This window comes from Campylobacter concisus, assembly GCF_003049065.1.
GTDB lineage: Bacteria > Campylobacterota > Campylobacteria > Campylobacterales > Campylobacteraceae > Campylobacter_A > Campylobacter_A concisus_BE.
Genome location: NZ_PISC01000008.1, coordinates 1 through 110,922 on the forward strand (window position 1 = coordinate 1; position 110,922 = coordinate 110,922).

108 protein-coding genes, 1 tRNA gene and 3 pseudogenes are annotated in these 110,922 nt (G+C 40.3%); 68 read left to right on the forward strand and 44 right to left on the reverse strand.

Annotated elements, in window-relative coordinates; all coding sequences use genetic code 11:
• Positions 1 to 318: 318 nt before the first annotated feature.
• The gene (locus CVS81_RS07370) at positions 319 to 909 is read left to right on the forward strand and encodes an isoaspartyl peptidase/L-asparaginase (RefSeq protein ID WP_265094474.1); all 591 of its coding nucleotides are present in this window, start codon (positions 319 to 321) and stop codon (positions 907 to 909) included.
• A 137-nt stretch (positions 910 to 1,046) separates the two neighbouring features.
• On the opposite strand, the gene CVS81_RS07375 is transcribed toward CVS81_RS07370, so the two are convergent.
• Positions 1,047 to 1,871: an adenylosuccinate lyase gene (locus tag CVS81_RS07375; RefSeq protein WP_107965556.1), complete on the reverse strand. Its 825-nt coding sequence runs from the start codon at positions 1,869 to 1,871 to the stop codon at positions 1,047 to 1,049.
• Between the two features lie 50 nt (positions 1,872 to 1,921).
• On the reverse strand, positions 1,922 to 2,107 hold the full coding sequence (locus CVS81_RS07380; protein WP_103573497.1) for a hypothetical protein: 186 nt from the start codon (positions 2,105 to 2,107) through the stop codon (positions 1,922 to 1,924).
• Between the two features lie 109 nt (positions 2,108 to 2,216).
• Here CVS81_RS07380 and CVS81_RS07385 point away from each other — a divergent pair.
• Positions 2,217 to 2,293: transfer RNA gene (locus CVS81_RS07385), tRNA-Arg, on the forward strand.
• A gap of 41 nt (positions 2,294 to 2,334) precedes the next feature.
• Here CVS81_RS07385 and truA read toward each other — a convergent pair.
• From truA to glmU, 7 genes are read right to left on the reverse strand one after another with little or no spacing between them, the layout of a single operon-like run.
• On the reverse strand, positions 2,335 to 3,066 hold the full coding sequence (gene truA / locus CVS81_RS07390) for a tRNA pseudouridine(38-40) synthase TruA (protein WP_107965557.1): 732 nt from the start codon (positions 3,064 to 3,066) through the stop codon (positions 2,335 to 2,337).
• The gene (locus CVS81_RS07395) at positions 3,066 to 4,094 is read right to left on the reverse strand and encodes an LptF/LptG family permease (protein WP_021086950.1); all 1,029 of its coding nucleotides are present in this window, start codon (positions 4,092 to 4,094) and stop codon (positions 3,066 to 3,068) included. Before CVS81_RS07395 ends, truA begins: the two co-directional genes overlap by 1 nt.
• On the reverse strand, positions 4,087 to 4,875 hold the full coding sequence (locus CVS81_RS07400; protein WP_107965623.1) for a prepilin peptidase: 789 nt from the start codon (positions 4,873 to 4,875) through the stop codon (positions 4,087 to 4,089). The genes CVS81_RS07395 and CVS81_RS07400 overlap by 8 nt, the downstream gene beginning before the upstream one ends.
• Positions 4,876 to 4,882: 7 nt before the next feature.
• Entirely contained in the window at positions 4,883 to 5,554 is a 672-nt protein-coding gene (gene uppS / locus CVS81_RS07405) for a polyprenyl diphosphate synthase (protein WP_107965558.1), read from the reverse strand.
• Between the two features lie 3 nt (positions 5,555 to 5,557).
• A complete protein-coding gene (locus tag CVS81_RS07410) occupies positions 5,558 to 6,244 on the reverse strand; it encodes a hypothetical protein (protein ID WP_107965559.1) in 687 nt (228 codons plus the stop codon).
• Positions 6,241 to 7,413, reverse strand: a complete 1,173-nt coding sequence (gene coaBC, locus CVS81_RS07415; RefSeq protein WP_107965560.1) for a bifunctional phosphopantothenoylcysteine decarboxylase/phosphopantothenate--cysteine ligase CoaBC — start codon at positions 7,411 to 7,413, stop codon at positions 6,241 to 6,243. The genes CVS81_RS07410 and coaBC overlap by 4 nt, the downstream gene beginning before the upstream one ends.
• A complete protein-coding gene (glmU, locus tag CVS81_RS07420; protein ID WP_107965561.1) occupies positions 7,400 to 8,710 on the reverse strand; it encodes a bifunctional UDP-N-acetylglucosamine diphosphorylase/glucosamine-1-phosphate N-acetyltransferase GlmU in 1,311 nt (436 codons plus the stop codon). The genes coaBC and glmU overlap by 14 nt, the downstream gene beginning before the upstream one ends.
• A gap of 136 nt (positions 8,711 to 8,846) precedes the next feature.
• On the opposite strand from glmU, the gene CVS81_RS07425 reads away from it, so the two are divergent.
• From CVS81_RS07425 to CVS81_RS07460, 8 genes are read left to right on the forward strand one after another with little or no spacing between them, the layout of a single operon-like run.
• Positions 8,847 to 9,614 (forward strand): motility protein A, encoded by a 768-nt coding sequence (locus tag CVS81_RS07425; protein WP_004318159.1) that lies wholly within the window; start codon positions 8,847 to 8,849, stop codon positions 9,612 to 9,614.
• Positions 9,614 to 10,393 (forward strand): flagellar motor protein MotB, encoded by a 780-nt coding sequence (locus CVS81_RS07430; RefSeq protein WP_107965562.1) that lies wholly within the window; start codon positions 9,614 to 9,616, stop codon positions 10,391 to 10,393. The genes CVS81_RS07425 and CVS81_RS07430 overlap by 1 nt, the downstream gene beginning before the upstream one ends.
• 11 nt (positions 10,394 to 10,404) lie before the next feature.
• The gene (gene fliP, locus CVS81_RS07435; protein ID WP_411160895.1) at positions 10,405 to 11,127 is read left to right on the forward strand and encodes a flagellar type III secretion system pore protein FliP; all 723 of its coding nucleotides are present in this window, start codon (positions 10,405 to 10,407) and stop codon (positions 11,125 to 11,127) included.
• Positions 11,127 to 12,392, forward strand: a complete 1,266-nt coding sequence (locus CVS81_RS07440; protein WP_107965564.1) for a TolC family protein — start codon at positions 11,127 to 11,129, stop codon at positions 12,390 to 12,392. The genes fliP and CVS81_RS07440 overlap by 1 nt, the downstream gene beginning before the upstream one ends.
• Positions 12,389 to 13,132, forward strand: a complete 744-nt coding sequence (locus tag CVS81_RS07445; protein ID WP_107965565.1) for an efflux RND transporter periplasmic adaptor subunit — start codon at positions 12,389 to 12,391, stop codon at positions 13,130 to 13,132. Before CVS81_RS07440 ends, CVS81_RS07445 begins: the two co-directional genes overlap by 4 nt.
• On the forward strand, positions 13,129 to 16,155 hold the full coding sequence (locus CVS81_RS07450; protein WP_107965566.1) for an efflux RND transporter permease subunit: 3,027 nt from the start codon (positions 13,129 to 13,131) through the stop codon (positions 16,153 to 16,155). Before CVS81_RS07445 ends, CVS81_RS07450 begins: the two co-directional genes overlap by 4 nt.
• The gene (locus CVS81_RS07455) at positions 16,152 to 17,387 is read left to right on the forward strand and encodes a TolC family protein (protein ID WP_107965567.1); all 1,236 of its coding nucleotides are present in this window, start codon (positions 16,152 to 16,154) and stop codon (positions 17,385 to 17,387) included. The genes CVS81_RS07450 and CVS81_RS07455 overlap by 4 nt, the downstream gene beginning before the upstream one ends.
• Positions 17,384 to 18,247, forward strand: a complete 864-nt coding sequence (locus CVS81_RS07460; protein WP_107965568.1) for an EamA family transporter — start codon at positions 17,384 to 17,386, stop codon at positions 18,245 to 18,247. The genes CVS81_RS07455 and CVS81_RS07460 overlap by 4 nt, the downstream gene beginning before the upstream one ends.
• Before the next feature lie 29 nt (positions 18,248 to 18,276).
• On the opposite strand, the gene CVS81_RS07465 is transcribed toward CVS81_RS07460, so the two are convergent.
• From CVS81_RS07465 to CVS81_RS07500, 9 genes are all read right to left on the reverse strand, one after another.
• Positions 18,277 to 18,648 (reverse strand): hypothetical protein, encoded by a 372-nt coding sequence (locus CVS81_RS07465; RefSeq protein ID WP_107965569.1) that lies wholly within the window; start codon positions 18,646 to 18,648, stop codon positions 18,277 to 18,279.
• A 52-nt stretch (positions 18,649 to 18,700) separates the two neighbouring features.
• Entirely contained in the window at positions 18,701 to 19,948 is a 1,248-nt protein-coding gene (locus tag CVS81_RS07470) for a ComEC/Rec2 family competence protein (protein ID WP_107965570.1), read from the reverse strand.
• 2 nt (positions 19,949 to 19,950) lie between these two features.
• Positions 19,951 to 21,363 (reverse strand): replicative DNA helicase, encoded by a 1,413-nt coding sequence (locus CVS81_RS07475; protein WP_009293632.1) that lies wholly within the window; start codon positions 21,361 to 21,363, stop codon positions 19,951 to 19,953.
• A gap of 4 nt (positions 21,364 to 21,367) precedes the next feature.
• Positions 21,368 to 22,426 (reverse strand): flavodoxin-dependent (E)-4-hydroxy-3-methylbut-2-enyl-diphosphate synthase, encoded by a 1,059-nt coding sequence (ispG, locus tag CVS81_RS07480; RefSeq protein ID WP_107965571.1) that lies wholly within the window; start codon positions 22,424 to 22,426, stop codon positions 21,368 to 21,370.
• A 75-nt stretch (positions 22,427 to 22,501) separates the two neighbouring features.
• A complete protein-coding gene (locus tag CVS81_RS09895; protein WP_012001554.1) occupies positions 22,502 to 22,642 on the reverse strand; it encodes a hypothetical protein in 141 nt (46 codons plus the stop codon).
• 427 nt (positions 22,643 to 23,069) lie between these two features.
• Entirely contained in the window at positions 23,070 to 24,920 is a 1,851-nt protein-coding gene (locus CVS81_RS07485) for a primosomal protein N' (RefSeq protein ID WP_107965572.1), read from the reverse strand.
• A complete protein-coding gene (locus tag CVS81_RS07490; protein WP_087583073.1) occupies positions 24,920 to 25,330 on the reverse strand; it encodes a type II secretion system protein in 411 nt (136 codons plus the stop codon). Before CVS81_RS07490 ends, CVS81_RS07485 begins: the two co-directional genes overlap by 1 nt.
• Complete coding sequence (locus CVS81_RS07495) at positions 25,327 to 25,563, reverse strand: hypothetical protein (RefSeq protein WP_012001557.1); 237 nt, start codon at positions 25,561 to 25,563, stop codon at positions 25,327 to 25,329. Before CVS81_RS07495 ends, CVS81_RS07490 begins: the two co-directional genes overlap by 4 nt.
• Before the next feature lie 23 nt (positions 25,564 to 25,586).
• Complete coding sequence (locus tag CVS81_RS07500) at positions 25,587 to 25,820, reverse strand: hypothetical protein (RefSeq protein WP_002940382.1); 234 nt, start codon at positions 25,818 to 25,820, stop codon at positions 25,587 to 25,589.
• A gap of 125 nt (positions 25,821 to 25,945) precedes the next feature.
• Between CVS81_RS07500 and uvrB the strand changes: the two genes are divergently transcribed.
• On the forward strand, positions 25,946 to 27,922 hold the full coding sequence (gene uvrB, locus CVS81_RS07505; RefSeq protein ID WP_085658580.1) for an excinuclease ABC subunit UvrB: 1,977 nt from the start codon (positions 25,946 to 25,948) through the stop codon (positions 27,920 to 27,922).
• A gap of 538 nt (positions 27,923 to 28,460) precedes the next feature.
• A complete protein-coding gene (locus tag CVS81_RS09790) occupies positions 28,461 to 28,706 on the forward strand; it encodes a hypothetical protein (RefSeq protein WP_159070975.1) in 246 nt (81 codons plus the stop codon).
• On the opposite strand, the gene CVS81_RS07510 is transcribed toward CVS81_RS09790, so the two are convergent.
• The 4 genes from CVS81_RS07510 to CVS81_RS07520 form a co-directional block, all read right to left on the reverse strand.
• A complete protein-coding gene (locus tag CVS81_RS07510) occupies positions 28,693 to 29,853 on the reverse strand; it encodes an MFS transporter (protein WP_107965573.1) in 1,161 nt (386 codons plus the stop codon). The genes CVS81_RS09790 and CVS81_RS07510 overlap by 14 nt on opposite strands.
• Complete coding sequence (locus CVS81_RS09795; RefSeq protein WP_159070976.1) at positions 29,854 to 30,015, reverse strand: hypothetical protein; 162 nt, start codon at positions 30,013 to 30,015, stop codon at positions 29,854 to 29,856. It abuts the gene before it with no gap.
• 125 nt (positions 30,016 to 30,140) lie between these two features.
• Positions 30,141 to 30,788, reverse strand: a complete 648-nt coding sequence (locus CVS81_RS07515; protein ID WP_107965574.1) for a hypothetical protein — start codon at positions 30,786 to 30,788, stop codon at positions 30,141 to 30,143.
• Between the two features lie 221 nt (positions 30,789 to 31,009).
• Positions 31,010 to 33,553 (reverse strand): tryptophanyl-tRNA synthetase, encoded by a 2,544-nt coding sequence (locus tag CVS81_RS07520; RefSeq protein ID WP_107965575.1) that lies wholly within the window; start codon positions 33,551 to 33,553, stop codon positions 31,010 to 31,012.
• 168 nt (positions 33,554 to 33,721) lie between these two features.
• On the opposite strand from CVS81_RS07520, the gene groES reads away from it, so the two are divergent.
• The 3 genes from groES (at position 33,722) to CVS81_RS07535 (ending at position 37,137) form a co-directional block, all read left to right on the forward strand.
• Positions 33,722 to 33,982: a co-chaperone GroES gene (gene groES / locus CVS81_RS07525; RefSeq protein WP_009293641.1), complete on the forward strand. Its 261-nt coding sequence runs from the start codon at positions 33,722 to 33,724 to the stop codon at positions 33,980 to 33,982.
• Positions 33,983 to 33,999: 17 nt separating this feature from the next.
• On the forward strand, positions 34,000 to 35,634 hold the full coding sequence (groL, locus tag CVS81_RS07530) for a chaperonin GroEL (RefSeq protein ID WP_002940160.1): 1,635 nt from the start codon (positions 34,000 to 34,002) through the stop codon (positions 35,632 to 35,634).
• A 135-nt stretch (positions 35,635 to 35,769) separates the two neighbouring features.
• Positions 35,770 to 37,137 carry a phosphomannomutase/phosphoglucomutase gene (locus CVS81_RS07535; protein ID WP_107965576.1) on the forward strand — a complete coding sequence of 456 codons (1,368 nt, stop codon included), beginning with the start codon at positions 35,770 to 35,772 and terminating at the stop codon, positions 37,135 to 37,137.
• Positions 37,138 to 37,205: 68 nt separating this feature from the next.
• Here CVS81_RS07535 and CVS81_RS07540 read toward each other — a convergent pair whose 3' ends face one another.
• The 5 genes from CVS81_RS07540 to CVS81_RS07560 all read right to left on the reverse strand — a co-directional run bounded on the left by CVS81_RS07540 (position 37,206) and on the right by CVS81_RS07560 (position 40,536).
• Complete coding sequence (locus tag CVS81_RS07540; protein WP_107965624.1) at positions 37,206 to 37,520, reverse strand: TfoX/Sxy family protein; 315 nt, start codon at positions 37,518 to 37,520, stop codon at positions 37,206 to 37,208.
• A gap of 20 nt (positions 37,521 to 37,540) precedes the next feature.
• Positions 37,541 to 38,398, reverse strand: a complete 858-nt coding sequence (locus CVS81_RS07545; protein ID WP_009293645.1) for a cysteine ABC transporter substrate-binding protein — start codon at positions 38,396 to 38,398, stop codon at positions 37,541 to 37,543.
• Positions 38,399 to 38,488: 90 nt separating this feature from the next.
• On the reverse strand, positions 38,489 to 39,226 hold the full coding sequence (locus tag CVS81_RS07550; RefSeq protein ID WP_107965577.1) for an amino acid ABC transporter ATP-binding protein: 738 nt from the start codon (positions 39,224 to 39,226) through the stop codon (positions 38,489 to 38,491).
• Between the two features lies 1 nt (position 39,227).
• Positions 39,228 to 39,896 (reverse strand): amino acid ABC transporter permease, encoded by a 669-nt coding sequence (locus tag CVS81_RS07555; RefSeq protein ID WP_107937025.1) that lies wholly within the window; start codon positions 39,894 to 39,896, stop codon positions 39,228 to 39,230.
• Complete coding sequence (locus tag CVS81_RS07560) at positions 39,883 to 40,536, reverse strand: amino acid ABC transporter permease (RefSeq protein ID WP_009293648.1); 654 nt, start codon at positions 40,534 to 40,536, stop codon at positions 39,883 to 39,885. The genes CVS81_RS07555 and CVS81_RS07560 overlap by 14 nt, the downstream gene beginning before the upstream one ends.
• 110 nt (positions 40,537 to 40,646) lie before the next feature.
• On the opposite strand from CVS81_RS07560, the gene CVS81_RS07565 reads away from it, so the two are divergent.
• The 6 genes from CVS81_RS07565 to CVS81_RS07590 all read left to right on the forward strand — a co-directional run bounded on the left by CVS81_RS07565 (position 40,647) and on the right by CVS81_RS07590 (position 46,960).
• Complete coding sequence (locus CVS81_RS07565; protein WP_021089339.1) at positions 40,647 to 40,892, forward strand: CBU_0592 family membrane protein; 246 nt, start codon at positions 40,647 to 40,649, stop codon at positions 40,890 to 40,892.
• Positions 40,889 to 41,857: an agmatine deiminase family protein gene (locus CVS81_RS07570; RefSeq protein ID WP_107965578.1), complete on the forward strand. Its 969-nt coding sequence runs from the start codon at positions 40,889 to 40,891 to the stop codon at positions 41,855 to 41,857. The genes CVS81_RS07565 and CVS81_RS07570 overlap by 4 nt, the downstream gene beginning before the upstream one ends.
• 2 nt (positions 41,858 to 41,859) lie before the next feature.
• Positions 41,860 to 42,786, forward strand: coding sequence for a cation diffusion facilitator family transporter (locus CVS81_RS07575; RefSeq protein ID WP_107965579.1), 927 nt, complete (start codon positions 41,860 to 41,862; stop codon positions 42,784 to 42,786).
• 1 nt (position 42,787) lies between these two features.
• Positions 42,788 to 43,660 carry a carbon-nitrogen hydrolase gene (locus CVS81_RS07580; RefSeq protein ID WP_107696230.1) on the forward strand — a complete coding sequence of 291 codons (873 nt, stop codon included), beginning with the start codon at positions 42,788 to 42,790 and terminating at the stop codon, positions 43,658 to 43,660.
• Between the two features lie 204 nt (positions 43,661 to 43,864).
• Positions 43,865 to 44,806, forward strand: coding sequence for a TAXI family TRAP transporter solute-binding subunit (locus tag CVS81_RS07585; protein WP_002940425.1), 942 nt, complete (start codon positions 43,865 to 43,867; stop codon positions 44,804 to 44,806).
• 87 nt (positions 44,807 to 44,893) lie between these two features.
• Positions 44,894 to 46,960 carry a TRAP transporter permease gene (locus tag CVS81_RS07590; protein WP_107965580.1) on the forward strand — a complete coding sequence of 689 codons (2,067 nt, stop codon included), beginning with the start codon at positions 44,894 to 44,896 and terminating at the stop codon, positions 46,958 to 46,960.
• 92 nt (positions 46,961 to 47,052) lie between these two features.
• Here the strand turns inward: CVS81_RS07590 and CVS81_RS07595 are convergent, their stop codons facing one another.
• The 3 genes from CVS81_RS07595 to CVS81_RS07605 all read right to left on the reverse strand — a co-directional run bounded on the left by CVS81_RS07595 (position 47,053) and on the right by CVS81_RS07605 (position 49,566).
• Positions 47,053 to 47,538, reverse strand: coding sequence for a tetratricopeptide repeat protein (locus CVS81_RS07595; protein WP_107965581.1), 486 nt, complete (start codon positions 47,536 to 47,538; stop codon positions 47,053 to 47,055).
• Positions 47,539 to 47,608: 70 nt separating this feature from the next.
• On the reverse strand, positions 47,609 to 48,292 hold the full coding sequence (locus CVS81_RS07600) for a M48 family metallopeptidase (RefSeq protein ID WP_107965582.1): 684 nt from the start codon (positions 48,290 to 48,292) through the stop codon (positions 47,609 to 47,611).
• Positions 48,247 to 49,566, reverse strand: a complete 1,320-nt coding sequence (locus CVS81_RS07605; protein WP_107848377.1) for an MATE family efflux transporter — start codon at positions 49,564 to 49,566, stop codon at positions 48,247 to 48,249. The genes CVS81_RS07600 and CVS81_RS07605 overlap by 46 nt, the downstream gene beginning before the upstream one ends.
• Before the next feature lie 95 nt (positions 49,567 to 49,661).
• Here CVS81_RS07605 and abc-f point away from each other — a divergent pair, with 95 nt between their 5' ends.
• The 13 genes from abc-f (at position 49,662) to CVS81_RS07670 (ending at position 64,601) form a co-directional block, all read left to right on the forward strand.
• Positions 49,662 to 51,593 (forward strand): ribosomal protection-like ABC-F family protein, encoded by a 1,932-nt coding sequence (abc-f, locus tag CVS81_RS07610; RefSeq protein WP_107965583.1) that lies wholly within the window; start codon positions 49,662 to 49,664, stop codon positions 51,591 to 51,593.
• 1 nt (position 51,594) lies between these two features.
• The gene (locus tag CVS81_RS07615; RefSeq protein ID WP_087581869.1) at positions 51,595 to 52,029 is read left to right on the forward strand and encodes a hypothetical protein; all 435 of its coding nucleotides are present in this window, start codon (positions 51,595 to 51,597) and stop codon (positions 52,027 to 52,029) included.
• Positions 52,030 to 52,104: 75 nt separating this feature from the next.
• Positions 52,105 to 53,616 carry a DKNYY domain-containing protein gene (locus tag CVS81_RS07620; RefSeq protein WP_107965584.1) on the forward strand — a complete coding sequence of 504 codons (1,512 nt, stop codon included), beginning with the start codon at positions 52,105 to 52,107 and terminating at the stop codon, positions 53,614 to 53,616.
• Positions 53,616 to 55,061, forward strand: a complete 1,446-nt coding sequence (locus CVS81_RS07625) for a DKNYY domain-containing protein (protein ID WP_107965585.1) — start codon at positions 53,616 to 53,618, stop codon at positions 55,059 to 55,061. The genes CVS81_RS07620 and CVS81_RS07625 overlap by 1 nt, the downstream gene beginning before the upstream one ends.
• A gap of 125 nt (positions 55,062 to 55,186) precedes the next feature.
• Positions 55,187 to 57,127, forward strand: a complete 1,941-nt coding sequence (locus CVS81_RS07630) for a BCCT family transporter (protein WP_107965586.1) — start codon at positions 55,187 to 55,189, stop codon at positions 57,125 to 57,127.
• Positions 57,128 to 57,924: 797 nt separating this feature from the next.
• Positions 57,925 to 59,298, forward strand: coding sequence for a sodium-dependent transporter (locus CVS81_RS07635; protein ID WP_107965587.1), 1,374 nt, complete (start codon positions 57,925 to 57,927; stop codon positions 59,296 to 59,298).
• Positions 59,299 to 59,301: 3 nt separating this feature from the next.
• Positions 59,302 to 60,414, forward strand: coding sequence for a hypothetical protein (locus CVS81_RS07640; RefSeq protein ID WP_107965588.1), 1,113 nt, complete (start codon positions 59,302 to 59,304; stop codon positions 60,412 to 60,414).
• An 8-nt stretch (positions 60,415 to 60,422) separates the two neighbouring features.
• Positions 60,423 to 61,625 carry a M48 family metallopeptidase gene (locus CVS81_RS07645; protein WP_107965589.1) on the forward strand — a complete coding sequence of 401 codons (1,203 nt, stop codon included), beginning with the start codon at positions 60,423 to 60,425 and terminating at the stop codon, positions 61,623 to 61,625.
• Positions 61,615 to 62,427 (forward strand): peptide chain release factor N(5)-glutamine methyltransferase, encoded by an 813-nt coding sequence (gene prmC / locus CVS81_RS07650; protein ID WP_107965590.1) that lies wholly within the window; start codon positions 61,615 to 61,617, stop codon positions 62,425 to 62,427. The genes CVS81_RS07645 and prmC overlap by 11 nt, the downstream gene beginning before the upstream one ends.
• A gap of 10 nt (positions 62,428 to 62,437) precedes the next feature.
• Positions 62,438 to 62,917, forward strand: a complete 480-nt coding sequence (locus CVS81_RS07655; protein ID WP_107965591.1) for a DUF4149 domain-containing protein — start codon at positions 62,438 to 62,440, stop codon at positions 62,915 to 62,917.
• Positions 62,901 to 63,683, forward strand: a complete 783-nt coding sequence (locus CVS81_RS07660; protein WP_103595534.1) for a threonine/serine exporter family protein — start codon at positions 62,901 to 62,903, stop codon at positions 63,681 to 63,683. Before CVS81_RS07655 ends, CVS81_RS07660 begins: the two co-directional genes overlap by 17 nt.
• The gene (locus CVS81_RS07665) at positions 63,676 to 64,191 is read left to right on the forward strand and encodes a threonine/serine exporter family protein (RefSeq protein ID WP_009293668.1); all 516 of its coding nucleotides are present in this window, start codon (positions 63,676 to 63,678) and stop codon (positions 64,189 to 64,191) included. The genes CVS81_RS07660 and CVS81_RS07665 overlap by 8 nt, the downstream gene beginning before the upstream one ends.
• 20 nt (positions 64,192 to 64,211) lie before the next feature.
• A complete protein-coding gene (locus CVS81_RS07670; RefSeq protein WP_107965592.1) occupies positions 64,212 to 64,601 on the forward strand; it encodes a YbgC/FadM family acyl-CoA thioesterase in 390 nt (129 codons plus the stop codon).
• 12 nt (positions 64,602 to 64,613) lie between these two features.
• On the opposite strand, the gene CVS81_RS07675 is transcribed toward CVS81_RS07670, so the two are convergent.
• Together CVS81_RS07675 and CVS81_RS07680 are read right to left on the reverse strand one after the other, a co-directional pair.
• Complete coding sequence (locus CVS81_RS07675) at positions 64,614 to 65,894, reverse strand: hypothetical protein (RefSeq protein WP_107965593.1); 1,281 nt, start codon at positions 65,892 to 65,894, stop codon at positions 64,614 to 64,616.
• Positions 65,891 to 66,544 (reverse strand): uracil-DNA glycosylase, encoded by a 654-nt coding sequence (locus CVS81_RS07680; RefSeq protein WP_107965594.1) that lies wholly within the window; start codon positions 66,542 to 66,544, stop codon positions 65,891 to 65,893. The genes CVS81_RS07675 and CVS81_RS07680 overlap by 4 nt, the downstream gene beginning before the upstream one ends.
• Positions 66,545 to 66,667: 123 nt before the next feature.
• On the opposite strand from CVS81_RS07680, the gene rpmH reads away from it, so the two are divergent.
• The 17 genes from rpmH to CVS81_RS07765 all read left to right on the forward strand — a co-directional run bounded on the left by rpmH (position 66,668) and on the right by CVS81_RS07765 (position 82,024).
• Positions 66,668 to 66,802 (forward strand): 50S ribosomal protein L34, encoded by a 135-nt coding sequence (rpmH, locus tag CVS81_RS07685; RefSeq protein ID WP_002940373.1) that lies wholly within the window; start codon positions 66,668 to 66,670, stop codon positions 66,800 to 66,802.
• Entirely contained in the window at positions 66,790 to 67,125 is a 336-nt protein-coding gene (rnpA, locus tag CVS81_RS07690) for a ribonuclease P protein component (protein ID WP_035142427.1), read from the forward strand. The genes rpmH and rnpA overlap by 13 nt, the downstream gene beginning before the upstream one ends.
• A complete protein-coding gene (gene yidD / locus CVS81_RS07695) occupies positions 67,122 to 67,463 on the forward strand; it encodes a membrane protein insertion efficiency factor YidD (protein WP_002940252.1) in 342 nt (113 codons plus the stop codon). The genes rnpA and yidD overlap by 4 nt, the downstream gene beginning before the upstream one ends.
• On the forward strand, positions 67,464 to 69,020 hold the full coding sequence (yidC, locus tag CVS81_RS07700) for a membrane protein insertase YidC (RefSeq protein ID WP_107965595.1): 1,557 nt from the start codon (positions 67,464 to 67,466) through the stop codon (positions 69,018 to 69,020). It begins immediately after the preceding gene.
• A complete protein-coding gene (locus tag CVS81_RS07705; protein WP_107965596.1) occupies positions 69,017 to 70,099 on the forward strand; it encodes a Jag N-terminal domain-containing protein in 1,083 nt (360 codons plus the stop codon). Before yidC ends, CVS81_RS07705 begins: the two co-directional genes overlap by 4 nt.
• Positions 70,096 to 71,421: a tRNA uridine-5-carboxymethylaminomethyl(34) synthesis GTPase MnmE gene (gene mnmE / locus CVS81_RS07710; protein ID WP_107965597.1), complete on the forward strand. Its 1,326-nt coding sequence runs from the start codon at positions 70,096 to 70,098 to the stop codon at positions 71,419 to 71,421. The genes CVS81_RS07705 and mnmE overlap by 4 nt, the downstream gene beginning before the upstream one ends.
• Before the next feature lie 42 nt (positions 71,422 to 71,463).
• Positions 71,464 to 72,045 carry an NAD(P)H-dependent oxidoreductase gene (locus tag CVS81_RS07715; protein WP_107965598.1) on the forward strand — a complete coding sequence of 194 codons (582 nt, stop codon included), beginning with the start codon at positions 71,464 to 71,466 and terminating at the stop codon, positions 72,043 to 72,045.
• A gap of 73 nt (positions 72,046 to 72,118) precedes the next feature.
• Positions 72,119 to 72,838: a hypothetical protein gene (locus tag CVS81_RS07720; protein ID WP_107965599.1), complete on the forward strand. Its 720-nt coding sequence runs from the start codon at positions 72,119 to 72,121 to the stop codon at positions 72,836 to 72,838.
• Between the two features lie 56 nt (positions 72,839 to 72,894).
• Positions 72,895 to 75,084 (forward strand): phosphoribosylformylglycinamidine synthase subunit PurL, encoded by a 2,190-nt coding sequence (purL, locus tag CVS81_RS07725; protein WP_107965600.1) that lies wholly within the window; start codon positions 72,895 to 72,897, stop codon positions 75,082 to 75,084.
• Between the two features lie 3 nt (positions 75,085 to 75,087).
• Positions 75,088 to 76,137 carry an SDH family Clp fold serine proteinase gene (locus CVS81_RS07730; RefSeq protein WP_002940400.1) on the forward strand — a complete coding sequence of 350 codons (1,050 nt, stop codon included), beginning with the start codon at positions 75,088 to 75,090 and terminating at the stop codon, positions 76,135 to 76,137.
• A gap of 1 nt (position 76,138) precedes the next feature.
• On the forward strand, positions 76,139 to 76,873 hold the full coding sequence (locus CVS81_RS07735) for a TerB family tellurite resistance protein (protein WP_107965601.1): 735 nt from the start codon (positions 76,139 to 76,141) through the stop codon (positions 76,871 to 76,873).
• Positions 76,874 to 77,446 carry a hypothetical protein gene (locus CVS81_RS07740; protein ID WP_107965602.1) on the forward strand — a complete coding sequence of 191 codons (573 nt, stop codon included), beginning with the start codon at positions 76,874 to 76,876 and terminating at the stop codon, positions 77,444 to 77,446.
• Between the two features lie 22 nt (positions 77,447 to 77,468).
• Positions 77,469 to 79,001, forward strand: a complete 1,533-nt coding sequence (purH, locus tag CVS81_RS07745) for a bifunctional phosphoribosylaminoimidazolecarboxamide formyltransferase/IMP cyclohydrolase (protein ID WP_107965603.1) — start codon at positions 77,469 to 77,471, stop codon at positions 78,999 to 79,001.
• A 77-nt stretch (positions 79,002 to 79,078) separates the two neighbouring features.
• Positions 79,079 to 80,119 (forward strand): peptide-methionine (R)-S-oxide reductase MsrB, encoded by a 1,041-nt coding sequence (gene msrB / locus CVS81_RS07750; protein WP_107965604.1) that lies wholly within the window; start codon positions 79,079 to 79,081, stop codon positions 80,117 to 80,119.
• Positions 80,120 to 80,193: 74 nt separating this feature from the next.
• Positions 80,194 to 80,532: a hypothetical protein gene (locus tag CVS81_RS07755; RefSeq protein ID WP_107965605.1), complete on the forward strand. Its 339-nt coding sequence runs from the start codon at positions 80,194 to 80,196 to the stop codon at positions 80,530 to 80,532.
• A 1-nt stretch (position 80,533) separates the two neighbouring features.
• Positions 80,534 to 81,724, forward strand: a complete 1,191-nt coding sequence (locus tag CVS81_RS07760; protein ID WP_107965606.1) for a peptidase M50 — start codon at positions 80,534 to 80,536, stop codon at positions 81,722 to 81,724.
• Positions 81,725 to 81,727: 3 nt separating this feature from the next.
• The gene (locus CVS81_RS07765) at positions 81,728 to 82,024 is read left to right on the forward strand and encodes a metal-sulfur cluster assembly factor (protein ID WP_103611038.1); all 297 of its coding nucleotides are present in this window, start codon (positions 81,728 to 81,730) and stop codon (positions 82,022 to 82,024) included.
• A gap of 264 nt (positions 82,025 to 82,288) precedes the next feature.
• Here CVS81_RS07765 and ftsZ read toward each other — a convergent pair whose 3' ends face one another.
• From ftsZ to CVS81_RS07785, 4 genes are all read right to left on the reverse strand, one after another.
• The gene (gene ftsZ, locus CVS81_RS07770) at positions 82,289 to 83,428 is read right to left on the reverse strand and encodes a cell division protein FtsZ (protein ID WP_012001610.1); all 1,140 of its coding nucleotides are present in this window, start codon (positions 83,426 to 83,428) and stop codon (positions 82,289 to 82,291) included.
• A 14-nt stretch (positions 83,429 to 83,442) separates the two neighbouring features.
• A complete protein-coding gene (gene ftsA, locus CVS81_RS07775) occupies positions 83,443 to 84,861 on the reverse strand; it encodes a cell division protein FtsA (protein ID WP_107965607.1) in 1,419 nt (472 codons plus the stop codon).
• 5 nt (positions 84,862 to 84,866) lie between these two features.
• Positions 84,867 to 86,324: a peptidylprolyl isomerase gene (locus CVS81_RS07780; protein WP_107965608.1), complete on the reverse strand. Its 1,458-nt coding sequence runs from the start codon at positions 86,322 to 86,324 to the stop codon at positions 84,867 to 84,869.
• A gap of 139 nt (positions 86,325 to 86,463) precedes the next feature.
• Entirely contained in the window at positions 86,464 to 87,051 is a 588-nt protein-coding gene (locus CVS81_RS07785; RefSeq protein ID WP_002940326.1) for a class II aldolase and adducin N-terminal domain-containing protein, read from the reverse strand.
• Positions 87,052 to 87,177: 126 nt separating this feature from the next.
• Between CVS81_RS07785 and rsmH the strand changes: the two genes are divergently transcribed.
• The 3 genes from rsmH to CVS81_RS07800 are packed head-to-tail and all read left to right on the forward strand — an operon-like array spanning position 87,178 to position 90,337.
• On the forward strand, positions 87,178 to 88,101 hold the full coding sequence (gene rsmH, locus CVS81_RS07790) for a 16S rRNA (cytosine(1402)-N(4))-methyltransferase RsmH (RefSeq protein WP_107965609.1): 924 nt from the start codon (positions 87,178 to 87,180) through the stop codon (positions 88,099 to 88,101).
• Positions 88,102 to 88,103: 2 nt separating this feature from the next.
• Positions 88,104 to 88,397, forward strand: coding sequence for a hypothetical protein (locus CVS81_RS07795; protein ID WP_002940285.1), 294 nt, complete (start codon positions 88,104 to 88,106; stop codon positions 88,395 to 88,397).
• Positions 88,388 to 90,337: an FUSC family protein gene (locus CVS81_RS07800; protein ID WP_107965610.1), complete on the forward strand. Its 1,950-nt coding sequence runs from the start codon at positions 88,388 to 88,390 to the stop codon at positions 90,335 to 90,337. Before CVS81_RS07795 ends, CVS81_RS07800 begins: the two co-directional genes overlap by 10 nt.
• Here CVS81_RS07800 and CVS81_RS07805 read toward each other — a convergent pair.
• Positions 90,316 to 90,822 carry a hypothetical protein gene (locus CVS81_RS07805; protein ID WP_107965611.1) on the reverse strand — a complete coding sequence of 169 codons (507 nt, stop codon included), beginning with the start codon at positions 90,820 to 90,822 and terminating at the stop codon, positions 90,316 to 90,318. The two genes, CVS81_RS07800 and CVS81_RS07805, sit on opposite strands and share 22 nt — an antisense overlap.
• A 104-nt stretch (positions 90,823 to 90,926) precedes the next feature.
• Between CVS81_RS07805 and CVS81_RS07810 the strand changes: the two genes are divergently transcribed.
• The 6 genes from CVS81_RS07810 to CVS81_RS07835 are packed head-to-tail and all read left to right on the forward strand — an operon-like array spanning position 90,927 to position 96,588.
• Positions 90,927 to 91,793 (forward strand): D-amino acid aminotransferase, encoded by an 867-nt coding sequence (locus CVS81_RS07810; RefSeq protein WP_107965612.1) that lies wholly within the window; start codon positions 90,927 to 90,929, stop codon positions 91,791 to 91,793.
• Positions 91,790 to 92,233, forward strand: coding sequence for a DUF523 domain-containing protein (locus tag CVS81_RS07815; RefSeq protein WP_107965613.1), 444 nt, complete (start codon positions 91,790 to 91,792; stop codon positions 92,231 to 92,233). Before CVS81_RS07810 ends, CVS81_RS07815 begins: the two co-directional genes overlap by 4 nt.
• Positions 92,226 to 92,720, forward strand: coding sequence for a chemotaxis protein (locus tag CVS81_RS07820; protein ID WP_103572218.1), 495 nt, complete (start codon positions 92,226 to 92,228; stop codon positions 92,718 to 92,720). Before CVS81_RS07815 ends, CVS81_RS07820 begins: the two co-directional genes overlap by 8 nt.
• Positions 92,717 to 94,732: an SH3 domain-containing protein gene (locus tag CVS81_RS07825; protein ID WP_107965614.1), complete on the forward strand. Its 2,016-nt coding sequence runs from the start codon at positions 92,717 to 92,719 to the stop codon at positions 94,730 to 94,732. The genes CVS81_RS07820 and CVS81_RS07825 overlap by 4 nt, the downstream gene beginning before the upstream one ends.
• Positions 94,733 to 96,052 (forward strand): ATP-dependent DNA helicase, encoded by a 1,320-nt coding sequence (locus CVS81_RS07830; protein ID WP_107937100.1) that lies wholly within the window; start codon positions 94,733 to 94,735, stop codon positions 96,050 to 96,052. It abuts the gene before it with no gap.
• On the forward strand, positions 96,049 to 96,588 hold the full coding sequence (locus CVS81_RS07835) for a hypothetical protein (protein WP_107965615.1): 540 nt from the start codon (positions 96,049 to 96,051) through the stop codon (positions 96,586 to 96,588). Before CVS81_RS07830 ends, CVS81_RS07835 begins: the two co-directional genes overlap by 4 nt.
• Positions 96,589 to 96,615: 27 nt before the next feature.
• Here CVS81_RS07835 and lolA read toward each other — a convergent pair whose 3' ends face one another.
• Positions 96,616 to 97,128 (reverse strand): LolA-like outer membrane lipoprotein chaperone, encoded by a 513-nt coding sequence (lolA, locus tag CVS81_RS07840; RefSeq protein WP_012001621.1) that lies wholly within the window; start codon positions 97,126 to 97,128, stop codon positions 96,616 to 96,618.
• 97 nt (positions 97,129 to 97,225) lie between these two features.
• Here lolA and secA point away from each other — a divergent pair.
• The 3 genes and pseudogenes from secA to CVS81_RS07850 form a co-directional block, all read left to right on the forward strand.
• Positions 97,226 to 99,622 (forward strand): annotated as a pseudogene (gene secA, locus CVS81_RS07845) (preprotein translocase subunit SecA); the annotation flags it as partial.
• A gap of 108 nt (positions 99,623 to 99,730) precedes the next feature.
• A pseudogene (locus CVS81_RS10215) lies at positions 99,731 to 99,832 on the forward strand (SEC-C metal-binding domain-containing protein); the annotation flags it as partial.
• A gap of 51 nt (positions 99,833 to 99,883) precedes the next feature.
• The gene (locus CVS81_RS07850; RefSeq protein ID WP_107965617.1) at positions 99,884 to 101,083 is read left to right on the forward strand and encodes an ABC transporter permease; all 1,200 of its coding nucleotides are present in this window, start codon (positions 99,884 to 99,886) and stop codon (positions 101,081 to 101,083) included.
• 126 nt (positions 101,084 to 101,209) lie between these two features.
• Here the strand turns inward: CVS81_RS07850 and CVS81_RS07855 are convergent, their stop codons facing one another.
• The 6 genes from CVS81_RS07855 to CVS81_RS07880 all read right to left on the reverse strand — a co-directional run bounded on the left by CVS81_RS07855 (position 101,210) and on the right by CVS81_RS07880 (position 105,129).
• Positions 101,210 to 101,533, reverse strand: a complete 324-nt coding sequence (locus tag CVS81_RS07855) for a hypothetical protein (RefSeq protein ID WP_107965618.1) — start codon at positions 101,531 to 101,533, stop codon at positions 101,210 to 101,212.
• Between the two features lie 91 nt (positions 101,534 to 101,624).
• Entirely contained in the window at positions 101,625 to 101,888 is a 264-nt protein-coding gene (locus tag CVS81_RS07860) for a Txe/YoeB family addiction module toxin (RefSeq protein WP_021085440.1), read from the reverse strand.
• 2 nt (positions 101,889 to 101,890) lie between these two features.
• Complete coding sequence (locus CVS81_RS07865) at positions 101,891 to 102,145, reverse strand: type II toxin-antitoxin system RelB/DinJ family antitoxin (protein ID WP_107965619.1); 255 nt, start codon at positions 102,143 to 102,145, stop codon at positions 101,891 to 101,893.
• An 80-nt stretch (positions 102,146 to 102,225) separates the two neighbouring features.
• The gene (locus tag CVS81_RS07870; protein ID WP_107965620.1) at positions 102,226 to 103,851 is read right to left on the reverse strand and encodes a cation:proton antiporter; all 1,626 of its coding nucleotides are present in this window, start codon (positions 103,849 to 103,851) and stop codon (positions 102,226 to 102,228) included.
• Between the two features lie 3 nt (positions 103,852 to 103,854).
• The gene (locus CVS81_RS07875) at positions 103,855 to 104,229 is read right to left on the reverse strand and encodes a heat shock protein transcriptional repressor HspR (RefSeq protein WP_107791571.1); all 375 of its coding nucleotides are present in this window, start codon (positions 104,227 to 104,229) and stop codon (positions 103,855 to 103,857) included.
• 3 nt (positions 104,230 to 104,232) lie between these two features.
• Positions 104,233 to 105,129, reverse strand: a complete 897-nt coding sequence (locus CVS81_RS07880) for a DnaJ C-terminal domain-containing protein (RefSeq protein WP_107965621.1) — start codon at positions 105,127 to 105,129, stop codon at positions 104,233 to 104,235.
• 156 nt (positions 105,130 to 105,285) lie between these two features.
• Here CVS81_RS07880 and CVS81_RS07885 point away from each other — a divergent pair, with 156 nt between their 5' ends.
• The 5 genes and pseudogenes from CVS81_RS07885 (at position 105,286) to CVS81_RS07905 (ending at position 110,637) form a co-directional block, all read left to right on the forward strand.
• A complete protein-coding gene (locus CVS81_RS07885) occupies positions 105,286 to 106,689 on the forward strand; it encodes a Do family serine endopeptidase (protein WP_107965622.1) in 1,404 nt (467 codons plus the stop codon).
• A 98-nt stretch (positions 106,690 to 106,787) separates the two neighbouring features.
• Positions 106,788 to 107,465: a response regulator transcription factor gene (locus tag CVS81_RS07890; RefSeq protein WP_002940190.1), complete on the forward strand. Its 678-nt coding sequence runs from the start codon at positions 106,788 to 106,790 to the stop codon at positions 107,463 to 107,465.
• Positions 107,465 to 108,706 carry an ArsS family sensor histidine kinase gene (locus CVS81_RS07895; RefSeq protein ID WP_103575996.1) on the forward strand — a complete coding sequence of 414 codons (1,242 nt, stop codon included), beginning with the start codon at positions 107,465 to 107,467 and terminating at the stop codon, positions 108,704 to 108,706. Before CVS81_RS07890 ends, CVS81_RS07895 begins: the two co-directional genes overlap by 1 nt.
• A gap of 31 nt (positions 108,707 to 108,737) precedes the next feature.
• A complete protein-coding gene (locus CVS81_RS07900; protein WP_002940300.1) occupies positions 108,738 to 109,175 on the forward strand; it encodes a pyridoxal-5'-phosphate-dependent protein in 438 nt (145 codons plus the stop codon).
• Positions 109,176 to 109,225: 50 nt separating this feature from the next.
• A pseudogene (locus CVS81_RS07905) lies at positions 109,226 to 110,637 on the forward strand (potassium/proton antiporter).
• The last annotated feature ends 285 nt before the right edge of the window (positions 110,638 to 110,922 follow it).

Here is a 110,922-nt window from a genome sequence, read left to right on the forward strand (position 1 = left end):
AATTGTTGCTTCTTGTATAAGTGTAAAATATTAGTTTTTACTTTTTAATTAGGTTTTATTGATTAAATATAGTAAATTTTTTATATTTGTTTTTATGTTATTGGTTTGATTGTCTTTTTAAATTTATTGTCCTATTGGTGTTAAGGGTTGTTTGTTTGCTAGATTGTGGTTTGATGTGATGTAAAAAATGGCTTGTATTATACTGTTTTTATAATTAGTGGGTAATATTTTAATGGTTTAAAATTTGTTAATGATGAAATAGGTCTTTGCAAAAAATACTTATATGATGATGTTAAAATTTTCAAGCATAAAAAATGTATAGACTGCAAGCTAGCCAAAGAAAACGGCCTAGAGATGGTTGATCAAAAGTATTTTTTTACGCAGTTTAGATATGACGCACTCCAAAGGGCAAAAGAGAAACAAAAGCTCATGCTTGATAGTGAAAAGACAAAGAAAACCTCACTAAATTTATATGAGCGTCCATATCTTGGCACTGTTGGAGCGATAGCACTTGATAAAAATGGCAACCTAGCTGCAGCAACCAGTACTGGCGGCATGACAAATAAAATGACTGGCCGTATAGGTGATAGTCCGATAATTGGCTCTGGAACCTATGCAGATAATGACTCAGTAGCAGTCTCTTGCACAGGCACAGGTGATATCTACATGCGTGTAAATGCTGCTCATGAGGTCTCAGCCCTTTATAAATACAAAACTTCAGATGTGCAAAAAGCAGCCGAAGAGGCTGTAAAAGAGGTAGCGGCACTAGGTGGCAGTGGTGGTATCATCTCTATTGATAAGTCTGGCAAGACAGGCTTTGCTTGGACTAAAGATAAACTTGGTATGTATCATGGTGAGGCAAGACTAGGAGGTAAACCAGTTGTTTACTGGCCACTTGGTGAGAAATGATTAGATAGCTGGGCCAGATTCTATCTGGCCTAGTTTTTAAAGGGAGAAAGTTTATTAAAATATATAAATTGCTCCAAGAACGATAAATGCTCTTAGACAAAAACCGCCGATTAAATTTATATTAAGTGTTGTCTTATCTAGCCAACTTTGATAAAATTCTCTTGATTTTTAAAGAATGGTTTTAACCCCTCGTAGGCTGCTTGGATCTTTTTAAATTTAGCGTTATACTCGTTTTTGATGCTTTCGCTCTTGTTTGAGTGTCTATCTGGGTGATAAATTTTAGCAAGGGCTAGGTAGCTATCTCTTACAGTTTCGAAGCTGTCTTTATTTGAGCAGCCTAAAATTTCAAAATTTTCTTCTAGTAAATTTGCCAAAGCGCTGAAACGATTTTTAAATTTGGCCGAGTTTTGGATCTTGTAATTTCTTTTGAACTCTTTAAATTTGACTTCATTGTAGTTAAAATTTACTATAAATTTTAGATGTTCGCGTTTTGAAATGATCTCTTCAATCAAGTCAAAGTCGCTATCTTTTTTTATTTTTAAGCTAAATTTATGATTTTTCTCGTCAAATTTAGACTCATTGCCTTTAAAATTTTGCAAAATGTAGCTAGCAAAAGCTCTTGGGGTATTGTTTAGCGTAAAGATCATCTCGCCATTAAAAAAATCGATGTCGATATTGTAGATGTTTGTCAGAGCGTTTCTTTGCACTAAAGATAGTTTTATAGTTTTGTATTTTGCAAAGGTCACATCAAGCTCATTGCCCTGTTTTTCGTAAAGTTTTTTTATAAATTTTAAAAAGCATTTTCGCTGTGGGATCTCGCTCTCTTCGTAAAAAGAGATGATCTTATCTTTGTTTGCTAGTGTTTTTGTGAAATTTTTACTTATCAGTGCGCGAAGCTCGCAAAAAAGAGCGTCGCTATCGGTTAAAATGCTTAAAGATTCTAAAGTTTGGGTTATATTCATGGGTTTCTCCATTCAAAATATCCCCATTTAAAGCAACTAGCGTTCCAAAGTTAAATTTTTCTGATATTGCTATCTTTTGTATATGCCAAAAACTCATCTCTTAGCTTTTGTTCTTTATGTAAGATCGCCTCCTCTTTTGTGTGAGAAACGGCCTCTTTTTGGGGCTTTTTAGCCACGCCTTGCTCTTTTGCAAGCTCTTTTTTGATCTCTTTTAGACTATCGAAAAAATCGTTCATTTTTGCTCCTTTTGCACAAAGGATTTTACTAAAAAGGTTATAAATTTAAAATGAATACAATCTCTTTTTAAGGAAAGTTTGGTTAATATCACAACTTAATTTTTCATGTGCGCTCGTAGCTCAGCTGGATAGAGCATTTGATTGCGGTTCAAAAGGTCAGAGATTCGAATTCTCTCGGGCGCACCATCCTTTTGTCCTCAAATTTTATTTTCAGACCACTTTTGAGATTAGTTAAATCTATAAAAAACTCTATTTAGATATAGCCCTTCTGCAGGTGCAGGTATGCGAGTTATAGCAGGACGTCCATTTAGTGAAGCTTTTATGAGTTCGCTGCCGTCTTTTTGCTTTAGCGCCTTTAGTAAATTTGCAACCATGAGGCGCACCTGACCGCGCAAAAAGCCATTTGCTTTAAAAACGATGATAGTTTGCTCTTTGTATGTGTAGCAAAATGCTTTATAAATTTCTCGCACTGGGTTTTTTGTATCACTTCCGGTTTTCATATATGCGCTAAAATCATGCCCTCCGATAAAATTTCGCAAAATTTCATTTGCTTTTATGGTATCAAATTTAGGCAAAAATACCTTGTAATTTGAGCTAAAAACATCAAATTTGCCATGATCTATCACATATCTATACGATCTTGCGACCGCATCAAATCTCGCTTGAAAATTTTCACTCACTAAATTTATGCGTTTTATGTGAATGCTTGGGTGTGCGTGGCGGTTTATAAGATCTTGCAAGCGTCTCAAGTCTTTAAAGTGATCGCCGCAAACGACGCTTGAGCTTTGGTTATTTGCATGCACGCTTTTGTCGGTGCGCGAGCTAGAGACAACTCTTTCGAAAATACCAACGTGAGCTAGGGCGCGCTCTAACTCATCCTCTACGCCGTTTTCATGCGGCTGGGTCTGTGAGCCTTGAAATTTCGAGCCGTCGTAGCTGTAGATTAGCTGAATTTTCATCAGTATCTTCGTGTGATCTTAGCTTTATAAAGCAAGACGCCAGCTAGTAAAAATACGAAAAATATGAGCGGTATCGCAAGCGCTGGCTTTGATGAAAAGAGCATTATGAGCGTAAAATAGCCAAATAAAACGCCAAAAGTGCCAACATAGACCATACCCTTTTCGTATCTATACGTAACGATGCCAAGGCTGATCGCAAAGAGCGTGCTTGCAAGCGGGAAGAGGGCCACTAGGACGTAGGTGCTAAGGTCTTTTCTGCGTTTATCGCTGCTAGCTGCATCCATCCAGTACTCTTTGATGCTGCCAACGTCGCTTATCTCCTCGCTTTGGGCGGTTCTTATCTTCATTGATTTGAAGTTGCTTTGGTGATAAATTTCATCTCTGATGTCATACATTTTGCCCTCGTTTAAAGAGAGCTCTACGCTTTGGCCCACGTTTATGATCTTTGCGTTTTTGGCGGTTATTAGGCGCTGTGAGTCTTTGACAAATGGGTTAAACATCACGATATCTTTGTAGGTTGTGCCATTTTTGTCTTCGCTTTCGCTGCCCACATAGACCATCCAGTCGGAGAATTTTTGTCCAAACTGGGTTGGCTTTAAATTTAACTTAGCAACCGTCTTTTTGTAGTCGATGAAATTTGCATTTAGCTGGGCGGCTATTGGTATCATGACGATGGCAACTACCAGCAAGGCAGCGCTTAAAAGGGCTGAAAAAGCTAAGAAAAATCTTGCGATCTTATTTGGTGAGCCACCAAGTGTGAAGATAACGATGCTTTCATTCTCTTTTGATAGCCGAAAAAGCGTCATCGCAAGCGAGACGAAAAAGGCGATAGGCACGACAAAGAGCAACACGCGTGGGAGCATAAATGAGTAGAGTTTAAAGAGCTCACCAAAGCTGATCTCGATGTATGAAGTGATACGCGCGATCTGGATGAAAAAGACGATCGACATGATCAAAAAAAGCGTACTAAATAGCGATGCGAACGTGCCTAAAAAGTTAAACAAAAGATATTTATTTACTCTACTCATAAATGAACCTTAAAATTTCTAAAATTTGCGCGTCAAAAGCGTAGGTGACAAGCAGTCCCAGGCTTAAAAACGGCACAAAGGCTAACTCGTAGCCCTTTTTGCGAACGATCGCATAGACTGGGAGCGTAAGAAGTGCCGCCAGATAGATCGCCACAAGGGATAGCTTGGCCGGCAAAATGGCTCCGATGATCGCTGCGATAAATATGTCAGCACTACCCATGGCTTCTCTTTTCATCGCATAGCTCACGACAAATCTAAGCGCCCAAAAGATAAATCCAAAGAGGATTAAATTTAAAATTTGAGCAAAATTTCCTTTAAAGATAAAAAGCAGCAAGGCATAGGCAAATGCAAAAAATAGCGCCGCAAAAAGAAGCGCATCTGGCACAGCTTTATACCTTATGTCTATGACGCTAAGGGCTAGTAGCATGATAAAGCAAAGCCCTAAAAATAGCGCATAAAGCAAGGTTTCTACGCTTAAAATTTCGCCGCACTCTTTAAAAAAACAGATCAGAAAAAGCAATCCAGAGGCTAGCTCAACCAGCGGATAGACAAGGCTTATCTTTTGCTTGCAAAAGGCGCATTTTCCACCTAAAAATAGCCATGAAAAAAGCGGAATATTGTGATAAAAATTTAGCTTGTGAGAGCATTTTGGACAGTGTGAGGCTGGGAAATTTATGCTTTCATTTCGTGGCAAGCGGTATATCAGCACATTTGAAAATGAGCCTACGCAGATGCCAAAAACAAAAGCAAAAACAGCAAAAAAGATGACCAAAATATCCATTATCTCACTAAACTCCGCCAAATCTTCGCTCTATATCTTTAAATTTGGCTACGATGCTTGCAAGCTCATCCTTGCCAAAGTCAGGCCAAAGTGTCGGCGTGAAAAATAGCTCCGCGTAGCTTGCCTGCCAGAGCATGAAATTTGAAAGCCTGCTCTCGCCACCAGTTCTAATGAGAAGATCCACCGGCTCACTCTCATCAAGTGCCGCATTTAGGCTCGCTTCATTTATCTCGCAGCCTTTTAAATTTAGTTTTCGCACAGCTCTTATGATCTCATCTTTTGAGCCGTAGTTTATCGCTAAATTTAAAAGCAAATTTGTATTTTCCCTTGTCGCATCTTTGGTGATCTCTATCTCATTTTTTAGCTCGTCACTAAACGGCGAGATGTTGCCGATCGTGTTAAATTTGATCCCATTTTTTATAAAATCATCACGCTTTAAAAGAAGAAATTTCTTAAGCAAATTCATCAAAAAATCAACCTCTTTTTGCGGTCTTTTCCAGTTTTCGGTGCTAAATGCGTAAAGGCTTAAAATTTTCACCCCATTATCGATGCAAAATTCGCACATATCACTCACCATATTTGCTCCGGCCTCGTGCCCATTTGTCCGCAAAAATCCACGCTTTTTCGCCCAGCGTCCGTTGCCGTCCATGATGATAGCGAGGTGGTTAAGTTTGTTCAATGTCTAGCCTTTAAAGTCAATTATCTGCTCTTTTTTGCTCCAAAGAGCGCTTACGTTTTGCACCAAAACTGGCGTGTCAAATTCGCTTTTTAGCAAGCTTGCGACGTTGCTAAATGGAGTTGCGATCTCACACAAAATTTCATCTTTAAATTTAAAAATAAGCGGCGCAAAATTTGAAAAAACAAGAAAAACTCTCATCTCATTTGCCTCTTTTTTAAGCTGAAAAATGCCGTTCGTGCCGCTATACGCAAATGGTATATGCACGACGTTTTCTTGCAGGGCAAAGAGCATTTTTGCTAGTACTCTCATCTCATCTTTTGTTTTAACTTCGCTTAAGTTTTTAAATAAATAGCTGTAAAGCCACGATAAATTCTCGTTTTTTACCAAATTTTCTATCAAATTTAGCCCGTCAGACAAAACGTCCTCATCTAAAATTTTTGGTTTTTCGTATAAATTTTTTATGACGATGTTTTCGCCCTGACTATGCACCTCGCCCCAGTATCTTGAGCCCACGTTTAGCTCTTTTACGCTTTTTGTGTTTAAATTTCTATTTGCGAAATTTAAGATGTATCTGTTAAAGCCGACCTTTTGGCTCACCAAAATGCTAAGTGGCAAGGACGAATTTATCGCTACTAGCGGAGCTTGACTGTTGTTTGCTATCTTTTGGACGCGTGAGATCTGCTCTATCATAAATTTGCTGCTAGCTCCACGATACGCCCTGCGATCTCATCTTTTGAGGCAAGCGGCAGTAGGGTTTCGCCGCCCCTTGTGATGAAATTTACCTCGTTTTGCTCGCTTGCAAAGCAATTTTTCTCGCCTAAAATATTTAGACAAACTGCATCAAGCCCTTTTTTCTCTAGCATTGATCTAGCGCTTTTTAGAGCACTTTCGCTTGAAATTTCAAGCTTAAAGCCGATCTTTTTACATTTAAACTCTTTTAAGCTTTGCAAAATATCGACATTTTTCTTTAGGCTTAAATTTAAGCTCTCCCCAACGTCCTCTTTTTTTATCTTGCCATCTATCTTTGTCGGTACAAAATCGCTCACCGCAGCGCACATTACAAGTAAATTTGCCTCCTCGCACTCACTCTTGCAAAGCTCTAAAAGCTCGCTACTTGAGCTAAATTTAAGGCTAAGAAATGGCTCGTTTGCGGTTTCAAAACTAGCAAGCAGTTTTACCTCCGCGCCTGCGTAGTAAAAGGCTCTAGCCAAGGCTCTTGCCATCTTTCCGCTTGAGAAATTTGTAATGGCTCTTACATCATCTATCTTTTCGGTTGTCGCGCCACCAGTGATCACCACTTTTTTGTCAGCAAAAAGTGGCCTGCTAAGCCTTTTAATGGCAGCTTCTACTATCACTTCATGGCTTGCAAGACCGCCCTTGCCAATGTCGCCACAAGCTAGAGTTTTAAGCACTGGCTCAACTACTAAAGCGCCGTTTTTCTTTAAAATTTCAAGCGAATTTTGCGTCGCAAAATGCTCGATCATATTGTTATTTGCAGCTGGAGCGACAACTAAAGGCACGTGTGAGGCGGCGATTAGCGTTTGCATGAAGACATTATCACAGATGCCAGCTGTTAGCTTATTTATCGTATTTACTGAGGCAGGTGCGATAAGGACTAGATCCATTTTAGAGTAGGCTATGTGATTTACGCCGTCTTGCCAGTTTTGCGTTTGTGAGCTTAAAATTTTATGCTCACTTAGCGCCTCAAAGCCACTTACACTGCAAAATTCAAGCGCTCCGTCACTTAAAGCCACATAGACATCTGCGCCTTGCTTTTTAAGCAGCGATAAAATTTCGAATGCCTTATAAAAGGCGATACTGCCGCAAACGGCAAGTAAAATTTTCTTATTTTTTAACATCGTCTTTGCCAAAGAATTTCTCAAAAAAGCCGCTTTTGTTCTCTTGGCGACCTCTGCTGATAGCTAGAGCGCCACTCTCAACGTCTTTTGTGATGGTGCTGCCAGCTGCGATGATGACGTTATCAGCGATATTTACAGGGGCGACTAGCTGCGTATCTGAGCCAACAAAGACATTTTTGCCGATCTTGGTTTTATATTTTGCCTTGCCGTCGTAGTTGCATGTGATCGTGCCACAACCGATATTTGTGCCACTTTCTATCTCGCAGTCGCCAAGATAGCTTAAGTGTCCAGCTTTTACGCCGCTAAGAACGCCTTTTTTAACCTCGACGAAATTTCCTATATGTGTGTCAGAAATTTCAGAATTTGGTCTAATGTGAGCTAGTGGGCCGATGTCTGAGTTTTTGATGACGCTGCTTTCGATCACAGATGAGCTTTTGATGATACTCTCAGAAATAACGCACTCGCCAAGTATGCTTACGTTTTCTTCTAGCACGCACTCGCCTTCAAATTTAGCCCTACTGTCTATAAAAATGCTCTCAGGCATGCGCATCAAAACGCCAGCTTTCATCAAATTTTGCTTTATCTCATCTTGCATGATTTTTTCAGCGATGCTAAGCTGAAATTTATCATTTATACCCATGAAATTTTGCTCATTAACATTTACTGCAATGCACTTTAAGCCCTTTTCATTTGCTATTTTTATGGCGTCAGTTAGGTAGTACTCTTTTTGCGCGTTTTGGTTGCTTATGAGTGGTAAAATTTGCTCTAGCGCCTCGCGTTTAAAGCAGTAGCAGCCAGCATTTACACTTTTTATGGCAAGTTGCGCTTCGCTCGCATCTTTTTGCTCGACGATGGCCTCAACTTTGCCGTTTTTTATGATAACTCTGCCGTAGCCAAAAGGATTTGCCGCTTCAAATGAGCTCATAACCACGTCTGCTTCGGCATTTGCTAGACGCATAAGGTCAGTTGATCTAACAAGTGGCATATCGCCGCAAGTGACAAGCACCTTTTCACCGCTTAAATTTACGCCTTTTATCGCGCCAGCAGTACCTGGGAAATTTGCTAGATCTTGCTCGAAAATTTTAGTTTGAGGGAAAATTTCTTTTATCTTTTTGCTAATTAACTCTTTTTCGTAGTGAAGCACGACGCTAACGTCATTTGTGATCGCATAAGCTTGCTTTAAGATGTGAATGATCATCGGCTCGCCGCATAGCTCAAATAGGACTTTTGGGCGTTTTGATTTCATCCTGGTACCAAGACCAGCAGCTAGGATTATGATTGAAGTATTATTGCTCATTTTTAAGCCTTTTAACGTTAAAAATTTCGCAGATTGTAGCAAAAAATGGCAAACATTTTTTTTAATTTAACGATTGTTTCAACAAAAAGCTAATAAAATAGCAATTCTTAAGAATTTATAAATAAAGCGAGTTTAAATGGATTTAGGAACCGTCGTCGGCTGGGTTTTGACCCTGGTGCTTTTGTTTGGATCAATGGCGATAGGCGTTGGTATAGGACCATACATCGATATCCCTTCTGTGATGATCGTTTTTGGTGGTACTATCGGCGTTATGATGGTTGGCTTTAAGATGGAGACGCTTAAAGGTGTTGGTAAATTTTATGGTGTCGCTGTTAAGCCATCAGTTGTTGTAAATTTACCTGAGACTATAAAAAAAGTAGTTGATTACTCAACCAAAGCTAGGCGAGATGGCATCTTAGCACTTGAGAGCGAAGTAAATAACGAATCAAATCAGTTTTTAAAAAAAGGCCTTTCGATGGCGGTCGATGGCAATGAGCCAGATGCGATCAGAGCGCTTTTGGAGATCGATATTGATCAGACTAGCACAAGGCATGCAAACAATATCAAAATTTTCGAGCAAGTCGGTGGTTTTGCGGGTGCGATGGGTATGATCGGTACGCTTATTGGTCTTGTTGCGATGCTTCTTAACATGTCAGATCCTAGTGCGATCGGTCCATCTATGGCGGTTGCTTTGCTTACGACACTTTATGGTGCGATGATAGGTAACATCATCGGCTCACCTGTTGCAAATATCCTCTCGATCCGCGATGCTGATGAGGCGCTTGAGAAGCAAGTCATTTTAGAGGGTATCATGGCGATACAAGCAGGGGATAACCCAAGAACGCTTGAGGCTAAGCTTTTAGCATTTTTACCTCCAAAAGATAGAAAAAGTCAGTTTGAATAATGGGTAAATTAATAAAACCAGAAGAGTGCCCAAAGTGTATGCCTGAGTGGCTGGCTGCCTTTGGCGACCTTATGTCGCTCCTGCTTTGCTTCTTCGTTTTGCTCCTTTCTATGGCGACAATGGATGCTAAAAAGATGGAGGCTGCCGTTGGCTCACTAGCTGGTGCACTAAGCGTGCTAGAGGGTGGTGCAAGGCCAGATAGTCAGGTAGAAAAAGAGACAGACCCTGAAAGCAGACGCAATCCAAAGCCAAAAGCTCAAAAAGGCGCTCAAAATGAGGTCACTTCGACTGTTAAAAAGATAAATGAGCTACTAACGGCTAGCGGGGCACCTGAGATCACGATGGAGGAGAGCGAGGATGGCTTTATCGTTAGGCTTCCAGCTGCGATGCTCTTTGACAAAGATAGCGCTGAAATTTCTGGCGAAGATGCGAAGCTCTTTTTAAAGCGAATAGGCATGATCATAGCCAAAATGCCAAATGAGGTAAAAACAGATATCATCGGATACACTGATAATACAAATCCAAGCAAAGACTCTATATACAAAAACAACTGGCAGCTCTCTACCGCAAGGGCGCTAAGCGTGCTTGAAGAGCTAGTTAGCGATGGCGTGCCACAAGAGAGGCTTATCACTTCTGGCAGGGCATCTTTTGATCCGATCGCTAGCAATAGCACAGATGAGGGCAGAGCCAAAAACAATAGAGTAGAAATTCACTTCGTCTCGCTCGAGCCAAAAAATAAAGAGGCTACTAAGAAAAGTATCCTTGATACGAGGAATTAGTCGTGAAAGCACTGCTTAGTTTAGCGGTTTTGTTTTGTGTAGTTTTTGGCGCTGATCCTGCGCTACCAACTATAAATTTAAGCCTAAATTCACCGCAAAATGCCGAGCAGCTTGTAAATTCACTAAATGTTTTACTAATCCTCACCGCACTAGCACTCGCTCCTTCACTCATCTTTATGATGACGAGCTTTTTGCGCCTTGTCATTGTATTTTCATTTTTGCGTCAAGCGATGGGCACGCAGCAAGTGCCACCTTCAACGGTGCTTATCTCGCTTGCGATGGTACTTACATTTTTCATCATGGAGCCGGTTGGTCAAAGAAGCTACGATGAGGGTATAAAGCCTTATATAGCCGAGCAGATAGGCTATGAGGACATGCTTGATAAGAGTTTAAAGCCGTTTAAAGAATTTATGGTGAAAAACACTAGAGAAAAAGATCTTGCGCTATTTTTTAGGATAAGAAATTTGCAAAATCCAGCAAATATCGAGGATATCCCGCTAAGCATCGCGATGTCAGCCTTTATGATAAGCGAGCTAAAGACATCTTTTGAGATAGCATTTTTGCTCTATCTGCCATTTCTTGTTATCGACATGGTCGTAAGCTCCGTTTTGATGGCGATGGGTATGATGATGCTGCCTCCTGTCATGATCTCGCTGCCATTTAAACTACTCATCTTCGTGCTAGTTGATGGCTGGAATTTGCTAATAGGAAATTTAGTAAAGAGCTTTCACTGATGAAAAAAATTTTATTAGCACTTTTGCCTTTGGCGCTATTTGGATCAAATTTAAGCGAGATAGCAAACAAGGCCACTCAAAACGAAATTTCAAAGATCAAAGAGCTTGAGTTAAAAAGAGCAAACTTAAGTGACGAAGCGACATTAAGCGCTTATTTGCCAAGCCTTAGCTTAGAGGGCTCATACGGCAAAAACGCAAGCACCTTCCCAAGCATAGTTGCCAAAGAGTCAGCTGGCGTGCTAGCTAGGATTGATTTTTTACTATATGATGGTGGAGCCAGAGAGGCTAGGCTAAAGATGAGCCAGCTTTTAAAAAATAAAGCCGCTATCGCAAGTGATGAAGCCAAAAACTACCTTGCATTTAAGGCTGTAAATTTATATTTTAACGCCTGCGCACTTGAAAATATAATAGCCGCCAAAAACGCTCAGGCAAATTTCTTAAAAGGCGTTTTAGACAAGCTTGAAAAGGCGAACATTGCAGGACTTGCCCCAAAAGATGAGCTAGAAAATGTGCGGGCAAAATACCACCTAGCAAACAGCACGCAGCTTGAATACAAAAACAAAATGGAGCAAATTTTAAATGAGATAAATTTGCTAACAGGCGAGCAAATTTCTCCACTTAGTGGAGCAAAAATGGCTGAGATTGGCTCAAATTTAGCTTCAAAAAACGCCGAGCTTGATAAGCTAAGTCAAGATATATCTTTAAGCGAGGCTAAGCTTAGCGAGACAAGAGCTGGCTTTTTGCCTCAAATCATGCTTTATGACACCTATGGATTTTACAAAAATAACTACGACATCGACCTTGGCAAGTATAGCGCTTATCGCCCATATCTTGATAAATATCTAAAAGAAGATACGCACGGCAATAAATTTGGCGTTAGCTTTAGGTGGAAAATTTTTGACTTTTTTGCCACTAGCAAGATGAGCCAAGCTGGCAAGATCGCGCTTGATGAAGCGAGGCTAAATTTAGAGTATAAAAAGCGTGAAAACGAGACTAAACTTAAAAATTTACAAAACGAGATCGCAACTCTTAGCTCAAAGATAGCCTCGCTAAATGAGTATGTAAAAGCAAGCGATCTTGCGCTTAGAGCGAGCTATGAAAAATATAACTCTGGGCTTTTGGGATATAGCGACCTGCTTGAAGCACTCTCGCAAAAATTTGACGCCATTAGCCTTTTTGAAGGGGCGAAAGACGAGCTGGAGATAAAAAAGGCGGAGTATTTTTTTGAGAGCGGGGAGAGCATTTTAGAGAGGATTAGGGATTGAAAAAGCTGATAATTTTAATGATATTTTGCATCTTTTCATTTGCAGCAGAGGAGATTTTTGCTGATTTTGAAGTCTATGCTAAGCAAAGCTCAAAGCTTGCATTTGAGAGCAGTGGCAAGGTGGATAAAATTTTTGTAGATATCTCAAGCCACGTTAAAAAGGGCGACACTTTAGCTAGCCTTGATCAAACAAGCCTTGAGATCGCTCTAAAAAAGGCAAAAAACGACCTAGCTCTTGCCAAAAATGCCAAAGAATTTGCTAAAAGCACCTTTAATAAATTTAGCCAAGTAAAGGACGTCACTTCAAAACAAGAATTTGATGAGGTAAAGTATAAATTTGACGAGGCAGCTCTTAGGGTGCAAGCAGCTGAGATCGCCATTTTAAATGCAGATGATCATCTTAAAAAGGCTCTTTTAAAAGCTCCGTTTGATGGTGTAATAGCTAGTAAAAATGTCGAGCTTGGCGAGAGTGCTTCGCCGCTTCAGCCAGCCTTTGTTCTAAACTCTGAGGAGGCTAAAATTTTAATAGCGATCGATGAAAAATATGCAAATTTAGTAAAAGTTGGCGACATGTTTAAATTTAAGCTTGACGCGACAAGTGAGGAAAAAGAGGTTAAAATCGCGCTAATTTACCCAGAGATCAAGCGAGAGACCAGGAAATTTTACGCCCAGGCTTATGACAGCGGCCTAAAGCCAGGCATGTTTGGTCAAGGAAAAGTGATAATCGGCGAAAATAAATGATAAAAACAGCCATAAACCGCCCCATAACTACGCTTATGATTTTTTTAAGCCTTGTTGTCTTTGGCATCTACTCGCTAAAGACGATGAATGTAAATTTATACCCGCAAGTAAATATCCCAATCGTTAAGATCACGACCTACGCAAACGGCGATATGAACTACATCAAGACAAAGATCACGCAAAAGATCGAGGACGAGGTCTCAAGCATCGAGGGGATAAAAAAGCTTTACTCAACTAGCTTTGATAACCTAAGCGTGGTAAGCATCGAATTTGAGCTAAACAAAGACCTAGAGAGCGCTACAAACGACGTCCGAGACAAGATGCAAAAGGCAAGGTTAAACGCAAACTACGAGATAGAAAAGCTAAATGGCCTCTCTTCAGCCGTCTTTAGCCTCTTTATCACAAGGCTTGATGGCAACGAAACTAAGCTCATGCAAGAGATCGATGACGTGGCAAAGCCATTTTTAGAGCGCATTAGCGGCGTTTCAAAGGTTAAGACAAATGGCTTTTTAGAGCCTGCGGTGAAAATTTTACTTGATAGATTTAAGCTTGATAAAAACGCTCTTAGCGCAAACGAAGTGGCAAATTTGATAAAGGGTGAAAATTTAAAAGCGCCACTTGGCAAGATAGAAAATGAAAAAATCCAAATGGCGATCAAGTCAAATTTCAGCGCCAAAAGCATAGATGAGATAAGAAATTTGACGATCAAACAAGGGGTCTTTTTAAAAGATATCGCAAGTGTTGATCTCGCTTACAAAGATGCAAACGAAGCAGCGATAATGGATAAAAAAAGTGGCGTCTTGCTTGGTCTTGAGCTAGCTCCAGACGCAAACGCTCTAACCGTGATCGCCCTAGCTAAATCAAAGCTAGATCAGTTTAAAAGCCTGCTTGGCAGTGAATACGACGTAAAAATAGCCTACGATAAGAGCGAAGTGATACAAAAGCACATCGATCAAACCGCCTTTGATATGATCCTTGGCGTCTTGCTGACCATCGTGATTGTATATCTGTTTTTAAGAAATTTCTCGATCACTATCATCTCAGTCGTAGCGATACCAACTAGCATCGTAGCGACGTTTTTCATCATAAATGCCCTAGGCTACGACATAAACCGCTTAAGTCTTATAGCGCTGACCCTTGGCATCGGAATTTTCATCGATGATGCGATAGTCGTCACTGAAAACATCGCTAGCAAGCTAAAAGATGAGCCAAATGCCCTAAAAGCAAGCTTTGCAGGCATAAAAGAGATAGCATTTAGCGTCTTTGCGATCTCGCTCGTGCTGCTTTGCGTCTTCGTGCCAATAGCCTTTATGAGTGGTATCGTTGGCAAGTACTTTAACTCATTTGCTATGAGCGTGGCAGCTGGCATCGTCATTTCGTTTTTTGTGAGCATATTTCTTGTGCCAACGCTTAGTGCTAGGTTTGTAAATGCCAAAGAAAGCGGCTTTTATTTAAAGAGCGAGCCCTTTTTTGAGGCGCTTGAAAATGGCTATGAGAAGCTTTTAGGCTTAGCGCTTAAATTTAAGCTTATATTTTTAGCTATAACGATTGTGGTCGTTGTTTGCTCGTTTGGACTGGCTAAATTTGTAGGAGGCGACTTCATGCCAAGCGAGGATAACTCGGAGTTTAACATCTATTTTAAGCTTGATCCCTCACTTAGCCTGCAAGCTAGCAAAGAGAGGCTAAAAGATAAAATTTCACTCATAAACGCCGATCCTCAGGTCGCTTACGCCTACTTCATCCTTGGCTACACAGATGCCAAGCAGCCCTATCTAGTAAAGGCTTACGTTAGGCTAAAGGAGCTAAAAGATAGAGCTAATCACGAGCGGCAAAACGCTATCATGCAGAGGTTTCGCGACAAGCTAAAAAGTGACGATATGAGCGTCATCGTGGCTGATCTGCCAGTGGTTGAAGGTGGCGATGTGCAGCCAGTTAAGCTTACTATCACATCTGAAAATGGCAAAGATCTAGAGAAATTTGTGCCAAAGATCAGCAAGATGCTAAAAGAGATAAATGACGCAACGGATGTAAATTCGCCCGAAGAAGATCTGCTAAAGCGTGTGCAAATTTCTATCGATGAAGATAAGGCTAAGAGGCTAAATTTAGATAAAGCTAGCATTGCAAGCGCCGTTTATAGCGCATTTAGCCAGAATGAGGTCTCTGTTTTTGAAAACGAAAATGGCAAAGAGTATGAGCTTTACATGCGTCTTGATGATAAATTTAGAAGCGATACAGATGATATCTTAAAGACCAAGATAAGGAGCAATGAGGGCTTTTTTGTCACACTTGGCGATGTGGCGACGATTAGTTTTGAGCAAAAGCCAGCTAGTATTTCGAGGTTTAATAGAGCCGATGAGATCAAATTTCTAGCAAATACCAAAAACAACGCTCCGCTAAATAGCGTGGCAAATGAAATTTCAAAGAAGCTTGATGAAATTTTGCCAGCAAATTTCAAGTATAAATTTCTTGGATTTGTCGAGCTCATGGACGATACAAACGCTTCTTTTATCTTTACAGTGAGTGCTAGCGCGGTGCTTATTTACATGGTGCTAGCTGCGCTTTATGAGAGCTTTTTGCTGCCATTTCTCATCATGCTTGCCATGCCGCTTGCCTTTTGTGGCGTGGTGATCGGACTTTTTATAAGCGGCAATCCATTTAGCCTATTTGTCATGGTTGGCGTCATCTTGCTCTTTGGTATGGTCGGTAAAAACGCCATTTTGGTGGTTGATTTTGCAAACCACTTTGCAAATAGCGGCATGGAGGCAAACGAAGCTGTTAAAATGGCTGCCAAAAAGCGTCTAAGGGCTGTTTTGATGACCACTTTTGCGATGATATTTGCCATGCTGCCTCTTGCTCTTAGCAGGGGTGCTGGCTATGAGGCCAACTCACCTATGGCTATAAGCATCATCTTTGGGCTCATTAGCTCGACCTTGCTAAGCTTGCTTGTCGTGCCAGTGCTTTTTGCATGGGTCTATAATCTTGATAAATTTATAAGAAAATTTTATGAAAGGGAGAGAATTTGAAGAAGATTTTGGCTGTTTTGCTCTTTGCTTTGCCTCTTTGGGCTGGAAATTTACTAGAGATCATCGCTCTGGCGCAAAGTGCGAAGCTTGAGAGTTTGAAAGAATTTAATAAAAATGAATACATAAATAAAAATAAGAGCAACAAGCTAAATTTATCCCTTGATGGCAGATATACCTTTGTGCCTGACGAGCTAAAGGGCGGATATATGACAAAGGCTGGATCGATCACGGCAAAGGTCGAGTATCTCATCTTTGACGGGGGTGCTAGCGAGGCTTCGGATAAGATTTTAGACCACAAGGGCGTGGAGAAAATTTACAAAGATGAAGAGCTGATGAATTTAACCGCTTTTCAGGTCGCAAAGGTCTATTTTAACGCTGTTGCACTAAATTCGCTGATAAATTTAGAGACAAAATTTGTAGATAGCTTTGCCAAGGCTGCGGCTGAAAATGAATTTTGGTTTGAGTACGGCGAGATAGATAAGAACGAATTTGATGCGATAAATTTCACCTTAAATAAAAAAAGAGCCGAGCTAGACGAGCTTGGGCTTAAGCTAGCTGAGCTAAACTCAAGGATAAATTTACTCTCAAACGGCGAGATCGGCTTTAATGCTGGCTCAAAGATAGTGATGCCTGATTTTAGCAAGGATGATCTAAGTGCTAAGCTTGGGGCTATGGAGCAAGAAAAATATATAAAAGAGCAGGAAAACGAGAAGCAAAAGAGCAAATTTGCTCCAAAAATTTACTTAAAAGATACGCAAAGTGTGAATAATAACAGCTTTAAAAAAGGCGAGAGGACGACTTCGCAGATGGCTGAGGCATACGCTGATGCGAACAAGCCTAGAGTGGAGTTTGAGTGGAAGCTGCCAGATAGCCTAAGCCTTAGCAAGCAAAGTCAAACTAAGCGCATAGAGGAGCAAAAGGCCGCGCTTGATCTAAGCGACGAAGAAAACAGAATAATAGCTAGGCTAAAGGATCTAAGAGGCGTGATAGAGGGCCTAGGCGCTAGGCTAAATTTAGACTCGCTAAAACAAGATAGCCTTGATAGCGACTTTAATGACCTGCTAAATGGCTATCTTAGCGGCAAGGTAAAATTTGAGCAGTTCTTGTTTGTGAGTGAGAAAAATTTTAGCGACAGGGCAAATTTCATTTTAAATGGCGATTTGCTCGAGCTAAACAAGCTTGAATACTTTTTTGAATGCGCAAGAAATATAAATGAGGTGGTGATAGAATGAATAAACTGATCTTTGTGACCATTTTGTGGGCATTTAGCTTTAGTTTGATAGGGGAATTTTTAGCTGGCAAGGTCGATAGCTATTTGGCTGTTTTTGTGCGTGTGACGCTTGCAAGCTTGGTCTTTTTGCCATTTACGAAATTTCGAGGCGTTAGTCCAAAGCTAGCCCTTGGCATAATGGGCATAGGAGCGGTGCAAATAGGGCTAATGTATCTTTGCTACTACAACTCGTTTTTGTATCTAAGTGTGCCAGAAGTCGCGCTTTTTACCATTTTCACGCCGTTTTATGTCACGCTGATCTACGATGCTTTTAGCTTTAAATTTAGGCCGCTTTATCTCTTTAGCGTTGGCGTTGCGGTCTTTGGTGCGCTTATCATCAAATATGGCGCTATAAATGAGGGCGTGCTAAAGGGCTTTTTGCTGGTGCAAGGGGCAAACATCTGCTTTGGAGCAGGGCAGAGTGCCTATAAGGCGCTTTTGGAGAGATTTGACGTGGATCAAAAAAAGGTCTTTGGCTACTTTCACTTTGGAGCGTTTTTTGTGGCAGTGATCGCACTCATAACTCTTGGCAATCCAGCTAAATTTCACGTTGATCTAACCCAAACTTTGGTGCTTTTGTGGCTTGGCGTAGTCGCTAGCGGGCTGGGATATTTTATGTGGAACAAGGGGGCTTGCGAGGTCGATAGCGGCGTGCTTGCCATCATGAATAACGCCCTCATACCAGCTGCTATCATCGTAAATTTAGTCTTTTGGCAAAAGGACACTAATCTAACAAGGCTTATTTTAGGCGCTGTGATAATGTATATCTCGCTATTAATTCACAATAGAGTGATGAAATTTTACGGCGTAAAGGCTGCCTGAGGTTAAATTTAGGGTTAAATTTGAGCTATTTAAGCGCCTTGCATCTTTACAAGCTGGGCGTTTAGCTGCATTATCTGAGCAAAGATAGCCGCTTTTTTGGTCTGAAGTGAGGCAACCAGCTCTTTTGCGTATGGATTTTTGCTAGCACTTGCCTGCTTTATCGCAGCTTCAATCTCTTTTAGCTGTTTTTGCAGTTTTTCTAACTGCTTTTTTATGACATCGGCGCTACTCTCACTCTCGTTATTTGTCTCGCTAACTAAATTTGAAGCGTCATGCAAGATAGTGCTTTTATCGCTATTTTGTGAATTTTGGCTTTTTAAATTTGCTTCATCAGCCTTTAAATTTGCACTATTTGAAGAGCCATTTTTGTTTAAATTTATAAAATTTGAGTTTATCTGCATCGCCTCGCCTTTAAATTTAAAAGCATATCGGCAAATTTAGATAAAACTTTGACTATGAAAAATTTATCAAAAAGAGCAAAAACGATGCCACACCAAAGAGCGGTGGTAAAAATGCTGCTGGCTTAAATTTAACGCAAAAAAGCGTGATGGCGTTATAAAGTAAAAAGACAGATGTGCTTATGTGAAGATTGTCTGAGCCTAGCCTAAAAGCTAGCATCTTGCTTAAAATTTCATCAAAAATGCCACCATATCCAAATAGATGAAGTAAGAAGCTTAGTGGATAAAATACGCCAAATAGGTAGTTGATAGCTAGCACGCTAAGCTGCAAGAGGCTAATGAGCGGGAAAAAGTAAAGCACCGCAACCTCCATAGCAAAAAAGACATATAAATTTAAAAGTAGTGAGTTTGCTAGCAGGCTAAATTTGGGCGCAAAATAGAAAAGATAGACGAAGATATAAAAGACGCCAAGGCATGAAAAATAAAAGCCAACACTAAAAAGAAGCTGCGGAAACAGGGCGACGCTAAACAAAATAACGCCAAAGAGCGTGTAGAAATTTAAGATCTTTATCTTTTTGCAGATCATGTAAAAGCCAACCACGCTCATCAAAAATGCCCGCAAAAAGCTTGCTATAAAGCCGATCATATAAAAGTAAAAGCAAAGCACCAAAAATATGACGATAGTAAAGTCAAAAATGTAAGAGCGGTAAGGCAGATATCTTGCGTAGATGGGCTTAAAAACGAGCTTTAAAAGAAAAAAGCAAACTGCGATTATGACGCCAAGGTGATAGCCACTAATGGCGATGAGGTGCGCCACGCCCCAGTTTGAGACGTCATCTCTTAGCTCACCAAAGACATTTGTGCCAAGAAAAAGCGCTGAGTAAAGTTGCGAAATTTTAGCGTTTTCGTGCTGGTCGGAGATGAAATTTATGGCTTTTTGCCTTAGGCTATCATCTTTTTTGATAACGGCTCTATCGTAGCTTGGCATGTAAAATGTGCCAGAAAGATATTCTTTAAAACTAACGTCTATTGGCTGAACGCTAAGCGCTACTACGTCATAAAGGCTGATTTCATCTTTTTTAGAAGCGGTTGTGTAAAAGCTAAAATTTGAAGTGTCGATCCTAATGATCTGGCGCTTTTTGCCGTTTTTCTCTTTGGTGAAATTTACGCTTACTTTGCCTAGGATGTCTTGCTCGCCAAGCTCCATAAAAGCGTTATATTCATGAAATTTAAGCTCTAAATTTAGACAAAAAAGAAATAGGCAAAGCAGGAGAAAATAAAATATACGCCTGCTTTTTGGCAAATTTACTCTTTAAATTCAGTTGATTGCACCGGTGTGGTGGCGATATCGCAAAAGCGAGAGTACTGCTTTTGAAAGAGCACATCGATAGATCCGACCTCGCCGTTTCTGTTTTTGCCAACGATGATCTCGGCGTTTTCTTGAAGTTTGTTAAAAACATGCTCGCTTTTATACTCTTTGCCTTCAGCTGCCGCCTTGCTCTTTTTCTCGTTCTCCTCTTGCTCCAGATAGACCTCGTGCCTATAGACAAACAGGATGATGTCGGCGTCTTGCTCGATCGCGCCAGACTCTCTTAGGTCACTTAGCATAGGGCGCTTGTTCGCGCGTGCTTCAAGGCCGCGGTTTAGCTGCGAAAGTGCGATGATAGGCATATCCAGCTCGCGCGCTAGAAGCTTTAAGCCACGAGAAATTTCAGCTATTTGTATGTGGCGGTCGGCGTAGTTGTTTGTGCTCATCATAAGGCCGATGTAGTCGATGACGCAGAGTGAAATTTCAGGGTGGGCCGACTTTAGCTTGCGAAGCTGTGTCCTTACTTGGTGGATATTTACGTAGCCGCTATCGTGCACAAAGAGCTTGGCGTGCGAAAATTCGCTGCATGCGTGGCTAAAGTGGGCGAGTTTTTCGTCGTCCAAGGTCGCTGTCATTATCTCTTGAAGTGGGATCGAGGTCTTATCTGCTAGCATCCTCATCATGATCTGCTCTGCTGGCATCTCAAGTGAGAAAAAGACGACGCCGGCGCCACTTTTTAAAACGTGCCCCATGAAATTTAGACAAAGCGTCGTTTTACCCATGCCAGGGCGCGCTGCGATGATGATGAGATCGCCATTTTTAAAGCCTTTTATCATCTCATTTAGTTTTTTAAAGCCGGTGTTTAGTCCGATGATATCGCGCTCATTTAGGGCTGCTTGCTTTTGCATGTGCACGATCAAGCTTTTTATGATATCTTCGCTATCTCTGATGCTGCCAGTGCCGCTGCCATCGACTAGCGAGTAAAATTCTTGACTTAACTCATCGACCATATCGCGGCTAGCTTTGTCTTCATTTACCTTGCTTGGGATGTCGTGAGCGATCTTGACTAGACTTCGTTTTATCGATTTTTCTTTTAACTCGTTTGCGTATCTTTGGATGTCGATGATCGAGTTTGTGGCCAAAATGCTCGCCATGACGTTGTCATCGTAGTTTTCGCCAAGCTTGTTTTTGATAAATGTCGATGCGATAGGCACGTCGCCGTTTAGACAATCAACCATCGCTTTGTAAATTTGCGCGTGAGCCTTTAGGTAAAAGTCCCCAGCCTTGATCGTGTCGAAAATTTCGCCCAAAGCGTCGTTGTTTGCGATGATCGAGCTTAGTATGGCTCGCTCCATATCAAGGTCGTAAAGGTTGCTAAATTCTATCTCGTTAAGTCTCTCTTTTGCCACTGCTTTATCCTCTGCTCTTTATCTCGTCGTCGATCTCTTGTAAAAATCTATCCACAAGCTCGCTCTCAGGCAGTCTTGCGACCACTTCGCCGTGTCGCATGATCATGCCATTGCCTTTGCCAAATGCTATGGCGACGTCTGCACCTTTTGCCTCGCCGATAGCATTTACCACGCAGCCCATTACTGAGACGTTTAGCGGCTCTTTTATCCCTTTTGTCTTTTCTTCTACGAGCTTTACTGCAGCCATGAGGTCAGCTTGCAAACGCCCACAAGTTGGGCATGAGATGATGTTTAGCCCCTCTTTTTGGCGGCCGCTATCTTTTAAGATCGCCTTTGCGACTTTGATCTCCTCTTCAAGCTCGCCCGTGATGCTAACCCTCATCGTATCGCCGATACCCTCAAGCAGCAGTCCGCCAAGCGCGATCGCGGACTTGATAGTCGCGTGAAAAGTAGTGCCAGCCTCTGTTACGCCTAGATGAAATGGATAGTTTGTCTTTGGACGAAGCGTACGATAGGCTTGCATAGTGCGCTCGACGTCGCTTGATTTGAGCGAAATTTTAATGTCTGTAAAGTCAAAATCCTCAAGAAGCTTGATGTTGTATAAGGCACTCTCCACCATCGCCTCAACCGTGCGGCCGTAGCGGTCTTCAAACTGCTTTTCAAGCGAGCCAGAATTTACGCCTATGCGGATAGGTAAATTTCTCTGCTTGCAGGCATCAACGACTGCTTTTATGTTTTTAGCGGAGCCTATGTTGCCTGGATTTATGCGGATAGCATCGACAAATTCGCTAACGATGAGCGCGTAGGTGTGGTTAAAATGTATGTCTGCAACGACTGGGATTGGGGAACTTGCGACGATTTGCTTTAGCGCGCTGGCGTCCTCTTTGTCAAAAACTGCGCAGCGCACGATGTCACAGCCTGCAAAGTATAGCCTTTGTATCTGCTCTAGCGTGCCTTTTACGTCCTTTGTCTTTGAAAATGTCATCGACTGCACGGAGATCGGTGCGTCACCGCCTATTAAAACATCGCGAATTTTTATCTGTTTTGTCTGGTATCGTTGCAAAATTTTGCCTTTAAATTTTATTGGGGATTATAAGAAAAAATGGCTTTTAAAAGGCTTGAAAAATTAGTAAAGTTTTTAAATGCAGGCGGTTTGCAATTCAGGTCTCTTTATTGTAAATGCAAATTTTAAAATTTCACTCACTCGCCTTAGCAGACTACTAAATTTAGGCTGCACTTCGTTTAGCACTAAATTTAGAGCCGTGATATGCTCGTTCATAAATTTTAAAATTTGTCTGACTTTCTATTACACAAAACGCATGCAGTGCGAAGCACAATTGCATGCACCTCTAACGTGCGAGGGGTTTAGGGGATTTAAAAAGGGGGATAAGGGGACGGCTTCGTCATTCAAGTCCCCTTGTCTCTCTTTTTGATAAAAGAGTTTTTAAATTTAAGGTCTATATTTTTAAAAAAATTTACTATTTTTACAAATTTTAAAATTCCGTTCACTCGCAAGAATTGACTACTAAAATTTGGCTTCGCTTACAGCTTAGCTCAAATTTTAGAGCCGAAATTACTCGTTCATGAAATTTTAAAATTTACTTGGCGCTCACTTGATTTAACAAAGCAAATTTGCAAATTTTAAAATTTTCTCACTCGCCTTAGCAACTTGCTAAATTTAAAATTTGCTTGTATTAAATCGTCTTCTAACTAAAATTCACCGGATCTATATCGATATCACTAAGTTCGCTTTTGCAGAGGTTTGCCGCTTTTAAAAGCATGGTGTGCGAGTTTGAGCGAAGCAAAATTTCATATCTAAATTTACCCACAAGATACTCAGCCTGGCATTTGCCATATCCCACGATCTCTAGTTCATCGCCTTTTAGCGGCTCTAGCCTTTGCACAAATTCGTTCATTGCGCCCTTTGCCGTGCTCTCATCTTTATGCGAAATGACCACGCGAAGCAGTCTAGTAAATGGCGGATAAAGAGCTTCTCTAAAAGGTATCTCATCCTTTAAAAATGCGTCGTAGTCGCTAATGAAGCTTTCGAAAAACTCCCTTTGCTTGCTTTGGATGATGACCCTGCCAGCTCCGTTTCTGCCGGCTCTTCCAGCTACTTGCATGGCAAGGGCAAGTGTCCGCTCTCTAGCTCTAAAATCAGGAAAATTTAAAAGCTCGTCAAAGCCCATGATGACGGCTAACTCGACGTTGTGATAGTCATGCCCCTTGCTTAGCATCTGCGTGCCAAGCAAGATGTCTATCTTGCCGTCGTTAAATTCTTTCAAAGCCTTTACGAGCTTATTTTGCGTAGTGATCTCGTCTCTATCAAATTTAGCGATCCTAGCGTTTGCAAACTCAGCTTGCAGCCTCTCAAGAAGCTCGCTCGTGCCGATCTTTTTAGCCTCTATCATCTCGCTGCCGCACTGGTGGCAGGTCTTTGGCACGGCCATTTTGTGCTCGCAGTATTGGCACTTTAGCACGTTTTGCTTTTTATAGTAGCTCATGCCGATGCTACAAAATGGACACTTCACCGTCTCGCCGCAGTTTTTGCAGACAAGATACTTGAAATTTGCCCTTGTTGGTAGGCAGATGACGGCTTGTTTTTTGTTTTCGAGCGTTTTTGCGATATGCTCTTTTAAAATTTCGCTTATGCCAGTCTCGCTCTCGTCAAATATATAGCTCTTTTGCGACGCAAAATATGTCCCTTTTAGGCGAAAAGATTCTTGCTTGTAAAAGCTAGTGAGGCTTGGCGTAGCACTTCCAAGCACCACTTGCAGGTCAAATTTGCTAGTTAAAAAGAGTGCTAGGTCTCTTGCGTTGTAGTGGGGCTTTGAGCCTGTATTTTTGTAGCTATCGTCGTGCTCTTCGTCGATGATGATGAGTTTTAGCCTCTCAAGTGGCAAAAATAGGGCAGATCTTGCACCTGCAATGAGCCTTGCTTTGCCGCTTTTGATGTCTTTTAAAATTTGCTCTTTTTTCTTTGGCGTGATCTTAGAGTGCCACACAGCCACAGCCTCGCCAAAGAATCTCTCTAAGCGCTTTTGCATCTGCGGGGTTAGTGAAATTTCAGGCATCAAAAATAACGCTTGGCCGCCTGCGTTTAAAATTTCTCTAATTTTAGCGATGTAAATTTCACTTTTGCCGCTTCCCGTGTCGCCAAAGATGAGCGAGCTTTTTCGTGTGTTAATAAAATTTAGTGCTTCAAGCTGCTTTTGGCTTAAATTTGGCGATTTAAAGTCGCTTTCGCCTTTGTAATTTTCATCATCAGTAAGGCTTTGTGGTTCAAATAAATTTATAGCAACGCCAAGCTCGCAGGTGTAGTAGTAGGCGATAAATTTAGCCAAAGTTGCCTGTATCTCGTTTAGCTTAATGGGTAAAATTTCATCAATAAAGCTTGTTTTAAAGTTTGGCTCGCCCACTTCACGCAAGATAAAGCCAGTTAGGCTCTTGCCTCTAAGCTTTGCAGTGACGGCGCGAAATGGCGCAATATCTAGCTCACTTTTATATGTGAGCGCAGCTAAATTTACCCCGCTAAATACGACCTCGTAGTATCTCATCACTCAAGGGCGCTACAAAGTCCGTCGCTGCTTTGGCAGTCAAATTCGCCAGTGGTTTTGTTATAAGTGAAATTTGCTGTTTGTCCGTCTAGTTTGAAGGTATAAGTTGTCGCTCCAGTTTTGTGCCAGCCGTTTTTTGTGCCGCTGTCTGCGATATTTACGCTTATTACTTTGTTGAAAAGTTTATTCCCATCATCAAGTGCGTCTGGATATGCTGGAGTGCCTTTTAGGACGCTATCGTTGTATTTTAGTGAGATGCCGCTTTTTATGGCAGCGATTTGCGTTTTTGCGTTTGCGACTATGGCGTCGCTTCTGGTAAAGAAAAGCTTTGGTATAGCAATAGCGCTTAAGACGCCAAGTATGACGATGACAAATATAATTTCTATTAGGGTAAAAGCTCTTTTTTTCATTTATTTTCCGGTTTTAGTATCTCTTCTATCTCTTTTGTGACGTCCTTTACGACGCGCAAATTTGTGTAGCTCTCGTAGCTCTTTTCGACAAAGGCGTTTATAAGCTCGCGAGGCTCTATAAATTTCTTTCCCCCCATAAATTTCTGCCAGTCACGCTCAAAAATTTCAGCAAAATCATCATCAAGCGTGATCGTATAGTCGCGAGATGATACGGTGAGCGTGATCTGTTTCATCTTTTATGCCAAAAATGTCTAGCTTATCTACCAAGGACGGCTTCGATCTTTTTCATTACATCATCAGCTTCGCTATTTTTCTTGTCAAGGTCCTCTTCTAAACGCATGATCTGATTAGTCTTTGCCTCATTTTGTGCTTTTAATGTTACGATCTCATTACGTAGCTCTTCATTTACTCTGCAGACTTCATCGTATTTTGTGATGAGGTCATTTACTTTATCGCTTAGTGTGGTTAAGATCGCATTATCTTCAAACATAAAGGTTCCTTTAAAATAATAATTAATGCCGTATTCTAACACGCAGAGGCTAAATTCTTTTTAAAATTCTCATTTGACAAAGCACTATCTTTGCTATAAAATTCGCCCAAATTTAAAGGCGATCAATGAGTAAATTTGAAATTTCATCTAAATTTAGCCCAAGCAGCGACCAAGCAAGAGCGATAAAAGAGATAGTAAAAAGTATAAAATCTGGCAATAAATACCAAACTCTTCTAGGCGTGACAGGGTCTGGCAAGACCTTTACCATGGCAAATGTCATACGTGAGCTAAATATGCCAACTCTGATAATGACGCATAACAAATCCTTAGCTGCTCAGCTTTATAGCGAATTTAAGGGCTTTTTCCCAAAAAATCATGTCGAGTACTTCATAAGCTACTACGACTACTACCAGCCAGAGGCCTACATCCCAAGAAGCGACCTATATATAGAAAAGGATAGCTCGGTAAATGAGGAGCTTGAGCGTCTGCGCCTCTCTGCAACGGCTAGCTTGCTAAGCTTTGACGACGTCATCTGCGTGGCTTCAGTCTCTGCAAACTACGGCCTTGGTAATCCAAGTGAGTATAAAGGGATGGTGGCATATCTTAGCGTGGGCGAGAAGATAAGCCAAAGAAAGCTTTTAGAGCAGCTTGTGGATATGGGCTATAAGCGCAATGACAACTACTTTGACAGGGGTGACTTTCGTGTAAATGGCGATGTGGTGGATATTTACCCAGCTTATTACAACGACGAAGCTCTAAGGGTCGAGTTTTTTGGCGATGAGATCGATGCGATGTATCATTTTGACGTGCTTGATAACAAAAGGCTAAAAGACATCTCTAAATTTACGCTTTATGCGACCAGTCAGTTCATCGTGGGTGCTGATAGGCTAAAGATCGCGATGAAAGAGATCGAAGAGGAGCTTGATGCGCGTTTGAAAGAATTTAACGAGCAAGGCAAGCTAGTCGAGGCGCAAAGACTAAAGCAAAGGGTGGAGTTTGACCTTGAGATGATGGCAAGTACTGGCATGTGCAAAGGTATCGAAAACTACGCGCGCCACCTAACCGGACAAAAGCCCGGAGAGACGCCGTACTCGATGTTTGACTACTTTGAGATAAGCGGCAAAGACTATCTAGTCATCGTCGATGAGAGCCACGTGAGTTTGCCGCAGTTTAGGGGTATGTACGCAGGCGATAGGAGCCGTAAAGAGGTGCTTGTGGAGTATGGATTTCGTTTGCCATCAGCGCTTGATAACAGGCCGCTTAAATTTGACGAGTTTATAAGTAAAAAGGCGAAATTTCTCTTTGTCTCAGCCACGCCAAACGAATACGAGCTTGGCATCAGCCAGGGGCACGTCTATGAGCAGATTTTGCGACCTACTGGACTGCTTGATCCTCTCATTGAGATAAAAGATAGTGACAATCAAGTAGAGGCGCTATTTGACGAGGCAAAGGCGGTCATCGCTAGAGGTGAGCGCGTGCTAGTTACGGTGCTAACTAAAAAGATGGCTGAGGAGCTAAGCCGCTACTACATCGAGCTTGGCATAAAGGTCAAGTATATGCACTCAGACATCGACGCGATCGAGCGAAATGAGATCATTAGGGGGCTTAGAAGTGGCGAATTTGACATGCTAATAGGCATAAATTTGCTCCGTGAGGGGCTTGACCTGCCTGAAGTGAGCTTGATAGCGATAATGGATGCTGATAAAGAGGGCTTTTTGCGCTCGACAACGAGCCTTATACAGACGATGGGGCGTGCGGCTAGAAATGTAAATGGCAAGGTGCTAATGTTTGCCAAAAAGATCACGCACTCGATGAAAGAGGCGATCGATACAACGACAGCTAGGCGTAAATTTCAAGATGAGTACAATAAGGCTCATGGCATCACGCCGCACTCTGCCAGCAGAAATATCGAAGAGAGCTTGCATGTCGAGGATGATGGTGAAATTTACAAGCGCGGTAAGAATTTAGAAAAGATGCCAGCTAGTGAGCGAGCTGCGATCGTAAAAGAGCTAAGAAAGCAGATGCTTGAAGCGGCGGCGCAGCTGGAGTTTGAGAAGGCGGCGGCGTTACGTGATGAGATAGCAAAGATGAGAAAATTATAAGCGTTGTCTTTTGTGTATCTTTAAATGAGCTTGCTAAAATTTTGCTCGACAGACTATGTGTCTAGTCTGCGCAAATTTTAACTGCGCAACATTTAAATCTATCACAAAATACTGCCGTCCAAAATCCATGGCTCAGCTCCTCGTAGCGAAGTCTCGTTACGAGCTTGCGAAGCAAAACAAAAATTCTTGTCTTGGTAGTTTAAATTTTTCGAGTTGAACTTATATGTTCTATCTTCGGTCGAAAATTTCTTTGTTTCTGCTTGCAGTTACGAGCTTGCGAAGCAAAACATTTAAAATCATCACAAGATACTTTGCTTTGATGCTTGGTTGTTAAAATTAAAAATAAAAACTACTGCAAAATACCGCCGCCCTAAGCACCACGGCTTGGCTCTTTTAGTCTTTAAATTTGCCTTGCCTTTATAGAGGAGCAAAAATTTTATTCTCTTTGACAAGGTTTGTCTAAATTTAAGCTCACATCAAATTTTGCCTGCTCAACAAAATTTAAAGCCCAAAAAATAAAATTTACAAAATCAGCTCTATGGGCGAGAAATTTGACTGTATCTCTCATAGCTTTGCGCCAAAGTTGGGCGTGCAAAGGATCTGGTCTGTGGCTTGGAGTATTGTCATCTGGTACCTTTTTGGGCAAAAGATCTTGGTAAAAGCTAGATCGCAGCATTTGAGGCATCAAAAAGAGGTGGCGAGATCGTTTACAACATTAGAGACGACGGCAAGGCAGTTCTATACGCTGCTAGCAAGCTATTTTTATAAATTTATATCTTGCTGACTGGCTTTAAAAAGTAGCTAGAAACCGCGCAGATAAGCGAAACTGCGGCGATAAAGTAAAACGAGTGCGTTAGGCTAAAGATGTCAGCGATCTTGCCGATGACCGTCGCAAATATACCGCCGATTGTGATGCTAAGGCCAAGCGTTACGCCAGAGGCTAGGCCGATTTGATTTGGCAGATAAAGCTGCGCAAGGGCGATTGAGGGGCTAAAAGATAGGCTGATGCAGGCACTCACGCACATGGAGGCCGCGAGAAATAGCGCGTAGCTGTCGATAAAGAGCATTAGCACGACTAGCGGCGCGGCGATGCTTAGGCTTATTTTGATGAGCCTAACTAGGCCGTATCTATCGGCTAGTGCTCCGCCAAATAGCGTAGAGATCGCACCTGCAGCAAAAAACATACTTAAATTTACATTTGCAGCCTCTTTGCTAAGGCCAAAAATTTTGATGAGATAGATGCTAAAAAATGCCGCAAAGCCAAAAGCGACGATCGAGCGTGAAAATATACATAGACAAAGCCTTAAAAATGCGCCCAGATCGTCTTTTAAAGCGCTTGTTTTTTGTGAAATTTGCTTTTTGTGACTGCCTTCTAGCGCTTTTATAAATTTGCCCTTTTTAAGGTATAAAAGCGTTAGAAAAATTTGAGGGATTATAAAGACTAGCGTCCCTTTTAGACCAAAATTTCCCACAAAAACAGCAACTAAAATGGGCCCAACTGCAAAGCCCACGTTGCCACCAAATGAAAATATGCTTATGCTTTTGGCTCTATTTTTGGCGTTTGAGGCGTAGTTTATGATCCTTGCGGCGCTTGGGTGAAAGAGCGCGGCGCCGATACCGCTTATCATCACGCAAATCAAGATGATGTAGTAGTTTGTCACAAAGCCAGTTAGGCTCATGCCCCCGCCAGCAAGCAGTAGCCCAAGCGGGATGACGTAGGGCAGCTCTTTTTTGTCACTTAGTCGGCCGATAAGCGGTTGGATGAGCGAGCTTGCTAAATTTGTGGCTGTCACGAGTGAGGCGGCTGTTGCGTAGTCGTAGTGGTAGCTCGCGATGAAAAAGGGCAGCATCGCACCAAGCGCACTTTGGTTTATGTCGCTACAAAAGTGCCCAAGCCCCATTAGATACTTTAAATTTTCCGCCTTTTTCATCTAAAATAGCCCTTTTAAAAGCCCCTTTAAATTTTGCTTTTCGCCGTTTGCTGTTACTAGGGCTGCAAATTTACCGTGAAGCTCGCGACCAGCTAAAAACGCAAGCTTATTTAGCTCCGAAACTACCGCTTGAAGCTTTAAGCTTAGCGTGCTTTTACCCACGTCAAAACTGCCATCTATGCCCTTTATATCAGCTAGCGAGCTATAAGTGCGCAGAGGGTTTTATAACAGCCGTGCACATCGCCGATGAGGTAAATTTGGTCGTTCATTTTGCTAAAATTTATACATTACCAACGATAGTTTTTATCAAAAAGACTATCTAGATTTTGCTTTAATTCATATGCTCTATTCAAGTGTTTTTCTATATCGTTTTTATTCTCGCCGACAGCATTTATTCCCACAAAGCCAATCGATATACTCACGCCGTTATCGCTAATATTTGAAACTCGCATAACATAAAGATAGATATCGAATTTGCTCCCGTTTTTAAAAACCTCAAGCTGCTTGTTGTATATTGTTATAGCCTGCTTTATTATCATCTTTGACTTATATTCTTGTTCGGTATTATAACCAGATACGGTTGGAACCAAATTTTCGATATTTTTCTCGTAGGACACAAAATCAGCTGTTTTAATCACATTTTTACTCTTATAAGTTTCAAGGGCAGATTTCAAAAACTCTATATTTAAATTTACCATCGAATAAGCATCAGCTTTAATCCAGTCCAATCCATATTTTTCATTTCCAGAACTTCGTATATTTCTCCAAAATTTATCGTAGTTTTCTTTATTAAAATCAATCCAGCCGCCCGACATATCTATGGCTACCCGCTTTGCTATATGAAAATTCATATTACTTGAGGCTCCATCGCCCTTTGACGCTATGCCGCACCCGCAAAATAGTAGCGCAATCATAAAAATAATCAGCTTTTTCATCGCTTCTCCTGTAAACATAAATTTTGCAAAATTTTACAATTTTGCAAAATTTTACTACCGCAAGCATTAAATTATACTTGCGTAGCGCAAGCTAAATTTCGCATCAAATTTGAGCGCTATCACTCGCCAAGTACTAGCATCGCACCAAGCGCACTTTGGTTTATGTCGCTACAAAAGTGCCCAAGCCCCATTAGATACTTTAAATTTTCCGCCTTTTTCATCTAAAATAGCCCTTTTAAAAGCCCCTTTAAATTTTGCTTTTCGCCGTTTGCGCCTTCATCATCTTTGCCCAGCTTTTTATCTAAAAATCTACCTATCTCTTTTTTGACCTTATTTTCGAGATATTGCGATCTGACGTCGTATTTTAGCTTGTCTGTCGTGCCTGAAATTTGCACGTTTAGATCGGTCTTTTCTAGCCTGCAAACAAGCGGCGCGTTAAGCATTTTTGTCGCGGTATTGTAAGTGCCGTTTGCAACCTTTATGTCGCTCTTTGGCGAGCTTAAATTTACGTTAAAGATGACGTTATCGCCCTTTATATCGCCGTAAATTTTGCCGTCTTTGTAAATTTCTTTTGTGATGTCCTTACCAGTGAAGGTTTTTATATTGTTTGTGAGATTTGTGCTGGCTAGGTGACCCTCTTTTAGCAAGATGTCAAATTTGCCGAGCTTTTGCTTTGTCTCGTAGTCAAATTTAGCATCGCCGTTGCCATCATAAAGATGCTCTAGCCCCAAAGTCTGCGTTAGGCCCTTGACTTCGAAGTTTTTTAGCACCGCATCAAGCGCGCCACCTTTGTAGTTTGCCTCTAACTTGCCCTTAAATAGATCATCTGAAGTGGCTTTCACGCTTAGATCATCTACTTTGCCATTTGCCGTTACGATGGCTGCAAATTTACCGTGAAGCTCGCGACCAGCTAAAAATGCAAGCCTATTTAGCTCTGAAACTACCGCTTGAAGCTTTAAGCTTAGCGTGCTTTTACCCACGTCAAAACTGCCATCTATGCCCTTTATATCAGCTAGCGAGCTAAGAAAGTCACCACTAAATTTTGCTATGTCGCCTTTATAGTCTAGGCTCAAATTTGAGCTAAATTTCTCATTTTCTGGGAATTTTTTATCAAGCATTTTGCTAAGCGCTGCGGCGTTAAATTTGCCATCATTTAAAGTGATCGTTGCGGCGACGCTTGGACTTTTACTAAAGATATTTTGCCCCTTTGCTTGGACATTTGTCTTAGCGTTTGCTAGCCTGTCGTTGCCGCTAAGTGCTAAAATTTCTCCTAGCTGCGCCTCTTTTAGGCTAAGGTCAAGATTTTCATTTTTTATGGTGGCGTTTAGCTTGCCAGCAAAGGCATCGCCGCCTAAATTTAGCTCATCTATTTTGCTATCTTTGAGCTTCACATCGCCCGCAAGCGCCATCTTTGAGCCAACCTCAAAGCCGCTAACCGCTTTAAATTTCTCAGGGTCGCTAATGAGTAGGGCAAATTTGCTAAAAATTTGGCTGTTTTTTAGGTCATAAACGCCCTTTACATCCTTTAGCTCGCCAAGGTCGCTAAGCACGTTAGCGTCAAAATTTACAAGCTCACCTTTTGCTGTGGCGCCGCCTTTTAGCTCAAATTTTGCCGCATTTTTAAGCTTTGCAAGACCATTATCTATAAGGCCGTTTTTTATCTCAAATTTAGCCTCGCCCGCAAGCTTTTTTAGCTCGTCAAAACCGCTAAAATTTGCGTTTAAATTTATCTGCCCGTCTGCGTAACTAGGCTGCAAGGCAAGCGCTAGAAGCTCTTTTAGCTTGATGCTAGTTGCATTTAGGGCTAAGTTTTTGCTATCAAAATTTGCATTTATCTTGCCGCCAAGGCCGTTTATCTCAGCCTTTAGGTTTTGAAGGGCATTTTCTTGCATTGTAATTTCGCCTTTTGCATCCACAGCGCCGCTCAGTTGCTCGCCTAAGAGCTTGCCAAAAAGGGCAAGATCAGGCACGTTTAGCGAAAAGTCACTTTTTAAATTTTTACTAGCTAGATCATAAGTCGTCTCGTTTGCTTTTAAAGTGGCTTCAGGTGCGATGATAATGGTTTTTGCGCTCACTTTTTCATTTGCAAATTTAGCATTTACGCCGCCTTTAAAGTTTATATTTTTTGCTAAATTTAGCCCAAATTCATTTTTAAGAATTTCTTTGTTTATCGCTGCGTCGCTTGCTAAAATTTGAGCGTTAATGATGGGCTCATTTTTCTCATCAACTCCTTGCATATTGCTAGTTAGATCAAGCCTACCGCTAGCTAAATTTGGCTTTTGCGCCAGAGCTGAGATCTCAGAAAGCTCGATATTTTTAGCGTCAAGATTTAGAGCTTTTGGCAGATAGTCTTTTAAATTTGCATTTAAATTTATGTTTGAGCCAAGCGCCGTGCCAGTTGCCGTTAGCTTGAAGTCGCTAAATTTACCAGCCACGTTTGCCTTGAGTGCCACATCCTTTTTTAGCCCAAGCTCGCTAGCCTTTGCCTTGTCGGCGTTTATATCTATGTTTAAGCTCATACTTTGAGCAAGCAAGGATAGATCGCCATTTGCCTTTAAATTTATGGCATTCATCACGGTTGCTTCTAAATTTAAGGTGCTAAGCCCAAGGTTAAACTCTTTAAATTTGACATCGATACCGCGAGCTAGCGCCTCTTTTTCTATTTTGCTGGCTATAAATTTATTGCCAAAAGAGCTAAAGATAAAGCCAAAGATGCAAGCTACTATTAGCACAAGCGCGCCAACTATGTAAGCTACTTTTTTCATAAAATTCCTTTATATTAGTTTTACATATCATAAAACTTTAGTCACTTAGACTAAAGTTTTTAATAAAATTCACTATAAATTATTGACTTTTTCAGAAAAAAATGCTAGCATTTCATCACTCAAAAATAAAGAGTGCTAAAAAAGACAATTAAACTAAAAGGATGAACAATGAACTTTCAACCATTAGGCAAGCGTGTCCTAGTCGAACGCGTAGAAGAGACAAAGACGACAGCTTCGGGCATAATTATACCTGATAACGCAAAAGAAAAACCTTTAAGCGGCGAGGTAAAAGCAGTTGGCGCTGAAGCTGAGGGCGTAAAAGTTGGCGAAAAAGTAGTATTTGCTAAATACGCTGGCACTGAGGTAAATTTAGATGATAAGACATATCTTGTTTTAAACATCGACGACATTTTAGGCGTGATTAAATAATTTAAAAAGGAAAGACAATGGCAAAAGAAATTTTTTACTCTGATGATGCAAGAAACCGCCTATACGAGGGCGTAAAAAAACTAAATGACGCTGTAAAAGTGACAATGGGACCAAGAGGTAGAAATGTCCTTATCCAAAAGAGCTTTGGCGCTCCAAACATCACAAAAGACGGCGTTAGCGTGGCTAAAGAGGTTGAGCTAAAAGATACTATCGAAAACATGGGTGCAAGCCTAGTTAGAGAAGTAGCAAGCAAGACAAACGACCAAGCAGGTGACGGCACTACAACAGCGACTGTGCTAGCTCACGCGATATTTAAAGAGGGTCTTAGAAACGTAACTGCTGGCGCAAATCCTATCGAAGTAAAACGCGGTATGGATAAAGAAGTAGCAGCTCTTATAGATGCACTAAAAAACATCTCTAAAAAAGTTTCTGGCTCAAAAGAGATCGCTCAGATCGCTACTATCTCTGCTAATTCAGACGAGAGCATCGGCAAGCTTATCGCTGATGCGATGGAGAAAGTCGGCAAAGATGGCGTTATAACAGTAGAAGAGGCAAAGTCTATCCAAGACGAGCTAAGCGTTGTTGAGGGTATGCAGTTTGACCGCGGATATCTAAGCCCATACTTCATCACAAACCCTGAAAAGATGCAAGTTGAGCTAAGCAATCCGTTTATATTACTATTTGACAAGAAGATCACAAATTTAAAAGACCTGCTCCCAGTGCTTGAGCAAGTACAAAAGAGTGGCAAACCACTTCTAATCATCGCTGAAGATATCGAGGGCGAGGCACTTGCAACGCTTGTTGTAAATAAACTTCGTGGCGTGCTAAACATTTCAGCTGTTAAGGCTCCTGGTTTTGGCGACAGAAGAAAAGCTATGCTTGAAGATATCGCTATCTTAACAGGTGGCGAAGTTATCAGCGAAGAGCTAGGCAGAACACTTGAGAGCGCTACTATAAACGACCTTGGACAAGCTTCAAGCGTAGTTATCGACAAAGATAACACTACTATAGTAAATGGTGCAGGCGAGAAGTCAGCGATCGACGCTAGAATAACTCAGATCAAAGCTCAAATCGCCGAGACTACAAGCGACTATGACAAAGAAAAACTTCAAGAGCGCCTTGCAAAACTAAGCGGCGGCGTGGCAGTTATTAAAGTAGGTGCTGCGACTGAGACTGAGATGAAAGAGAAAAAAGACCGCGTAGATGACGCTCTAAGCGCTACTCGTGCAGCTGTTGAAGAGGGCATCGTAGTAGGTGGCGGTTCAGCTCTTATCCTTGCTTCAAAGAGTGTAAATTTAAATTTACAAGGTGACGAGGCGATAGGCGCAGAGATCGTTAGAAGAGCGCTTCGTGCTCCACTTCGCCAAATCGCTGAGAACGCTGGCTTTGACGCAGGCGTAGTAGCAAACGCAGTTGAGACAAGTAAAGATGCAAATTTTGGCTTTAACGCTGCAACTGGCGAATATGTAAATATGTTTGAAGCTGGCATCATCGATCCAGTAAAAGTTGAGAGAGTTGCGCTTCAAAACGCTGTTAGCGTGGCTAGCTTGCTACTAACAACTGAAGCAACTATCAGCGAGATAAAAGAAGAAAAAGCAATGCCTGCAATGCCTGACATGGGCGGAATGGGTGGCATGGGCGGCATGATGTAGCAGCCCTTTTCGAGCTAGAGCCTTTTCTAGCTCGAATTTATATTTAAATTTAACCTCACTAAATTTATAAAATTATTTACTCCTTTTTAAATTTATTCTTGTATCATTTTTGCATTCTTTTAGGGAGAATTTACAATGAAATATGATGAAATTTTTAGAGAATACGACATCCGCGGCATCTTTGAAAAAGACTTGACAGAGGACAGCGTCAAGGCTATAGGACTTGCTTTGGGTAAGAAATTTAACGAATTTGGCGTGAAAATTTTAAGCGTTGGTTTTGATGCAAGGCTAAGTGCTAGCACGCTTTTTAGGTATCTGCTAAGCGGTCTAAACAAGGCTGGCGGCTTTAAAATTTATAATATCGGCTTGCTACCAACTCCTATTGGCTACTTTAGCGTTTATGCTGACTATTTTGACGCAAACATCATGATCACAGGCTCTCACAATCCAAAAGAGTATAACGGCTTTAAGATTACTATCAAAAAAGATAGTTTTTTTGGCAAAGACCTGCAAATTTTAAAAGATAAAGTCAATGAAATAATCGCCTCTGGTGAGCAAATAGCAGACGATGAGAGCTGTGAGAAATTTAACATCTTAGAAAAATACGTTAAGTTTTTTGTAAAAGAATTTAGTGAGCTTAAAAATTTCAAAAAGCCTTTTGTTATCGACTGCGCAAATGGTGCTGTTGGCGTGAGCTTAGTGCCCATCGTCAAGGCACTTGGACTAAATGCGAAAATTTTATATGAAGATCCAGACGGAAATTTCCCAAATCACCACCCAGACCCAAGCGAAAAAGAGAATTTAAAAGAGATATTTTCGCTCATCGAAAAGAAAGAATTTGACCTTGGATTTGGCTTTGACGGAGATGGCGATAGGATCGCTGTTATAACGCCAAAAAGGGATATAAAAGGCGATGAACTGGCATATCTTTATGCGCTAAATATGAAACATCCAAAGGTGCTTGGCGAGGTTAAATGCTCACAAAATATGTATGATGAGATCGCCAAGATCGGCGAAGTTTTTATGGGAAAAACTGGTCATAGCAACATCAAAAAGATGATGAAAGAGCTAAATGTAGATCTTGCGGCTGAAGTGAGCGGCCATATCTTCTTTAAAGAGCGCTATTTTGGCTTTGATGATGCGCTCTATGCGATGATGAGGGTGCTTGAGCTAGTTCATAAGGGCTTTGACCTTGACGGTGAGCTTGATAAGATGCCGCTTGTCTTTAGCACCGATGAGATCAAGATAAAGACGACTGACGAGGCTAAATTTAAGATAGTTGCTAAGCTAAAAGAGTGCGTGAAAAAAGAGGGTTGCGACCTGCCAAAGATAAAAAATATCATTGATATTGATGGCATTAGAATTCAGTTTGAAAATGGCTGGGCGCTGGTGCGTGCGTCAAATACAACGCCGGTTATCGTTACTAGATTTGAAGCTAAAAGCAAGGAATTTTTAGAAGAGATCGAGCAAAAAGTGACAAATTTGCTAAAGAGCTTAATGTAGCTTACAAAAAGCATTTTGGGTTAAATTTACTCCAAAATGCTTTTCAAATTTTTATTTAAACATCCAACTTATCTGGCTTTTGCTGGTTTCTTTTCGGGCAGTTCCGCATACATGCCGTGCAACAATTCTCCAATCAAATTCGCATCCTCAAATTTCTCGAATACATGCATTAACGTCTTTGAGCCATTATAAGGATAACGTAGTTCTGAGTCTGCAAGAAGTCTGTCCGATGTCGGCGTTCTCTTTAAAAACAGTTCATTATTACAAATGTCACCTATCAGTTTACCGTTAAAATATACAAGGTATCCACCCATCATGGATTTTATGACAATATCGCCGAATTCAGAAAATCTATCGCGAACATATTCATTAAATTCATTCACTATGATCACTCACTTTGAATTTAGAGTTTGCCGCCTTCGACGACTAGAGATTCAGGATTTACGCTGTCACCATAGATCGGTTTTAGTGTTGCGTCATAGTCTTTGTGGAAGAAATTTTCTTTTCCAAGCTCGATGATCTCGTTATTTAGCCACTCAAGCAAGGCTTTGTTGCCCTTTTTGACAGCTGGAGCTATCACATCCACATCGCCAAGCGCCTCAACGCCAACGACAAAGCCAGGAGTCTCTTTCGCCCAGGCAAAAAGTAGGGCGTTATCATGCGCTAGAGCTGCACCTCTTTTATCAACCAAAGCTGCAAAAGTTTCGGTGTTTTGATCATACTTTAAAAGCTTGATATCAGGATAATTTTTTGTAAAAAATGCGTCTGCGGTTGTGCCTTTATTGACGATTAGTGTTTTATCTTTTAGTTCATCGACGCTCTTTATCACAGCGCCTTCTGGGCTAACGATGCCAAGTGAGACCTTCATATATGGAAGCGCAAAATCAACAACTTGCGCGCGCTCAGGCGTCTTTGTGAAATTTGCAAGCGTGATATCGACCTTGTCAGCTGTGAGCACTTCGACCCTGCCAGCAGCCTCGACTAGCTCAAATTTGACCTTGCTCTCATCGCCAAGCAAGTCTTTTGCGATGCGTTTTGCAAAGTAGATGTCATAGCCTTGGTTTTTGCCGTCTTTATCGACGTAGCCAAATGGCGGTTTGTCGCTAAAAACGCCTATCCTTATATATCCACGCTCTTTGATCTTTGCGATCGTATCAGCTTGGTTTGAAGCGGCCGCTTTGTCCGCACCTTTGTCATCACCACAACCCGTTAGAAAGACGGTAGCGACTAATGCTAATAAGAAAAATTTAAATTTTCTCACTCTTTCTCCTTTGAAAAATTTAGTAAATAAGAGCGACCAAATCTCGCTCTAAACGCATTTTGAAAAACGGCAAATTATCTCTTATTTTTTCTAAAACGAGAATAAATTTAGAAATTTCTTCGCTCTCTCGCTCTTTGGATTAGTAAAAAACTCCTCTGGTTCGCTGATCTCCACGATCGCTCCAGCGTCCATAAATACGATCTTATTTGCAACCGCTCTTGCAAAGCTCATCTCGTGGGTGACTATTAGCATCGTCATGCCATCTTTGGCTAAATTTAGTATCACGTCAAGCACTTCTCTAACGATCTCTGGATCAAGCGCAGCCGTAACCTCGTCAAATAGCATGATCTCAGGGTTTAAGCAAAGGCTTCTAACGATGGCTATGCGCTGCTTTTGGCCGCCGCTTAGCTCCTTTGGATAGGTAAATTTCTTATCAAGTAGCCCAACCTTGCTTAGCCACATATCAGCGGTCTTTTCAGCCTCAGCTCTATCTCTTTTTTGCACTTTTAAAGGTCCAAGAAGGACGTTATCTATGACGTTCATATGATCAAATAGCTCGTAGCTTTGAAAGACCATGCCTACCTTTTGGCGGATCCTTTGCCACTCATTAAATTTAGCATCTATCGCTTCGCCGTCTATGACGATCTCGCCGCTTGCTATGCTCTCAAGGCCGTTTATGCACCTAAGTGTTGTGCTCTTGCCACAGCCTGATGGTCCAAGAAGCACGACCACTTCGCCACTTTTAACCTCTAAGCTTATATCTTTTAAAGCGTGAAGCTCTCCATAAAATTTATTGATTTTTTTAAGTTCTAAGATATTTTCGCTCATTTTAGCTCCATTTTTCTTCTAGTTTTTTCGATAGTTTTGAGACTGGATAGCAGATCGCAAAATATAAAAAGAATATGAGCGTATATATCCAAAATGGCGCCATAGGATTTGTAAATACATTTCGCTCGATGATCTGCTGACCGACTTTGACCACCTCTACAACGCCGATTAGCACGACGATAGAGGTTGTTTTTATCATACGGCTTAGTAAATTTACTGCTCCAGGCACCAGCCTTCTAGTAGCAAGCGGGATGATGACATAAAAGTAAATTTGAAATTTACTAAGTCCTAGTGAGGCGGCTGACTCAAACTGGTGCTTTGGTATCGAGGTGATCGCTCCTCGCACGATATCCATCATCTCAAAAACGCCCCAAAGGCTAAAGACGATGAGCGAGGCGGTAAATGCTGAGATATGGATATCAAAAGCCTTGCTAACGCCAAAATAAAATAAAAATAGCCAGACGATCTGAGGCATGATGCGAACGATCTCGAGGCAAATTTTTAAAATAAGATAGATAAATTTGTTTTTCATGCTCATCAAAACGCCAAGTATGAGGCCGCCGATGACGGAGATGATGATAGAGATGAGTGAAATTTCAGTGCTTACTACAAGACCTTCAAGCAGTCTTAGTAAATTTTGCGTGTCAAATAATATACTAACTCCTTGCATTTCTCACCCTTTTTTCGACGTAGCTAAGCGCCAGCGAGACTGGCAAAATGATGACAAGATAGCTAATAACCAGCATAAAAAGCGCCTCATCTGTCTTGTAGTAAAGTCCGATGAGATCTTTTGCGACGTAAACTAGATCAGCAAGTGCTACGATGCTGACGATGCTTGTCTCTTTTAGTAAAAATATGACGTTTGCGCTGATGCTTGGAAGTGCCACGCTAAAGGCTTGTGGCAAGATGACATATCTTAGGAGCTGGTTTTTACTAAGTGCGATGCTAAGTCCTGCTTCTATCTGCGACTTTCTCACCGCCTCAAAGCCAAGTCTAAAGCTCTCGCTCATGTAGCTGCCACCAAGAAAGCTAAGTCCAGCGACCGCACAGGTAAAGCCACTCATCGACACTCCAAGCTTTGGCAAGCCGTAGTATAAAAAGAAGAGCTGGATAAGAAGCGGTGTGTTTCTTGAAAGCTCAACGTAGCAATCAACTAGTTTTGAGAGAAATTTTAGCTTGTAAAATTTCACAGCCATGCAAAAAATGCCTATCAAAATAGAAAAAACGATCCCTAAAAAGGCGATCTGGCAGGTGAGAATCCCAGCCTTTACAAAAAGGGGGTAAAATTTCTCAATAAACTCAAAATCCATAAACTTTAATCCAATCTGAAAAATGGAGATATTCTAACTTAATAATCATAAATTTAAAACTAATTAGGTATTATCACGCTTTAAATTTAAGCTTACAAAAAGGATAAAATTTGATCGATCTTTTTCAGATCATCGGCTTTTTAGGGATGATTTGTATCGTGATGGGCTACTTTTTACTTCAGATCGGCCGCCTAAATAGCCGCGATCTAGCCTATCAGATAATAAATTTAGCAGGTGCGGTGCTGCTTATAATCTCGCTTTTTGTGCACTTTAACCTCGGCTCATTTTTGATAGAGGTCTTTTGGATAATCATTACGATTTATGGAATTTATAAAATTTACAAGGAGAGAGCGTGAGAGCGTATGCAGAGTGGGAAGAGCAGGAGCTTTTGTTTTTATCGCTGCCACATAGTAAGAGCGACTGGGAGCCTTATTTGGAGGAGATTTTGGCGGGCTATGAGGAGCTTGTGGCTGCTATTACGCCGTTTGAAAAGGTGGTGCTCATCTGCCCTGATGAGGCAAATTTTGATAGATTTAAGAAATTTAAAAATGTAGAGTTTGTTAAGCTTGATACTGACGATACTTGGATCAGAGACTACGGCATGATCGACGTTTGCACCAAGGACGGCGTAAAGAGCTATGACTTTAAATTTAACGCTTGGGGCGGTAAATTTAAGAGTTCAAAAGATGATGCGATAAATTTGGAGCTAGCTAAAATTTATAAAACTAAGCTTGAGCCTGTTGATATGATACTAGAGGGCGGAAGCATCGAGTTTAACGGAGATGGCGTGCTTTTAACCACCTCAAAATGCCTGCTAAATGAAAATAGAAACAAAGCGCTTAGCAAAGAGCAAATCGAAGAAAAATTAAAAAGTTTGTTTGGCTTAAAGCGTATCATCTGGCTTGAAAATGGCTTTATAAGAGGCGATGACACAGATAGCCACATCGACACTTTAGCGCGCTTTATCACGCCTGATACGATAGCTTACGTAGCTTGCGAAGATGAGAGTGATGAGCACTTTGATGAGCTTAAAAGGATGGAGGATGAGCTTAAAAAAACTGGCTTTAAGCTGCTTGCTCTGCCACTACCAAAACCTAAATTTTATGATGGCAAAAGGCTTGGCTGCACCTATGCAAACTTCATCTTTATAAATGGTGCGCTAATCGTGCCAACATATAACGACAAAAACGATGAAAAGGTGCTAAATTTACTAGCCAAGGCGCTGCCAGATAGAAAGATCATCGGTGTAAATTCGCTAGTTTTTGTCCGTCAAAATGGCTCACTTCACTGCTCAAGCCAAAATAGATACAAAAGGTCTTAATCTTGTCAAGTCCGTTTGATTATGAGTTTAACAGCATAAATAAGCAAGAGTGCACGCAGGGCGAAAATAAGGCTGTTATCGCAGCTGGAGCTTGCGCCTTTTTGCTAGCACTTGTGAAATTTACAGCTGGACTTTTTAGTGGCTCGGTCGCTGTGCTTGGCTCGGCGATTGACTCGATGCTTGATTTTATCGTTTCGCTTTTAAATTTATTTGCGCTTAGAAAGTCAAGAAAGCAAGCTGATGAGAAATTTAACTTTGGCTACACAAAGCTAGAAGCGTTAGCAGCGCTATTTGAGTGCGTCATCATCGTAGTGGCTGCTGGATATATATTTTATGAGAGCGTTAAGAAATTTAGCGAGCCAAATTTAGAGATAGACCTTGGCTTAAGTCTTGGCGTGATGGTATTTTCGGTCGTAGTGACGCTATGTTTGGTGCTATTTTTAAACCAAATTTCTAAAAAAAGTGGCAACCTTATCATAAAAGCAGACGCGCTGCACTATAAGATGGACCTTTTTAGCAACCTTGCGGTCATCATCTCGCTACTTATCATTAAATTTAGCGGATTTGTGATGATAGATGCGATCTTTGGTATCGTGATAAGCGGCTACATCGCTCAAAGCGCCATAAGTCTTGGCAAAGACGCCTTTGGTGTCTTGCTAGATCACGCAGCAAGCCATGAGGTCACAGCTGAGATCATCAAGATGATAAAGGCAAAAGAGAGGATTTCAGACTTTCACTACCTAAACACAAGACAGAGCGCAAATACCATATTTTTAACGCTGCATTTAGTTTTTGACAAAGATATCTCGCTTTACGACGCGCACGAGGTGGCCGACTCGCTTGAAGCTGAGATAAGAGAGAAATTTAAGGAATTTTCGTGGCAGATAACCACGCATTTAGACCCATACAACGACAAAGAAGGGAGATGAGATGAAAGTAGCACTACTTCAACAAGAATTTAAAGGGACAAAAGAGGCGACTATCGCAAAGACACTTGAGCTAATAGCCGAGGCAAAAAAAGGCGGTGCTGATCTAGTTGTCTGCCAAGAGCTGCACCAGACGCAGTACTTTTGCCAAAGCGAGGATACAAATTTCTTTGATCATGCAAACGACTGGCAAGAAGACGTCGCTTTTTGGGGTAGGGTAGCAAAAGAAAATGGCGTGGTTTTAGTCACTTCGCTCTTTGAAAAGAGGGCTGACGGACTTTATCACAACACCGCCTTTGTCTTCGAGCGTGACGGCAGCGTGGCTGGCAAATACAGAAAAATGCACATCCCTGATGACCCTGGATTTTACGAGAAATTTTACTTCACGCCTGGTGACATTGGCTTTGAGCCTATTGAAACTAGTCTTGGCAAGCTTGGCGTTTTGGTATGCTGGGATCAGTGGTATCCAGAGGCAGCAAGGCTAATGGCGCTAAAAGGGGCGAAAATTCTCATCTATCCAACGGCTATTGGCTGGTTTGAGGGCGATAGTGATGATGAAAAGTCAAGACAGCTTGAAGCGTGGGTGGCGGTGCAAAGAGGTCACAGCGTGGCAAATGGTCTGCCAGTTGTTGCAGTAAATCGTGTGGGCTTTGAAAAAGATGATAGCGGCGTTATGGATGGGATAAAATTTTGGGGAAATAGCTTTGTTTTTGGGCCACAAGGCGAGCAGTTATTTCGCGCAAATAGCACAGATGAGCTTTGCAAGATCGTTGAGATAGACATGAAAAGAAGCGAAGAAGTGCGCAGAATTTGGCCATTTTTAAGAGACCGCAGGATCGATGCCTACGCAAATATCACAAAGAGATTTATCGATTAAATTTAGAGCTAGAATTTCTAGCTCTTAAAATTTAGAATGCTCGTAAAAGAAATATAAATTTATTCTTAAGAAAATATTTTTTTAAGCCTTGATTGTGTAGAATAGTTGCAACTTTACCAAAATGGCATAAAAATATCATATCAAAAAGATACAAAGCTAAATTTATAGAATAAAATAGCCTTAAATTTTTTGAAAGGATTTTAGATGAAAACTACTTCTTTGGCACTTGCTGGATTGCTTTTGGCAACAACACTTTCAGCAAAAGAATTTATCAGTATCGGCACTGGCGGCATGACAGGTACATACTATCCGATAGGTGGAGCGATCTGCCGCTTGGCAAATAAAAATACAGACGTAAAATGCTCTGTTCAATCAACTGGCGGCTCTGTTTATAACGTAAATAACGTCCTTAAAAAAGAGCTCACATTTGGCTTTGTTCAAAGTGACGTCGTCTATGATAAGTATAACGGCACTGGCAAATTTGACGGAGCAAAAGACGAAAATTTACGCTCAGTAGTTGCGATCTATCCAGAGCTTCTTGCATTTGTTGTAGCAAAAGACAGCGGCCTAACAAGCGATCTCTCTTCATTTGCAGGTAAAAAATACAACGTCGGAAACCCAGGCAGCGGCAACGAAGTGAGCACGCTTGAAGTCTTTAAAGCAAAGGGCTTTGACGTTTCAAAACTAGGATACCGCGGTGTTTTAACAGTTGGCGAATGCCCACACGCACTAAAAGATAAAAAGATAGACGGATATAGCTTTGTCGTTGGTCACCCAACTGCAAACATCACTGATGCTGCGACATCTTTACCTATTGATATCCTAAACATCGAAGGTAGCGAGATCGATAATCTTCTTAAAGAAAAACCATACTTTGCAAAAGGCGTGATCCCAAAAGGCTCTTATGACGGCGTCGATCACGATGTAAATACTATTGGTGTAAAAGCTGTTTTAGTAACTAGCAAAGATACAAAAGATGAGGCTGTAAAAGCTGTGATAAAAGCTATCTTAGATAACTTTGATGAGTATAAAACTCTTCACCCAGCGCTAAAATCAGTTAAAAAAGAAGATCTTGTTCAAGGTCTTTCAGCTCCGCTTCACCCAGCTGCAGAGGCTGCATTTAAAGAAGCTGGCATCTTAAAATAATCCATTTCCAGGGGCTTTTGCCTCTGGATAAAATTTAAATATGCAAATTTCTTCTAAATTTATATATTTAAATTTTAAAGGAGAAAGATGAACGAAGTTAATGACAACGAAGAACAATTTGTCGAGGTAAAGACAAGAGAGATAAATAGCAATATTTACAACTATTTCATCGCATTTGCGTGTTTCTCTTGGTCAGTTTTTCAGCTTTATATAGCGTATTTCCCACTAAATACTAACATCTCACGCTCAGTGCACCTAGCCTTTGCGGTTGGGCTTGTATTTTTGCTCTATCCAGTCACTTTTCATAAAAAGGCTCACTCAAGTTTGCCGTTTTACGACCTAGTTTTTTGCGTGGTAGGCGTTGTTGCCGTGCTTTATCCAGCGGTTTATTTTTATGAGTTAGCTGATAGGACAGGGGACTACATCACTCAAGATATCGTCATATCGTTTTTAGCGATCATTGTCTTGCTTGAGGCTGGCAGGCGTGTCATGGGACCAGCGCTTCCTATCATTTGTATATTATTTTTGATATATGATCACTTTGGTCCTTATATGCCAGACATTATCGCTCATCAAGGCGCTAGCTTTGAAAAGATCGCAGGACACATGTTTTTGACAACTGAGGGCGTCTTTGGCGTGCCTATTGGCGTTAGCGTTAGTTTTATCTACCTTTTTGTTCTTTTTGGTTCATTGTTAGAGCGAGCAGGCGCTGGACAATACTTTATAAATTTAGCCTTCTCGCTTCTTGGCAAATATAGAGGTGGCCCAGCTAAGGCTTCAGTCATCGCAAGCGGCCTAACAGGTATGGTCTCAGGTAGCTCAACAGCAAACGTCGTAACCGTTGGTACATTTACCATACCGCTTATGAAAAAAGCTGGTCTTTCACGCACAAAAGCTGGAGCTATCGAGGTTGCAGCTGGCGTAAATGGACAACTCATGCCTCCTATCATGGGTGCGGCTGCTTTTATCATCGCTGAGTTTTTAGGTATGACATATACAAATGTCATGATGGCAGCGGTTATCCCAGCATTTGCTTGTTATTTGTCACTATTTTTCATCGTGCATCTAGAGAGTGTTAAACTTGGACTAAAAGGCATAAATCAGAGCGAATTTCACTCAAGATTTAAAATTTTCGTTAGCGGTCTTCACTATATAACGCCTATTTTGATCCTGCTTTATACGCTTTTAATCGCAAAAGAGTCAGCCATAGCTGCAGCGTTTAATGCGATTGGATTTTTATTTTTGATAATGATCTTTCAAGAGCCAACTAAAAAGCTTGCTTCAGGCGAAAAAGTAGGACTAAGTGACGTGCTTCTTGGTTTTGAGGATATATTTTGGGCGATGGTCGCAGCTGCAAAGAGCATGACCACAATAGCCATCGCAACCGCACTTGCTGGCATCATCGTGGGCTCTATCTCGCTTACTGGCCTTGGTCAGGTGCTCTCTGATCTAGTTGAGCTTTTAGCAGGCGATAACATCATGATGATCCTAGTTTTAACAGCTCTTATGTCGCTCATCCTTGGCATGGGTCTTCCAACGACAGCAAACTACATCGTCGTCTCAAGCCTTGTTGCGCCAGTTATCTTGTTTTTGGCGCATAAAAATGGCTTTTTGATCCCTGCTATCGCCGTGCATCTTTTTGTATTTTACTTTGGAATTTTAGCCGATGACACGCCACCAGTTGGCATCGCAGCCTACGCAGCAGCGGGCATTGCTAAAGCAAATCCAATAACCGTTGGCGTGCAAGGATTTTTTTACGATCTAAGAACGGCGATTTTGCCATTTGCTTTTTTCTTTAACAACAAACTTATGCTAATTGATAGCATAAACACGAGCGATCCACTTGATTCAAAAGGTATCGTTTGGATGAGCAATCCACTTGAAATTTTGCTCGTCTTTGGTATGGCAGTTGTAGGCATGTTTGCCTTTTCAAGCTTGCTTCAAGGCTACTACGTCACAAAGCTTAGGATTTGGGAGAGGGCGCTACTTATCCCAGTCGTGCCTCTAGCACTTGTGCCAAACATCTGTGTGAAATTTGGCCTAATGCCAAACGAATACACAGCCTACATCGTAGCAGCGGCCATTTATGGCTTTGTTTTTATGACCCAGTGGGGCATAAAAGATAAACCGCTTGATCAAATAAGAGCGATATAACATTAGGCAAGATCTCTCTTGCCTAAACTTTTTTAAATTTATTTCTATTGATTTTGTAAAAAGTGAGAATTTAGGCTTTAAAAGCCTAAAGATCAAAGTTGTTTTGAGCGTTTTAGATCGCCTGCAAACTCGCAAGACATCTTATCACTTAGTTTGCAACCTTTTTCTAAGAAGGTGTAAGCCTCTTTAAATTTCTTAGCTTCTATTAGCATCGAGCCTATCATACCGCAAGAGTAGCCGTCGTTTTGCTCGCAAGCTTTGTTAAAAAGTTCTCTTGCTTTTTGCGGATCGTTATCTAGATAAATTCCACCAGCTGCTGAGCAACCCTCTTTTTCGCCACCTTGACAAGCTTTGTTGTAAAACTCTAACGCTTTGTTGCTATCTGGTACGTCTGTTTTGCCAAGCTGATAGATTGCACCTACTTTTACGCATGATTTCGCGTCATTTGCTGCGCATCCTGCTTCAAATTTAGACAAAGCCTCAGTGAAATTTGAGTCAGCATAAGCTTTCAAGCCATCTTCAAAGTCGCCTGCTAGAGCGCAAGCTGCAAGAAGCGAGATAAAAATCATTTTTTTCATTAAATTTTCCTTTTGTAAAGTAATATGCAATTTTAACATATTAAATTTACACTTACTTGATGAAAAATAATTACGATTTTAAAATTTGCTCTTGCTCTTTGTAGTCAGGCATGATGGCTTCTATAAATTTATAAAAACTGCTTTGATGATGCGGATAGAGCAGGTGAGTAAGCTCGTGAAGCACGACGTATCGCACAGCTGAGAGCGGTTTTTCTATAAGTCTTAGGCTTAAGTTTATATAGCCTTTTTTGTGGTTGCAGCTGCCCCAGCGAGTTTTGCTATCTCTTATGACGATGCGACTAACTGGCTTATTGATATGAGGCTGATAGTAGTTTATAAGCTCTAAAAATAGCTCTTTTGCTCTTGCTTTTTTAAAGCGCTCAAGTGCCTTTAAATTTGGCGTTATGATAAATTTATCTTCAAAAAATGGCACATTTATGCTCTCATCAAATTTGATCTTATAAATTTGCCCAAGAAATTTCATCTCATCATCTTTTGGCAAATTTAAAAGAGCTTTTTTGTAAGCATTTTCAAGCCAAATTCTGTGCGTCTCAAGAAAGCTAAGAGCCATCTTTTGCGTGCTGTAAAATGGCATAGAAAGCGTGATCTTAGCGTCCTTACCAACTCTTAATCGCATAGCCTTTACATTTGTTTTAAAATTTATTAAAACGCTTAAGCCATAAAAGTCTAAATTTAGGCTCTTTTGCCTTAAACTAGGCGTTTTTCTTGCCACTTTTTGCTTCTCCAGCGCCATGTATTTGCAAGGCCTCTTAGCCACTCATCAGCGCAAAATCCTATCCAAACGCCAACGATGCCCCAGCCAAGGTGTATGCCTAAGAAATATCCAAGCGGCAGCGAAAGCCCCCACATAAAGATAAGCCCAGTCGCTAGCGGGAATTTCGCGTCGCCACTTGCACGAAGGGCATTTACGATGACGATGTTAAAGGTTCTGCCAGCTTCTAGCACGATCGAGAGTGTAAAGAGTGGTAGCATTATCTTGCGCAAGCCATCATCTAAATTTAGTGCGTCCATGATCTTATACTTTAAGGCGTAGGCGATCAAAACGACGACGAGCGTGATAGAAATTCCAAGCCACAAGGCTTTAAAGGTTCTTGCGTAAGCCTCGTTAAACTCGCTAGCTCCCACTAAATGCCCCACGATGACCTCGTTTGCCACGCTGATACTAGCTCCACAAAGCAAGATGAGAAGAGTGATCTGAAAGTAGATAGTCTGCACGCTAAGAGTTGCCTCGCCCATGCTCGCGATAAAGCCAAAAGCGACCATGTATTGCGCCATCCAGAGTAAATTTTCGCCAGCGCTTGGTAGGCCAACTGAGAGTATTTTCTTTAAAATTCCAAACGGCACGACAAGCAGTCCGCTAAGATAAATTCTAACTTTTGCCACGCGTATGAGCATGTAAAGTAGGACAAAAAGGCCTATTAGTCTGCCCACAAATGTCGAGATAGCAACACCTTGCAGGCCTAAATTTGGCAGATCAAACCAGCCAAAAAGAGCGATGGCGTTGCCAAAGATGGTGATGATGTTCATCAAAACCGAAGTTAGCATCACAGCAGTTGCTAGATTATAGACGCGAAGCACCGCAGCTAGCACCATGCCGATGCCATCAAATAGCAATGCAAAGCCAAGGATGTGAAGGTATGAGAAGCTATCGTTTATGAGATCACTTGGCACGTTTAGTAAATTTAAGATGTTGTAGCCAAAGACGTAGATGATGATGGCTGAAAAGATGCCAAAGACCGTATTTGACGTGATGCTTGCGTGTATGACGCTTGAAGCTAGCTCGTTTTGCTTTGCTCCAAGTGCTTGTGCGACGACGACTGAGCAGCCCATGCTTAAAAAGTTAAAAATGGTCATAAAAAGGTCCATCACTTGATTGCCCGCACCCATGGCGCCAACTAGATGCACGCTCACTTTTGTCACCATGTAGGTGTTTATGATAAGCGTTATAAAGTGCAAAAACATATCTAAAAATATAGGGACGACCAGCTTTTTCATAGAAAGATTCATAAATTTCTCCTTTTTTAAATTTTGGGCGATTATAGCCAAATTAGGTTTTAGCTCCCTTTTGATATAATCCAAAAAATTTAAAATTTGAGAGAAAAATGGCATTAATCGACCTAATAGACGTAAGTAAAAAATTTGGCGCAAATGAAATTTTAAATGGTGTAAATTTTAGTATAAATGAAAATGAAAAGATAGCGATCATCGGCAAAAACGGCAGCGGCAAGAGCACACTTATGAAGATCATCTCCGGCGAGGTGGTAGCAGATAGCGGAAGACGCATAGTGCAGAGCTTAATAAGCGTCGAGATGCTAGCGCAAAATCCAAATTTTAACGCCACATTTAGCGTAAGAGATGCGCTAAATAACGAGCTAAAAGAGATATTTGACGCGATAAGCGAGTATGAAAAAAGCGGCGCCCTGCTAGCAAATGACCCAGAAAACAGAGAAATTTTAAAAGAGCAAGAGAGACTTTTAAAATTTATAGAGGCAAAAGACGGCTGGAATATCGAGCACAAGATCGAGCGAATTTTGCAAGAATTTAAGCTAAAAGAGTATGAAAACAGACCCATTTGCTCGCTAAGTGGTGGCGAGATCAGGCGTGTGGCACTGGGCGCGCTCATCCTTAAAAAGCCAGATGTGCTGCTGCTTGATGAGCCGACAAACCACCTTGATGTCTATATGGTCAAATTTCTTGAAGATATGCTTAAAAGCTCAAATCAAAGCATAGTTTTTATAAGCCACGATAGGTATTTTATCGATGCGCTGGCAACTAGGTGCGTTGAGGTCGAGGATGCAAACTTAAAAAATTTCGAGGGCGGATACGCAAACTATCTAACCAAAAAAGAGGAAATTTTAGCTAGCCTTGCAAAGTCGCATGAGACGCTGCTAAAACAGCTAAAGGCTGAAGAGGAGTGGCTAAGGCGCGGCGTGAAAGCTAGACTAAAGCGAAATGAGGGCAGAAAAGAGCGGGTGCTTGCTATGCGCGAGGAGGCTAAGAAAAACCCAGGCGTGATAAGGCGTGTGAGGCTTGAGCTAGAGCGTGCGAGTAAAAATTTCAACCAAGTTCAGAGCCAAAACCGCAAAAAAATGCTCTTTGAGTTTAAAAATTTAAGCAAAAGTATAGACGGCAAGGTGCTTTTTGAAAAATTTGACGCAAGGGTCTTGCAGGGCGAAAGGATCGCCATTGTGGGACGAAATGGCAGTGGAAAGAGCACGCTACTTAAAATTTTGCTAGGGCTTGAAAAGCCAAGTAGCGGCGAGATAAAAAGAGGCGAGGTGAGTATCGGCTACTTTGATCAAGCTAGAAATGTCCTTGATGATGACAAGAGTTTAATAGAGACATTTTGTCCAAATGGCGGCGATCACGTGCTAGTTCGTGGGCAAAATATGCATGTTTATGGCTATCTTAAAAATTTCCTCTTTCCAAAGGAATTTTTAGATAAAAAGATAGGCGTTTTAAGTGGTGGCGAGAAAAACCGCGTCGCGCTTGCGATGCTTTTTACCAAAACTTACGATGTGCTGGTGCTTGACGAGCCGACAAACGACCTTGACATCGCAACTATCAACATCTTAGAAGACTACTTGCAAAGCTTTGAAGGGGCTATTTTGCTAGTTAGTCACGATAGATATTTTGTCGATAAGATGGCAAATAAGCTCTGGGCGTTTGAGGGGACAAAGATAAATGTCTTGCACGAGGAGTATAGCGTCTATTTGGAGCTTGAAGATGAGATGAAAGAGCTTGATAAATTTGAAAAAGAGCTAGCAAATAGCCAAAATGAAGCCAAGCAAAAGAGCAAAACCAGTGCAAAACTAAGCTACAAACAAACGCAAATTTTAAACACATATCCAGATAAAATTTCAGCTCTTGAAGCAAGAGTAGCTGAGCTAAATGAGGGGCTTAGCGATCCAAAAATTTATCAAGAAGTGGGGCTAATTAAGCTTTATGAAGAGCTAGAAAGTGCAAAAGCCGAGCTTGAAAGTCTAGAAAATGAGTATTTTGAAGTGCTTGAGATCGCCGAGGAGCTAGAGTAGCTTGAAAAAGATCGGTAGGATAAGCGCGCTAAATACGAGAGTTGTTAGGCAAAATTTAGCCACAAGCATGAGCCTTTTGATAGGTAAAGAGAGATTTAGCGGGGTGTTTTCACCAGAGATAGAAAAATATGAAGTAGGCGATCTAGTCCGGATAAAATATAAAAAGGTTGGATTTTTAAATAAGATAGAGACCATTAGGCTAATCGCGACAAATAGAGAAAATTCGGACTTATATGAAAGGTTGAAAAATTTATTTTATATGATTATGTTTTTTTATTTTTCTCTTTTTTTATTGATGGTGATTTATTATGGGGTTTTAAAGAATTTTAGTATTATTGGAGCTATTTTAGCGTTATGTGCTGTCTGGCTATTAAATACAGTAGTTAGAGTAGTATATTATCAGTTTTTGATTTTTAGATATTTTATATTTGGATAGAACTTTGAAATTTAAATGTATGAAAGGTTTTTGCGCCATGATGAGGTCGCTAAATTTGTTTGAAACGAGGCTAAAATGCTAAAAAAACATCCGCTAATCTCAGTAATAATCGCCATTGTTGTGATATTTTTTGCTACCTACTTTTTTGTCTTTGGGTTAGTTTCTATTTTAGATGACGACATTGGCGATAGTAAAGAGCTAAATAATAGCTTTTTTTACGTCAAAGACGACAAGGTCTATGCCTTGGTGCCAAGTGGTGGTAAATTTGAGCTAATAGGCGTGAGGGCCAGCAAATTTAGATACATTGACACTGGCAAATACGACAACAGAAACGTTGGCGCTAGCGATAAGGCTGTATATTGTGGTAATCTCGTGATGAGCGGGCTTGATCCAAATGGCGTTAGAGCGCTTGGCAATGGCTACTTTGGCGATGGCAATGTAACATATTTTTGCGATAGCGAAAGCGAGACAAACCTCGAAATATCCGCACTTAAAGAGTTTTGGGACATCCTCTCACATAAAATGTTTAAAACCCCAAAGGCGCAAACTCATATCTATAAATTTAGGCAGGTTGATAACGCAAATTTAGCAGCGATCTTGGGCTTTGGCTACGCAAGTGACGGCGTGAAGGTCTATCATGAGGGCAAAGAGCTAGAGGGCGCAAATGCCAGCAAAATGCGCTACATCGAGCAGGTATCTGGCAGAAAGAGCGTGCATTTTACGACTGATGGGGAAAATGTCTATTACGACAGCACAAAACTAGGGATCAAATTTAGCCCGCAAATGCGTGATATCGGCGAGATATGGCGCATTCATTATCTTTATGAGCCAAATTCTGGCATGGTCTATGCAAACGATCATGAATTTGACCAAAAATTCGCCCCATACGAGCCACTTTTTAACCTAGAAGATAAGCATACCTATCACGCTCTTTTTCGCGGCAAAGGCGGGATCTATCACTGGGAGCGAAAGTGGCAGTGGTATAACAGCATAGATGAGGGCGAGTTTGTAAGGGACGGCGATGATCCGTTTAAAGGCGAGATAACGCCGCTATATGGCGATGTGGTGATAAGCGATGGCAAGACATATTTTTTAAAAACCTATGAAATTTGGCACAACACAAAACAGAACCACAGCCTAAGCTCACGCCACACGTCTATCGTAAGGCTTGATACAAAAGAGCAGTGGCGAAAGATCGGCTTTGTAAGAAACGATGGCTACGGAGCGGTCTATGCAAACGGCGATAAGACCTATTATTTTGATAACGTCGGCTACGGCTGGCGTTTTAACAGCAGCATTTATGATATAAACGACCTTGGCGTGGTTGAAATCCTCACTCGTCCTTATGACTCAAATGTTGAGAATTTAAAACTTGATGAGATAGTAAAAATGGTAGATCAAGGCGCTATGGTGCCAGCTGAGGGCGAGGTGGTGATCGATGCGATAAGCGACTTTGATGATTACTCGCAAAAATATGCCTACTGGATATTTTTAGCCATCGCATTTATAATGTCGGTAGTTGGCGCTATTTTTAAAAATAAAAATCAAAAAAGCGAGCTTAAAAAAAGGGTGGATGATTATAGATAATGAGAAAAATTACTATTAGATTTGTTTATTTTTTAGTTATCTTGATGCTATTTTTTGTTTTGGCGATGCTTTATTTATGGCATGAGGGCGAGCATCAAAGAAGCTTTGCAAACATTGATAATAGCGAGTTTTACCGCTCGCCTGAGGGTAAAATTTACGTTCAAATTTCAGGTAGCGGCAAGTATGAGCTAAAAGGCGTCGATGAGGCTAGTTTTAGGGTCTTAAAGCTAAAACACGCGTATGATTACTCAAACGTGGGAGCTGATAAAAATCATGTCTATTGCGCTAGAGAAATTTTGCCTGGTCTTGATCCAAAAAGTGCCAAAGTGCTTGGCAATGGCTATCTAAGTGATGGCAAGATAAGCTATTTTTGCGCTACTAGAAGCGAGAAAGAGCCAGGATTTAGCGAATTTGGCGCCATTATGAAAAACCTTGCTCACGTTTTTATAAAAAGCTACGATGATAGCCCTTATTTTTACAGGACAAAAAGGGTTGAAAGCACAAATTTAGAGCCTATCTTTGACGCTGGTTTTGCAAGAGACGGTAGCACGCTTTACTACAAGGGCGAAAAGCTTGACGCAGATCCTAACGAGCTAAGATACATCGCGACAGAAAGCGGCGCTGCTAGCGGATATTACACAGATGGCAAAAGCTTGTTTATGGGCTTTTATAGGCTTGATACAAGCTATTCAGATGAGACGCGCCGGATATGCTATGACCCAAAGCACGATATAGAATATCTTTTTGAGCCAAAAAGTGGAGCGGTGTTTGCAAATGAGCATAAATTTAGCGCTCAAAATATGCCTTATAGCGCCATTTATAGCGTGGATAACGTGCATTCGTTTTGGCCTCTTTTTGCCAGCAAAGATGGAATTTACTTTTGGGATGGCACGAAAAACGAACAAGCTAAAATTTCAGACTACCAGCTAAAAGGCGAGCTAAAAAGGCTCTATGCTGATGTTTTTGTAGATGAGAGCTTGGCGTATTTTTTACAGCAAGGCGAAGAGTGGCGGCGCTCAAAGCATGGCAGGCACTTAGAGGCGCAAACAGTCTCTTTATATAAATTTGCCCCAAGCAGCTCTTGGCGTGAGGTAGGGCAGGTAAGAGATGGCGAGTATGGCGCGGTCTATACAAACGGCGAGAAGGTCTATTTTTTTAGCAAGATAAAGCCATTTTATGGCATAAAGCATAGCGTTTATGAGGTGGTGGGTCCTAGCGTCATAGAAATTTTAACAAGAGCGTCTAAAGAGCTTAGCGCAAAAGATATCAGCGATATGATAAAGCGTGGCGAGCTAGTGGAGGCAAGCGGCGAAGAGGTCGCAAGATCGAGGATAGAGTATGACTCGCCAAAGATCATTTTGTATATCACATTTGGCATCGCTTTTGTCGTCATAGTGCTAACAACTCTTGCAAAACCAAAGAGAGATGAAAGAGACTTGAGATAAATTTCAAAGTAGCTATTTTTGGTGGCTAAAGCTTAAAATTTCATAAAAATTTAAAGAGAAAATTTGGCCTATTTACTCTTTTTTGTTATTTTAAGGCAAAACTGAAATTTATAAAAAGGAGAAAAATGTTTAAATTTCAAAGGTCAAAATTTAATAATTCAGTATTTATCCCATCGCTTGTTATTATATTTTTAATAGCGGCATTTGCAGCGATATTTCCAAATTTCTCAAATGAGTTTTTTAAGGGTATGCAAAACTACATCGCGGCCAAATTTGGCTGGTTTTATATCCTAGTCGTTGCCGTCATACTGCTAAGCGTCATCATTCTTGGCTTTAGTAAGCTTGGCGAGATCAAACTAGGAGCTGATCACGTAAAGCCAGAGCACAAAAATATCTCGTGGTTTTCTATGCTGTTTGCCGCTGGCATGGGCATAGGTCTAGTGTTTTTTGGTGTGGCTGAGCCGCTCATGCACTATCTAAACCCACCAGTTGGCGACGCGCAAACTATCGCAGCGCAAAAGCTTGCGTTGAATATCACATTTTTTCACTGGGGCATGAGCGCATGGTCGGTTTATGCCATTGTGGCGCTTATCCTTGCCTTTTTCTCGTATAGGCACGGCTTGCCACTCACGCTTAGATCGGCATTTTATCCGATCATCGGAGATAAAATTTACGGCAAGATAGGTAGCGCCATCGATACATTTGCCGTTGTGGCGACCCTTTTTGGTGTGGCGACATCGCTGGGATATGGCGTACTTCAGGTAAATGCTGGCCTTACGCACGTTTTTGGGCTGCCGACTATGCATATCACGCTTCTAATAGTGCTTTGTTTTGCAGCTACCATCTCAGCGGCAAGTGGTGTCGATAAGGGCATCAAGATCTTATCAAACGCAAATATCGCGCTAGCTATATGTTTTATGTTTTTGATACTATTTTTGGGCGATACGACGCAGCTTCTAAAGTCGTTTGTGCAAAACAGCGGCGACTACATCTCTACGCTCATTTCAAATACATTTAATCTCTACGCCTACGAGAGGCAAAACGAGAGCTGGCTTGGCGGCTGGACGCTGCTATACTGGGCTTGGTGGCTATCTTGGTCGCCGTTTGTGGGGCTATTCATCGCTAAAATTTCAAAAGGCAGGACGATAAGAGAATTTGTCATAGGCGTGCTTTTAGTGCCAACTGGCTTTACTTTTGCTTGGATGAGCTTTTTTGGTAACTCGGCGATTGCGCTTGTTCAAAGTGGCTTTAGCGAGCTAGCGACCACGGTAAATTCCGACTCAGCCTCAGCACTTTTTATGTTTTTAGAAAAATTTAGCTTCTCAGGCGTGCTAAGCGTGATCGCAGTCTTTATGATCGTCATATTTTTCGTGACTTCTGCCGACTCTGCGGCGATCGTTATGAACATGCTTTGCTCAAACGGCAAGGATGATACACCAGTTTGGCAAAAGGTCTTTTGGGGCGTTACAGTGGGCGTCGTGGCGGCATTTTTGATGCTAGCAGGCGGTCTTGCCTCACTTCAGGCACTTACGATCACGACAGCACTGCCATTTTCCATAGTGCTACTTGGCGCCATTTACGGGCTATTTAAGGCGCTACGTGTGGATCTAACCAAAAAAGAGACAAATAACTTTAGCAACATGCCCATTAGTGATCTTTCAAAGCCGTGGCAAGAGCGCCTAAGTGCGATCATTACGCTGCCAGGCAAGAAAGATGGCAAGAAATTTTTAAACGAAGTCGTGCTAAAAGCTTTTAACGAGCTAAAAGAGGAATTTGCCAAAAACGGCCTTGAAGCAAAGGTCACAAATGGCGAAAATTTTGTAAATTTAAACGTTGGACTTGGCGATGAGATGGACTTTAGATATGGCGTCTATCTCACCAAAAGTCAGAGCCCAGACTACACCAGAGAGCTTGACGGCGACGATCTTTACTACAGAGCCGAGGTCTATCTAAAAGAGGGCGGTCAGGACTACGATGTGCTTGGCTGGAGCGAAGCTACGCTGATAAACGATGTCATCGAACAATACCGCAAACACATGCAGTTTTTACACGTCGTTAGAGAGTAAATTTGAGTGAAATTTGCCTAGATTTTTAAAATTCTGGGCAAATTTGCAAATTTAATCTAGTTATTTCATAAATTTTAAAATTCCATTCACTCGCAAGAATTGACTACTAAAATTTGGCTTCGCTTACAGCTTAGCTCAAATTTTAGAGCCGAAATTACTCGTTCATGAAATTTTAAAATTTATCGTAGTTTTCAAACTGCATGCAGTGCGAAGCGCTGGAGCATGCACCTTGAACGTGCGAGGGGTTTAGGGGATTTAAAAAGGGGGATAAGGGGACGGCTTTGCTTCGCGAGCTCGCAACTGCAAGCAGACCGTAATTCAAGTCCCCCTTGTCTCTTTTTTGATAAATTTATATCTCAAAGCAAATTTTAAAATTCCATTCACTCGCAAGAATTGACTACTAAAATTTGGCTTCGCCTGCCGCTTAGCTCAAATTTTAGAGCCGAAATTACTCGCCCATGAAATTTTAAAATTTGCCTGATGCTTATCTGACGTGATAAATAAAATTTGCTATAGTTTTTAACCACATGCAGTGCGCTAGCACCATTGCATGCACCTTGAACGTGCGAGGGGATTGTGGGATCTAAAGGGAGATAAGGGGACGGCTTCGTAATTCAAGTCCCATTGTCTCCCTTTTGAATAAAAAGAATTTTACCCACAAAAATAAAAATAAATTCCGTCCATAAAAGTCCTAAAATTTAGCAAAAAAGTCAAATTTACACGCAAGCATCGCCTTTTGCTAGCAAAATTTAATCATTTTTTTTATATAATCCAAGTTTTTCACAAAGGTAGATAATATGGATAGAAAATCGTGGAGTTCAAGACTTACATACATTTTAGCTGTTGCAGGGGCTACGGTCGGCTTTGGCGCGACGTGGCGGTTTCCTTACTTGGTCGGTCAAAACGGTGGTGGGGCCTATGTTTTGGTATTTTGCATAGCGATGATAGTCATTGGTATTCCTATGATTTTGGTTGAAAACGCCATTGGCAGGCGCCTAAAGTGCAACGCTGTCGATGCATTTGGTGGCACAGTAAATGGCAAAAAGATCAGCAAAAAATGGCAGATAGTGGGCTGGATGGGGCTTGTTGGCGCATTTGGCATCATGGCTTATTATATGGTTATCGGCGGCTGGGTCTTAAACTATATCGCTCAAATTTCATTTGGCCTGCTTGATCTCTCGCACATCGTGAGCTTTGAGCAAACAAGCGCATTTTACGAGCAAAATATTGTCAGCAACCCACTTGCCATCAGCTTTGCAACCCTTGCCTTCGTGCTTGTAAACTACGCTATCTTGGTGCAAGGCGCAGTGGGAGGCATCGAGCGCTCAGCAAAATATCTAATGCCGCTTCTTTTTATCTTGATGCTAGTCATGATCGCTAAAAACATCACGCTTGGGGGTGCGATGGAGGGTGTGAAATTTTATTTAACGCCTGATTTTTCAAAGATAAGCTTAAAGCTTTTTGTCGAGGTTTTGGGACAGGTTTTCTTTGCGCTTTCGCTTGGATTTGGCGTGATGATAACGCTCTCAAGCTTTGTTAAAAAAGACGAAGGTTTAGTTAAAATTTCTATCATCACAGGCATCTTAAATACCGTCATAGCCGTACTTGCTGGCTTTATGATATTTCCGTCGCTCTTTAGCTATGGCGTCTCGCCAGATAGCGGCCCGAGCCTAGTTTTCAAGTCGCTTCCGATCGTCTTTTCACACATGCCTTTTGGCGGATTTTTCGCGGTTGCGTTTTTCGCGCTTCTTATGATCGCTGCGCTTACGACGTCGTTACCGATATATGAAGTGATCATTACCACGCTGCAAGAGAAATTTAAGATAAAACGCAAAAAAGCGATATTTTTAGTGCTTAGCGTCATCTTCGTGCTTGGGAATTTGCCCTCACTTATGGCTACAAATTTACTAAGCCACGTAAGCATTTTTGGTAAAAATATCTTTGACGCATACGACGCGATAAGTGCAACCATATTTTTCGTGCTGACCTCACTTGGATGTGCGATATTTGTCGGCTGGGTGCTAAAAGATGAAGCGAAAAAAGAGATCTTGCAAGGCAGCGAAAAATACGCAAAGCTTATAAATATTTGGTTTTTCTATATCAAATTTATCGTGCCTTTTGTCATTTTGGTGCTATTTATCAGCAGTTTTTACGACAACTTTTTGAAGTAAAATATGCGTGAGCTTGTAAATTTTGATAGCGGTGAGCGCCTAAGACTTAGCGTAGAGGATAAAGCCTTAGTGAGCGTGAGCCAAAAAGGTGGCAAAACAAAGCAGAGTAAAAAAGAATTTGCAAGCGAGACGGAGGCTAAAAAAGCCTGCGTCAAAAAAGAGTGGGAGAGCCTAAAAAAGGGCTTTGTCATGCAAAATAGCGAGGCAAAAGCTGGTGAAGCGAGTCTGCATGTCTATATCGGCGGTGGATACACTGGTGCGCTCTCGTTTGCAGGCGTAAAAGATGAAATTTATGTCTATAAAAGTGGCGGTCAAAAAGATGGAGGCGTGCTTGGCGATATTTTGGTGAGACTTGATCGAAGTGGCGCTATAAAAGAGCAGATCGCCTTGCCAAAGCCGCTTGCGTGGGACGCCCAGTGTGCAAGCGAAAATTTACTTTTAGACCTTGATCATGAAATTTGTATTTACGAGCCAAAAGAGGCTAAATTTCGTGAAATTTTAGCCGAGCAGAATGTTAAGAAAAATAGCGAGATAGCTAGCTTTATCTGCGCTTCAAATGGCGTTGCAGTTTTTGGCATGTTTGGACAAATTTTTACTTTTTGTGAGGGTAAAATTTCAAAACTTGGCGAGTATAAATGTGCTATAAAAAACTACGTGCCGATACTTTGCGCGGCTCTTAGTACGGATGCTAGCATGCTTGCACTTTGCACCAAAGAAAATGAGCTACAAATTTTAAATGCAAAAAATGGTGAAATTTTAAGCGAGCTAAGAGCAGAATTTGGCATGCTTGATAAAATTTGCTTTTTAGACGAAAACACGCTTTTGCTTAGGCAATATCTTGAAAACAAGATATTTTGCCTGGATATCAAGAGTGCAAAGGTGACAAAGCAGCCTTGGATAAAGGATGAGTACCTAAGAGCGAGCGAGTTTTGCGTGGAGGCTGGCAAGTTTGTGGTGATAGATCAAAGCAGAGCCTACGTTACCGATCTAAAAAGTGGCAACGCGATGGCGGAATTTACGCTAGATCATGTCGTGAAAAACTGCGAGGCTAAATTTATAGATGGCAAACTTGCAGTTAGAACGGACTATGGCTGCTTTAGTCTTTATGAAATTTAAGGGAGAATATGTTTTATACACTTTTATCTATTTATATTTTTTATGTGATTTTTAAGCTTTTTTTGGCGATTTTGCAGATCGGCTTTGTAAGAGCTGAAGCCAAAAAAGAGCCAGTCGTGCTTGAAGCGAGCGAATACAAAAACGCCGCAGTTGTCGCCGTGACAAACCTAAAATTTGAAATTTTTAGCCTCATCTATCACGCCGTTATCTTCTTTGCGTGGATAAGCTTTGGATTAAAAATGCTCTCAGACGCTTGCCTAAAAGATGGCACTACGTTTGAAAATATCCTCCTTGTGATGAGCTTTTTGCTGATCTCGTCGCTGCTTGATCTGCCGCTAAATATCTACGAGAGCTTTGTAAAAGACAAAAAACTTGGCTTTTCAAATATGAGCGCAAAGATATTTTTGGTTGACACTATAAAGTCGCTAGCGCTAATGCTCATTTTTGGCTCGGCATTTGTTTGGCTCGTGCTTTTATGTATAAATTTCCTTGGCGATTTTTGGTGGTTTTGGGCATTTTTGCTAAGTTTTGGCGTCGCTTTAATTATAAATTTAATATATCCAACGCTCATCGCACCTATCTTTAACAAGATGTCGCCGCTTGAAGATGGCGAGCTAAAGGGCAAGATAGAGGGTTTGCTTGAAAAATGCGGCTTTAAAAGTAGCGGCGTTTTTACGATAGACGCTAGCAAGCGCGACAACCGCTTAAACGCCTATTTTGGCGGACTTGGAGCGACAAAGCGAGTGGTACTTTTTGACACGCTGATAAAAAAGCTAAGCACCGAGGAGATTGTGGCAGTTTTGGGGCACGAGCTTGGGCACTTTAAACATAAAGATATCCTAAAGATGATAGTGCTAAGTGCGGTCATGCTATTTTGTCTATTTTTCATCTTTGGAAACGTTGGCGCAAGCGCTTACGAGGCGATAGGGCTTGGGCAAAATGGCGCTAGCATCATCATCTTTTTGGTGCTTTTCTCGCCTATTTTTAGCTTTCTTTTCTCGCCGATCATCTCGCACTTTAGCCGCAAAAATGAATTTGGCGCAGATAGATTTTCAAAAGAAATTTCAAACAAAACCGACATGATAACCGCCCTAACAAAACTTGGCAGCGAAAACAAAGCATTTCCAAAGTCGCACTGGCTTTACTCATTTGTCTATCACTCGCACCCAAGCCTTTTTGAGCGGATAAATGAGCTAGAAAATGAGAGTTGAAGAGGCTCTAAAAGAAGCAAATTTAAGGCTAAAGCCGCTTTGTGAGAACCCAAGCAGGGTGGCTAAAATTTTGCTCATGAACTACCTTGATGTGAGCGTTGAGTGGATATTTTTAAACCAAAAGAGCGAATTTGACGATATCGGCTACTTTGCTCTTGTAAAGCGCTTTGAAAACTACGAGCCACTTGAGTACATTACCGGCAAGGCTGGCTTTTATGGGCTGGAGTTTGAGGTAGAAAGTGGTGTTTTGATACCTCGCCCTGAGACTGAAATTTTAGTTGATAAAGTGCTAGAGATAGCAAGCAGCTACAAAGCGCCAAAGATCGCTGAGATCGGTACTGGCAGCGGGATAATAAGCGTCATGCTTGCCCTTAAAACAAACGCTAAAATAGTAGCCACAGATATAAACGAAAAGGCTCTAAATTTAGCTAAAAAAAATGCGCTTAAATTTAATGTAAGTGATAAAATCAACTTTGTAAAATGCTCATATATCGATGAAATTTCTGGTGGTATCGACATCTTGGTCTCAAACCCGCCATATATCGCGCGAGACTATAAGCTTGATAAATTTGTTATAAATGAGCCGCATGAGGCGTTATTTGGCGGCGAGGTCGGGGATGAAATTTTAAAAAATATCATCCTTATCGCTAGAAATCGCAGCATAAAAAATATCGCCTGCGAGATGGGCTATGATCAAAGAGCGAGCATGGAGATGGCGCTAAAATTTAATGGCTTTAAAAGCACGTTTTACAAGGACTTGGCGGGCTTTGACAGGGGCTTTTACGCGAGATTAAAACTATAAAGGAGAGAGATTGAGAAGTATCTATTTTTTACTATTGGCAGCGGTGATAGGCACTGAGCTAACGCTTGGAATTTTGGTCGCACCAGTCATATTTTTCCCACAAAGTATCATAGGCGAGGGGGTGCTGACGCATTTTATGAGCGGTCAGATGATGACAAAAATATTTTTAAAATTTAACTATGTTTTGCTATTTGTAAGCGCATTTGTGGCAGTTGGCGAGCTCTTTGATCTAAGAAAAAAGCTTGCATTTTCACTAAAATTTAGCACATTTATGCTCTCGTTTTTAAACTTAGCCCTAGCGCTTAGCTTTGTCTTTATCTTTACGCCTTTTATCGTGCAGGCTCAAAGCCTAGGTGCTGATGCGACGCAGACAGCAGAATTTGCCAAGATGCATAGCGCAAGCGAATATGTGATGAAAGTGATGCTTGTTTTGCAGCTCATTTTGTTTTTTGTGAAATTTAAGATCAGCCAAGATGAACGCCAAGCCTGATATCCAAATCTTAACAAATTTCCTCGCCGAATACACGACAGCTATGGTGAGCGCTGGCACATACACTGCGCGCGTAGAAAAGTGCGTCGACCGCATAGCTAATCACTACGGCTACGACGTTAGTGTGACCATTTTTGTGAAGTATTTTACCATTAGCGTGATGGACTCACAGGATAACTCATTGCGCCGAACTTATGTGAGAAAGATCCCGCTTGGGCAGGTTAGTTTTAACAGAATTTCCGAGCTATCCTCACTTAGCTGGCAAATTTTAGATGAGGGTTTAAGCTTAGATGAAGCTAAAGAGAGCTTTGATAGTGTGATGAGTGTTAGTGCAAATAAATTTGCTAGTTCGCTTATCTTAATAAGCCTTGCAAATGCGGCATTTTGCAGACTTTTTGGAGGAGATGCTGGCTCAGTTGTTTGCATATTTTTTGCAACGCTTGTTGGCTACACTCTTAAATTTGCCCTTGCAAAAATGGGCGTAAATTTAAAGGTTCAATACGTCCTGACATCCTTTGTCGTCTCATTTATCGCCTATCTTGGCGTATCTTACGGACTTACGCATACAAGCGACGTGGCGATCGGCTCGTCTGTGCTCTTTATGATGCCTGGCGTTTTTCTCATAAATTCAGTCTTTGATATACTAAATGATAACACCCTTGTTGGCATCAGTAGAGCCATAAGTACAGGCATCCTCATACTTTGCATGGCTGTTGGCGTCTATATCACGCTAACGCTTAGCAGCGCGGAGATATTAAATGTTTGAGCTTTTGAGTGAAACGCTTGTAGATGCTGGCTTTGCTGCGGTGGCTGGGCTGGGCTTTGCCTATGCTAGCTCGCCTCCAAAAAGAACTCTCATCTTTTGCGCCTTACTCGCTGCATTTGCGCATGCTAGCCGCTTTTGGATCATGCAGATGGGATTTTTTAACATCAGCGTCGCAACGCTCATTGTCTCTTTTATGAGTGGAATTTTAGGCATGCTCTTTGCCAAACGGCTAAAGGTGCCAGCTGAGATCATCGCATTTCCAGCGCTTTTGCCGATGGTGCCAGGAGTTTTTGCGTATAAGGGGATATTGGCACTTTTTTCATTTTTAAATGAGACAAGTATCGCTAAGAAAAACGAATATCTAATCATATTTTTTGATAACGCTATCACGACTACGACGGTCTCACTAGCCTTAGGTGTGGGCGTTTCGGTGGTGCTTATTTTATTTTATGATCAGTCGCTTACGATAACTAGAGGCGCTAAAGGCAAGCCTAGTAAGAGCAAATGAAAATTTAAAGGAGCTTTGCTGTGAAGATAAGAATTTATTACGAAGATACCGATGCAGGCGGCATTGTCTATCATACAAACTATATTAAATATTGCGAGCGAGCCAGAAGCGAGGCGTTTTTTGAGGCTGGGCTAAATTTCACAAAAGAGGGCGGATACTTTGTCGTTTCAGCTCTTGAGGCTAAATTTCTCGCTTCAGCAGTGCTTGGTGATGAGGTTTTTGTGAGAACAAAGCTCATAGAGTTTAAAAAGGCGAGCCTTGTTTTAGAGCAAGAAATTTATAAATTTGATGAAAAAGATGCCGAAAAAGTGCTCTTTAAAGCGAATATCACGCTAGCTTTTATGAAAGATGGCAGGCTAGCAAAGATAGATGAGAGTATGAAAGCCTTTATAAATGAGGTTAAATTTTAGCAAGCAAAACAGCTAAATCCCGCTTGTGCTGTTTTGCTCCTGTGAATTTACCTCATTAAAGTGATCGCTTTTTGTATCATAAATTTTTACATCATATAAAACTTGCGAGCCTTCAACCCTCTCAGCAAAAATTTTGCTGGCACTTTTGTTTATGAAATTTATATAGATATACTCCACTCCCAGCGCACTTGAGTAGCCGATCTGTGAGTATCTAAAATCAACTCCAAAAAGATCCCCAAGCCCTAAAAATCTCTCATCAAGCGAATTTAGCGAATTTGCCACAAAGAGGTTTTGCCTATCTCTTTGTGTGATGGCGCTAAAGATATTTGGCAAGAAATTTATCTGCGTGCTTAAAAGCGCGTATGGCTTTATCTCAAAGCCTCTCATCTGCGTTGCCACAAGCGAAGCTTTAACTATAGGGATGTTTAAAAAGACGCTTGCGTTATCAAATTTAGACTTTTTGCTTAAAGTATCGTTTAAATTTATATCTTTGCCAGTGATCGAGCTCTCGTAGTAGTCGCTACTTTGCATGCGCACATACTCATTTAGCTTTTGTGCTAGCGCGCTGCCATCGTCAAAGGCGACTATTTTTTCGTTGGCAAAAGATAATAGGGCTGAAATTTGCGCTTTGTAATCAACTCCGCCAAAGATCAAATTTGGCTTTGGAGCTGCCACAAAAGAGCTATGAACGCTAGGGATGTAGATGAGCTCGTTTGGCAATATTAGAGAATTTACTATGTTCGCGCCATTTTGAGTAAGGGCTGCTATGAAGTAGATAAAGCCCTCGTTTCTAGCGTTTTGAAGCGCATTTTGAAGGCTAGGCAAACTCTCGTCGCTGCTATTTATAAATTTCACTTCTACATTTGCATCTTGCTTTAAGATATAGCTTAGAATCGCGTTTGATACGACATTTGCGTATGATTTTATAACCTTTTGAGGGATGATGACTGCTATCTTATCACTTGCAGCTAGTTTTAAAACCATCTCTCCGCCAAGCGAAGTATAAAGGTCTAAAAGTGCCTTATCATCTATCTTTGCTGGCTCAAATCTCGCCATAAAGCTAGCTAGCATATCGCTCTTAATAAGCTCATTTAAGCAAGAACTATCACAAAATTCTGGCTCTAAATTTATGTAAGTGATCTTTGCTGGCGGTATGCTTGAGAGGCTTTGATTTTTAGTGATGTTGCTTTCAAATTTCGCCTCAGTGATCTCGTCTTGCATCTCGCTTAAGGCTTCATTTTGCGCTGCAAAAAGGCTTACAAATATAACTAAAAAAAGAAAAAATCTTTTCATATCACTCCCTTGATTTTTTTCAAATCATCTATAAAATTTTCTTCAAAACTTGGATTTTTGCTGATCCACTCTGGTGAAAAAGTTGGCATTATAAACCTATCATCATCTTTTAAAATGCTCCCTCTTATGCTTGAAAATCCGCCCTTTGAGAGCAAATTTGGATAAAGATGCATAAAAGCTTCCTCTCCTAAAGTGATGATAATTTTTGGTTTAATAAGTCTTATCTCTTCTAAAAGATATGGCCTACAAAGCTCAAACGAGCTCTTCAGAGCTTGATTTTTCGCGTCACTATTTGAAATTTCACAGCGCAAAAGCAAGCTTATATAGACACTATCTTTTTCTAAATTTAAGCCATTGTTTATAGCATTTTCTAAAATTTTGCCACTTGCGCCTTCAAAATAATCATCTTTTTTGCAAAGCGATACAAACATTATCTTGCTATTTTTATCACCAAAGCCAGTAAAAACGCACTTTGAGTTATTTCTTAAAAAGCAAAGAGAGCACTTTTTTATCTCGCTATTTAGCTCGTCTATGCTATTATAATCTTGATATTTACTTAAATTAAGAAAATTTTCATCTATAAAATTGTAACCGATCGCTTTTAAAAAAAGTAATTTTTCTAAGAGATCTTTATTTTTATGAAATTTCATTTTTGGATTATAACTTGATTTACTTAAAGTTTAAATTATAGTTTTGTCGGGCTGATTTATTCAAAGGAATTTAAGTATTGCTTTGATAAAATCCCACTTTTTATATTAACTTTAAGGATAGAAATGAAAAGGACTTATCAACCTCATAAAACCCCTAAAAAACGCACTCACGGCTTTCGTTTAAGAATGAAAACTAAAAATGGCCGCAAGGTTATCAACGCTAGACGTGCTAAAGGTAGAAAAAGATTGGCTGCTTAGCTGGTTTTGAGTCACTAAGTGACTCGAGAGAATTTTCTCAGGTTTATAAAGAGGCCAGCAAATGGCACTGCGACGCTTGCGTAGTTTTTTATAAACCTACAATTGAAAAAAAATTAGCAGTTGTTGCTAGCAAAAAAGTGGGAAAAGCAGTAGTTAGAAATAGAGCAAAGAGACTTTTAAGAGCTGCTTTTTTTTCTATTTCTAATGAGCTAAAAGATGGCACTTACATTATGGTCGCAAAAAATGGAATTACAGAAATTTCATTTGACAAAATTTGTAAAAATTTGAGCTGGTCTACAAAAAAAATGGGATGTCTAAAATGAAAAAATTTGCGATTAAATTTATCGCTTTTTATCAAAAATATATTTCCATACTTCTGCCAAAAAGCTGTCGCTACTATCCGACTTGCTCACAATACGCCATTTGGGAATTTCAAACAAACAGCTTTTTCTCTGCTTTTTTTGCAACATTCATGCGAATTTTAAGATGCAATCAACTTTTCAAAGGCGGTATCAACTACCCAATCATCCGCAAAAAATTTAACTCATGTTTTATATTTCAAAAAAGCGATACCAAAAATGTAAATTTCTGGTTTATCCCTTGCCAAAATAGTAAATTTTATGTCGTAAAAGTATTAGATAAATTAAAGGAAAAAAATTAAATGGAACAGATGTCTATGCAAAAAAGGTTGCTTCTTGCAGCACTTTTGTCAATCGTATTTTTCATAGTATATGACTTTTTTATGCCAAAAATAGCTCCACTAGAGCAAAACCAGACAACGATCTCTCAAACAATGGATCAAAGTAAAGCCCCAGCCTCTACTAACGATACTCCAAAATCAAATGAAAATTTAGCTTCAAACGAGATAATTGCTACCATCAAAGGTCAAAGCTACGAAGCAAAGATAGATAAGCTAGGTAGGATTGCGAAATTTTATCTCACCGAAGATAAGTACAAAACAGAAGATGGCAACAAAATCGAGCTTGTTTCACAAAATCCACTGCCGCTTGAGCTTAGATTTAACGATAGCACTTTGAACGCCGATGCTTTTAAGGTTGCATATAGCAGTGACGCTAGCGAGGTAGATGCTAGCAGCGAGCCTAAAACTATAAAACTCACTCAAAATTTAGATGGTGTTACAGTCACAAAAAATATCAAATTTTACCCAAATGGTCGTTACGAGGTTGAAGTAAATTTAAGTAAAAGTGTTGATTATTTCATCACTCCTGGCTTTAGACCAAATATCGCGATAGATAGCTACACAGTTCATGGTGTCATGCTTAGAAATACAGACGATAGCCTAAATATCATAGAAGATGGCGACGCAAAAGAGGTTAAAAACTATGCAAACACAACTATAGCGGCTGCATCTGATAGATACTACACAGCGCTATTTTACTCATTTAACAAGCCATTTGAAGCTGTTGTTGATAAAGATGCAAATAACAATCCTATCGTCTTTGTAAAGGCAAACGATAGTCTAAAACTAGGTGCTTACATCGGACCAAAAGAGCATAAAATTTTAAGTTCGATGGATGAGAGACTAAATGACGTTATCGAGTATGGTTGGTTTACATTTATAGCAAAGCCGATGTTTGCATTCTTAAATTTCTTACATAACTACATTGGCAACTGGGGTTGGGCGATAGTTGTGCTAACGCTTGTCATAAGGATAGTTTTATTCCCGCTTACATATAAGGGCATGCTATCGATGAATAAGCTAAAAGAGCTTGCTCCAAAGGTAAAAGAGATCCAAACAAAATATAAAGACGATAAGCAAAAGATGCAAGTCCATATGATGGAGCTATACAAAAAACATGGTGCAAACCCGATGGGTGGCTGCTTGCCGATCTTGCTTCAAATTCCGGTATTTTTTGCGATCTACCGCGTTTTACTAAATGCGATCGAGCTAAAAGGTGCTCCTTGGATACTTTGGATACACGATCTTTCAGTAATGGATCCATACTTTGTGCTACCTATTTTAATGGGTCTAACGATGTTTTTACAACAAAAACTTACACCAACGACATTTACTGATCCTATGCAAGAAAAAGTTATGAAATTCTTGCCTTTGATCTTCACATTTTTCTTTGTGACATTCCCAGCAGGTCTTACGCTTTACTGGTTTGTAAATAACGTTTGTTCGGTCGTTCAACAAGTCTTTGTAAATAAACTTTTTGAAAAGCATAAAAAAGCTGCGGAGGTAAAGGCTCAATGAAAATAGAAGCAAATACCCTCCAAGAGGCATTTCAAAAGGCAGCCGAGCAGCTTAACTGCTCAGTCACAGAGCTTGATATAAAGGTCTTGCAGCATCCAAGTAGCGGAATTTTTGGATTTTTTAAAAAGACAGCGATCATTGAGGCAAATTTAGAAAATCAGCCAAAACCACAACATAAACCAAAAAATGATAGAAATTTTGCTAAAAAAAGTGATGAAAACGAGCCTGCAAAAGAAGAGAAAAAACAGAGTAAAAAACACGATCATAATGATAAAAAGCGAAATCCTAAAAAGCATAAAGATGAGAAAAATGAGACTAAGTCTGAGCAAAAAGAGCATAAAAATGAAAAGCCAAATTTGAGTGAAAAAAACTCAGCCCTTGCTAAAGATGCCTTTGCTGAAAAGGGCGAAAAAGAGGCTGAAGAGCCAGGATATGTCATAAAAAGACTTGATGAGCCAAAAGAGCAAAAAGAGACTAAAGTGGCAAAAGAGCCACAAGCTAGTAAAAGTGCTCCTAAAAATATCCTAGATACTTCAATCATCGAAAATTTCAACCAAAGCGATGAAGAGAGCGCGCCTCAAGCTTTACCAAAAGAGAAAAAAGAGAAAGTTGTAATCGACTTTGATAAAATTTTGCCTGAGATAAAAGAGGGTATGACGCGTCTTTTTAAAGCAAGCTGCTTTGAGATAGACAAGGTAGAAGTTAGTAAATTTAACGATGAGACTGTGCTTATCGAGCTAGACGGTGCTGACGCGGCGCTACTTATCGGCAAAGAGGGTTATAGATATAAAGCGATCTCTTATATGCTCTATAACTGGCTAAATTCAAAATATAACCTCGCTATCCGCCTTGAGATCGCGCAATTTTTGCAAAATCAAGAAGCGATGATGGATCAATATCTAAATGGCGTGATCGAGCGCGTGCAAAATAGCGGTAGAGCCCAAACTAAGCCACTTGACGGAGTTTTGGTCAAGATCGCGCTTGAGAAGCTTAGAGATAAATTCCCAGATAAATATGTCGGCATAAAAAGCGGCAATGACGGCAAATTTGTCGTCGTAAATGACTTTTTTAAAAAATGAGTGAAACTATCGCAGCCCTTGCCACAGCGTATGGCATCGGCTCAGTTTCTATCGTAAGGCTTAGCGGCAAGGACGCCCTGGCCACCTCTTTAAAACTACTTAAACTTTCAAATTTAGAGCCAAGATACGCAAAACTAGCCAAAATTTACTCCCTTGATGATGAAATTTTAGACGAGGGCATCGTTATATATTTTAAGGCTCCAGCAAGCTTTACTGGCGAGGATATCGTCGAGTTTCAAACTCATGGCGGCGTGATGGTGAGTGAGAGAATTTTAAATGAGCTAATAAGAGCTGGCGCTAGGCTTGCTATGCCTGGTGAGTTTAGCAAGCGAGCATTTTTAAATGGCAAGATGGATCTAGCAAAGGCTGAGGCGATGCAAGGGCTCATCACTTCAAAAAGTGAGATCGCTGCTAAAATTTTGACCCGTCAGATGCAAGGCGATCTTAGTAAATTTGTAGGCGAGATCAGGGGCGAAGTGGTCAAAACTCTTGCCTTTGTTGAGACGATGATTGACTATGCCGAAGATGATCTGCCTGCAAATTTGCTAGAGCAGACTAAGCAGATGCTTTTAAAAAATAGCGAGAAATTAGAGCGTATAGCCACTCTTAGCGAGCAAAGAAGGGGGCTGATAGATGGCTTTAAGATCGCCATCGTTGGCAAGCCAAATGTTGGTAAAAGTTCTATCTTAAACTCGTTTTTGGCATACGAAAGAGCGATAGTTAGCGACGAGGCAGGCACGACTAGGGATAGGATAGAAGAAAATTTTAAGATCGGCTCGCATCTAGTTCGCATAATAGACACCGCAGGCATCAGAAAAGATGCTGGAAAGATCGAGCAAATCGGCATAAACTACTCAATCTCAGCCATAAACGAGGCCGACATCATCCTAGCTGTCTTTGACGGCTCATCTTTAAGCGACGAACAAGACAAAGAGATAATAAAGCTCGTTTCTAACTCAAATAAAAAAGCCTTTTTTATCCTAAATAAAAGCGATCTTGCGTTTAAATTTGACATAGAGTTAGAGGGCGCTATCAAAATTTCAGCAAAAACCGATACAAGCGTAGTTTTAAAAGAGCTTGAAAACTATCTCAAGACGCAAGATACTGACGAGATCATGCTAAGCTCAAACCGCCAAATTTTAAGCTGTAAAGAGGCGAGCGAGGCTTTAAAAAGAGCGTTTTTTAGGCTAAATGAAGAGGAGCTAGAAATTTTCGCTTATGAGCTAAATATCGCGATAAAGGCACTTGCAAGCATTACAAAGCCATTTGAGAGAAGTGAAATTTTAGATGAGATGTTTAGCCATTTTTGTTTAGGAAAATGATAGTTTTTTTGGCTAAAATCTGCACTTTTTAAAGGAGAGAATATGAAAATTTTACTTATAAATGGTGGCAAAAAATTTGGCCATTCAGATGGCAGGCTCAATCAAACACTTCACGATCTTGCATACGAAAAACTAGCAAAAATGGGTCACGAGGTAAAGCAAACCGTGATAGATCAAGGCTATGATATCGAGGCTGAAGTTGAGAAATTTCTTTGGATGGACGCGGTAGTTTGGCAGATGCCAGCTTGGTGGATGGGCGAGCCTTGGATAGTGAAAAAGTATATCGACGAGGTCTTTACAGCAGGTCATGGCAAGCTTTATACGAGTGATGGCAGGCATAGGGTTGATCCAACTAAAAACTACGGCAAAGGCGGCTTGCTAAATGGCAATAAATTTATGCTAAGTCTTACTTGGAATGCCCCAGCTGAGGCATTTAGCGATCCAAACGAGTTTTTTGAGGCGCGCGGCGTTGATGGGGTTTATTTTCATTTTAGAAAGGCAAATGAATTTATGGGCTTAAAGTCGCTTCCGCACTTTATCTGCTGCGATGTTATCAAGATGCCAGACGTGCCAAGATACCTAAAAGAGTATGAAGCGCATCTTGAAAAAGTTTTCAAAGCGTAAAAACAAATTTCTACCGTTCTCTAGCCATTTGCGCTAAAGAGCATCTAAATTTATATCTTTTGTGTGGGAAAAAATGAGGGCAAAATTTCTACTTTTAGTTGCTGTTATCTTTTTTGCTGGGTGTGCTAGCAAGCAAATTCTAAATCCAAGTGAAAAGTCAAATTTACTCTACCTTGAAAATAACGAAACCTTGCACGAGATGAAATTTTATAAGCTGCAAAACAGCCTAAATGACTTTAATAAATTTGCAAACATTGTTGGCAGAGCTGAGATAAAAGCAGCCGGAGTAAATGCAGAATTTAGCGTTCTTGGCGATCTCATGCAAGGTAGCGAAGCAGACAAAATGGTGCTTGTTAAAAATTTGGGCACAAACCATGAGCTCATCTTGTCAAATGCTAGTGACATAGAGGAGCTCGTAAATGCAAAAAATATCAAATTTTATGAAATTTCAAATGGAGCTATCAAAAGCGTAGTTTATAGCACAAAAAACATGTCAGTTTGCGAAGCTTTTGCAGGTGGCAAAGAGGTGATAAAAGTAAAAAGTGTGACAAATCACCCTTTGAAAAATGGCTTTTTTGCGGTGATCTTAAACTCAGATATATCTAATGATCAAGGCTTTTTTCTAAGAGAGACGAGCTATTATTTCAACCTTTCAAGCGAAGATGAAGAGAATATTAAGGCTGAGACGCTAACGCAAAATTTTTACAAAACATTTATCGAAAGTGACCTTGTAAAACAAAGCGAAATTCTCTCAAATGTGCTTTGTTTTAGTAAATTCCAAAAGGCTTTTTAGTAACTTTTTATAAGCAAGGTTGTAAAATAGCTTAAAATTCTTAAAAGGTTACATCAATGGATAAAGCTACCATACAAGCACATAAAATCAGCGACGAAGAGTATGAAGAGATCTTAAAAATTTTAGGCCGTGAGCCAAATTTACTAGAGCTTGGCATATTTTCGGCGATGTGGAGCGAGCACTGCAGCTACAAATCAAGCAAAAAATACCTAAACGGCTTTCCGACAAAGGCGCCTTGGGTCATTCAAGGACCTGGCGAAAATGCTGGCGTCATCGACGTTGGCGACGGGGTTGCGGCTGTGTTTAAGATGGAGAGTCACAACCACCCAAGCTTTATCGAGCCGTTTCAGGGCGCTGCAACTGGCGTTGGTGGAATTTTAAGAGACGTCTTTACGATGGGCGCAAGAGTCGTTGCGAACATGAACTCACTTCGTTTTGGCGAGATAAGAGGCGAGGGTGAGCTAGCCAAAAAGCATAGATATTTGCTAAAAGGAAGTGTCGCTGGCATTGGACATTACGGCAACTGCATGGGCATCCCAACGATCGGCGGCGAAACTACTTTTGATCCTAGCTTTAATGGCAACATCCTAATCAACGCCTTCGCGCTTGGACTTTGCAAAAGTGATGAAATTTTCTATGGCAAGGCTGAAGGTGTGGGCAACCCAGTCATTTACGTGGGCTCAAAGACTGGCAGGGACGGACTTGGCGGCGCTGTTATGGCGAGCGATAGCTTTAACGACGAAAATAAATCACTTCGCCCAACGGTGCAAGTAGGCGACCCATTTGCCGAGAAGCTGCTTATGGAAGCTTGCTTGGAGCTCTTTAAAAAAGACTACATCATCGGCATCCAAGATATGGGCGCAGCAGGACTTACAAGCTCTAGCTTTGAGATGGCTGGCAGAAGTGGCAGCGGCATGAAGATGTATTTAGACCGCGTGCCGATGCGCGAAGTTGGCATGACGCCTTATGAGCTGATGCTAAGCGAGTCTCAAGAGCGTATGCTAATATGCGCCAAAAAAGGCTATGAGCAAAAGGTGCTTGAAATTTTTAGAAAGTGGGACCTTGACGCTGAGATCATCGGCGAGGTCACAAGTAGCGGCGTGATGCAGCTTTACTGGCATGGTGAGCTTGCAGGCGAAATCCCTATCGGCCCACTTAGCGAGGCAGCTCCGGTGCTTGATCGTCCAGTCGCACGTCCAAAATACCTTGATGAGATAGCAAATTTAAAAATTCCAAACAATGTTGATAACAAAACTGCATTTTTCAAGCTTTTAAAAGAGCCAGAAGTGCTAAATAAAAGCTTCATCTACGATCAATACGACGCAAATATCCAAACAAATACGATAAAACAGCCAGGTCACTTAGGCGCTGCAAGTATCAGAGTAAAAGGCACTAAAAAGGCCGTCTCTATAGCTGCTCAGTGCGATCCTAGAGCAAATTTTGTTGATCCAAAAATTGGCGCTGCAAGAGCCGTCGCTGCAGCTGGTAGAAAGGTAGCGATGAGTGGCGCTGTGCCACTTGCGATCACTGACTGCTTAAACTACGGCAACCCGCAAAATCCAGAGGTTATGTGGCAGTTCAAAGAGGGCTGCGAGGGCATAAAAGAGGCTTGCCGTGAGCTAAATACACCAGTTGTTAGTGGCAACGTGAGCCTTTATAACGACACTGACGGCGTTAGCGTCTATCCAACGCCAGCCATCGTCACGGTTGGTGTAAATGAAGATGCAAATTTAAACCTAAAAAGCACATTTTTAAGCGAGGGCAGGGCGATTTACTTACTTGGCGAGACAAGCGGTGAATTTGCTGCTTCTCTTTACGTAAAGGCACTATTTAACGTGGTTGGCGGTAAGCTAAAAGAGGTTGATTATAAAGCTGAACGAGCCCTTTGGGAGCTAGTGATAGAGGCAAATAAAGAGCAAATTTTAGAGTTTGCAAATAGCGTAGGCGTAGGTGGTCTTGCTATCACGCTGGCAAAAATGGCTAGCATCTCAAACATCGGCGTAAATTGTGAAGTTAAATTTAACGAGCCAAATTTCATCTTTGACGAGAGCTTTTCAAGAGCGGTTGTGGGCGTGAAAGACGAGGCTAAATTTGAAGCGCTTGCGGCTAAATTTGGTGTGAAATTTGAAAAGATCGGCGTTAGCGGAGGCAAGAGATTTAAGCTAAATGATATAGATGAGAGCTTAGAGGACGTAAGAGAAATTTATCTAAATGAGTTTGCGAAAATCGTAAAAAAGGAGGACTAAGAGATGTTTTCTAAAAAGGAAAAAGTAAGCGGAGAAAAGGAAGTAGAGCAAAACGAGAAAAAGGGCGTGGCAAAACCGCCAGTGCTCTTTAGCGATACTCAAAATTTGATAAGTACGATCGAAAAAAGGCTAAATGCCCCTTTGATAACCTACTACAACTCAAACGCTGGTAATGTCTGCGGCAACGATGCAAGTGCTATGTATGAAATTTTAAAGGGTAAAAAGATAGACACTGCCTATCTTTTCATAAAAAGTGATGGCGGAAGCGGTATAGCTGCGCTTAGGATCATTAGCACCCTTAGAAACTACTGCAAAAATTTAATAGCACTGATCCCGTCAAACTGCGCTTCAGCTGCTACGATGATGGCGCTTGGCGCAAATGAGATCGTTATGGGGCCGCTTGCTTATCTAACGCCAGTTGATACCTCTTTAAAACACGAGCTAAGCCCTACAAACAAAGGTAACGAGCTTGTTAGCGTCTCTATGGACGAGCTTAGCCGTGTAGTCAAGCTTTGGAAAGAGCAGGACAAAGATAGACCAAACGACACAAACCCTTATAACTCGCTATATGAGTACATCCATCCGCTAGTTTTTGGTGCGGTTGATCGTGCTAGCTCGCTTTCGCTTAAAATTTGCTCTGAGCTACTTAGATATCACATAGATGATGACAAAAAGATCGTTGAAATTTCTGAGAGGCTAAACGCAGACTACCCAGCGCACGAGTATCCGATACTCTTTCGTGAGGCGCAGGAGATCGGCCTGCATGTCAAAAAGATGGACGATGATCTAAATGAGATGCTTCAGGAGCTAACGCTACTTTACTCAGAGATGGGACAGCGAGCCTTTACAGACTACGATGAGAACAGCTATCACGATAACAACATCGCAAACATCATCGAGACAAACGGCAAGCAAATTTACTATCAGATCGATAAAGACTGGTTTTATCGCCCTGAGGAGCGCCGCTGGAACGTGATGAACGATGAGAGCTCGTGGCGCAAAAATGAGCTGGTAAATGGCAAGATAAAAAATACAATCTATCACTTGTGGTAATATGTCTGGAGTCCTGTTTTTACTGATATTAGGCGGTGCGATATTTCTCTTTATGAATGTCCAAATAGGTAGTAACCGCAAGAAACAAGCAAATGTAGATGAGGCTAAATTTCTAGTCTCACTACTTGCAAAAGTCGCTAAAAGTGACGGCAGAGTTAGCGAGCTAGAGGCTAGGCTGATCACTCAAGTGCTTGATGATCTAAGCCAGAAAGTTAGCGGTGTTAGCGGCGTGCGCGAGTATCTAAAAGAGGTTTATAAGAGCCAAAAAGAAAATGTAGATAATGCCTATGAAACCGCCAGAAACTATAAGCGCGCGTTTAATCTAAACTACGATACCTGCGTGGCAAGGCTCACTTTTTTTCTAAATTTAGCCTATATAGACGGAGAATTTAACAAAAGCGAGCAAGACATCATAAGAAATATCGCTTATGGATTTGGCATTGACAAAGAGACGCTTGATGAGATAATCTATAAATTTGATAGCTTTTATGGCTCGAGATTTGGAGTAGATCACGATGAGATAAGCCAAGAAAACGATGCATTTGAGGTCTTAGGACTTAGCAAAAATGCAAGTCTTGAAGAGGTAAAGGCTCGCTACAAAGAGCTTGTGAGGCAGTATCACCCTGACATTTTGATGGGCAGAGGCGAGAGCAAAGAGGTGATAGAGCGCTCTACTAAGAAGCTTCAGGAGATAAATGAGGCTTATGGGCGATTAAAAGAGAAATTTGGAGTTTAGATGAAGAAATTTATTATTTTGTTACTAGCGGTGGCTAGCTTTTGTAATGATTTTAAAGTGGTAAATATCGATGGAAAAGAGATAATATTTAAGCTTACTCAAAGCGAGCTTTATCAAGATCAAAGGTTGGTCGTCAGCAACTACGATGTTAAAGATAGCAATGTGAGCATAATATTTGTCGATAAAGATGGCAACAAGAGCGACATTATGTCAGTTCAAGCAAAAAAATTAAATGAAATTAGTGAGTATATCTTTTCGTATGATCGTGGCATAAAAGTTATGAAATTTAGCTCGAAAAAGCCGATATGCGAGGCGCTTGAGAAAGAGGAGCCTATAAATTTAAGCGTATTAGATGCGAGTTATTTTGATGGCAATCAAATTTCAAGCTATGCCTTTAGCGTTGATATTGTTGGTCAAGAGCGTGAAAACTTTGTAGAGAGAAAAGACTATTATATAGATGCAGCTGCAAATGTTATGGTTACGCTAGAAGCCTTATCGATAAAAAATATCGCAAAGGATATAAAAATGGGGCAGCTTCTGCTTGTAAAAGGTATGTGTTTAACAAAAAGATAAAAAATTTAATAAAGGAGAAAAAATGAGAGCGTTGCTTAGCGTTAGCGATAAAGAGGGCATTGTAGAGTTTGCAAAGGGGCTAGAAGAGCTTGGCTGGCAGATACTTTCAACTGGTGGCACCTATAAACTTTTAAAGACTGAGGGGGTAAAAGCCACTGAGGTTAGCGAATTTACGGCGTCACCTGAGATGTTTGAGGGCAGGGTAAAGACCCTTCATCCAAAGATCCATGGTGGCATCTTGCACAAACGTGACGACGCTACGCACGTGGCTCAGGCAAAGGAGTACGGCATCGAGGGCATCGACCTAGTTTGCGTAAATTTATATCCTTTTAAAGAGACTACGATTAGGACTGATGACTTTGCCGAGATTATCGAAAATATCGACATCGGCGGCCCAGCCATGGTAAGAAGTGCTGCTAAAAACTTTAAAGACGTGCTTATAGTCACAAGTGTGCTTGACTACGATGAAATTTTAAAGCGCCTAAGAGAAAAAAGCGATGATTTTGAGTTTAGAAGATCGCTGATGATAAAGGCGTTCGAGCACACAGCAGCTTATGACAGCATGATCGCAAACTATATGAATGATAGATTTAATGGTGGTTTTGGCGATGCTAGATTTATCGTGGGAAGCAAGGTTTTTGACACCAGATACGGCGAAAATCCACACCAAAAAGGCGCGCTTTATGAGTTTGATTATTTCTTTACAAACAACTTTAGAGCCTTAAAAGGCGAGGCAAGTTTCAATAATATGACCGATATAAATGGCGCTTTAATGCTTGCAACTAGCTTTGATGATGCACCAGCAGTGGCTATCATCAAACACGCTAACCCTTGCGGCTTTGCGGTAAAAGATACATTGCTAGAGAGCTACGTAGCAGCGCTTAAGTGCGACCCGATCTCAGCATACGGCGGCGTGGTGGCGATAAATGGCACGCTTGATGAGGAACTAGCTAAAAAGATAAATGAAATTTACGTTGAAGTAATCATCGCTGCAAATGTCGATGATGCCGCGCTTAAGGTATTTGAGAGCAAAAAGCGCATCAAAATTTTCACTCAGGATAATAAATTTTTAGTGCGTGCAAATGATAAATTTGACTTTAAGCACATCGATGGTGGATTTGTATTTCAAGAAAGAGACTTCGTAAAAGACGAAGAGCTTGAAAATATGAAGCAAATGAGCAAGAAATTTGCAACTGGTAGCGAGCTAAAAGACGCTCAGATCGCGTGGAAAGTGGCTGCGCTAACGAAGAGCAACTGCGTAGTTTATGTAAAAGATGGCGCGATGGTGGCTATTGGCATGGGTATGACTAGCCGTGTGGACGCTGCTCGTGCGGCCGTGGCAAAGGCAAAAGAGCTAAAGATCGACCTAAATGGCTGCGTGCTAGCAAGCGAAGCGTTCTTTCCGTTTAGAGACAGCATCGATATCGCTAGCAAAGTGGGCGTAAAATGCGTCATCGAGCCAGGCGGTAGCATCAGAGATGATGAGGTGATAGAGGCTGCCGATGAGCACGGCATGTCGCTATATTTCACTGGCGTTAGACACTTCTTACACTAAAATTTAGGGGCGTTTGCCCCTTGCTTCACACTTTATAACTTTAAATTTTATATAATCCTTCAAAAAAAGGAGCTCACATGAAAAAGATATTAAATTTTCTCTTGGTTTTGGCGGTATTTTTGGGTGTAAATTTAATGGCAAAAGATGAGTTTTTAAAGGAGCGGACGATGGCAGGGCAAAATTTGAAAGAAATTTATTTAGCAGGTGGCTGCTTTTGGGGCATGCAGGGCTATTTTAAAAAGATATTTGGCGTGGTGGATACGAAGGTGGGCTACGCAAATGGCAAGAGCGAGAGCACGAGCTACCAGGGGCTTCATGAGAGCGACCACGCCGAGACACTTTATGTCAAATTTGACGAAAACAGGGTCGCTTTGGCTGAAATTTTGGCTCATTTTTTTAGAGTGATCGACCCGACCTCGCTAAATAAACAGGGCAATGACGTCGGCAGGCAGTATAGAAGCGGGATTTACTATGTTAGCAAGGACGATCTGCCAGTCATAGAGAGCTTTATAAAGATCGAGCAAAAGAAATTTAAAGATAAGATCGTGGTTGAGGTGGCGCCACTTAAAAATTTTATCATTGCTGAGGAGTATCACCAGGACTATCTTGATAAAAACCCTTTTGGATACTGCCATATTGATCTAAATTTGGCGAGCAAGCCGCTTTATGATGAGGCTAAATTTAAGCCGCTTAGCAAAGAGGAGCTAAAGAGAAATTTAAGTAGCGAGCAGTATGCCGTGACGCAGGAGGCGGCGACTGAGAGGCCATTTAGCAGCGAGTATGATAAATTTGACAAAAAGGGCATCTATGTCGATATCACCAGCGGCAAGCCACTCTTTTCAAGCGCTGATAAATTTGACGCAGGGTGTGGCTGGCCAAGCTTTACAAAGCCTATCACAACAACGGCGCTTGCCTATAGCGAGGACAACTCATTTATGATGAAAAGGGTTGAAGTTAGGTCACAAAATAGCGACGCGCACCTTGGGCATGTCTTTGAAGATGGACCAAGCGATAGGGGCGGACTAAGGTACTGCATAAATGGCGCAAGCCTTAAATTTATACCACTTGAAGAGATGGCTAGGCTTGGATACGAGGAGTTTATCCCCTACGTTAAGTAGCCTTTTGTTGAAGCAAATCAATGGTTTGAAAAGTTTAATCAGAGTATAATTCTCCAAAATCAAAAGGAGAAAAAATGAGTGAATTTTTCAAAAACGCAGAGCAGTTTAATGTAGAGGGTGCGACGGTGCCATTTTATAAATTTAGTGAAAATGGGGTAAATTTTATAGGCTTTGACTCACGTCCTTGCGTGCCACCAGAGCCTATGATAAACGCACTTTTGGCTATAAAATTTGCCGATAAAAACACAAAGATCGTGATGGTAAATCACAAATTTCCAGCTGGGCTCATCCCAAAGATAGAAAAGAGCTTTGACATTAAGCGAGAGGATCTTGAGGGCGGGGCTGTGAAGATGACTTTTAGCCTAAAAGATGGCGCTAGTATAGAAAACATAGACAACAGCCTTTGTCACTAAGATGCTTTTAAACACTTATGCGCCGCCATTTAAGCTAGTTGGCGGCTACTTTATCGCTGGCATTTTTTTCTTAGCGCTTAGCGCCCCGGCCTTTTTTTACGCTGATTTTGAGGCGATTAGCTCGCTAAATACGGCTGGTTTTTTGCATATATTTTTTGTTGGCTTTGTCATAAGTATTATCATCGGAGCGCTCTATCAGCTAACCTCAGTCATCTTAGAAAAGCCGTTTTTCACGGTCAAAGGGGCTATTTTAAATTTAGCCATTTTTTGCCTGTCGCTACTTGCTATGAGCTATGCGATGATATTTGGCGAGGCTAGGATTTTGCAAATCAGCGCAGTTTTTCTCTTTGGCACACTTCTCTTTTTTGGCTCGACCTATGCGCTAAGCTTTATGGATAATCAAAAAAGAAGTTTCGCTGCCTTTGCACTCTTTGTCTCGGCGATATTTTTGCTAGTTGGCATAATGCTTGGATTTTGCCTAGTGATGATACTTGGTGGCACACTTATGCTTGATTTTACTGTGACGCTAAAATTTCACGTATATTTTGTGCTTGGCTTTGTGTTTTTCGTGATACTTGGGGCTGCTAGCGTGCTTTTACCGATGTTTGCTCTGGCACATGATCTTAAATTTACACTTAGCAAAGCCTCTCTTGTCTTTTATATTTTGGCTGGGGTTTTGCTGACGGTTGATGAAAATTTAGCCATTTTTGCAGTGGTTGTGGCAGCTTTGCTTTTTATAGCTCAGGCATTTTATATCCTGAAAAAGCGCGTGAGAAAGGCGTATGACAACTGGAATGTAAATATCGCTCTTTCGCTGCTTGCCTTGTTTTGTGCTGCTGTATTTATGATTTTTGAAAAGCTAAATTTGGCTGCATTTTTTATGATATATGGCTTTTTGTTTGCCTTTATCGTGGCTCATCTTTATAAGATCGCGCCATTTCTCATCTGGTATCACTATGTGGCGCCATTTGTTGGCAAGGCAAAAGTACCGCTACTTGATGCGATGATACTAAAAAAAGCGGCTTATTTTGCCATAGCATTTAATGCCATTTCGCTTGTGTGTTACTTTTTGGCAGTTAGCTTTGAGATGAGAAATTTGGTCTATGCAAGTATGATTTTTATGGCTTTAAGCATCATTTTGCTTGCTGTAAATATGATAAATGTTTTTAAATTTACTGGTTTTAAAGGATAAAAAATGAAAGAAAAAATTTATGATGCTTTGTCAAATATCGTCGATCCAGAGGTTGGCTTTGACATCGTTTCGCTTGGGCTCATATACGACGTAAGCTGCGATGAAAACGGCAAAGCAAAGGTGACGATGACGCTTTCAACCAAGTCTTGCCCGCTTCATGAGATGATACTTGGCTGGGTTGAAACGGCTGTGCTAGGTGTAGAGGGTGTAAAAGAGTGCGAGATAGACCTAGTTTGGGAGCCAGAGTGGAATATCCAAATGGCAAGTGATTTTGTAAAAGCACAACTTGGAGTGCACTAATAAATTTAGCTAGAAATTTAGCTAAGCTAAATTTCTAACTTTTCTTCTTAAGCTTCTACTTTAAATTTTAAAATATCATAAAAGCGTAGTTAAATTTGTTTGGGCTGCTTAAACTCTTTAATAAATTTATGCAAGTAAAAACCAAAAATTTGAGTTATAGAATATAATTTTAGGCGTTTGCTAGGTAATGGTTAAAAATTGAATATAAAAAAGGTAAATTGCAAGATAAACTTGCAATTTAATAGGAGAATTTTTAGTTTGGACTTAGTCCATTTGGTGACGAAGATATGATGGGATATCTAGCTGAGAGATATACTCGTCGCTATTATATCCACCACTTACTCTTCTTTTTAAAACTATATTTTTATTTAGAAGATCATTTTCAGGCTCTTGGGCTATTTTTTTTTCTTCGCTTTCTTTTTCAGCACCTTTAAAACCTGTTGCGATGATAGTAACTTCAACTTTGTTGTCTTCGATATTTTCATCGGTTGTTGTACCAAAGATCACATCAGCATCATCATCAGATGCCTCTTCGATCATTGACATCGCGCTATGAAGATCATCAAGTGAGCAGTTTGGATGCATTTTAAAATGAACTAAAACGCCAAGCGCTCCGTTTATGTTCATGTTATCAAGTAATGGAGACTGGATAGCATTTTTTATAGCTTCTTGAGCTGCACCCTCGCCATAAGCCTCGCCAACGCCCATTAAAGCATGACCTCTGTGGCTCATAACTGTTTTTACGTCAGCAAAGTCAAGGTTGATATCGCTAACACCAGAGTCAAGCACAATAGAGCACATACCATTTACCGCTCTTGCAAGCACTTCATCAACCATTTTAAAGCTCTCTTTGATGCCTGATTTTTTGTCTATCAAAGTTAAAAGTCTGTCGTTTGGTATGATAACGATAGAGTCGCTCTCTTTTCTAAGCTCGCTTAGACCGATATCAGCTAGCTTGCTGCGCTTTTTACCCTCAAATGAAAAAGGCATAGTCACAACAGCAACTGTTAGCGCACCTATCTCTTTTGCAGCTTGTGCAACAACCGGAGCAGCGCCTGTACCTGTACCACCGCCAAGACCTGAAGCGATAAACACAACATCAGAAGTCTCAAGAGCACTTTTTATCTCTTCATAGCTCTCTTGTGCAGCCTCTTTGCCAACTTCTGGTCTCATGCCAGCGCCAAGACCTTTTGTCTTTTTCTCACCAAGCTGTATCTTTGTGTGTGCAGGAGAATTGTCAAGTGCCTTAGCATCTGTGTTTGCTATCATTAGATCGATGTCTAAATTTGGATTCTCTCTTATGATGTGGTTTATCATATTACCACCACCACCACCTACACCTACTACCTTTATCTTTGCGCTATATAGGCTCTTGTTCTCTTCGATTGTGAAACTGTTGCTCATTGTAAAAATTCTCCTCAAAATAGTTGTGTTATGCTGTGCCAAAATTTCTTTAAAGCACTTGGTTTTTTTTCTTGCTTACTTATATCAGCGATATTTGCAAGCTCGTTTTTGTTGTTTGTTTGCTCTAAATTTATATCCATATTTACAAGTTCAATGCCCTCTTCAAAATCATCTTTTTCCTGTTTTTTTATTTCAAATTTCTCTTTTTTCTCTTCTTCAAAAATGTTGAAATTTGTTTTTGGCTTTGATCTTAACTCACCTTTATATCTCATCTTTTTTTCTGAGTCTATCTCATAAGGCGTAAATTCTCCAGCGCCATACATACAAAGTCCTATGGCACAAGAATTTGCCGGATCTCTTAAAATTTCATATAAACCATCCATCTCTTTTGGTCTAGCGATCCTAACTGGCATGTTGTCAAATATCGCAGAAGCTAAGTCTTTTAGTCCATCAAGTTTTGTCATACCGCCAGTTAGTACTATGCCAGCACCAACAAGATCTTTATATCCACTATCTTCAAGCATATTTGCAAGTACCATCACAGTCTCTTCTGCTCTAGCTGAGATGACATTTGATATAACATCAAGTGAAACTTCGTGAGTTTTTTGCTCATCGCCAAGTCTTGGAAGCTCGATAAGATCTACTGATTTATTTACTAGCTTGCCATATTCTAGTTTTATCTCTTCAGCTTTTGGCAAAGGGGTATGAAGCGCCATTGAAAGATCTATAGTTATATTTGCAGAGCCAACGTGTAGATATGAGTTGTATCTTAATGAATTTCCAGCGTGCACTACCATATTACATGTCTCGCCGCCCATATCTATAAGTGCAACACCAAGTTCTTTTTCATCTTTTGTTAGTGTTGCTATGGCTGATGCGTAACCAGAAAGAACGACGTTATCGACCTGTACGCCTGCTAAATTTACAGCCTTTCTTAGGTTGCTAAGTTGTGATTTTTGAATACTTATGATATGTGTTTGCACTTCAAGTCTAGTGCCATTCATGCCAATAGGATCTTCTATAAATTCTTGCCCATCCACCTTAAAGTTGTAAGGTAAGACATGAAGTTTTTCATATTCTGGTGAAGTCTCGGCATTGTGATCTGCCATCTGCATAGCGCGCTCTATCTCTTTTATGCCTATTTCATGATTTGGTATATTTACTACACCGCTACTATTTACGCTTTTAGTATATTTTCCAGATATCGAAACTACTACTCTTTCATAGTGCGTGCCTGCAACTTTTTGTGCTTCTATGAGTGCATTTTTTATAGATTTTGCAGCTAGTTCAATGTTGTTTATAGCACCTTTTTTTATACCTTGTGCTTTTTCTGTGCCTATTCCTATTATTTTTATGCCATCATCATTTTGCTCTGCTATAACAGCACAAATTTGAAATGATCCGACATCTATGCCTAAAATTCTAGTACTCAAAATTTTTACCTTTTGACATATTCTTTAACTTCATAATATTTTAGAAGTTTGTTTGTTAAATCTTTTATCAACTCGTTGTTTTTAAGCATTGCAACATTTTGTTGTGTTATTTGCTTATAGTTGTTATTTATATTGTTAGTAAGCAATCTTTGTTCCAAAATATCGTACACTACGGCTTTGTCATCTAATATAACATAACCTTTTGTGTTGTTAGTGTCAAAAAGTTGAGATACAAAAGCTCTTGTATCGCTCTCGTTTAAGCCTGCAATAGAGCCATTTACCTCTCTGCTAACAAAGCCAACATCTATGCCTTTGAAGTTTTGTAGAGTATCTTTTGCTTTTGCTGTTAAAATTTCTTTTTCTTTTTTGCTTTTGTAAATTTCAAGCACATTGGCTCTTGCTTGTTTAAAGCTCATAGGTTGTGGGGGAGTTATGCTTTTTACTCTAGCTATCAAATAGCCATCTTTATAAATAAATGGTTTTATCACTTCGCCAACTTTTGCACCCTTTATCTCATCAAGTGAAAAAGTAGCGTTGTCCTCATTTACGCTTACAAAACCATTAGTTGCAAGCTCAGCTTTTTTAACAGCGACATACTTTTCTAAAGCGTTAGTTTTGCTTTGCTCTATGTTGTAGTCTTTATTAACTTCAGCTTTTACCTCGCTAAAAGGTTTTATCTTGTCATCAGAACCCTTATATTTATCTTGGTTTTCGTTATAGTAAGATTTTAAAACGCTTTCGTTTGCGTCACTTTTTTCTGACTCGACAAAGTATGTATCTATACCATAAAGTGTCTTTGTCATATAGTTATTTTTATTTATCTCCCAAAGATCTTTTAGCTCTTTTTCATCTACCTTGATCTCGTTTTGATCAGCATTTACTACTTGCACAGCTAATTTATCTTGCATGAAAAAGCTAGCTTCCATCATGGTGATATCTTCTTTGCTAGCAGGTAAATTTAAAATAGTTCTAAGTTTATCTAGTAAGATAGTTAGTTTTAGATTATCTTCAAAATCAGTTGGGTTTATCCTGGCTCTTCTTAGCACATCGTAGTATAAATTTTTGTCAAAAACGCCGTCTTTTTGAAATGTTGGATCGACTATTATATATTTTAAAACATCGTCTTTATTAACGCTTAGACCGATGTCGTCTGCAAAATTTAATAGTAAATTTTCTTGAATAGCAGCTTGAAGTGCAGCATTTTCTAAACCTAACTCTTCAGCTTTCTCTTGAGTTAGTTTGCCTTCAAATACATTGTTGTAGTACTGATATAACCTATCATATTTTTGTTGCAACTCTTGAACGCTTATATTTCTATGTCCTACTTTGGCTACCGAAGTAGCTCTGTTGCTGTTTAGATCGTATGCGCCCCAGCCGACAAAACCAGCACCGACAAAAGCTATCGTGCTTACCCAAATTGTCACGACTAGGTATTTTTTATGTTTTTGCATCCAAGATAACATTAAGTTCTTCCTTTAAAATACTAACAAAGCTTGTGCGATATTTTATAGAAATTTGGCTTAAATAAGCTTAAAATGGGGCTTTATAAAAACGTTTCTTGCTAAATTTTTACTAACATTTTTTATCTTTGTTAGCAAAAATTTAAATGCTAAAATCGCTGTAATCACCAGTAAAATGAAGCAGTTTGCAGCTGTTTTCTAACAAAGCTATATCTTTTGCAAGTAGTTGAGGGCTCCTGCTATACGCGTAAACGCCGTATCCTTTGATCACGACGACGTTAGTATTTTTCTCTATCATCGCTCTATAAATTTCTGTCTCAGCACGCTCATACCAGTCGTCAAACTGCTTTGGATCATAGACTAAAATTTCATTAAATCTCATGCATCCAAAATAGTCTTTTGGTGCGATCTTTTCATGTTTCATTGCATAAGCTGTCACGTATGGAGGCATGGCGTAGCAGACAAATTTTGCTTCATTTATGTTTTTGTAGATATTTAAGTGTATATCAGCATCTAAGCTTGCATCATTCCATCGGTAGTCTTTTTTTGATGAAAGAAGCGTTAGATCACTATCTTGCAAGTCGTCAAAAATGGCACTTTGCTTGTTGATGATGAATTGATTTTTTTCTACTCTTGCTGAGATAGAACCATGAAAAACACCAAAAAAATTCTTTCTAAACATCGAAAGAGATATCTTTTTTATCTCATTTGTTGAGTGCAATAAGTCCATTTTTTCTCCTATGTTTGGGTGATTATATTTAAGCTATCTTAAAATTTGTGTAAAATTTTATGTAATGATAGCTTTTTAAGTAAAATTTCGATAAATTTTCACACTAATTTCATTAAAGAGGCAGTGTTGCAAAGTCCGCATATTAGTGTTTTGCTTGACGAAGTTTTATCTTTTTTTAAAGGCCTGCGTGGAAATTTTATAGATTGCACGCTTGGATATGCTGGACATTCTAGTGCTATTTTGTCTCAAAATGAAAATCTAAATTTGATCGCTTGCGACAAAGACATCGAAGCTATAAATTTCTCGCTCAAAAAACTTGAGCCATTTGGCAGTAGAGTTAAAATTTATAAGAGCAATTTCTCTGAGCTTATTAGCAAACTTAGCAGCGATGAAATTTCAAACGTTAGAGGGATTTTAGCTGACATTGGCGTTAGCTCTTTGCAGATAGATAAAGATGATAGGGGTTTTAGCCTTGGCTCAAGCACGCTTGATATGCGTATGGATAAAGAGCGAGGATTTAGTGCCTATGACGTGGTAAATGGCTACTCGTTTGATGAGTTAGTTAGGATTTTTAGAGATTATGGCGAGCTAAAAAATGCTTCTGGGATCGCAAACAAGATAATAAATGCTAGAAATTTAGGCAAGATAACGAGCGCAAAAGAGCTTGCAAACATAATAGGTACAGCCCAGATAAAAGGGCGCGGTGTTAGCCATGCGATACTCGCGTTTCAAGCGATCAGGATAGAGGTAAATGGCGAGCTAGATGAGCTAACAAATTTGCTTGATAGCATAGAAAATGGTGGTTTTAAAGATTGTTTGGTGGCGATCATAACATTTCACTCGCTTGAAGATAGGATCGTAAAAGAGCGCTTTAAAAAGTGGGCAAATAGCTGTATCTGCCCGCCTGGCATCTACCGATGTGAGTGCGGAAACAACCACGAACTGGGCGAAATTTTAACCAAAAAGCCACTAACAGCAAGCCAAAGTGAGCTAGCGCAAAACTCACGAAGCAAGAGCGCAAAACTGCGTGTTTTTAAGATAAAAGGATAAAGATGCAAGAAAAAGAAGAGCTGCTAACACTTCACGACGAGGAGCAAAAACGTGAGGTAAATTTAAGCTTTAAGACGCTAGTGATGGTCTATCTGGCGGTTTTTATAGCACTAGCTCTATTTTTGCCAAAAATTTATATAGCAAATCAAATTTATTATATAAGTAGAGATATCGCTGACATCAGCGGCAAACGAGATATGCTCCTTGAAGAAAACAGAGCTCTTAGCATAAAGCTTGAAAATTTGCGTTATAAAAATCAAATTTTAAACAATATGCAAGAGCGTCAATGGAAATAATTAAGAAATTTAAAAGCTTTATCCACTACTACGACCCTGCAAATTTCCAGCTCATCTACTCGCTAAAAGCTGCCACGACCATCGCTTTTAACTGCTTTTTGTGTTTTTACTTCTTTCATCTAAGTGGCGCTATCATGGCTGTAAATATCACGATGGGTATCTTCTTTCTTGGCGAGCTTGAGTGCAAAGATAGGAGCAAATTTGCATTTTTGCTACTTTACATCGCGCTTTCTTGCGCTTTTATGCCCTTTGTTGCACTCCTTATGAGCCTTGGCGTTTGGCTCTCACTTATCGTATTTGTCTGGATATTTGTGGTAGGCATTAGCCAAATTTATAGCTCAAATTTAAACAAAATTTTACTCGCCGTAAATGCAACAGGGCTAGTTGCTTTTGTGACAAAGGCCGCAGTAGGGCTAAATGTGGCTGATAGCATCGGCGGACTTGTCTTGGCTGGCGTGCTAAGCATCATCATAAAATTTGAAAACTTTGGCAAATACGGCAAATTTACTAAAAAAAGCATCAGCTTTTTACTAGATAGCGCCATCTTATCGAGCAAGGCGCTTGGCACGAGCCATTTTTACGCAAGCATTGCAGATTTGATGAGCTCGATTGATAAATCAAAAGAAATTTTTGCAAACAAAAGCCTAAAGATAAAAGATGTTAAGCTAGTTAGAAATCAAGCCAAAGCACTATTTTATTTTTATAAAGTTGAAGAGATCGCTCTTTTGCTTCGAACATTGGGCGCTTCGTTTGAAAGGATCGAGGACAGAGCGCTTTTAATTGAGGTAAAAAATGAGATCGCTTACAACCTTTTTGAGCTTAAAAAAATTTTCAAAAATCAAACTCCAAAGCTAAAATTTGATGCGCTAAATTTAGCTAAAAACTCAAATTTTAAAATTTTTGCTAGCTCGCTTGGCGTGCTTTATGATAAATTTTTGCTTATAAAAGAGGGCGGAGAGGACAAACTCTCGTTTAACAACACAAAAAAGATCACGCTAAAAGAGGCATTTAAAAAGCTAAATTTAAAAAATGAAGTATTAAAAGAGTCTTTAAGGCTTGCCATTTGCATGTCGCTTGCCATTTTTATAGCGCAGGCGATGCATATAAATCATGGAATTTGGATAGCCATAGCAGTGATGAGCTTAAACAAAAGCGACGAAGATGCTTTAAAAAATGCTGGCAGAGATAGCCTTCTTGGCGGAGTTATCGGCTTTTTTATTGCGCTTGTTTTTGTGAAATTTATGGGCGAATCATACGCATTTTACGTGGTAGTCTTTATCGGTATGTTTTTGGTTTATTATCTAAAAGCTTACAAACAAATCGTCTTTGCAACGGCTTTTATGTTTGAATTTACAGCTATTTTTTCGCTTATAAAAAGAGACTTTTTGGCTCTTATGGTAGATAGACTGCTTGACGTAGCAGCTGGCTTTTTGATAGTTTTTGTCACATATTTGCTAACTAGGAAAAATGACTATACAGCGATAAAAAATAGCTTAAGCAGTGCCTTGATAGGTTTTAGAAATTTAGTGCAAATTTCTCTAAATGAGTCAAACAAAGATGCTTTTAGCACGGATGAAAAAAGGGTTTTAGGCTCGCTAAATGAGCTAAACTACGTTATAAAAGTTAGTAAAAATTTAGACGATGATAATGTGAAAAATGCAAAATTTATAGCTAGCAAGTTTGATGATATAAATAGCGATCTGGTTAAGCTTAGAAATTATCTGAATTTAGACGAGTTAAAAGAGAAAAACGCCTTGCAAAATGATATAAAAATCATCTCAGATAGGTTTTTGATGCTAGATAAAAAGATCAAAAAACTTCCATACTATTTCATAAGCGAGATAGAAGCGAAGCTGCTTTGCAAAGACGAAAACGTTAAAAAGCTAATTTTGCGAGTTGCTTTAAAACAAAATGAAATTTACTCAGCGCTCTCTTTTTGAGAGATTAGCTTTTCATATATATATTGTTCTAAATATTTTTTTGAAACGTCATTTTTAAGAGCGGTGTTGTAAATTTCTTCAACCTTGCTTGAATACTTTTCATATCCAAAATATGGAAAATGCACGCTCCAAGCCTTTTTTATAAGATCCAAGCTTATCTCTCTTCTTGCCCAAACCTTAAACATATCAAATCCGATAAAAACAGCTGAAGTGACGATGGTAGTTGCGATTATCGAGATGTGCGCGTCGGCCTTTGCTAAAAAGTGGTGCGTGATGATGAGAAGCGGAAACAAGACGACAAAGCAGATAAGTGCGTAAATTTGATAGAGCTTCACGTGGTTAAATCTAAAATTTAGCTTTGCGCCATCAATTAGCATACCTTCGTTAAAAAGGGCATTTGCTTCAAGCAAATCTCTAAATAAAACTGGCTGTTTTGAGACGAAAAAAATATTTTTAATGATAGTGTTTCTTAGATTTTCTTTCATTTTTTATAGACTTTTTACCTTAAAAATTTCAGCTCATTGTATCTAAAAATCTATAAATTCAAACAAAATTAGATACAATTTGCCTAAAATTTAAGGAGCTAAAAATGGCAGATAAAGCTTTAGAAACTGTCTTTGTAAATGGCGAGTTTGTGCCAAAAGATGAGGCAAAAGTTAGTGCATTTGATAGAGGATTTATATTTGGCGATGGAATTTATGAAGTAGTGCCTGTGATAAATTCAAAAATGGTCGATAAAGAGGGCTTTTGGGCGAGATTTGAGAGAAGCTTAAACGAGATAGATATAAGCCTGCCTTACGAAAAAGAGAAATTTGAAGCGATCTTAAATGAGATGATCGCAAAAAACGCCTTAAAAGAGGGTGGAATTTACATGCAAGTAACAAGAGGCGTGGCGTTTAGAAATTTCTATTTTATGGAAAATTTAACCCCAAGCGTCTTTATCTTTTGCTACGAGAGTGAAATTTTAAACAACCCAGCTGCAAAAACTGGCATAAAAGTGGTAAGCGTAGAGGACATCAGGTGGAAAAGGCGCGATATCAAATCGATCTCGCTTCTAGCTCAGTGCTACGCTAAAAACGAGGCTCACAAAAAGGGCGCGGACGAGGGATTTATGGTAGAAAACGGCTTTGTTACAGAGGGCTGTAGCTCGAGCGCTTTTATCATCAAGGATAAAACCCTCATCACCAAGCCACTTTCAAATGAAATTTTACCAGGGATCCGCCGCATGAGGCTTTTAAGGATCGCTAAAGATATCGGCCTAAAGATAGAGGAGCGTAAATTTAGCATGGACGAGGTTTATAGCGCTGATGAAGTCTTTATCTCGGCTGCTACGCTTATACTTTTACCAGTCATCTATGCTGACGGCAAGGCGATAAACGGCGCAAAAGTGGGCGACATCTCAAGCAAACTTCGTGAAATTTATGCTAGCGAGCTTTTAAAAGAAGCTGAGCTTTGAGAGAAAAGGTCTTAATAAGCGCCTGCCTTGCTGGCATAAACTGCAAATTTAATGGCGAAAACAACCTTTTGGGTATTGGCATTTTGGATGAAATTTCAAAAAAATATCATCTGCTTTTTGTCTGCCCAGAGGTTTTTGGCGGACTTAGCACGCCAAGAGAGCCAGCTGAGATGAAAGGTGGCTTAGTCGTTACAAAAACCGCTAAAGATGTGAGCGAAAATTTTAAATTTGGGGCTGAAATTTGCCTAAAGATAGCTAAGCTAAATGGCTGCAAAAAGGCGATCTTAAAAGCTAGAAGCCCAAGCTGCGGCAGCGGGCAAATTTATGATGGAAGCTTCACTAAAAAGCTAATCTTTGGCGACGGCGTAGCGGCAAAACTGCTAAAAGAAAATGGTATTTTAGTTTTTAGCGAAGATGAGATAGGGCGGCTTGATGTTTGAGAGGCTAAAAGATAATGTCATGGTCGAGGTGATCTTTAAATACATCATCTTGCTGCTACTTTTTGCCTGCGTGGTTGGGCTTTTTGTAAGTGGTGTGCTCTTTTTAAAGGGAGAGATGAGCGAGTTTTCGCTAAATTTGCACATTTTCTTTGGCTTTAGTTTGGTTGTCCTCACCATAATCCACAGCTACGTCAAGAAGAAAAAACTAAAAAAGCTAAGTCTTGAGTTTAAAAATATCTTAAAACATAAGCCAGTGCAGATGGACTGCAACACGACAAGGTTTTTAAACGCGCTAAATGATGTCAAAGTGGGCGAGCTTTCAAAGAAATTTGGCTCAGACATTGCAGAAATTTTAAGATCAAACGATATAAAGGTCAAGGATCAAAACGAGACGATGAAGCAAATTTGCAAAAACAACGATGAAAAGATGTTTTATATCTTTGTTTTGATCGTCGAAGCTATATTTAAGGATAAGGAAGAAATTTGAAAAAAGGTATATTTTTAGCACTTAGTGTTGCTTTGTTTTTGGGTTGTTCGCAGACAACAAAACCAGAGCCAAACAAGCAGCAAAATGCCCTGCCAGACGAAAATGTCTATAAGCCAAATGAGCGCATCAGCCTGCTTGAATTTGAAGTAAAACAAGATGCCTCGTCGCTACCTCAAAATATGCAAAGTGCGAGTTTTGCTCAAGATGAAATTTTAAAAAGAAGATTTAAGGTTTTTACTCTAAGAGGCATTAAATTTAACCCAAATGACGCTTTTTGGGCGTTTAATGTATATAAGCCAAGCGAGAAGAGAAAGTATTTTGGCTCAAATTTTAGACAGATACCTCAAAGCTGGTTTGACGCACAAAAGGACAATGCAAATTTCACTGGCTTTTTGCAAATTTCAGCCTATGCTCTAACTTCAGCAAACACAGCTGTAAGAAATTTCCCAACCGACGAGCCGATATTTTTAAACCCGCAAACTCCAGGTGAGGGTTATCCGTTTGACTATCTGCAAGAATCCACCCTAAGCATCGCTCATCCGCTTTTTGTATCGCACCTCTCAAAAGATAGGGCGTGGGCGTTTGTGAGTGATGATGCGGTTTGGGGCTGGGTGAAGGTTGAAGATATCAAATTTATAAGTGATGAAGAGGCGCTTGCCTATCAAAAATCAAGCTTTGTAACGATAAAAACCGACAAGATGCCAGTTTATGATAAAGGCGGAAACTTTTTGTTTTACTCACGTGTCGGCGCGATACTGCCAGTTTTGGCGCAAGATGACAAAAACTACTACGGCAAAATTTATGTAAGAAATATGCTTAGGGAGTTTGTCCTCCCAAAGTCTTTTAGCGCCCTTTTTCCACTTAAATTTAACGATTCAAATTTAAAGACAATTCTTAGCTCGCTTCTTACTCAGCCTTATGGCTGGGGCGGGGTGGATAAGCTAAGAGACTGCTCGCTTTTTACAAAAGACTTGCTAGCAAGCTTTGGCGTGTGGTTACCTAGGAACTCAAGGGCGCAGGCAAATATGGGAGAAAAGATCAATCTAAAAGGTCTTAGCAACGCTGCAAAGAGCAAAGAGATAAAAGAAAAAGGCGTGCCATATCTCACGCTCGTGCATTTGCCAGGTCATATCATGCTCTATGCTGGATACAAGGGCGATGATATCTACGTCGTGCATGATGCTTGGGGGCTAAAGACTACAAACAACGGCCGCGCGCTTATCGGAGCGACCGCGATAACTACGCTAAATATCGGACAAAATAGAAGCGACATACAAAGTGCAAATTTGCTAATTTCTAAGGTTGATTCTATAAATGTGATGAGGCCTGAGCAAGGGATGCTAGATAAGGCTAGAAAGATCTCAGCTTTGCAGCAAGCTTACGGCGTGAAGATAGAAGAAAATTTGGTTAAATTTAGTGATGGCACGAGCCTAGTCTATGATGATTTTAAACAAAAAGATGAAGAGTGCAGTACTGGGGCTGACATAGAGGATATGAACGCACTTGATTACGCTGCATTTTCGCCACTTAGTGCAGCACTTAGTGATGCTGGCAGATGCAGAAACTACGAGCTTTTAGGCAAAATTTATGGCTCAAGCGAGAGCGCGGTCAAGGCAAATTTGGTTGATGTTATCTGGCTAAAAGATTTTTTAAATTTGCCTTTAAAATTTAACTCTAAAAATGGCGCTGCAGCTGCCTTGCAAGAAGTTAGCAATGAGCTAAATGAGATGGTAAAGAGCGATCCAAATTTACTTCAGTACCTAAAAGATCCAGGCGGGACATTTAAGTGGCGCATCATCGCTGGCACAAACCGCCTAAGCGCGCACAGCTACGGCATCGCGATCGATATAAATGTAAAAAAGAGCCACTACTGGCAGTGGAGCAAGGGCTATGAGAACTTGATCCCTGAAAAGATCGTGCGAGTTTTCGAGAAGCATAAATTTATCTGGGGCGGACGCTGGAAGCACTTTGATACGATGCATTTTGAGTATCGCCCAGAGATGTTTGAGTAGATGAAAGATCAAATTTTAGAAATTTTATCTCGCTCAAATGTCTTTTTAACTGGCGGCGGCGGTGTTGGCAAGAGCTATCTAACCGCCTCCATCATCAGACACTACAAAGAAAATTTCAAAAATGTCGTCATCCTTGGCTCAACTGGCATAAGCGCTGTTAGTCTTGGGGGCGTGAGCTTGCATAGCTTTTTTAAATTTGGCTACTGCAAGGACTACGAGGAGCTAAGACGGCTTGACTACCGCCAAAAAGATAAGCTAAGCAAGCTACGAAATATGCTAGATGCCTGCGATCTGCTTGTAATAGATGAAATTTCGATGGTTAGCTCAAATGTTATGGAGATGATAAGATACCGCTTGCTCACCTCTAAATTTAAGGGCAGGGTGCTCATAGTGGGCGACTTTTATCAGCTGCCACCCGTGCAAAAAGAGCAAAATGAGAGCAAACTTTTTAACTTTTTATACGCCTTTAACTCAAGTGCTTGGGAGGATATGAAATTTACAAATGTTGAGCTTTTGCTCTCAAAACGCACAAATGATCTTAAATTTTATGAAATTCTCTCTCGTCTTAGAGTTGGCGAGCTAGATGATGAGATGATAGCTTATATCGAGAGCTTGCGAGTGGGAGCTATCGAGCCAGATAGCGAGACTAGCGTGCTTTTTGGCAGAAACGCTGAGGCTGAGATGCTAAATCAAAAAAGACTTCTTGCGCTTAATGCGCCACTTGAAATTTCAAACTCGGACGTGCTTGTTATGGATGAAAATTTAGACAAAAAAGAGTTTGAAAAGTGGGCAAACACGCTAAATATCTCACGAAATTTAGAGATGAAGATAGGCGCAAAAATCATCTTTACTTCAAATAAATGGGGCGAGTACTATAACGGCGAGCAAGGCAAGATCATGCAAATTTTAAAAGAAAATGGCGCCATATCAAGCGTGATCGTGCAAAAAGATAGCGGTGAGATCTGCGAGATAGAAAAGTGCGCTTATAACTTTTGCGCGCTAAATTTAAACGAAGACGAGATCGAAGAAAACGTGCAAGCTTCGCTTTATCAGTTTCCATTTAAACTTGCCTATGCGCTAACTATCCACAAGTCTCAAGGCATGAGTATAAACTCACTCATTTGCAACATCAACCACATCTTTGCTAAGGGACAGCTCTACGTCGCACTTTCTCGCGCGGTAAATCCTAAAAATTTAAAACTTTTTTATGATAAGAAAAGTGATTTTAGGCAGCATTTAAGAAAAGTGGTTAAAATTGACGACGAAGTTAAGAAATTTTACCAAGAAAACGTATTTTTGCATATTAAGGAGAGTTTATGAAAAAGCTATTTTTAAGCCTTGTTTTTGGCGTTTTTGCATTTGCAGATGTGCTAAAAGTGAGTGACTTTCAAACAGATATCTACTCAAAAGCTGGACAAAATTTAACAAAAAAGATAAACATGAACCTTGAAGTTGTCGGACGTGATGTGGAGGAGAACGAAGCATACGTGCTTGATGCACTAAATGTCGTTGTTGGCAGCTTTTACGTGGAGGATATCCTAACCTCGATGGGAAAAGAGAAATTTAAAGAGCTATTTATGAAATACGCAGCCAAAAAACACTCTCTTGATATCGATGATGTGCTTATTTTAAACATCAAAGTGATAAATAATCTAGAGCTAAGCGAGATCATAAAAGCGATAAAAAGCCAAAATTTATGCTCTGATCCAAGTGTAAATGAAGATGTGATGACAAAGCCAGAAAAGAAGAAAAAAGGCAACGAGATCATCGTCGCACCTGATCCAAATGACGTGGTGCAAAAGCCGATCGATCTAAATAATGTGCAAGAATTTGGAAAAGACTTCGGAGAGAAGTGAGTAAATTTGGCTAAAAGCTAGCCAAATTTATTGATTTACGATGTCGTAACCTTGTGGGATGACTGGAGTTAGCGTCTCTTTTGGGATGAGCGCGTCTTTTACAGGGTTGCTTAGAGTGATTTTTATCTTATTTGAAAGCTTGTCTTTATAGTCAATCGTCGTTGGAAGCGTGTTTTTGATCGTTATAAAGTACTCAACTCCGTCATATATCGCCTTATAAAGTGTTGGCTGAATTTGCTCTGCGTGAGCCAAAACCTGCGTCAAATTTGGCGTATCATCTAGTCTTGAGATGATGGCTTGCTCGAGCTCATCCTCGATCACGACCACCTTGTCTTTGTCAAAGTAAATTCTCTTTGGCGTTGGACTTTCATATATCCAAAGCGCGGTGTTGTCGCTTTTAGCGTAAAATCTACCCTTGTAATTTACACTCTTGCCCTCGCTAAAGACAGTTTGAGTAAAGTCACTTTGCAGGCTTTTAAAATTTAAGCCAGCGCCAAATGAGCAAACCGCAACGAGAGATGCAACTAAAAATTTTCTCATTTTTTATCCTTTTTTGGCGTATTCTAGCCCAGTTTAATTAAATAAATAGTTAAACTATGCTAAGATCCAAAGTTTAAAAATTTAGGAAGGTAAAGTAATGATTTCATCGGTATTTAGAAAGATTTTTGGCACGAAAAATGATAGAGAAGTCAAAAAATATATAAAACGTGTGGCGCAGATAAACGCGCTAGAGCCTACTTATGAGAAGATGAGTGATGATGAGCTTAAGATCAAATTTAATGAGCTTAAAGCCCAAGTCGTAGAAGAAAAAGTCACTTTAGATCAAATTTTAAATGATGTCTTTGCGTTAGTTAGAGAGGCCAGTAAAAGGGTGCTTAAGATGCGCCATTTTGATGTGCAGCTAATCGGCGGTATGGTGCTAAACGAGGGCAGGATCGCCGAGATGAAGACAGGCGAGGGCAAGACCTTGGTTGCGACTTTGCCAGTTATCTTAAACGCAATGAGTGGCAAGGGCGTGCATGTAGTAACAGTAAATGATTACCTTGCAAAGCGTGACGCGACGCAAATGGGCGAGCTTTATAACTTTTTAGGCTTAAGTGTTGATGTGATACTAAGTGGCGGATATGACGATGAGGTAAGACAAGCTGCATATAACGCCGACATAACATACGGCACAAACTCAGAATTTGGCTTTGACTATCTGCGTGATAATATGAAATTTGAAGCTGGCCAAAAGGTTCAAAGAGGTCATAACTTCGTTATCGTGGATGAGGTTGATAGTATCTTGATAGATGAGGCTAGAACACCACTTATAATCTCTGGTCCAACAAACCGCACGCTTGATGGCTACATAAGAGCCGATCAAGTCGCAAAACAGCTTACCAGAGGTACTCCAGCTGATCCAAACGTGCCAGGCTCAAAGCCAACGGGGGACTTTATAGTAGATGAAAAAAATAGAACGATAATGATTACAGAGGCTGGCATAAGCAAGGCTGAAAAGCTCTTTGGAGTTGAAAATTTATACAACCTTGAAAATGCCGTGCTAAGCCACCACTTAGATCAAGCTCTAAAGGCGCACAATCTCTTTGAAAAAGACGTTCATTACGTCGTAAAAGATGGCGAAGTTGTCATAGTTGATGAATTTACAGGACGTCTAAGCGAGGGCAGACGCTTTAGCGAGGGACTTCACCAAGCACTTGAGGCAAAAGAGGGCGTGAAAATTCAAGAAGAGAGCCAAACTCTTGCCGATACAACATATCAAAATTACTTTAGAATGTATAAAAAGCTTGCAGGTATGACTGGTACAGCTCAGACAGAGGCTACTGAGTTTTCTCAAATTTATAATCTTGAAGTTATCTCGATCCCAACAAACGTGCCAGTTAAGAGGATCGATCAAAACGACCTTATCTACAAAACTCAAAACGAGAAATTTAAAGCGGTCATCGACGAGGTTAAAAAAGCTCACGAAAAAGGTCAGCCAGTGCTTGTAGGAACTGCAAGTATCGAGCGTAGTGAGGTGCTTCACGAGATGCTTAAAAAAGCTGGCATCCCACACTCTGTGCTAAATGCTAAAAACCACGAAAAAGAGGCCGAGATCATCGCACAAGCTGGCGTAAAAGGCGCTGTGACTATCGCTACAAACATGGCTGGACGTGGTGTTGATATCAGGATAAATGACGAGGTGAGAGACCTTGGCGGCTTATATATCATCGGCACCGAAAGGCATGAGAGTAGAAGGATAGATAATCAGCTCCGTGGCCGTGCTGGACGTCAGGGCGATCCTGGTATGAGTAGATTTTATCTAAGCTTAGAGGATAATCTTTTAAGAATTTTTGGTAGCGACCGCATAAAAGCGATCATGGATAGGCTTGGTATCGACGAGGGCGAAAGCATCGAGAGCCGCATGGTGACAAGAGCTGTTGAAAATGCTCAAAAGAAAGTCGAGAGCTTGCACTTCGAGGCTAGAAAGCACTTGCTTGAGTATGACGACGTGGCAAATGAGCAAAGAAAGACTATCTATAAATACCGCGATGAGCTACTTGATAAAAACTACGATATGAGCGAAAAGATAGCTCAAAATAGAGTTGAATACGCTACAAATTTACTTGATACGGCTGAAATTTTCCATGGCGGCTTGAAAGATGACTTTGATATTAAAAATTTATGCTCTATCATCCTTGCAGATTGTGGCGAAGAGATCGACGAGAGCGAGCTAAAAGGGCTAGAGTATAATGAACTAGTAGAAAAAATAGCGCAAATTTTAGAGGTTAGATATAACGAAAAGATGAGCGTGCTAAATGAAGAGCAAAGAAAAGATATAGAGAAAATTTTATACCTTCAAGTGCTTGATAATGCGTGGAGAGAGCACCTTTATCAGATGGATATCCTAAAAACTGGTATAGGTCTAAGAGGGTATAATCAAAAAGATCCGCTAGTTGAATATAAAAAAGAGAGCTACAACCTCTTTATGGAGCTAGTTGGCAGACTAAAAACTGAGAGCGTTAAAACGCTTCAAATCGTTAGATTTAAGAGCCGCGAGGAGCAAGAAGAGCAAGCTAGGATGATGCTAGAAGCTAGTCAAAATGCTGAAAATGAGCCTCTAAACTACAACAATCAAGGCGAAGATGAAAATTTCACGCCAGAAAAAAAGATACCAAGAAACGCTCCATGCCCTTGCGGGAGCGGTAAAAAATATAAAGATTGCCACGGCAAAAGTGGCCCTAAAAAAGGCATATTTGCTTAAAATTTCTACTTTTAAGGCGCCAAAGCGCCTTAATCTTTTAAAGGCTATTTGATGACAAGCTTACCAAAGTACCTACTTTTTAAATATTTAAGATTTGATAAAACTCAGCCATTTATCGCTCTAAGCGCCTTGCTCGCCTTTCTTGGTGTTAGCATCGGACTTATGGTTTTGATCGTTGCGATGGCTATTATGAATGGATTTGATAAAGAATTTGAGCGCAAACTTTTTACGATGAACTATCCTATAACCGTTCAAAGTGCCTTTAAAGGATCGATCGATGATGGCTTTGTAGATGAGCTAAAGGCTAAATTTAGCGACCTTAAATTTAGTCCTTATATCAGCACGCAGGTCATTTACCGCTCGGCAAATGCACTTGAAGGCGGGCTAATTTATGGAGTAAATTTTAAAGATGAAAAGCATATAAACTCGGTTGTAAAAGAAGCTTTAAAAAATAAAGAGCTAGAGGGCTTTGAGATACTTGTGGGAAGCGGCATAACGAGCGAGTTTAGACTAAGAGACGATGAAAAACTAACGCTTATCTTTACAAAGGCTGATCCTGCTGGCTTTTCGCTAACGCCAAAGATGAAGCGCTTTGACATCGGCGGCTCATTTACATCTGGGCTAATCGCCTACGATAAGGCGTTTTCATATACTTCAGTTGATGCATTAAGGAAAATTTTAGACTATCCAAAGGGCGTTTATGATGGAATTCACATCTTTTCAAGTAAGCCATTTGATGACATAAAAAGGGTGCGCGAGGGGCTTCCAGCAGGCACGGTTGCTATTGGCTGGTGGGAGCAAAATGGCAACTTTTTCTCAGCGCTTGCACTTGAAAAAAGAGCACTTTTTATCGTTTTGATGCTTATTATCCTTGTGGCGTCGCTAAATATCATAAGCTCACTACTAATGACCGTGATGAACCGCAGGCAGGAGATCGCCTTGCTTTTAGCACTTGGAGCTAGTAAAGGCGAGATAAAAAGAAGCTTCTTTTATCAAGGGCTAGTAATAGGCGGTGGTGGCATTATATTTGGCTTGGTGCTTGGCTTTTTGGGGTTATTTTTACTTGGAAATTTCAACATCATAGACCTGCCAGCTGACGTTTATGGCTCAAGCAAACTACCGCTTGAACTCTCAACGATAGATCTTGTGCTTATCGTAGTTGGGGCTGTGTTTATCGTGGCTATCTCGTCTTACTATCCAGCCAAAAAAGCTACTGAGGTAAATGTCCTTCAAACTTTAAGAAATGAGTAAAGCCTAGAAATGCTAGGCTTTAAATTTGGTTTTAAAAGCATATTATTGGCTAATATGCTTTTTAAATTTGTATGTTGTGTATAAAAATGTATAGTTATTTTTAAAAGCTTTTTGAGCGTTATTTTTTTACTTATATTTTTTCATCAATTCATCTAATTCAACTTCTTTTCCATTAATGTTAAAAGTTCCCTTGAAACTATTGAAAATACCAGCTAGACTTAAACCTTGAGCAGAATTGTTGCAATTTTGATTTTTTATGCTTTTGAACCCATCGCCTCTGTAATGATCATTTTCTACACAATCTATGTAAGTTTTTATATCTTCATTAACATGTTCCTGATAGTATTTGGCAGTTTTAGGCTCCTCAACTTTTATGTCCTCGCCACCGCATCCAGATAAAACTCCGATCAATAAAGCATAAAGTGCTGCAACTAAAATTGATCTTTTCATATATATCCTTTTTAAATTTTATAAAAACGATGTGATTATAATAAAGTTATATTTTAAAAAGACTTATGAAAAGATATTGAGAGCAAAAATATTAATTATAATGCCCTTTGCAGGCTATTATGTAGATCGTAGTCTCATCTACTGCGTAAACCAAGCGGTGTTCGCTGTTTATCCTCCTGCTATAAAAACCAGATAAATTTCCTTTTAGCGCTTCGGGCTTGCCTATGCCATCAAAAGGATCTCTTGCCATATCTTTTATGAGCTCATTTATCCTTTTTAAGGTGTTTTTGTCTTGATTTTGCCAAGATAGATAGTCCTTCCAAGCGTCAAAATCCCATTTTATATCTCTGCTCATTGTTAGCTTAGCATTTCCTGCTCTTTAAAATTTAGCTTTCCCTCTTTAAAGTCTTTCATCTTTTTCTCAAGATAGGCTATATTTTCATCTTTATAGAATGGATCTGGAGCTGAAACCTCAAAAGGGATAGCTCTTTCAGAGACTAGCTTTGCAAGAAAGATATTGACTGCTGATGACATAGAAAGCCCCATCTCTTTGCAGATCGCCTCGGCTGATTTTTTAATGTTATCTTCTACTCTTAAGCAAATTTGTGCCATTGTTTATCCTTTTTTGCAATTATAATATCATAGATTGTATTTACAAACAACTACAATGCATAGTTTTTCGTATAAATTTACTACGCTCTTACGTCGTGGTCGATCTTGCACTGAAGAGCTTCGTGAACAAGGGTTTTTGCCATGACGCGCTCCTCGCTTATAAGGTGGAAATTCTCGCCTAGCTCGCCAAAGATATCTTTGTTGCCCTCGCCATTTGCTTTGATGATCGTTTGGATATTTGCTCCGTAGTCTTTGATCTTTTGTGCTATTAGCTCAACTCTTTGCTCGTTATTTACAGTTATGATGACAGCGGCTGCATCGTCTAAGCAAGCGTTTTCAAGGGTGTTGCTTTGAAGCACATTTCCTAAAAATACATTTTCCCCGCGGCTTCTACCAAGCTCGACTAGGCTGATGTCATTATCAAGCACGATGTATAAAAGCTTTGTCTCTTTTAGCCTTAAAACCACCTCTTGACCAAGCCTATCGTAGCCAAAGACTACGATGTGATTTTTTAGTTTTTGTGGCTTTAAGGTCTCGTTTGACTCAACTGCCACCTCACGCTCTACAAGATCAGCTAAAACGTCAAGCTTTTTAAGTATAAAAGGTGTTGCAAACATCGATATAACAGAGGCTGCGATGAAAATTTGAGCAGTTTGGATATCAAGTAAATTTCTTGTAGTCATCAGCCCAAAGACAGCCAGTGCAAATTCACCGATCTGGCAGACGCTAAGTGCAGTCTTAGCAGCGACTCTGCGTTTTAAGTAGATATTTAAAACGGCAAAAACGACGATGGCTTTTACAACCATTATGCTAAAGACTAGACCTAGAACTAGCCAGATGTTTGAGAGCACGACTACAAAATTTATCTGCATGCCAACGGTTATAAAAAATAGTCCAAGAAGTAGATCTCTAAAAGGTATGAGATCGACCTCGATCTGGTGCTTATACTGCGTCTCTGCCATCATCATGCCAGCTAAGAATGCACCAAGAGAGTATGAAAAGCCAAAGAAGTGAGCTAGCGTGCTGGCGCCAACGACCAAAAAGAGAATAGTAGCGATAAAGACCTCTTGAGAGTTTGTCTGAACGACTTTGTAAAATATCCAGTTGATGACGTATTTGCCGAGCAAAAATAGCACAACAATAAGGATAACCGCACTCGTAAATGTCTTTAACAAAAGCTCATTTATAGAGGCATCTTGCGAGCTAAACATATCTATCATAAGCAAAATAGGGATGACGGCGATATCTTGAAATAGTAAAATTCCAAGTGCCTTTCTGCCATAAATTTTACTCACATCGCCATTGTCATTTAGCGTTTTTAGCACGATCGCAGTTGATGATAGAGCAAAGGCAAGACCTGCAATAAGCGCTGTCTCGTCCTTTAGATGAAGCGCGTAGTAGAGCATCACACCCATCACAAAGCCACTTAAGCAAACTTGCAGACCGCCATTTAGAAAGACCTCTTTTTTCATGCTCATCAGGTGCTTAAAGCTAAATTCAAGTCCGATCGTAAACATCAAAAATGCGATACCAAATTCCGCGATATGAGAAATTTCATCGTTGCTTTTTAGGTTGAAAAACTCAGATATAAGCGTGCCTGTTACGATGTAGCCGATGATGGTTGGTATCTGAAATTTCTTAAATATGACGTTTAGAGCGACCGAGATCGCAGCGACAAGCAAGAAGCCTTCTAAAATTTGTTCCATATATTATTTTTTGCCTTCGTAAAATACAAGATCAAAGCTATTTTTTCTCTTCACAAGCGATCTTTTGGTGCTAGTTTGACTGGTAGCTTCGTGTAATTTTTTATTTAACTCATCAATAGTTGCTTCTAAATCGTCAATTTTCTCTTTTAGCTGAAGTATCACATCAACACCTGCTAAATTTACGCCAAGTTCGCGGGTTAAATTTAGTATCGTTTTGACGCGATCAACGTCTTTTTGCGAGTAGAGCCTCATCTTGCCATCTGTTCTTGAGGGTTCAACTAGTCCCTCTCTTTCGTATTGTCTTAAAGTTTGTGGATGTATGCTTAAAACCTTTGCTACAACGCTTATTAAAAAAAGTGGTTCTTCATAATTTTGCATTTTTTACTCCGGTAATTTTTCTTTTAACTCTTTTACTAAGCTCTCGTCAAGCTCACTGATATTTGGAAGTTTTACCCTAGCTTTTAAGTAAAGATCGCCATAAATTCCGCTCTTTCTGTTTTGCACGCCGTATCCTTTCAAGCGGATCTTTGTGCCTGTTTTTGAGTTTTCAGCGATTTTGATGGTGACATCTTTTTTATATGTATGCACATTTATCTTGCCGCCAAAGAGCATAGTTTTTAGTGGAATTTCTACATCTTTATATAGATCATCGCCAACTCTTTCGTACTCGTCACTTGGCTCAACGCTAATTGCAAGTATAAGATCGCCAGTTTGACCGCCAGCACTCTTGCCTTTGCCTTTTATGCGAAGTTTTTCGCCGCCTTCTATGCCGCTTGGGATCTTTATCTTGATGCTTTCGCCATTAAAATTTATCTTATGTTCGCCGCCAGTTACAGCCACGTCAAATGGTATAGAAATTTTGGCATTTACGTCTAGATCAGCTCCGCCAAAGCCAAATCCACCTCCACCAAAGCCTTCAAATCCTTCAAAACCTCCGCCAAAGCCACCACTAAATTTAGCACCGCTTCCGCCAAATCCGCCTGAGAAGATATTTTTCAAGATATCGTTTAGATCGCCCATATCGGCTGAACCTCTGGCAAAGTCGTGGAAATTTTGACCGCCAAACATATTATCGCCGTATTGATCATACTGGGCACGTTTTTTCTCGTCACTTAAAATTTCATAAGCAGCGTTTATCTCTTTAAATTTATCCTCTGCTCCAGGGTCTTTGTTGATGTCTGGGTGGTACTTTCTAGCAAGTTTTCTATAAGCTTTTTTTATCTCGTCGCTTGATGCGCCTTTTGAAACTCCTAAAGTTTCATATAAGCTTTCGCTCATATATTCTCCTTATGTTTTTTGACACGGATTATATCACAAAACTTTAGTCTATGCAAGTCAAGTTTATTTTTATTTACAAAGGAGAAAAAAGCGTTAAGATTTTATTTTTAAGCTCTATTTATAATTTCAAGACATTTTCAATTTAAAGGAAAAAAAATGAAAAAATTTATGCTAATTTCATTAGCAGCGGCTTCTTTACTAATGGGAGCTGATATTAAATTTAACGAAGCAAACCAAGATGTAACTAGAGTTTCGCCGTTAAGTGATAAAAATAGCGTGTTATCATACTACGACTCTATCGCTCAGGCAAAACTTTCAGTTGTAAATATCTCGACTACAAAAACAGTAAATAACGCAGGCATCGAACAGATGTTTAATGACCCGTTTTTTAATGAATTTTTTGGATTTAACTTTGCAAAGCCAAAAGAGAAAGAAAAGACAACCTCTCTTGGTTCTGGCGTCATCATTTCAAATGACGGCTACATCGTTACAAACAACCACGTCATCGAAGATAGCGACCAGATCGTTGTGACCTTGGCGAAGGGTGGTAAGGAGTATAAAGCTAAGCTAATAGGTAGCGATCCAAAGACCGATCTAGCCGTTATAAAAATAGATGCAAATGGGCTAAATGCGATAACATTTGCCGACTCATCAAAGCTACTTGATGCAGACGTCGTCTTTGCCATAGGCAATCCTTTTGGCGTAGGCGAGAGCATCACTCAAGGCATCGTCTCAGGGCTAAATAAAGACAACATAGGACTTAATCAATATGAAAATTTCATCCAAACAGACGCCTCTATAAACCCTGGCAACTCAGGTGGCGCTTTGGTTGATAGTAGGGGCTATCTAGTCGGTATAAACTCAGCCATACTTTCAAAAAGTGGTGGCAACAACGGCATAGGCTTTGCCATACCATCAAATATGGTAAAAGATATCGCTAAAAAGCTAATAACTGACGGCAAGATCGAGCGTGGATTTATCGGCGTAACTATCGCAAATTTAACTGATGAGCAAAAAGAGCTTTATACAAATAAAGAAGGCGCTTTAATAAGCGGCGTAGAGCAGGGCATGCCAGCAGATGAAGCAGGGTTAAAAAGAGGCGACTTGGTCATATCTGCAAACGGCAAAGCTATCAAAAACGCAAATGATCTTAAAAATTTCATCGGCTCACTAACTCCAAATAGCAGCGTTGATATAACTTACGAGCGATCAAATAAAGTTATGAATACAAAAATCAAGCTTGTCAATATGGATCACAACGCAAAAGATGCTACAAAAAGCGTCATCATCGAGGGTCTTAGCGTTAGTAATCTAAGCGATGAGATAAGATTTAAGTATAAGATCAGCCCAGATACTCAAGGCGTGCTTGTAACTGACGTAAAATCTGGCTCAAAAGCTGAAGACTTTGGCTTTGAAAGAGGCGACGTGATCGTTCAAGTTGGCGAAGAGAGCATAAAAGATATTCAAACATTTGCAAGCACTGTTAAAAACGCAAAAGGCAAAAAGACGCTAGTGTGGATAAACCGCGGTGGCATCATGCAAGGCCTTGTTATAAAATAACCACTTAAGAGCTGAAATTTCAGCTCTTAACTCTTTTAAATTTTTAAAACCTTTATCTGCTATAATCCTTAAAAATTAAATTTACAACAGGAAAGATCATGACTAGAATTTTAATGATAGAAGATGATATGGAGCTTGCTGAAATTTTAACTGAATACCTAGAAAACTACGACATAAAAGTAACGACGGCCGAGGAGCCATATATCGGACTATCTACTTTAAACACGAGCGAATTTGACCTAGTTATCCTTGATCTTACGCTCCCTGGCATGGACGGACTAGAGGTATGCAAAGAGATAAGAAAAAAGCACAACATCCCTATCATCATCTCAAGCGCAAGGCACGATATAACAGACAAAGTAAATGCCCTAGATAACGGCGCGGATGATTATCTGCCAAAGCCTTATGACCCACAAGAGCTTCTTGCTCGCATAAAAAGCCATCTAAGAAGGCAGAGCATAGCCCCTGCAAATGAGGCAAGAAATTTAAACAAAGACTTGGTTTTGAAAGAATTTGAGCGGGAAATTTTATTTAAAGGCAGCGTGCTAAATTTAACCGCAGCGGAGTATGACATCTTAAAATATCTGCTTCAAAAAGAGGGAGGGGCGGTCACTAGAGAGGAGCTCATCTATAACTGCGAAAGCATAAATGAAGATAGCTCAAACAAAAGTATCGATGTCATCATCGGCAGAATTCGCCAAAAACTAAATGAAAATCCAAAAGAGCCAAAATACATCCACGCGATCCGCGGTATCGGCTACAAGTTGGTCCTTTGATGCCAAGATCTTCTATATTTATCACGATAACGTTTATCTTTGGGCTCGCGCTTGTTTCGATATTTCTAGCATTTTTGTGGCTCATGGGCTTTGACAAACAAAACTACACAAGAGAGCTAAATAACAAATACTCAAACGTCGCTAGGACAAATTTGCTCTACATGGGTGGCATCATAAACAAAGCTCAGTATGACCGTCAGCTCTCAAACATCGACATGCCAGAGATCACAGCTAAAAATGAAAAAGAAGAAATTTTAAAAAATGCAGCCGTTTTAGAAGAAATTTCAAGTGATCTAGGATCTAGTGCGATCTTGCTTTATGATAAGCATCACTACCTAAAGATCGAGCATTTAGACGAGCTAAAGCTTTTGATGGATAAAGAATTTCAGCCTTATAGATATGAGGTGATAAAGGCCGTGTTTTTGGTGGTTGCGGTCATTTTGCTGGCCGCTTATATCTTTGTCATCTATAAGATAAAGCCGCTTAGAAAGCTAAAGCGTCAGATCGTGAAATTTGCAAATGGCGAGCTTGACGGCGTGCAAAATGTCGGTAATGGCAAGGATGAAATTTCTGAAGTTTCAGAGGCATTTTATGAGGCTGTTTGTCAGATCAAAGCACTAAATGACTCAAGGCATCTTTTCTTAAGAAATATCATGCACGAGCTAAAAACGCCTATCACAAAGGGGCTGATCGCTGCTCAAATGATAGAAAAAAGTAAAAACCAAGAGAGGCTCATCTCCGTCTTTCACAAGCTTGAAAATTTGATAAACGAGCTTGCAGCAATCGAGCAGATCACTTCAAAGATAGGACTTACAAACAAAACGCCTTGCCTTATGAGGGATCTCATCGATGAGGCTATCGATATAGCGATGGTTGAAAAGGAGCATGTTGGCATCAGCGAGCTTGATGAGGTTAGGGTGATGGTTGATTTTAAACTATTTTCAGTAGCTATTAAAAATATGATAGATAATGGTATAAAGTATTCAACTGATAAGCACGTAAATATCATGGTTAGCAAGGATCATATGAAATTTATAACTCAAGGCGAGAAGCTAAAAAATGACCTTGACTTTTACATCCAGCCATTTATCAAAGGCGAGGATGCGCAAAAGAGCTTTGGTCTAGGTTTATATATAGTTAGCAACATCCTTGAGGCTCATGGACTAAAATTTGGCTATGAATACAAAAATGGAATGAATGTCTTTATTTTTGAAAATTTACAAGATATAATAGCGGCGTAAAAATCAAAACCGCAAAAAAAGGAGTGTAAAAATGGCGGCAAAAATCTTCTCGGCAGTTGATATTTTATCAATAATCGATCTTGAGATAGCTTTTATAAAGCGATACAAAAACGTAAAGGACTATGCGAAAAATTTATCTTTGATATATTTTTCTTTACCAAATAGTAAAGAATATGGCGAAATTTTTGAAAAAATCCTAAGACAAACTGACGTTGTCATAAGAGAAAACGAACACTACGTAGTCGTGCTTCACGGCACAAACGAAAGAGGCGCTAGCGAGCTACTAACTGGCATACAAGAGTTTTTAAACGCTGAGCCGATCGATCTAGTGGTTACCTATCCAAAAGATGGAAAAGACGCAAAAGAGCTTGCTATAAAACTTCAAGATGAGATAAAAGACAACTACGGCGTCTTACTTGAGATGCTTGTAAATCAAGATAAATTTGAAGTTTTTGAAAGTATAATTTAATATAATTTTGTGGAGTTTATTTAGAGAATTTACTACTATTTTTTGCAGTTTTGCTTATAACTAGCATTCTTTTAAGTAAGATCTCTGATAAATTTGGAATTCCATCTTTAATAATATTTTTAGGCGTTGGCATGCTAGCTGGCTCAGATGGCTTGCTGGGCGTAAATTTTGATGATCAAATGATCGCTCAAAATGTCGGTATGCTGGCACTTATTTTTATACTTTATGCTGGTGGGCTAGATACTGATTTTGCAGCGATTAAGCCTATTTTTGCTAGAGGTTTAGCACTTGCTACACTTGGTGTTTTTTAACCGCACTAGCTATTGCTCCAGTTGCAAAATATCTGCTTGATTTTACCTGGGCGGAGGCCTTTTTGCTAGGCTCCATTATCTCTTCAACAGACGCAGCAGCTGTTTTTGCTATACTAAGAGCTAAGAAAATTTCACTTAGAAATAGCATTGCACCATTGCTTGAGTTGGAATCTGGCTCAAACGATCCAATGGCGATATTTCTAACTATGACGATCTTTCAAATGATCTCACTAAATAGCACTCCAAGTGCGTCAGAGTGGGCGATCACACTTGTTAAGCAGTTTGGCATAGGTATCGCTATAGGCTATTTATTTGGCGTTGCTTTGCCAGCCATCTTTAATAGACTTCGCCTAAAAAGCTGGGGCCTTTATCCAGTTTTTTCTATCGCTTGGATATTGCTTTTATATACGCTTTGCTTTAAAATCGGTGGCAATGGCTATTTGGCTGTTTATATTGCTGGAATTTTTATAAATAAAAAAGAGTTTTCTCACAAGAAAAATTTAGTCGGTTTTCACGACGGTATCGCTTGGACGATGCAGATAGTGGTCTTTTTAACACTTGGCCTTTTGGTAAATCCATCACAACTTCCTGCAACTGCGCTGTTAGCGCTTGTTTTGGCCTTGTGGCTTATGTTTTTTGCAAGACCACTTGGTGTTTTTGCATCGCTTGCATTTTCAAAATTTAAGATAAATGAGCAAATTTTTATCTCTTGGGTTGGGCTAAGAGGCGTCGTGCCAGTTGTACTAGCTACCTATGTTTATGTCGATGGCGTACGTGATGCGGATATGATTTTTAACATTATATTTTTTATGGTTTTGATTTCTATTTTGATACAGGGCATGTCGCTTGGCTTTGCAGCTGATAAATTTAAGGTCAAAGAGAGCGAGCAAGAGGATGTTAAGGCAGTAGAAAACTCGCCGATCTTAAGCTACACGCTTCACCAGCATACCATCCACTATGGCTCAAAACTAATTGGCAAAGATTTGGCTCAGCTTGAGCTTCCAACTGAGTTTTTAATAATCCTAATAAAGCGTAAAAACGAGTATCAAAAGCCAACTGGCTCAACAATCTTTGAAGAAAATGACCTATTACTGATACAATGCGAAAATCAAGTGCTTTATCAAGATACGATTAAGTATTTGACTTATTAAAATTTTGATAAAACTTGCCACATTTCATTTCTCTTTGTAAATTTTAAAACTTTACTCGCTTGCCTTAGCAGGCTACTAAATTTAGGCTACACTTCGTTTAGCACTAAATTTAGAGCCGTGATATGCTCGCTCATAAATTTTAAAATTTGCCAGAGTTTTTAATAGCATGAGGTGCGTTAGCACCTTTGTGTGCTACCTCTAACGTGCGAGGGGTTTGGAGGATTTAAAAAAAAAGGGGGGGGGGGATAAGGGTGGGCTCTTATACACATCTGACGCTGCCGACGA

Bases quoted from the DNA above. Each gene is read 5' to 3' on its own strand.
- purH (WP_107965603.1), top strand. From the start codon at position 77,469: ATGAGAGCGTTGCTTAGCGTTAGCGATAAAGAGGGCATTGTAGAGTTT.
- abc-f (WP_107965583.1), top strand. From the start codon at position 49,662: ATGGCATTAATCGACCTAATAGACGTAAGTAAAAAATTTGGCGCAAAT.
- CVS81_RS07460 (WP_107965568.1), top strand. From the start codon at position 17,384: ATGAATAAACTGATCTTTGTGACCATTTTGTGGGCATTTAGCTTTAGT.
- CVS81_RS07440 (WP_107965564.1), top strand. From the start codon at position 11,127: ATGAAAAAAATTTTATTAGCACTTTTGCCTTTGGCGCTATTTGGATCA.
- CVS81_RS07640 (WP_107965588.1), top strand. From the start codon at position 59,302: ATGCGTGAGCTTGTAAATTTTGATAGCGGTGAGCGCCTAAGACTTAGC.
- CVS81_RS07560 (WP_009293648.1), bottom strand. From the start codon at position 40,536: ATGGATTTTGAGTTTATTGAGAAATTTTACCCCCTTTTTGTAAAGGCT.
- CVS81_RS07785 (WP_002940326.1), bottom strand. From the start codon at position 87,051: ATGGACTTATTGCACTCAACAAATGAGATAAAAAAGATATCTCTTTCG.
- CVS81_RS07885 (WP_107965622.1), top strand. From the start codon at position 105,286: ATGAAAAAATTTATGCTAATTTCATTAGCAGCGGCTTCTTTACTAATG.
- CVS81_RS07900 (WP_002940300.1), top strand. From the start codon at position 108,738: ATGGCGGCAAAAATCTTCTCGGCAGTTGATATTTTATCAATAATCGAT.
- CVS81_RS07755 (WP_107965605.1), top strand. From the start codon at position 80,194: ATGAGTGAATTTTTCAAAAACGCAGAGCAGTTTAATGTAGAGGGTGCG.
- ftsZ (WP_012001610.1), bottom strand. From the start codon at position 83,428: ATGAGCAACAGTTTCACAATCGAAGAGAACAAGAGCCTATATAGCGCA.
- CVS81_RS07600 (WP_107965582.1), bottom strand. From the start codon at position 48,292: ATGGCGCTGGAGAAGCAAAAAGTGGCAAGAAAAACGCCTAGTTTAAGG.
- mnmE (WP_107965597.1), top strand. From the start codon at position 70,096: ATGAGTGAAACTATCGCAGCCCTTGCCACAGCGTATGGCATCGGCTCA.
- CVS81_RS07820 (WP_103572218.1), top strand. From the start codon at position 92,226: ATGTTTGAGAGGCTAAAAGATAATGTCATGGTCGAGGTGATCTTTAAA.
- CVS81_RS07380 (WP_103573497.1), bottom strand. From the start codon at position 2,107: ATGAACGATTTTTTCGATAGTCTAAAAGAGATCAAAAAAGAGCTTGCA.
- CVS81_RS07805 (WP_107965611.1), bottom strand. From the start codon at position 90,822: ATGAAAGAAAATCTAAGAAACACTATCATTAAAAATATTTTTTTCGTC.
- CVS81_RS07605 (WP_107848377.1), bottom strand. From the start codon at position 49,566: ATGAATCTTTCTATGAAAAAGCTGGTCGTCCCTATATTTTTAGATATG.
- yidD (WP_002940252.1), top strand. From the start codon at position 67,122: ATGAAAAAATTTGCGATTAAATTTATCGCTTTTTATCAAAAATATATT.
- glmU (WP_107965561.1), bottom strand. From the start codon at position 8,710: ATGAGCAATAATACTTCAATCATAATCCTAGCTGCTGGTCTTGGTACC.
- purL (WP_107965600.1), top strand. From the start codon at position 72,895: ATGGATAAAGCTACCATACAAGCACATAAAATCAGCGACGAAGAGTAT.
- CVS81_RS07715 (WP_107965598.1), top strand. From the start codon at position 71,464: ATGAAAATTTTACTTATAAATGGTGGCAAAAAATTTGGCCATTCAGAT.
- rpmH (WP_002940373.1), top strand. From the start codon at position 66,668: ATGAAAAGGACTTATCAACCTCATAAAACCCCTAAAAAACGCACTCAC.
- CVS81_RS07510 (WP_107965573.1), bottom strand. From the start codon at position 29,853: ATGAAAAAGGCGGAAAATTTAAAGTATCTAATGGGGCTTGGGCACTTT.
- CVS81_RS07720 (WP_107965599.1), top strand. From the start codon at position 72,119: ATGAGGGCAAAATTTCTACTTTTAGTTGCTGTTATCTTTTTTGCTGGG.
- CVS81_RS07870 (WP_107965620.1), bottom strand. From the start codon at position 103,851: ATGGAACAAATTTTAGAAGGCTTCTTGCTTGTCGCTGCGATCTCGGTC.
- msrB (WP_107965604.1), top strand. From the start codon at position 79,079: ATGAAAAAGATATTAAATTTTCTCTTGGTTTTGGCGGTATTTTTGGGT.
- uvrB (WP_085658580.1), top strand. From the start codon at position 25,946: ATGAGTAAATTTGAAATTTCATCTAAATTTAGCCCAAGCAGCGACCAA.
- CVS81_RS07855 (WP_107965618.1), bottom strand. From the start codon at position 101,533: ATGAAAAGATCAATTTTAGTTGCAGCACTTTATGCTTTATTGATCGGA.
- CVS81_RS07555 (WP_107937025.1), bottom strand. From the start codon at position 39,896: ATGCAAGGAGTTAGTATATTATTTGACACGCAAAATTTACTAAGACTG.
- CVS81_RS07490 (WP_087583073.1), bottom strand. From the start codon at position 25,330: ATGAAAAAAAGAGCTTTTACCCTAATAGAAATTATATTTGTCATCGTC.
- CVS81_RS07550 (WP_107965577.1), bottom strand. From the start codon at position 39,226: ATGAGCGAAAATATCTTAGAACTTAAAAAAATCAATAAATTTTATGGA.
- lolA (WP_012001621.1), bottom strand. From the start codon at position 97,128: ATGAGAAAATTTTTAGTTGCATCTCTCGTTGCGGTTTGCTCATTTGGC.
- CVS81_RS07500 (WP_002940382.1), bottom strand. From the start codon at position 25,820: ATGTTTGAAGATAATGCGATCTTAACCACACTAAGCGATAAAGTAAAT.
- CVS81_RS07430 (WP_107965562.1), top strand. From the start codon at position 9,614: ATGGGTAAATTAATAAAACCAGAAGAGTGCCCAAAGTGTATGCCTGAG.
- CVS81_RS07520 (WP_107965575.1), bottom strand. From the start codon at position 33,553: ATGAAAAAAGTAGCTTACATAGTTGGCGCGCTTGTGCTAATAGTAGCT.
- CVS81_RS07515 (WP_107965574.1), bottom strand. From the start codon at position 30,788: ATGAAAAAGCTGATTATTTTTATGATTGCGCTACTATTTTGCGGGTGC.
- truA (WP_107965557.1), bottom strand. From the start codon at position 3,066: ATGAAAATTCAGCTAATCTACAGCTACGACGGCTCGAAATTTCAAGGC.
- groES (WP_009293641.1), top strand. From the start codon at position 33,722: ATGAACTTTCAACCATTAGGCAAGCGTGTCCTAGTCGAACGCGTAGAA.
- CVS81_RS07680 (WP_107965594.1), bottom strand. From the start codon at position 66,544: ATGAAATTTCATAAAAATAAAGATCTCTTAGAAAAATTACTTTTTTTA.
- CVS81_RS07585 (WP_002940425.1), top strand. From the start codon at position 43,865: ATGAAAACTACTTCTTTGGCACTTGCTGGATTGCTTTTGGCAACAACA.
- CVS81_RS07835 (WP_107965615.1), top strand. From the start codon at position 96,049: ATGAAAAAGCTATTTTTAAGCCTTGTTTTTGGCGTTTTTGCATTTGCA.
- CVS81_RS07810 (WP_107965612.1), top strand. From the start codon at position 90,927: ATGGCAGATAAAGCTTTAGAAACTGTCTTTGTAAATGGCGAGTTTGTG.
- CVS81_RS07875 (WP_107791571.1), bottom strand. From the start codon at position 104,229: ATGCAAAATTATGAAGAACCACTTTTTTTAATAAGCGTTGTAGCAAAG.
- CVS81_RS07865 (WP_107965619.1), bottom strand. From the start codon at position 102,145: ATGGCACAAATTTGCTTAAGAGTAGAAGATAACATTAAAAAATCAGCC.
- CVS81_RS07830 (WP_107937100.1), top strand. From the start codon at position 94,733: ATGAAAGATCAAATTTTAGAAATTTTATCTCGCTCAAATGTCTTTTTA.
- CVS81_RS07630 (WP_107965586.1), top strand. From the start codon at position 55,187: ATGTTTAAATTTCAAAGGTCAAAATTTAATAATTCAGTATTTATCCCA.
- CVS81_RS07400 (WP_107965623.1), bottom strand. From the start codon at position 4,875: ATGGATATTTTGGTCATCTTTTTTGCTGTTTTTGCTTTTGTTTTTGGC.
- CVS81_RS07450 (WP_107965566.1), top strand. From the start codon at position 13,129: ATGATAAAAACAGCCATAAACCGCCCCATAACTACGCTTATGATTTTT.
- coaBC (WP_107965560.1), bottom strand. From the start codon at position 7,413: ATGTTAAAAAATAAGAAAATTTTACTTGCCGTTTGCGGCAGTATCGCC.
- CVS81_RS07375 (WP_107965556.1), bottom strand. From the start codon at position 1,871: ATGAATATAACCCAAACTTTAGAATCTTTAAGCATTTTAACCGATAGC.
- CVS81_RS07740 (WP_107965602.1), top strand. From the start codon at position 76,874: ATGAAGAAATTTATTATTTTGTTACTAGCGGTGGCTAGCTTTTGTAAT.
- CVS81_RS07765 (WP_103611038.1), top strand. From the start codon at position 81,728: ATGAAAGAAAAAATTTATGATGCTTTGTCAAATATCGTCGATCCAGAG.
- CVS81_RS07595 (WP_107965581.1), bottom strand. From the start codon at position 47,538: ATGAAAAAAATGATTTTTATCTCGCTTCTTGCAGCTTGCGCTCTAGCA.
- CVS81_RS07730 (WP_002940400.1), top strand. From the start codon at position 75,088: ATGTTTTCTAAAAAGGAAAAAGTAAGCGGAGAAAAGGAAGTAGAGCAA.
- CVS81_RS07465 (WP_107965569.1), bottom strand. From the start codon at position 18,648: ATGCAGATAAACTCAAATTTTATAAATTTAAACAAAAATGGCTCTTCA.
- CVS81_RS07760 (WP_107965606.1), top strand. From the start codon at position 80,534: ATGCTTTTAAACACTTATGCGCCGCCATTTAAGCTAGTTGGCGGCTAC.
- CVS81_RS07800 (WP_107965610.1), top strand. From the start codon at position 88,388: ATGGAAATAATTAAGAAATTTAAAAGCTTTATCCACTACTACGACCCT.
- CVS81_RS07660 (WP_103595534.1), top strand. From the start codon at position 62,901: ATGAACGCCAAGCCTGATATCCAAATCTTAACAAATTTCCTCGCCGAA.
- CVS81_RS07890 (WP_002940190.1), top strand. From the start codon at position 106,788: ATGACTAGAATTTTAATGATAGAAGATGATATGGAGCTTGCTGAAATT.
- CVS81_RS07580 (WP_107696230.1), top strand. From the start codon at position 42,788: ATGAAAGTAGCACTACTTCAACAAGAATTTAAAGGGACAAAAGAGGCG.
- CVS81_RS07410 (WP_107965559.1), bottom strand. From the start codon at position 6,244: ATGATAGAGCAGATCTCACGCGTCCAAAAGATAGCAAACAACAGTCAA.
- CVS81_RS07795 (WP_002940285.1), top strand. From the start codon at position 88,104: ATGCAAGAAAAAGAAGAGCTGCTAACACTTCACGACGAGGAGCAAAAA.
- CVS81_RS07705 (WP_107965596.1), top strand. From the start codon at position 69,017: ATGAAAATAGAAGCAAATACCCTCCAAGAGGCATTTCAAAAGGCAGCC.
- prmC (WP_107965590.1), top strand. From the start codon at position 61,615: ATGAGAGTTGAAGAGGCTCTAAAAGAAGCAAATTTAAGGCTAAAGCCG.
- CVS81_RS07590 (WP_107965580.1), top strand. From the start codon at position 44,894: ATGAACGAAGTTAATGACAACGAAGAACAATTTGTCGAGGTAAAGACA.
- CVS81_RS07625 (WP_107965585.1), top strand. From the start codon at position 53,616: ATGAGAAAAATTACTATTAGATTTGTTTATTTTTTAGTTATCTTGATG.
- CVS81_RS07635 (WP_107965587.1), top strand. From the start codon at position 57,925: ATGGATAGAAAATCGTGGAGTTCAAGACTTACATACATTTTAGCTGTT.
- CVS81_RS09895 (WP_012001554.1), bottom strand. From the start codon at position 22,642: ATGAACGAGCATATCACGGCTCTAAATTTAGTGCTAAACGAAGTGCAG.
- CVS81_RS07780 (WP_107965608.1), bottom strand. From the start codon at position 86,324: ATGTTATCTTGGATGCAAAAACATAAAAAATACCTAGTCGTGACAATT.
- CVS81_RS07675 (WP_107965593.1), bottom strand. From the start codon at position 65,894: ATGAAAAGATTTTTTCTTTTTTTAGTTATATTTGTAAGCCTTTTTGCA.
- CVS81_RS07735 (WP_107965601.1), top strand. From the start codon at position 76,139: ATGTCTGGAGTCCTGTTTTTACTGATATTAGGCGGTGCGATATTTCTC.
- groL (WP_002940160.1), top strand. From the start codon at position 34,000: ATGGCAAAAGAAATTTTTTACTCTGATGATGCAAGAAACCGCCTATAC.
- CVS81_RS07485 (WP_107965572.1), bottom strand. From the start codon at position 24,920: ATGAGATACTACGAGGTCGTATTTAGCGGGGTAAATTTAGCTGCGCTC.
- CVS81_RS07880 (WP_107965621.1), bottom strand. From the start codon at position 105,129: ATGAGCGAAAGCTTATATGAAACTTTAGGAGTTTCAAAAGGCGCATCA.
- CVS81_RS09790 (WP_159070975.1), top strand. From the start codon at position 28,461: ATGGGCGAGAAATTTGACTGTATCTCTCATAGCTTTGCGCCAAAGTTG.
- CVS81_RS07620 (WP_107965584.1), top strand. From the start codon at position 52,105: ATGCTAAAAAAACATCCGCTAATCTCAGTAATAATCGCCATTGTTGTG.
- CVS81_RS07895 (WP_103575996.1), top strand. From the start codon at position 107,465: ATGCCAAGATCTTCTATATTTATCACGATAACGTTTATCTTTGGGCTC.
- CVS81_RS07665 (WP_009293668.1), top strand. From the start codon at position 63,676: ATGTTTGAGCTTTTGAGTGAAACGCTTGTAGATGCTGGCTTTGCTGCG.
- CVS81_RS07535 (WP_107965576.1), top strand. From the start codon at position 35,770: ATGAAATATGATGAAATTTTTAGAGAATACGACATCCGCGGCATCTTT.
- yidC (WP_107965595.1), top strand. From the start codon at position 67,464: ATGGAACAGATGTCTATGCAAAAAAGGTTGCTTCTTGCAGCACTTTTG.
- CVS81_RS07860 (WP_021085440.1), bottom strand. From the start codon at position 101,888: ATGAGCAGAGATATAAAATGGGATTTTGACGCTTGGAAGGACTATCTA.
- CVS81_RS07850 (WP_107965617.1), top strand. From the start codon at position 99,884: ATGACAAGCTTACCAAAGTACCTACTTTTTAAATATTTAAGATTTGAT.
- CVS81_RS07495 (WP_012001557.1), bottom strand. From the start codon at position 25,563: ATGAAACAGATCACGCTCACCGTATCATCTCGCGACTATACGATCACG.
- CVS81_RS07645 (WP_107965589.1), top strand. From the start codon at position 60,423: ATGTTTTATACACTTTTATCTATTTATATTTTTTATGTGATTTTTAAG.
- CVS81_RS07425 (WP_004318159.1), top strand. From the start codon at position 8,847: ATGGATTTAGGAACCGTCGTCGGCTGGGTTTTGACCCTGGTGCTTTTG.
- CVS81_RS07395 (WP_021086950.1), bottom strand. From the start codon at position 4,094: ATGAGTAGAGTAAATAAATATCTTTTGTTTAACTTTTTAGGCACGTTC.